At 66.4% G+C, this 108,970-nt stretch carries 115 protein-coding genes and 2 tRNA genes (2 of these 117 cut by a window edge); 56 read left to right on the top strand and 61 right to left on the bottom strand.

Annotated elements, in window-relative coordinates:
* On the bottom strand, window positions 1–772 hold the 5' end (the start) of the coding sequence (gene ybaL / locus ABID41_RS02980; protein ID WP_269628558.1) for a YbaL family putative K(+) efflux transporter. It extends 866 nt beyond the left edge of the window; only the first 772 of its 1,638 coding nucleotides appear in the window; the start codon lies at window positions 770–772; the stop codon falls past the left edge of the window.
* Window positions 773–1,231: 459 nt separating this feature from the next.
* Here ybaL and ABID41_RS02985 point away from each other — a divergent pair, with 459 nt between their 5' ends.
* Both ABID41_RS02985 and ABID41_RS02990 read left to right on the top strand, forming a co-directional pair.
* Complete coding sequence (locus tag ABID41_RS02985; RefSeq protein WP_354297165.1) at window positions 1,232–1,414, top strand: hypothetical protein; 183 nt, start codon at window positions 1,232–1,234, stop codon at window positions 1,412–1,414.
* A gap of 123 nt (window positions 1,415–1,537) precedes the next feature.
* Window positions 1,538–1,924 (top strand): hypothetical protein, encoded by a 387-nt coding sequence (locus ABID41_RS02990; protein WP_269628557.1) that lies wholly within the window; start codon window positions 1,538–1,540, stop codon window positions 1,922–1,924.
* Here ABID41_RS02990 and ABID41_RS02995 read toward each other — a convergent pair.
* The gene (locus tag ABID41_RS02995; RefSeq protein WP_269628556.1) at window positions 1,915–2,169 is read right to left on the bottom strand and encodes a hypothetical protein; all 255 of its coding nucleotides are present in this window, start codon (window positions 2,167–2,169) and stop codon (window positions 1,915–1,917) included. The genes ABID41_RS02990 and ABID41_RS02995 overlap by 10 nt on opposite strands.
* Before the next feature lie 432 nt (window positions 2,170–2,601).
* On the opposite strand from ABID41_RS02995, the gene ABID41_RS03000 reads away from it, so the two are divergent.
* From ABID41_RS03000 to ABID41_RS03010, 3 genes are all read left to right on the top strand, one after another.
* Entirely contained in the window at window positions 2,602–3,609 is a 1,008-nt protein-coding gene (locus ABID41_RS03000; protein WP_269628555.1) for a sensor histidine kinase, read from the top strand.
* A 161-nt stretch (window positions 3,610–3,770) separates the two neighbouring features.
* A complete protein-coding gene (locus tag ABID41_RS03005) occupies window positions 3,771–4,244 on the top strand; it encodes a hypothetical protein (protein WP_269628554.1) in 474 nt (157 codons plus the stop codon).
* Between the two features lie 106 nt (window positions 4,245–4,350).
* Window positions 4,351–4,851 (top strand): DUF1003 domain-containing protein, encoded by a 501-nt coding sequence (locus ABID41_RS03010; RefSeq protein ID WP_269628553.1) that lies wholly within the window; start codon window positions 4,351–4,353, stop codon window positions 4,849–4,851.
* Window positions 4,852–5,737: 886 nt separating this feature from the next.
* Here ABID41_RS03010 and ABID41_RS03015 read toward each other — a convergent pair.
* From ABID41_RS03015 to ABID41_RS03030, 4 genes are all read right to left on the bottom strand, one after another.
* Window positions 5,738–6,664 (bottom strand): plasmid partitioning protein RepB C-terminal domain-containing protein, encoded by a 927-nt coding sequence (locus tag ABID41_RS03015; protein WP_354297166.1) that lies wholly within the window; start codon window positions 6,662–6,664, stop codon window positions 5,738–5,740.
* A complete protein-coding gene (locus tag ABID41_RS03020) occupies window positions 6,661–7,551 on the bottom strand; it encodes a plasmid partitioning protein RepB C-terminal domain-containing protein (RefSeq protein ID WP_269628551.1) in 891 nt (296 codons plus the stop codon). Before ABID41_RS03020 ends, ABID41_RS03015 begins: the two co-directional genes overlap by 4 nt.
* Window positions 7,551–9,122: a recombinase family protein gene (locus ABID41_RS03025; RefSeq protein WP_354297167.1), complete on the bottom strand. Its 1,572-nt coding sequence runs from the start codon at window positions 9,120–9,122 to the stop codon at window positions 7,551–7,553. The genes ABID41_RS03020 and ABID41_RS03025 overlap by 1 nt, the downstream gene beginning before the upstream one ends.
* Window positions 9,123–9,209: 87 nt before the next feature.
* A complete protein-coding gene (locus tag ABID41_RS03030) occupies window positions 9,210–9,590 on the bottom strand; it encodes a helix-turn-helix transcriptional regulator (RefSeq protein ID WP_354297168.1) in 381 nt (126 codons plus the stop codon).
* Between the two features lie 700 nt (window positions 9,591–10,290).
* Here ABID41_RS03030 and ABID41_RS03035 point away from each other — a divergent pair.
* Window positions 10,291–11,049, top strand: a complete 759-nt coding sequence (locus tag ABID41_RS03035; RefSeq protein WP_331928360.1) for a YwqG family protein — start codon at window positions 10,291–10,293, stop codon at window positions 11,047–11,049.
* A 244-nt stretch (window positions 11,050–11,293) separates the two neighbouring features.
* Window positions 11,294–11,370: transfer RNA gene (locus ABID41_RS03040), tRNA-Pro, on the top strand.
* Between the two features lie 184 nt (window positions 11,371–11,554).
* Here ABID41_RS03040 and ABID41_RS03045 read toward each other — a convergent pair.
* The 4 genes from ABID41_RS03045 to ABID41_RS03060 form a co-directional block, all read right to left on the bottom strand.
* A complete protein-coding gene (locus ABID41_RS03045) occupies window positions 11,555–12,346 on the bottom strand; it encodes a MipA/OmpV family protein (protein WP_331928356.1) in 792 nt (263 codons plus the stop codon).
* Between the two features lie 62 nt (window positions 12,347–12,408).
* Entirely contained in the window at window positions 12,409–13,776 is a 1,368-nt protein-coding gene (locus ABID41_RS03050; RefSeq protein ID WP_354297169.1) for an efflux transporter outer membrane subunit, read from the bottom strand.
* 26 nt (window positions 13,777–13,802) lie between these two features.
* The gene (locus ABID41_RS03055) at window positions 13,803–17,024 is read right to left on the bottom strand and encodes an efflux RND transporter permease subunit (RefSeq protein WP_331929735.1); all 3,222 of its coding nucleotides are present in this window, start codon (window positions 17,022–17,024) and stop codon (window positions 13,803–13,805) included.
* A gap of 21 nt (window positions 17,025–17,045) precedes the next feature.
* Complete coding sequence (locus tag ABID41_RS03060; RefSeq protein WP_354297170.1) at window positions 17,046–18,191, bottom strand: efflux RND transporter periplasmic adaptor subunit; 1,146 nt, start codon at window positions 18,189–18,191, stop codon at window positions 17,046–17,048.
* Between the two features lie 112 nt (window positions 18,192–18,303).
* Between ABID41_RS03060 and ABID41_RS03065 the strand changes: the two genes are divergently transcribed.
* Entirely contained in the window at window positions 18,304–18,876 is a 573-nt protein-coding gene (locus ABID41_RS03065) for a TetR/AcrR family transcriptional regulator (RefSeq protein WP_331931253.1), read from the top strand.
* Between the two features lie 223 nt (window positions 18,877–19,099).
* Here ABID41_RS03065 and ABID41_RS03070 read toward each other — a convergent pair whose 3' ends face one another.
* On the bottom strand, window positions 19,100–22,141 hold the full coding sequence (locus tag ABID41_RS03070) for a TonB-dependent receptor plug domain-containing protein (protein WP_354297171.1): 3,042 nt from the start codon (window positions 22,139–22,141) through the stop codon (window positions 19,100–19,102).
* 268 nt (window positions 22,142–22,409) lie between these two features.
* Entirely contained in the window at window positions 22,410–24,140 is a 1,731-nt protein-coding gene (locus ABID41_RS03075) for an amidohydrolase family protein (RefSeq protein WP_354297172.1), read from the bottom strand.
* 306 nt (window positions 24,141–24,446) lie between these two features.
* On the opposite strand from ABID41_RS03075, the gene sppA reads away from it, so the two are divergent.
* Together sppA and ABID41_RS03085 are read left to right on the top strand one after the other, a co-directional pair.
* The gene (gene sppA, locus ABID41_RS03080) at window positions 24,447–26,222 is read left to right on the top strand and encodes a signal peptide peptidase SppA (RefSeq protein ID WP_331933069.1); all 1,776 of its coding nucleotides are present in this window, start codon (window positions 24,447–24,449) and stop codon (window positions 26,220–26,222) included.
* A gap of 87 nt (window positions 26,223–26,309) precedes the next feature.
* A complete protein-coding gene (locus ABID41_RS03085) occupies window positions 26,310–26,720 on the top strand; it encodes a TIGR01244 family sulfur transferase (protein WP_331933068.1) in 411 nt (136 codons plus the stop codon).
* Here the strand turns inward: ABID41_RS03085 and ABID41_RS03090 are convergent.
* Window positions 26,717–26,872, bottom strand: a complete 156-nt coding sequence (locus ABID41_RS03090) for a hypothetical protein (RefSeq protein WP_331933067.1) — start codon at window positions 26,870–26,872, stop codon at window positions 26,717–26,719. The two genes, ABID41_RS03085 and ABID41_RS03090, sit on opposite strands and share 4 nt — an antisense overlap.
* A gap of 66 nt (window positions 26,873–26,938) precedes the next feature.
* Here ABID41_RS03090 and ABID41_RS03095 point away from each other — a divergent pair, with 66 nt between their 5' ends.
* Complete coding sequence (locus tag ABID41_RS03095; protein ID WP_331933066.1) at window positions 26,939–27,835, top strand: MBL fold metallo-hydrolase; 897 nt, start codon at window positions 26,939–26,941, stop codon at window positions 27,833–27,835.
* Here ABID41_RS03095 and ABID41_RS03100 read toward each other — a convergent pair.
* Window positions 27,832–29,472 carry a long-chain-fatty-acid--CoA ligase gene (locus tag ABID41_RS03100; RefSeq protein WP_331933065.1) on the bottom strand — a complete coding sequence of 547 codons (1,641 nt, stop codon included), beginning with the start codon at window positions 29,470–29,472 and terminating at the stop codon, window positions 27,832–27,834. The two genes, ABID41_RS03095 and ABID41_RS03100, sit on opposite strands and share 4 nt — an antisense overlap.
* A gap of 162 nt (window positions 29,473–29,634) precedes the next feature.
* Between ABID41_RS03100 and ABID41_RS03105 the strand changes: the two genes are divergently transcribed.
* From ABID41_RS03105 to ABID41_RS03115, 3 genes are all read left to right on the top strand, one after another.
* Window positions 29,635–30,813 (top strand): BaiN/RdsA family NAD(P)/FAD-dependent oxidoreductase, encoded by a 1,179-nt coding sequence (locus ABID41_RS03105; protein ID WP_331933064.1) that lies wholly within the window; start codon window positions 29,635–29,637, stop codon window positions 30,811–30,813.
* 182 nt (window positions 30,814–30,995) lie between these two features.
* A complete protein-coding gene (locus tag ABID41_RS03110; RefSeq protein ID WP_354297173.1) occupies window positions 30,996–32,051 on the top strand; it encodes an endonuclease/exonuclease/phosphatase family protein in 1,056 nt (351 codons plus the stop codon).
* The gene (locus tag ABID41_RS03115) at window positions 32,051–32,473 is read left to right on the top strand and encodes a cupin domain-containing protein (RefSeq protein ID WP_331930574.1); all 423 of its coding nucleotides are present in this window, start codon (window positions 32,051–32,053) and stop codon (window positions 32,471–32,473) included. Before ABID41_RS03110 ends, ABID41_RS03115 begins: the two co-directional genes overlap by 1 nt.
* Here the strand turns inward: ABID41_RS03115 and ABID41_RS03120 are convergent.
* Window positions 32,470–33,972: a bifunctional aminoglycoside phosphotransferase/ATP-binding protein gene (locus ABID41_RS03120; protein ID WP_354297174.1), complete on the bottom strand. Its 1,503-nt coding sequence runs from the start codon at window positions 33,970–33,972 to the stop codon at window positions 32,470–32,472. The two genes, ABID41_RS03115 and ABID41_RS03120, sit on opposite strands and share 4 nt — an antisense overlap.
* Entirely contained in the window at window positions 33,969–34,634 is a 666-nt protein-coding gene (pdxH, locus tag ABID41_RS03125; RefSeq protein WP_331932383.1) for a pyridoxamine 5'-phosphate oxidase, read from the bottom strand. Before pdxH ends, ABID41_RS03120 begins: the two co-directional genes overlap by 4 nt.
* Window positions 34,635–34,710: 76 nt before the next feature.
* Here pdxH and ABID41_RS03130 point away from each other — a divergent pair, with 76 nt between their 5' ends.
* From ABID41_RS03130 to ABID41_RS03145, 4 genes are all read left to right on the top strand, one after another.
* Complete coding sequence (locus tag ABID41_RS03130; RefSeq protein ID WP_354297175.1) at window positions 34,711–35,418, top strand: J domain-containing protein; 708 nt, start codon at window positions 34,711–34,713, stop codon at window positions 35,416–35,418.
* A 33-nt stretch (window positions 35,419–35,451) separates the two neighbouring features.
* Window positions 35,452–36,564, top strand: coding sequence for a chorismate synthase (gene aroC, locus ABID41_RS03135; RefSeq protein WP_354297176.1), 1,113 nt, complete (start codon window positions 35,452–35,454; stop codon window positions 36,562–36,564).
* Window positions 36,565–36,681: 117 nt separating this feature from the next.
* The gene (locus tag ABID41_RS03140) at window positions 36,682–37,191 is read left to right on the top strand and encodes a response regulator (RefSeq protein WP_331930283.1); all 510 of its coding nucleotides are present in this window, start codon (window positions 36,682–36,684) and stop codon (window positions 37,189–37,191) included.
* A 186-nt stretch (window positions 37,192–37,377) separates the two neighbouring features.
* Window positions 37,378–37,917: a hypothetical protein gene (locus ABID41_RS03145; protein WP_331930285.1), complete on the top strand. Its 540-nt coding sequence runs from the start codon at window positions 37,378–37,380 to the stop codon at window positions 37,915–37,917.
* Between the two features lie 68 nt (window positions 37,918–37,985).
* On the opposite strand, the gene ABID41_RS03150 is transcribed toward ABID41_RS03145, so the two are convergent.
* Genes ABID41_RS03150 through queC form a run of 3 tightly spaced genes read right to left on the bottom strand, consistent with a single transcriptional unit; the run spans window position 37,986 to window position 39,765 of the window.
* Entirely contained in the window at window positions 37,986–38,360 is a 375-nt protein-coding gene (locus ABID41_RS03150; RefSeq protein ID WP_331930287.1) for a 6-carboxytetrahydropterin synthase, read from the bottom strand.
* Window positions 38,361–38,404: 44 nt separating this feature from the next.
* The gene (gene queE / locus ABID41_RS03155; RefSeq protein ID WP_331930289.1) at window positions 38,405–39,037 is read right to left on the bottom strand and encodes a 7-carboxy-7-deazaguanine synthase; all 633 of its coding nucleotides are present in this window, start codon (window positions 39,035–39,037) and stop codon (window positions 38,405–38,407) included.
* The gene (gene queC / locus ABID41_RS03160; RefSeq protein ID WP_331930291.1) at window positions 39,034–39,765 is read right to left on the bottom strand and encodes a 7-cyano-7-deazaguanine synthase QueC; all 732 of its coding nucleotides are present in this window, start codon (window positions 39,763–39,765) and stop codon (window positions 39,034–39,036) included. The genes queE and queC overlap by 4 nt, the downstream gene beginning before the upstream one ends.
* A gap of 456 nt (window positions 39,766–40,221) precedes the next feature.
* Between queC and ABID41_RS03165 the strand changes: the two genes are divergently transcribed.
* The 3 genes from ABID41_RS03165 to ABID41_RS03175 all read left to right on the top strand — a co-directional run bounded on the left by ABID41_RS03165 (window position 40,222) and on the right by ABID41_RS03175 (window position 46,102).
* The gene (locus tag ABID41_RS03165) at window positions 40,222–42,993 is read left to right on the top strand and encodes a TonB-dependent receptor (protein ID WP_331930293.1); all 2,772 of its coding nucleotides are present in this window, start codon (window positions 40,222–40,224) and stop codon (window positions 42,991–42,993) included.
* Between the two features lie 304 nt (window positions 42,994–43,297).
* A complete protein-coding gene (locus ABID41_RS03170) occupies window positions 43,298–44,395 on the top strand; it encodes a response regulator (RefSeq protein WP_331930295.1) in 1,098 nt (365 codons plus the stop codon).
* A gap of 90 nt (window positions 44,396–44,485) precedes the next feature.
* A complete protein-coding gene (locus ABID41_RS03175; protein ID WP_331930297.1) occupies window positions 44,486–46,102 on the top strand; it encodes a M10 family metallopeptidase C-terminal domain-containing protein in 1,617 nt (538 codons plus the stop codon).
* 19 nt (window positions 46,103–46,121) lie between these two features.
* On the opposite strand, the gene ABID41_RS03180 is transcribed toward ABID41_RS03175, so the two are convergent.
* A complete protein-coding gene (locus ABID41_RS03180; protein ID WP_331930299.1) occupies window positions 46,122–46,328 on the bottom strand; it encodes a hypothetical protein in 207 nt (68 codons plus the stop codon).
* A gap of 256 nt (window positions 46,329–46,584) precedes the next feature.
* Here ABID41_RS03180 and ABID41_RS03185 point away from each other — a divergent pair, with 256 nt between their 5' ends.
* Together ABID41_RS03185 and ABID41_RS03190 are read left to right on the top strand one after the other, a co-directional pair.
* Complete coding sequence (locus ABID41_RS03185) at window positions 46,585–46,992, top strand: hypothetical protein (protein WP_354297177.1); 408 nt, start codon at window positions 46,585–46,587, stop codon at window positions 46,990–46,992.
* A gap of 63 nt (window positions 46,993–47,055) precedes the next feature.
* Window positions 47,056–47,232: a hypothetical protein gene (locus ABID41_RS03190; RefSeq protein ID WP_331932980.1), complete on the top strand. Its 177-nt coding sequence runs from the start codon at window positions 47,056–47,058 to the stop codon at window positions 47,230–47,232.
* Between the two features lie 8 nt (window positions 47,233–47,240).
* On the opposite strand, the gene ABID41_RS03195 is transcribed toward ABID41_RS03190, so the two are convergent.
* Window positions 47,241–47,423 (bottom strand): hypothetical protein, encoded by a 183-nt coding sequence (locus ABID41_RS03195; protein WP_331932981.1) that lies wholly within the window; start codon window positions 47,421–47,423, stop codon window positions 47,241–47,243.
* A 118-nt stretch (window positions 47,424–47,541) separates the two neighbouring features.
* Between ABID41_RS03195 and coaD the strand changes: the two genes are divergently transcribed.
* Window positions 47,542–48,072, top strand: a complete 531-nt coding sequence (coaD, locus tag ABID41_RS03200) for a pantetheine-phosphate adenylyltransferase (protein ID WP_331932982.1) — start codon at window positions 47,542–47,544, stop codon at window positions 48,070–48,072.
* On the opposite strand, the gene ABID41_RS03205 is transcribed toward coaD, so the two are convergent.
* The gene (locus tag ABID41_RS03205) at window positions 48,069–48,485 is read right to left on the bottom strand and encodes a DUF1801 domain-containing protein (RefSeq protein ID WP_331932983.1); all 417 of its coding nucleotides are present in this window, start codon (window positions 48,483–48,485) and stop codon (window positions 48,069–48,071) included. The genes coaD and ABID41_RS03205 overlap by 4 nt on opposite strands.
* Window positions 48,486–48,529: 44 nt before the next feature.
* On the opposite strand from ABID41_RS03205, the gene ABID41_RS03210 reads away from it, so the two are divergent.
* A complete protein-coding gene (locus tag ABID41_RS03210; protein WP_331932984.1) occupies window positions 48,530–48,919 on the top strand; it encodes a DUF1801 domain-containing protein in 390 nt (129 codons plus the stop codon).
* Window position 48,920: 1 nt separating this feature from the next.
* Here ABID41_RS03210 and ABID41_RS03215 read toward each other — a convergent pair whose 3' ends face one another.
* The 4 genes from ABID41_RS03215 to ABID41_RS03230 all read right to left on the bottom strand — a co-directional run bounded on the left by ABID41_RS03215 (window position 48,921) and on the right by ABID41_RS03230 (window position 52,893).
* Window positions 48,921–49,787: a cupredoxin domain-containing protein gene (locus tag ABID41_RS03215; protein ID WP_331932985.1), complete on the bottom strand. Its 867-nt coding sequence runs from the start codon at window positions 49,785–49,787 to the stop codon at window positions 48,921–48,923.
* Window positions 49,788–49,791: 4 nt separating this feature from the next.
* Window positions 49,792–51,033, bottom strand: a complete 1,242-nt coding sequence (locus ABID41_RS03220) for an arginine deiminase (protein WP_331932986.1) — start codon at window positions 51,031–51,033, stop codon at window positions 49,792–49,794.
* Between the two features lie 13 nt (window positions 51,034–51,046).
* On the bottom strand, window positions 51,047–52,468 hold the full coding sequence (locus ABID41_RS03225) for a basic amino acid/polyamine antiporter (RefSeq protein ID WP_331932987.1): 1,422 nt from the start codon (window positions 52,466–52,468) through the stop codon (window positions 51,047–51,049).
* 131 nt (window positions 52,469–52,599) lie between these two features.
* Entirely contained in the window at window positions 52,600–52,893 is a 294-nt protein-coding gene (locus tag ABID41_RS03230) for a hypothetical protein (protein ID WP_331932988.1), read from the bottom strand.
* Between the two features lie 243 nt (window positions 52,894–53,136).
* On the opposite strand from ABID41_RS03230, the gene ABID41_RS03235 reads away from it, so the two are divergent.
* Window positions 53,137–53,595: an outer membrane lipoprotein gene (locus tag ABID41_RS03235; protein WP_354297178.1), complete on the top strand. Its 459-nt coding sequence runs from the start codon at window positions 53,137–53,139 to the stop codon at window positions 53,593–53,595.
* Between the two features lie 18 nt (window positions 53,596–53,613).
* Here the strand turns inward: ABID41_RS03235 and ABID41_RS03240 are convergent, their stop codons facing one another.
* A complete protein-coding gene (locus ABID41_RS03240; protein WP_331928845.1) occupies window positions 53,614–53,880 on the bottom strand; it encodes a helix-turn-helix transcriptional regulator in 267 nt (88 codons plus the stop codon).
* Window positions 53,881–54,001: 121 nt separating this feature from the next.
* Here ABID41_RS03240 and ABID41_RS03245 point away from each other — a divergent pair, with 121 nt between their 5' ends.
* The 3 genes from ABID41_RS03245 (at window position 54,002) to ABID41_RS03255 (ending at window position 56,342) form a co-directional block, all read left to right on the top strand.
* Window positions 54,002–54,373, top strand: a complete 372-nt coding sequence (locus tag ABID41_RS03245) for a hypothetical protein (protein ID WP_331928843.1) — start codon at window positions 54,002–54,004, stop codon at window positions 54,371–54,373.
* Window positions 54,374–54,581: 208 nt separating this feature from the next.
* The gene (locus ABID41_RS03250; protein WP_331928841.1) at window positions 54,582–56,093 is read left to right on the top strand and encodes an FAD-dependent oxidoreductase; all 1,512 of its coding nucleotides are present in this window, start codon (window positions 54,582–54,584) and stop codon (window positions 56,091–56,093) included.
* Between the two features lie 27 nt (window positions 56,094–56,120).
* Entirely contained in the window at window positions 56,121–56,342 is a 222-nt protein-coding gene (locus ABID41_RS03255; RefSeq protein WP_331928840.1) for a hypothetical protein, read from the top strand.
* A 259-nt stretch (window positions 56,343–56,601) separates the two neighbouring features.
* Here the strand turns inward: ABID41_RS03255 and ABID41_RS03260 are convergent, their stop codons facing one another.
* On the bottom strand, window positions 56,602–57,357 hold the full coding sequence (locus ABID41_RS03260) for an SDR family oxidoreductase (protein ID WP_331928838.1): 756 nt from the start codon (window positions 57,355–57,357) through the stop codon (window positions 56,602–56,604).
* A 314-nt stretch (window positions 57,358–57,671) separates the two neighbouring features.
* Between ABID41_RS03260 and ABID41_RS03265 the strand changes: the two genes are divergently transcribed.
* The 4 genes from ABID41_RS03265 to ABID41_RS03280 all read left to right on the top strand — a co-directional run bounded on the left by ABID41_RS03265 (window position 57,672) and on the right by ABID41_RS03280 (window position 61,229).
* Entirely contained in the window at window positions 57,672–58,136 is a 465-nt protein-coding gene (locus ABID41_RS03265; RefSeq protein ID WP_331928837.1) for a carboxymuconolactone decarboxylase family protein, read from the top strand.
* 82 nt (window positions 58,137–58,218) lie between these two features.
* On the top strand, window positions 58,219–58,620 hold the full coding sequence (locus ABID41_RS03270; RefSeq protein WP_331928835.1) for a hypothetical protein: 402 nt from the start codon (window positions 58,219–58,221) through the stop codon (window positions 58,618–58,620).
* 95 nt (window positions 58,621–58,715) lie between these two features.
* Window positions 58,716–59,480, top strand: coding sequence for a sensor histidine kinase (locus ABID41_RS03275; RefSeq protein ID WP_331928833.1), 765 nt, complete (start codon window positions 58,716–58,718; stop codon window positions 59,478–59,480).
* Between the two features lie 12 nt (window positions 59,481–59,492).
* Window positions 59,493–61,229, top strand: a complete 1,737-nt coding sequence (locus ABID41_RS03280) for an electron transfer flavoprotein-ubiquinone oxidoreductase (protein WP_331928831.1) — start codon at window positions 59,493–59,495, stop codon at window positions 61,227–61,229.
* A gap of 118 nt (window positions 61,230–61,347) precedes the next feature.
* On the opposite strand, the gene ABID41_RS03285 is transcribed toward ABID41_RS03280, so the two are convergent.
* The 3 genes from ABID41_RS03285 to ABID41_RS03295 form a co-directional block, all read right to left on the bottom strand.
* The gene (locus ABID41_RS03285; RefSeq protein WP_331928829.1) at window positions 61,348–61,932 is read right to left on the bottom strand and encodes a glutathione binding-like protein; all 585 of its coding nucleotides are present in this window, start codon (window positions 61,930–61,932) and stop codon (window positions 61,348–61,350) included.
* A 20-nt stretch (window positions 61,933–61,952) separates the two neighbouring features.
* Window positions 61,953–62,156, bottom strand: a complete 204-nt coding sequence (locus ABID41_RS03290; protein WP_331928827.1) for a hypothetical protein — start codon at window positions 62,154–62,156, stop codon at window positions 61,953–61,955.
* A 205-nt stretch (window positions 62,157–62,361) separates the two neighbouring features.
* Window positions 62,362–63,141, bottom strand: a complete 780-nt coding sequence (locus ABID41_RS03295) for an SDR family oxidoreductase (protein ID WP_331928825.1) — start codon at window positions 63,139–63,141, stop codon at window positions 62,362–62,364.
* Between the two features lie 294 nt (window positions 63,142–63,435).
* Between ABID41_RS03295 and ABID41_RS03300 the strand changes: the two genes are divergently transcribed.
* Window positions 63,436–64,218: a glucose 1-dehydrogenase gene (locus tag ABID41_RS03300; RefSeq protein WP_331928823.1), complete on the top strand. Its 783-nt coding sequence runs from the start codon at window positions 63,436–63,438 to the stop codon at window positions 64,216–64,218.
* A gap of 69 nt (window positions 64,219–64,287) precedes the next feature.
* Here ABID41_RS03300 and ABID41_RS03305 read toward each other — a convergent pair whose 3' ends face one another.
* The 3 genes from ABID41_RS03305 to ABID41_RS03315 all read right to left on the bottom strand — a co-directional run bounded on the left by ABID41_RS03305 (window position 64,288) and on the right by ABID41_RS03315 (window position 66,641).
* Complete coding sequence (locus ABID41_RS03305) at window positions 64,288–65,529, bottom strand: sensor histidine kinase (RefSeq protein ID WP_331928821.1); 1,242 nt, start codon at window positions 65,527–65,529, stop codon at window positions 64,288–64,290.
* Entirely contained in the window at window positions 65,522–65,911 is a 390-nt protein-coding gene (locus tag ABID41_RS03310) for a response regulator transcription factor (protein ID WP_331928819.1), read from the bottom strand. Before ABID41_RS03310 ends, ABID41_RS03305 begins: the two co-directional genes overlap by 8 nt.
* An 82-nt stretch (window positions 65,912–65,993) precedes the next feature.
* On the bottom strand, window positions 65,994–66,641 hold the full coding sequence (locus tag ABID41_RS03315; RefSeq protein WP_331928817.1) for a response regulator transcription factor: 648 nt from the start codon (window positions 66,639–66,641) through the stop codon (window positions 65,994–65,996).
* Between the two features lie 259 nt (window positions 66,642–66,900).
* On the opposite strand from ABID41_RS03315, the gene ABID41_RS03320 reads away from it, so the two are divergent.
* From ABID41_RS03320 to ABID41_RS03330, 3 genes are all read left to right on the top strand, one after another.
* Entirely contained in the window at window positions 66,901–69,990 is a 3,090-nt protein-coding gene (locus ABID41_RS03320) for a sensor histidine kinase (RefSeq protein WP_331928815.1), read from the top strand.
* Window positions 69,983–70,618, top strand: coding sequence for a response regulator transcription factor (locus ABID41_RS03325; RefSeq protein WP_331928813.1), 636 nt, complete (start codon window positions 69,983–69,985; stop codon window positions 70,616–70,618). The genes ABID41_RS03320 and ABID41_RS03325 overlap by 8 nt, the downstream gene beginning before the upstream one ends.
* A 194-nt stretch (window positions 70,619–70,812) precedes the next feature.
* Entirely contained in the window at window positions 70,813–71,673 is an 861-nt protein-coding gene (locus ABID41_RS03330) for an alpha/beta fold hydrolase (RefSeq protein ID WP_331928811.1), read from the top strand.
* Between the two features lie 120 nt (window positions 71,674–71,793).
* On the opposite strand, the gene ABID41_RS03335 is transcribed toward ABID41_RS03330, so the two are convergent.
* Together ABID41_RS03335 and ABID41_RS03340 are read right to left on the bottom strand one after the other, a co-directional pair.
* Window positions 71,794–73,242 (bottom strand): DHA2 family efflux MFS transporter permease subunit, encoded by a 1,449-nt coding sequence (locus ABID41_RS03335; protein ID WP_331928809.1) that lies wholly within the window; start codon window positions 73,240–73,242, stop codon window positions 71,794–71,796.
* On the bottom strand, window positions 73,239–73,673 hold the full coding sequence (locus ABID41_RS03340) for a MarR family winged helix-turn-helix transcriptional regulator (protein WP_331928807.1): 435 nt from the start codon (window positions 73,671–73,673) through the stop codon (window positions 73,239–73,241). The genes ABID41_RS03335 and ABID41_RS03340 overlap by 4 nt, the downstream gene beginning before the upstream one ends.
* Before the next feature lie 231 nt (window positions 73,674–73,904).
* On the opposite strand from ABID41_RS03340, the gene ABID41_RS03345 reads away from it, so the two are divergent.
* Window positions 73,905–76,067 carry a hypothetical protein gene (locus ABID41_RS03345; protein ID WP_331928805.1) on the top strand — a complete coding sequence of 721 codons (2,163 nt, stop codon included), beginning with the start codon at window positions 73,905–73,907 and terminating at the stop codon, window positions 76,065–76,067.
* Window positions 76,064–76,783, top strand: a complete 720-nt coding sequence (locus ABID41_RS03350) for a DUF3142 domain-containing protein (RefSeq protein WP_331928803.1) — start codon at window positions 76,064–76,066, stop codon at window positions 76,781–76,783. The genes ABID41_RS03345 and ABID41_RS03350 overlap by 4 nt, the downstream gene beginning before the upstream one ends.
* A 282-nt stretch (window positions 76,784–77,065) precedes the next feature.
* Here ABID41_RS03350 and ABID41_RS03355 read toward each other — a convergent pair whose 3' ends face one another.
* Window positions 77,066–77,692: a glutathione S-transferase family protein gene (locus ABID41_RS03355; RefSeq protein ID WP_331928801.1), complete on the bottom strand. Its 627-nt coding sequence runs from the start codon at window positions 77,690–77,692 to the stop codon at window positions 77,066–77,068.
* 76 nt (window positions 77,693–77,768) lie between these two features.
* Entirely contained in the window at window positions 77,769–78,551 is a 783-nt protein-coding gene (locus ABID41_RS03360) for an alpha/beta fold hydrolase (RefSeq protein WP_331928799.1), read from the bottom strand.
* 141 nt (window positions 78,552–78,692) lie between these two features.
* On the opposite strand from ABID41_RS03360, the gene ABID41_RS03365 reads away from it, so the two are divergent.
* The 4 genes from ABID41_RS03365 (at window position 78,693) to msrB (ending at window position 81,528) form a co-directional block, all read left to right on the top strand.
* A complete protein-coding gene (locus ABID41_RS03365) occupies window positions 78,693–79,688 on the top strand; it encodes a helix-turn-helix transcriptional regulator (protein ID WP_331928797.1) in 996 nt (331 codons plus the stop codon).
* A gap of 127 nt (window positions 79,689–79,815) precedes the next feature.
* A complete protein-coding gene (locus ABID41_RS03370; protein WP_331928795.1) occupies window positions 79,816–80,199 on the top strand; it encodes a hypothetical protein in 384 nt (127 codons plus the stop codon).
* 178 nt (window positions 80,200–80,377) lie between these two features.
* Window positions 80,378–81,007 carry a cytochrome P460 family protein gene (locus tag ABID41_RS03375; RefSeq protein WP_331928793.1) on the top strand — a complete coding sequence of 210 codons (630 nt, stop codon included), beginning with the start codon at window positions 80,378–80,380 and terminating at the stop codon, window positions 81,005–81,007.
* A gap of 77 nt (window positions 81,008–81,084) precedes the next feature.
* The gene (msrB, locus tag ABID41_RS03380; RefSeq protein ID WP_331928791.1) at window positions 81,085–81,528 is read left to right on the top strand and encodes a peptide-methionine (R)-S-oxide reductase MsrB; all 444 of its coding nucleotides are present in this window, start codon (window positions 81,085–81,087) and stop codon (window positions 81,526–81,528) included.
* A 33-nt stretch (window positions 81,529–81,561) separates the two neighbouring features.
* Here the strand turns inward: msrB and egtD are convergent, their stop codons facing one another.
* The 9 genes from egtD to ABID41_RS03425 form a co-directional block, all read right to left on the bottom strand.
* Complete coding sequence (egtD, locus tag ABID41_RS03385) at window positions 81,562–82,512, bottom strand: L-histidine N(alpha)-methyltransferase (RefSeq protein WP_354297179.1); 951 nt, start codon at window positions 82,510–82,512, stop codon at window positions 81,562–81,564.
* Window positions 82,513–82,644: 132 nt separating this feature from the next.
* Window positions 82,645–83,064, bottom strand: a complete 420-nt coding sequence (locus ABID41_RS03390) for a cupin domain-containing protein (protein WP_331928787.1) — start codon at window positions 83,062–83,064, stop codon at window positions 82,645–82,647.
* A 136-nt stretch (window positions 83,065–83,200) separates the two neighbouring features.
* Window positions 83,201–84,118, bottom strand: coding sequence for an NADP-dependent oxidoreductase (locus ABID41_RS03395; protein WP_331928785.1), 918 nt, complete (start codon window positions 84,116–84,118; stop codon window positions 83,201–83,203).
* 63 nt (window positions 84,119–84,181) lie between these two features.
* The gene (locus ABID41_RS03400; protein WP_331928783.1) at window positions 84,182–84,604 is read right to left on the bottom strand and encodes a YybH family protein; all 423 of its coding nucleotides are present in this window, start codon (window positions 84,602–84,604) and stop codon (window positions 84,182–84,184) included.
* A 241-nt stretch (window positions 84,605–84,845) separates the two neighbouring features.
* Window positions 84,846–85,595, bottom strand: a complete 750-nt coding sequence (locus ABID41_RS03405; protein ID WP_331928781.1) for a DNA-binding domain-containing protein — start codon at window positions 85,593–85,595, stop codon at window positions 84,846–84,848.
* Complete coding sequence (gene bufB / locus ABID41_RS03410; RefSeq protein WP_331928779.1) at window positions 85,592–86,422, bottom strand: MNIO family bufferin maturase; 831 nt, start codon at window positions 86,420–86,422, stop codon at window positions 85,592–85,594. Before bufB ends, ABID41_RS03405 begins: the two co-directional genes overlap by 4 nt.
* A 49-nt stretch (window positions 86,423–86,471) precedes the next feature.
* A complete protein-coding gene (gene bufA2, locus ABID41_RS03415) occupies window positions 86,472–86,741 on the bottom strand; it encodes a BufA2 family periplasmic bufferin-type metallophore (RefSeq protein WP_331928777.1) in 270 nt (89 codons plus the stop codon).
* A gap of 77 nt (window positions 86,742–86,818) precedes the next feature.
* A complete protein-coding gene (locus ABID41_RS03420; RefSeq protein ID WP_331928775.1) occupies window positions 86,819–87,466 on the bottom strand; it encodes a DUF1109 domain-containing protein in 648 nt (215 codons plus the stop codon).
* Window positions 87,463–87,996, bottom strand: a complete 534-nt coding sequence (locus ABID41_RS03425) for a sigma-70 family RNA polymerase sigma factor (protein ID WP_331928774.1) — start codon at window positions 87,994–87,996, stop codon at window positions 87,463–87,465. Before ABID41_RS03425 ends, ABID41_RS03420 begins: the two co-directional genes overlap by 4 nt.
* A gap of 195 nt (window positions 87,997–88,191) precedes the next feature.
* On the opposite strand from ABID41_RS03425, the gene ABID41_RS03430 reads away from it, so the two are divergent.
* Window positions 88,192–88,464: a BufA1 family periplasmic bufferin-type metallophore gene (locus tag ABID41_RS03430; RefSeq protein WP_331928772.1), complete on the top strand. Its 273-nt coding sequence runs from the start codon at window positions 88,192–88,194 to the stop codon at window positions 88,462–88,464.
* A 64-nt stretch (window positions 88,465–88,528) separates the two neighbouring features.
* The gene (locus ABID41_RS03435) at window positions 88,529–88,999 is read left to right on the top strand and encodes a DoxX family protein (protein WP_354297180.1); all 471 of its coding nucleotides are present in this window, start codon (window positions 88,529–88,531) and stop codon (window positions 88,997–88,999) included.
* Between the two features lie 78 nt (window positions 89,000–89,077).
* Here ABID41_RS03435 and ABID41_RS03440 read toward each other — a convergent pair whose 3' ends face one another.
* Window positions 89,078–89,608: an MOSC domain-containing protein gene (locus ABID41_RS03440; protein ID WP_331928768.1), complete on the bottom strand. Its 531-nt coding sequence runs from the start codon at window positions 89,606–89,608 to the stop codon at window positions 89,078–89,080.
* Between the two features lie 25 nt (window positions 89,609–89,633).
* Window positions 89,634–90,467 (bottom strand): DUF2461 domain-containing protein, encoded by an 834-nt coding sequence (locus tag ABID41_RS03445; RefSeq protein ID WP_331928766.1) that lies wholly within the window; start codon window positions 90,465–90,467, stop codon window positions 89,634–89,636.
* Between the two features lie 226 nt (window positions 90,468–90,693).
* Here ABID41_RS03445 and ABID41_RS03450 point away from each other — a divergent pair, with 226 nt between their 5' ends.
* Genes ABID41_RS03450 through ABID41_RS03460 form a run of 3 tightly spaced genes read left to right on the top strand, consistent with a single transcriptional unit; the run spans window position 90,694 to window position 93,154 of the window.
* Window positions 90,694–91,263: a hypothetical protein gene (locus ABID41_RS03450; RefSeq protein WP_331928764.1), complete on the top strand. Its 570-nt coding sequence runs from the start codon at window positions 90,694–90,696 to the stop codon at window positions 91,261–91,263.
* A 29-nt stretch (window positions 91,264–91,292) separates the two neighbouring features.
* Window positions 91,293–91,736: a hypothetical protein gene (locus tag ABID41_RS03455; protein ID WP_331928762.1), complete on the top strand. Its 444-nt coding sequence runs from the start codon at window positions 91,293–91,295 to the stop codon at window positions 91,734–91,736.
* Window positions 91,733–93,154: an MFS transporter gene (locus ABID41_RS03460; protein ID WP_354297181.1), complete on the top strand. Its 1,422-nt coding sequence runs from the start codon at window positions 91,733–91,735 to the stop codon at window positions 93,152–93,154. The genes ABID41_RS03455 and ABID41_RS03460 overlap by 4 nt, the downstream gene beginning before the upstream one ends.
* A gap of 28 nt (window positions 93,155–93,182) precedes the next feature.
* Here ABID41_RS03460 and ABID41_RS03465 read toward each other — a convergent pair whose 3' ends face one another.
* From ABID41_RS03465 to ABID41_RS03495, 7 genes are all read right to left on the bottom strand, one after another.
* Window positions 93,183–93,941 (bottom strand): FAD-binding oxidoreductase, encoded by a 759-nt coding sequence (locus ABID41_RS03465; RefSeq protein ID WP_331928758.1) that lies wholly within the window; start codon window positions 93,939–93,941, stop codon window positions 93,183–93,185.
* Window positions 93,934–94,539: a sulfite oxidase-like oxidoreductase gene (locus tag ABID41_RS03470; protein ID WP_331928756.1), complete on the bottom strand. Its 606-nt coding sequence runs from the start codon at window positions 94,537–94,539 to the stop codon at window positions 93,934–93,936. Before ABID41_RS03470 ends, ABID41_RS03465 begins: the two co-directional genes overlap by 8 nt.
* Window positions 94,540–94,573: 34 nt before the next feature.
* A complete protein-coding gene (gene msrA / locus ABID41_RS03475) occupies window positions 94,574–95,104 on the bottom strand; it encodes a peptide-methionine (S)-S-oxide reductase MsrA (protein ID WP_435529977.1) in 531 nt (176 codons plus the stop codon).
* Between the two features lie 111 nt (window positions 95,105–95,215).
* Window positions 95,216–95,587, bottom strand: coding sequence for a c-type cytochrome (locus ABID41_RS03480; protein WP_331928752.1), 372 nt, complete (start codon window positions 95,585–95,587; stop codon window positions 95,216–95,218).
* Window positions 95,587–96,015 (bottom strand): DUF4439 domain-containing protein, encoded by a 429-nt coding sequence (locus ABID41_RS03485; protein ID WP_331928750.1) that lies wholly within the window; start codon window positions 96,013–96,015, stop codon window positions 95,587–95,589. Before ABID41_RS03485 ends, ABID41_RS03480 begins: the two co-directional genes overlap by 1 nt.
* Before the next feature lie 159 nt (window positions 96,016–96,174).
* Complete coding sequence (locus ABID41_RS03490; protein ID WP_331928748.1) at window positions 96,175–97,428, bottom strand: acetyl-CoA C-acyltransferase; 1,254 nt, start codon at window positions 97,426–97,428, stop codon at window positions 96,175–96,177.
* 179 nt (window positions 97,429–97,607) lie between these two features.
* Window positions 97,608–98,162 carry a cytochrome P460 family protein gene (locus tag ABID41_RS03495; RefSeq protein ID WP_331928747.1) on the bottom strand — a complete coding sequence of 185 codons (555 nt, stop codon included), beginning with the start codon at window positions 98,160–98,162 and terminating at the stop codon, window positions 97,608–97,610.
* Between the two features lie 225 nt (window positions 98,163–98,387).
* Here ABID41_RS03495 and ABID41_RS03500 point away from each other — a divergent pair, with 225 nt between their 5' ends.
* Window positions 98,388–99,107 carry a redoxin domain-containing protein gene (locus tag ABID41_RS03500; protein WP_331928745.1) on the top strand — a complete coding sequence of 240 codons (720 nt, stop codon included), beginning with the start codon at window positions 98,388–98,390 and terminating at the stop codon, window positions 99,105–99,107.
* Window positions 99,108–99,110: 3 nt separating this feature from the next.
* On the opposite strand, the gene ABID41_RS03505 is transcribed toward ABID41_RS03500, so the two are convergent.
* Window positions 99,111–100,082, bottom strand: a complete 972-nt coding sequence (locus tag ABID41_RS03505; protein ID WP_331928743.1) for a LysR family transcriptional regulator — start codon at window positions 100,080–100,082, stop codon at window positions 99,111–99,113.
* A gap of 570 nt (window positions 100,083–100,652) precedes the next feature.
* Between ABID41_RS03505 and ABID41_RS03510 the strand changes: the two genes are divergently transcribed.
* Window positions 100,653–101,210 carry a TetR/AcrR family transcriptional regulator gene (locus ABID41_RS03510; RefSeq protein ID WP_331928741.1) on the top strand — a complete coding sequence of 186 codons (558 nt, stop codon included), beginning with the start codon at window positions 100,653–100,655 and terminating at the stop codon, window positions 101,208–101,210.
* A 45-nt stretch (window positions 101,211–101,255) separates the two neighbouring features.
* Here ABID41_RS03510 and ABID41_RS03515 read toward each other — a convergent pair whose 3' ends face one another.
* Window positions 101,256–101,732, bottom strand: coding sequence for a peroxiredoxin family protein (locus ABID41_RS03515; RefSeq protein ID WP_331928739.1), 477 nt, complete (start codon window positions 101,730–101,732; stop codon window positions 101,256–101,258).
* Window positions 101,733–101,839: 107 nt separating this feature from the next.
* Entirely contained in the window at window positions 101,840–102,595 is a 756-nt protein-coding gene (locus ABID41_RS03520; RefSeq protein ID WP_331928737.1) for a sulfite exporter TauE/SafE family protein, read from the bottom strand.
* Between the two features lie 182 nt (window positions 102,596–102,777).
* Between ABID41_RS03520 and ABID41_RS03525 the strand changes: the two genes are divergently transcribed.
* Both ABID41_RS03525 and ABID41_RS03530 read left to right on the top strand, forming a co-directional pair.
* A complete protein-coding gene (locus tag ABID41_RS03525) occupies window positions 102,778–103,656 on the top strand; it encodes a LysR substrate-binding domain-containing protein (protein ID WP_331928735.1) in 879 nt (292 codons plus the stop codon).
* Between the two features lie 127 nt (window positions 103,657–103,783).
* Window positions 103,784–104,572, top strand: coding sequence for a class I SAM-dependent methyltransferase (locus tag ABID41_RS03530; RefSeq protein ID WP_331928733.1), 789 nt, complete (start codon window positions 103,784–103,786; stop codon window positions 104,570–104,572).
* 69 nt (window positions 104,573–104,641) lie between these two features.
* Here ABID41_RS03530 and ABID41_RS03535 read toward each other — a convergent pair whose 3' ends face one another.
* Window positions 104,642–105,562, bottom strand: coding sequence for a LysR family transcriptional regulator (locus tag ABID41_RS03535; protein WP_354297182.1), 921 nt, complete (start codon window positions 105,560–105,562; stop codon window positions 104,642–104,644).
* Window positions 105,563–105,691: 129 nt separating this feature from the next.
* Here ABID41_RS03535 and ABID41_RS03540 point away from each other — a divergent pair, with 129 nt between their 5' ends.
* On the top strand, window positions 105,692–106,018 hold the full coding sequence (locus tag ABID41_RS03540; protein ID WP_331928729.1) for a nuclear transport factor 2 family protein: 327 nt from the start codon (window positions 105,692–105,694) through the stop codon (window positions 106,016–106,018).
* Window positions 106,018–106,806: an SDR family oxidoreductase gene (locus ABID41_RS03545; RefSeq protein WP_331928728.1), complete on the top strand. Its 789-nt coding sequence runs from the start codon at window positions 106,018–106,020 to the stop codon at window positions 106,804–106,806. Before ABID41_RS03540 ends, ABID41_RS03545 begins: the two co-directional genes overlap by 1 nt.
* 676 nt (window positions 106,807–107,482) lie before the next feature.
* Here the strand turns inward: ABID41_RS03545 and ABID41_RS03550 are convergent.
* Window positions 107,483–107,559, bottom strand: a tRNA-Met gene (locus tag ABID41_RS03550).
* 124 nt (window positions 107,560–107,683) lie between these two features.
* On the opposite strand from ABID41_RS03550, the gene ABID41_RS03555 reads away from it, so the two are divergent.
* Both ABID41_RS03555 and asnB read left to right on the top strand, forming a co-directional pair.
* On the top strand, window positions 107,684–108,712 hold the full coding sequence (locus tag ABID41_RS03555; RefSeq protein ID WP_331928726.1) for a glycosyltransferase: 1,029 nt from the start codon (window positions 107,684–107,686) through the stop codon (window positions 108,710–108,712).
* Window positions 108,712–108,970, top strand: partial view of an asparagine synthase (glutamine-hydrolyzing) gene (gene asnB, locus ABID41_RS03560; RefSeq protein WP_354297183.1) — the start only. The gene runs 1,442 nt beyond the window's last position; the window shows 259 of its 1,701 coding nt (coding positions 1–259); it begins with the start codon at window positions 108,712–108,714; the stop codon falls past the right edge of the window. The genes ABID41_RS03555 and asnB overlap by 1 nt, the downstream gene beginning before the upstream one ends.

The following is a 108,970-nucleotide window of genomic DNA, read 5'->3' on the forward strand; positions in this document are numbered from 1 at the left end:
TGCCGGCGAAGAAGGCCCCCAGGGCGAACGACACGCCAAACAGCGCCGAGGCGCCGTAGGCGATACTGATCCCCGCCGCCAGGATCGACAGGGTGAAGAGCTCGCTCGAACCAGTCCTCACTACACGCGCGAGGAGCCACGGAATGAGGCGCCGGCCGACGACGATCATCAGCACGCCGAACGCCACAAGCTTGGCCAGGGTAAGCCCCAGCGAGAGGATGAGCGGCCCCGGCCCCCCGGTGTCGCCTGACAGAGCCCCAGCCAAGATCGGCAGCAGGACGAGCGCGAAAACCATCGCGATGTCCTCGACGATCAACCAGCCGATGGCGATGTGGCCGCTTCGTGTGTCGAGCAGTTGCCGCTCTGTCAGAGCTCGAAGAAGAACCACCGTGCTAGCGACCGAAAGGGCCAGCCCGAAGACAAGCCCCGCGGCCGGCGACCAGCCGAGCCACCACGCCAAACCCATGCCGAGCAGGGTGGCGACGAGGATCTGCACCAAGGCGCCTGGAAGGGCGATCTTCCGAACAGCGATGAGGTCCCGGTAGGAAAAGTGCAATCCGACGCCGAACATCAGCAGGATGACGCCGATCTCGGCAAGCTCGGCGGCGACTTCCGCATCGCCGACAAAGCCAGGCGTATAGGGGCCGACCAGCACGCCGGCCGCCAGATATCCAACGATCGGGGAAAGCCGCAGGCGGCTGGCGAGCATCCCCAAGAGGAGGGCGGACGCGAAGCCGGCGGCGATCATGGCGATCAGCGGAGTATGGTGCATCGCGCCTCTCTATCGGCTTCCGTGCTTGGGCAAGCGCCGTGGGCTCGCAGGCCAAGGCGATGCAGTTTTCCGCCTCGATGAACGCGGGCTCGGATGGATCGCGCCGTCCACCCGGGCAAGCCTGCGACGGCTCCGGCTCTTCAACGATATCGGCGTCGCAAGATCCCGAAGCCTACAGCGTCCGGGGACTTCGATCCACGTTCGATATCCGTTCCGTAGCTGTGCCTCGGTTATTCAGACGGACCTGGTCGTTGCTCCGTCCTAGCTTTTCGGATGCGCGTCCCCATATGAAGTAGGCGCCATCGGGCGTGTGCCGCGACCGAAGCGGTCGATCGTCCCCGAGGCGGCGCACGTATCCGAGACCGCAATGTCCCCGCTCTTCGTAGCGTCCGCGCTCCTAGTCGTGAGCGCGATGCTTTTGCCTAAGGCCTTCTCGTTGCTGAACTGGAGGCCGAAGCGATGACTCTCGCTCCTCCGAACGATCTCGCGCGGGAGAACGCCTACCTGCGCCAGAGAAACCACCAACTCCAGAGCGATGTCACCGCGCTGTCGGCTGAGGTCGAACGCCTGAGGCAGATCGTGGAGCGCTTGCACGGCCGCGCCCCCATCCGGCCGCCAAATCCGCTCAGCGGAGGCCAGTAGTCATGTGGCGAAGGTGTGAGGCGGCGAGCGCGTCCCTGAAGATGAGACGTCCCGCCAGCTTGTCGCGATGAACCAAGCCTTCGTCACGAGCAACCTAATGCGGTCCAGTTGAAAGGACGTGCGATGCACAAGATGATTATGCCGACCGGCTCGACCGTTCGACTTACTGCCACCGCTGGGCCGCAGACGGGCGTCCATCGCTGGGCGGTTCAGGTGCATGGCGTCGGCGCGACGGCCGCGACGCCGGCGCGGCTCGTCTACGGCTCTCAGATTGGCGGTCAAGATCGTGAACAACGTATCGACATACCCGCGCAGGACATTGACTGCCGGCTCGAGGTGCGGGGGCAGCACGCACTGGACGGCGGCGAATGGCGGGACGACAGGCTGACCGTCCTGGACGATACGCCGAGCCAGTTGGACATCGGATTCTTCAATCCCGCACGCGCCGGCGCGCACGCGAACGATGTGCTGCTCAGCTTTGCGTTCGCACATCCTCATCCTCAAACCTGAAAGGCGCCGACGATGGCCAAAGGCCAGAAGCGATCCAGCCGGGAGCCGCGAAAACCCAAGCAGGCCCGGCCCAAGCCAGCCGCGGCGCCACTTGCGTTACCTGGATTTCCGGGACCGTTAGGAACGCGACCAAGATTCTCGTGTCTTGGTTCCGAGGCATCGCTCCAACCGAAGCCGATATCAGGGCCGAAATTTAGAGCCGCGGTGAGCGACATCGCGGCCAGCCGCTTGAAGGGGCTCTTCATGAACTCAAGGCTCCCTGCCTGCCGGCCGCGCGCACCGTCCTCTTAAGCGCTGGCGTGTGGAGACTTCAGGGACGATGAGTGCAAAGTTGGAGGACATGCCCGCGTCCGGAGCCCAAGCCGCTCTGCTTGAGGACATGGGTTCGGAGACCTTCGTCCTGAGCTCGAAGAAGCATGAGCGTCAAGGCGCGGCCATCAGCCCCCCGCAAGCATGCCGGCTAGAGCCACACGCATTGGGTAAGCATATCCGATCGCACGATCCTGGGGCGGGCGCGGCGCTTTAGGACGTGCTAGCATAGATCTATTAACTGAGGACGCCTCGGTGTCCCGATCTCGGCCGGGATACGTCTTTCGCTTCGCGAGACTCCGGGTTTTGGAGGGACAGCCATCGCTGCTCGGGCCAAGATTGATCCAGATGCCGGCATTGCGTTGGCTTTGGCCGTCGTCGGTTCCTCGACCGCGCCACTGATCCTCCTCGACGGCGACTTCAGGGTCGTGGCGGCGAGCGCGTCATTCTTCCACGCTTTCCAGCTCGCTCGCGGGGAAACGGAGGGGCGTACCATTTTCGAACTGCGCTCAGGTGATTGGAATGTCCCTCAGCTGCGGACTTTGCTGAAAGCGACGGCGGCCGGAGTCGCCCAGATCGACGCCTATGAGATGGATCTGATGGGCGACTGGACCGAACCGCGACGTTTGGTGGTCAATGCGCATAGGCTCGACTACGGCAATCCAGAGCACGTTCGAATCCTGCTCTCAGTGACCGACGTCACCGACGCGCGGCTCGCCGACAAACTGAAGGAAGACCTCCTTCGAGAAAAGGTCGTCCTCCTTCAGGAGATCCAGCACCGAGTGGCAAACAGCCTTCAGATCATCGCCAGCGTGATCCTCCAGAGCGCGCGCCGCGTGCAGTCGGAAGAGGCGCGGAGCCATCTGAAGGAAGCTCACAGCCGGATTATGTCGGTTGCCACCCTGCAGCAGCAGTTAGCCGCATCTCGCCTGGGCGACGTCGAGCTGCTGGGCTATTTCACGCAGCTTTGCGAGAGCATCGGCGCATCGATGATCCGCGATCCCGGCCATTTGAGCCTGGAGGTGGACGTGGATGCTAGCGCCGTTCCTGCGGACACTTCTGTAAGCCTTGGACTGGCGGTCACCGAACTCGTGATCAACGCGTTGAAGCACGCCTTTCCCAGCGCGCAGCCAGGCAGGATCGTGGTCGGGTACCACGCGGACGGCCCAAACTGGACATTGTCCGTCACGGACAACGGGGTCGGCATGCCCAAGGACGCCCCGAGCGCCTCTCCCCGTCTTGGGACCAGCATCGTCGCGGCGCTCGCAAGCCAGCTGCGCGCACGCGTCCAGGTCGCGGACGCGCACCCTGGGACCGCTATTTCCTTGGTCCATACCCACGCGACGCCAGTCGAGCTGCAGAGTTTTCAATCATAGGCCGAGGTCTCGAAGCTGGACGATTAAAAGTTCAATCAAGTTATCTCCTGGCCGACCTGCATGGCGGAGGACCTAGCGCATCACTACATGAGGTACGGGCGAGGCTCGAGCTGCGAGTCGGCCCCGACCAAGGAACACACAATGTTCCCATGGAGGTCAGAATGGCCGTCGAAAACACCGACCTGGAGCGCCGCGTGCTGGCGCACGAACAGATCCTTCAGGCCCTAATGGCTCAGTTGGCGGAAGGGCAGCCCGGCTTTTTGAGCCGAATGCATGAGCGTTTCGCCAACACGCGCCGCGGGGCACACGAGCACGACTACGTCGAAACCGCCGACTACGCCGAGGCCTTCTTGCACGAAGTGGCGCGGCTCGGACGCCTTCAAGACGCGAAAGCCGCCGAGCGGCCTTCCGTGAGGTCCCACTCGAACACGCCGGTCGCGAAAGCCAGCGGCCTCCATCCGCCCATTGCGATCCGCACCTCGCGGGTGGGCGGGGTCTGGCACGTAACGCGCGACCACGTTTTCCTTGGAGACTATCTGGCGGAAGGTCCAGCTCGGGACGCAGCGACAAAAGCAGCGCGCGACATCGCTGATCAGGGCGGTCACGCGGAGCTGATCTTCGAGGCGCCACGATAGCCGCGAGTCGCCTCCGCTCATCGGCGGGCGAACGGCCGTTGTTCCGGTGATATTGGGCGGCTGACGTCACGACCAGGCGCTGCGGACCGACCGGAAGGCAATGATCATGTGCGCGCTGAATCTACGGCATGAACTGCACGACGAAGAAGCCAGGCTACTGGCCGAGCTGAGAACCCTGCGCCGAAGTCAGCGGGCTCTTGCGCCAAACGTCGTCACTGCGCCGCTCACGCTCGGCCAGCGTATTGCGGACCTGGTTGCAGCGACCATGGGTTCCTGGCGCTTCATTGTGATCCAGTCGGCCTTGCTAGTCCTGTGGGTGACGTTGAATATCACTGCCTATGTCCACAAGTGGGACCCCTACCCCTTCATCCTGCTGAACCTGGCGCTCTCGTTCCAGGCTGCCTACGCGGCTCCATTCATCATGATGAGCCAGAATCGCCAACAGGACGTGGACCGCCGGGAAGCGGCCAACGATTATAGAATCAATGTGAAGGCCGAGCTCGAAATTGAGCTCCTCCACGAGAAAATCGACCAGCTACGTGAAAAAGAGGTCCTTGCGCTAACCCAAGCCGTGCAGAGCTTGACTGCACTACTCCGAAAGACGTGACCGATTCCGAATGGCAAAGTCGACATCATCTAGGGCCATTGGCCGATTATATGGGACTATTCGGCGCGGTTGCGCTATTAGAACAATGATTGAGAGTGGCTGACCGCCCCTCAGGGACGGAAAGGACACGCGCAGCGTAGCTCTGGCCCCGGTCCTGAAAGCTCACCCTCATGAGCACGATTTCTCAAAGAATCCATCGCTCGCAGATGCCGGGCTATTGGGCAGTCGAAATCCGACAGAGCGAGGCTGCCGGACCCGGACAACGGTACCTCTGCCAGGCGCAAGATGATCCTTCTGCCGCCGCGATTGCCGGACGCCTGATGGTTCGGGACTCAGCGTCCGAGGTTTCAATACTACTGGCGAGAACCGTCGCCGATCCGGGGGAATGGGCGCAATTGATAGCAACTCACGATCATTCGGAACGTGACGCGGCGACCGAACGGGGCGGCGCGTGAGTGGCACCCTCCGATGCGGAACAGGATACACCTTTCGCGGTCGCGAGACGTCCAAGGCATGCCAAGCCTCGCAATGATAGGTTCGATGGCGAGTTCCAGGGGGCATTGCGCCAGGAGAACCAGCGCATTCTGCACTGGAGTCCCAATTCGGCGAGTGAGGTAGCGTAACCGACGCCATTTCAAGGGCGCGCGCGGATCCTCAAGAATAGCAACGCGGAAAGGGGGGCATGATGCCACCTGAGAGGCCACTTTCCTAAAGGCGCTTGAACGCGCCGGGCGACCAACTCGCCCGGCGCGCTGATCTCGGCCGATCTGATAACGACCGGCCTAGCGGGCTCCGCGCGGGTTCGCCGCCATCCCCGCCACCGCCCTTGATCCGCCCCACACGACGGCGTCTCCGACGGTCCCGGCGCTTGAAGGGTCCCGGTCCCCTAGTTTGGCGCCGCGGCGCTCACCTCGGCTGGCAGATTGGTGAGCTCGGCGATCGCCTGGAACTCGGTGAGGTATTCCGGGCGCTGTTGCGCGAGCCAGCGAACGACGCGCGCGTTGCCGAGCAATCTGGTGAGGTAGGCCTTGGCGACCGTGAGATGCAGATTGTCGAGACCGAAGGTCTCTTCGACCGACTTGATCTGGACCTGCAGGCTGGCGAGTTCGCGCTCCAGCCGCGCGACCTGCTCGCGCGTCACCGCGTTCGTCGCGGCGCCCTTGCGCCGCGGCTTGGCAAGCTGACCCTCTGGCGTCGCCGCCAGCATAGCCATGGCGATCGGCTTTCCGAAGTTGCCCTGGTTGATCATCATCTGGGCGGTCTCGAGCTGACGGAACGGCGCCATTTTCCGCAGCACGTCGAAGACGGCCATCGGACAGGGCGTGTCCTTGAGAAGCTCGGCTGTCTCCTCGCAGATCCCGTCCATCAACTGCGCGCGCCGTTGGATGGACTGCGCATTGATGCCAAGCGCCCCGGCCAATCTCTCCGGCGCTACGCCACGTTCGATGGCGCGGACTACCATTCGGTGCTCCTGGGGCGCCGACAGACGACTGATCCGCTTGTTGTAGGTGAAGGTGTCGTCGTCGGTAGCGACCAGACAGGTCACCTCCGTTTCGCCGAGGTCCTTCAGCGCCTCGATCCGCAGGTGGCCGTCGAGCAGGAGGTGGCGGCTTGGATCAGCCGGATCTCCAATGACCACCGGCGGTTCGACCAGGCCCACCGCCTGCACCGAAGTGAGAATCTGCCGGTACTTCGAACTGAGTTTCACGCTGGGCCGCAGGCGCTTCATTGGTGTCAATGACGCGATCGGCAGACGGACACCACGCCGCTCGAAGGCGAGCCGTACTCCCGCCAGGTTCGTCTGGTCGCTCATCGCACGCCGCCCGCCACACGGGCGTCCAGGGCTCGCGGCATGGTGTCCAACTGCTCGGCGCGTAGGAGGGTGGCAAAGGCCTGGTCGGCGCGCAGTTCCTTCAACGCCTGGATGACGAACAGAAGCCGGCTCTGAACGAAATCGGCCTTCTTGGTGATCAAGCGCTGCCGGTCCGCCTCGCGTCGAAACACCTCGACCAGTTGCTCCGGAGTAGGTCGTCTGCCATGTGACGCTCGGCCGAAGCGCGCCTCGGCCAATCCACTCTTGCGCCGCCGCTGGTCGAGCAGGCGGCGAACGATCTCGACGTTCCGCCCTTTGATCTTTCCATCTGCATAGGCGTCGGCAAGAGCCTGCTGGATGCCAGCGTCATCGCTGCGCGCGATCGTCATGGCGAGGGTGATTGGAATTATGCCGCTCTCCACAGCGGCGATCAGACGCTCCTCGCCCTTCTCCAGGAGCGTGATGATCATGTTCACCCATGAGGGCGATGTCCCGATCTTCTGGGCGATCTCGGCGTCGGTGTAACCGCGCTTCCGCAGCTCGCCGACCTCGCGCAGATTATCGACGCCCCGATGTTGGGGCCGGGCGATGTTTTCAATGAGGCTTCGGACAAGGCAGTCCTCTTCCGGCATGTCGACGACAATCGCCGGGACTTGGCTCTGCCCAAGCGCCTGGAACGCCTCGATCCGGCCCTCACCACACACGAGGTCATAGCGAACTTGGCCGCCGGGAAGCCTGCGACGCGCCACCGTAATCGGGCGCTTCAGCCCGATCTCCTCGATGTTGTCGGTGATTTCGCGATGGTTCTTCCGGTTGCGGGCTCGCGGATTGAGGACGCCAATCTGATCGATCGGGATCATCTCAACGATGATGTCGGGCTGGTCCATCACGCCGCCTCCGCGAATGGAATTCGGGCCGTCAGCGCAAACAGGTCGCTCAGGTCGTCGAACCTGTAGGCGTCGAGCGACAGGCCATTTTCCTCCGCCAGCCGCAGCCGATCAGAGATGAGATCGATGCGCGGGAAGAAATAGAAATCCAGTATGGCGCGATTGGCGGCGTCCATCCGCACCGCGATGGTGATGTCGGGGGCAAGGCTGGTGTCGAAGTGCAGGCGCCAACGATAACTGCCCGCCTGGGTCTGACGGCAACGGGCGATGACGATCGACAGGGTGAGTTCATCGTTGACCCGCAAGAGACCATCGGGCCCGGGACCGGCGACCGTGCCGCCCGCCTCGCGCACGCCCGCTACGACCTGCGCCACCACGGTTGGATAGAGGTCTCGCAACCGGGCATTGATGCGTAGGTAGCGGTAATCGCGCTGGGGACGGTAGCCGATCAGCTGATAAGCGCGCAGCAGGCTCCCGAACCGAGAGCGGTAGGCGCTGCTGGACGGCATCGCCTCCTCCTCGTCGATGATGAGCCCCGACAGCGGCCCCTTCGTCTCAAAGAGCCGGCGCAGCTTGGCCAGCATCTCTTCGTCGGTGAACCGCCGCGAACGTTCGAGGATGATCTGGCGCGCCTGTTGGAAGAGATGTTCGGGCACGACCGGTTCAAACGCGCCTTCGGCGCGAACCCACATCTCGGGCGGATTTCGGACCCGCTTTTGCTTCAGCTTGAAGGAGGAGCGATTGAAGACGTTATGGCCAACATACTTTTCGTTGGTGAGCAGCTGATGCACAGCGCCGCGCGTCCACGGGCGACCCTGGTCTGCTGCGACACCCTCTACGTTCAGCTGGTCTGCGATCGCCCGCTCGGTCATGCCCGTGACGACGAAGCGCTGATAAACTTGTTTGACGATGGCGACTTCGTCGGCGGGCCCCGGCACCAGAATGACCCGGTCGGTCTGCAGGCTCTTGTGCTCGCCCGGGCCGAGTATGCCCTTGGCTTGGCCCTTGTCATCGACCAACAAGCGGCGAAGCCCATAGCCCGCCACTCCGCCCTGGCGGAAGCCGAGTTCGATCAGGCGGCACTGACCAGCGAAGACCTTTGAAGAGAGCTCGCGGCTATACTCGCCCGCCATCGCCCGCTTCACGCTCTTGAAAATGGTGGCCATCGGCGTGCCGTCATTCTCAAACGGCTCGGCGCAATAGACCACGCGCACGCCGGCTCGGCGGCACAGGTATTCGTAGTAGGCGCTTTCGTCCGCGTCCTGGAATCGCCCCCAGCGACTGATGTCGTAGACGAGCAGGACCTCGAAGTGGGCGGACCGACCCTGAATATCTTCGAGAAGCCGCTGAAGGCCTTCGCGGCCGCCAATATTGAGCCCGCTCTTACCCTCGTCAGAATAGGTCCGAACGATCTCCATGCCGTGGGTCTCGGCATACTTCAGAATGGCGTCGGCCTGGTTCTCGGTGGAGTAGCGCTGGTGGTCTGTCGACATGCGCACGTACTGAGCCGCGCGCAAGCGCGTCTCGCCCGGCTTGGAGGCATCAACTTCTGTGCCACCGGAAGCGGCCATTGCCGCTCTCCTCAATCATGATCTCATGATTTTAAGGAAACAGATTGTTACGTTCGCCGCAAGCTCGTAGGAATGCGCGGCGTAAACCTAATGCTTAAGCTCAAGCTCGGAGCAAGCTGAGCCTTTATCGCTAGAGAGGCGTAGGAGTAGTTCTGACTGCAACTCCTTCGGCATTCGCCGATAGGCAGCGACCAGCTGTTGCTCATCGGTTGACAGGTCGGATGTCTCGTCCGTGACGATGGACCACGGCGCACAATCAAGGACCGCGGCCAGGCGCTTCAGCCAGGTGACTGTAAGCTGCCGCTTACCCGTTTCCAGGTAGCCAATTTCCTGAGGGGTCACATCGACGCGCCGCGCAAGCTCGGCGACACTCAGTCCCCTTGCCTCACGAATGGACTGCAGCCGATTTGGAGCGGGATGGGCCCTTCGCAGTCGTGAGGAATGAGCGGGTCGCGACGCGGAACTCACGCTGAAGCCACGATGCGATGGAAGCCAATTGAGACCAACCGCGCCGACGCGACTTCAAAGGGACGCGCCCGGCTCGGAAAATACAATAATATTCTCAATTGCTTGCGCGCCATCCCGCCCTAGAAACACACGCCCTCGACTGTATCGAGGAGGCCCGATTCAGGCTGATTTGTCTCCCATTTTTCGGGAGACCCTTTGCCCAGCGACTGCACACACGACCATTCATTCCCCCGCCAGCGCGGGGTGAATTTCCCGCCAGACAATACCTGCGAGAAGTCCGCCGCTTAGGCGGATGATTCGTCGTGCGCCGGACCCTCCGAGAGCCGGCCGCGCTACGCTCCCAGCCCCGATCAAACCAGCGGCGATCGCTGTTACTTCCTCTCAGAATACGCCTTGCCCGCCGCGGCCGGATGGCCAACCGCCGAACCCGTCACAACCTTCGCGGTCGTTGGGGTTCCATGCACAAACCGCTCCACGGGGTTGTATCTTGGCAGGTTGGGATCATCGCCCGCTGGCGTACTGCGCCATGAGCATCACTTGACAATGCTACGCTCAAGCCAGACCGTCTAGAACAAAATGGAAACAAACAACATCGACGGAATGCGTGATGATTGACCTCTTGAGACGCATTTTAGGCCGATCGAAGCTTGACCGTCCCAGCGGGGCGCCCTCCGGAACCGCCACGGAGGTGCTTGAGGAGATGCGCGCGCAGAGCCGCCCTTGCCTACGGCTTCTTCCAGGTGGAAGCGGGTCGTCCAGACTCGGGGGCTCGGCATCGACAAGCGGTGCTTGGCCGCGGCATGGCGGGCGCCCTCTCAGCCTCATCGCCCAACTCGATTTGGCTGAGATGCGTGCGGCCGGCAGCCCAGACTGGTTGCCCGCCGAAGGGAGACTGCTGTTCTTCTACGAGCTCGAACTCAGCTCCTGGGGTTTCGACCCAAACGACGCCGGTAGCGCACTGGTGCGCTATGAGACCGCCATAGGCGACGACGTTGCTGAACCCGACGACCTTCCTGCTCATGGGCGCTTCGACGCCTATCCGATCACGTTCGTCGCCGACATTTCGCTACCCAGCGAGGAGCGGCTGACGATCGATTGGAAGACATTGTCCGCTCAAGAACAGGGCAAACTTGAAGCCGCCGTTGAGGCGGCGACACCGGCAGAGCCAGCACATCAGATCGGCGGCTATCCCCTTACGGTTCAGGGCGACAACATGGAGTTGGAATGTCAGCTTGTTACGAGCGGGGTCTATGTTGGCAATTCCAAAGGGTACAGCAAGCCGAACGTCGAGGCCGCCAAGCCAGGCTCTACTGACTGGCGCCTTCTACTACAGCTCGACACCGACGACACAGTCGGAATGATGTGGGGCGACACCGGCCGATTGTATTTCTGGATCCGGGAACAGGACGCTCGTGCGGGCGACTTCTCCAAAACCTGGACAATCCTGCAATGCCACTAAAGATGCTCCGGGGCTGACCTTTAGCTGAGGCGATTCATCAAGCTGCGGATTCGGAGACCGCTCGCTCGACGCCTACATCAACGACCATTCATTCTCCCTGCTGCCACAGGCGAACTTCCTCCCCCGAAAAGCTGTCCGAAACCGGTCTCAAGGGTCCACGCGCTCGCCCCGCCCAGCCAAAAAAAACTTCGAACATCCGCTTTCGGCCTCGAACGGAACCCCTTATAAGGCGCCCTCCTCAAGTCGGAGTGTGGCTCAGTCTGGTAGAGCACCGCGTTCGGGACGCGGGGGTCGCAGGTTCAAATCCTGCCACTCCGACCATTCATCCTCCCTGCGAGGCGGGTGAGTTCTTTCTCCAAGCGATTATGATCCGCCCCACGGTCGGCTCCGAAGGGCAGACGCGGGCGACGACGGCGCAATACGTTTGAATCGTACCGAGCGCGGCCTGGGAGACGGCGCGGCCGCCAAACGGATCTCCCAAGCCCTGGAGTCAGCCTCGAGGGCGTCAATCGAACGCCAGGCGGCGGACGACCAGCACCCCGCCGCGATAGGCCATCTCCTCACGCTTTCGGGCCTGGATCAGCGGGCTGTCGGCCACGTCGCCCAGCGCGCGCTCGGCGTTTACGAATGAGCCCACCGCCCACTTGTCGCCGATGGGCGTCATCATCATGAGCGCGACGCCGACATTCTGCAGGCCGGCGCCCGGCATATAGGTTTCGAGTCCGGTGACCGCGGCCTCGTGCTCATCGACGCCCAGATAAGCGTTGTTGGACTTTGCGTCCCCGCCGCGCAGATAGACCGTGCTGACCAGCAGGCCCACCGGCGTCACCGACTGATTGGCGACCGAGACGTAGTAATCGGTTCCGTCCGTCTGACCGCGAATGTCGCGCATGACCCGCCCACCGATCGAGATGTTTCCGGGAGCACGGACGAATCCGTAGAGGGCGAGATCGGCCCCGAGGTCGGGCAGTTCCAGGCCCTCGATGGTGGATTGGCCGGAATAGTGCGGGCGGATCTGGACGCCGGCCCTCACCCGGTCCGACTTCACGACGTTGTAGCCAAGCCCGTCGAGCGGATTGCCGTAGATCCGATCACGCCAGTTGAAGTCGCCCCAGGGAGTGAAGTTCAGCCGCTCGGACTTCCCGCCTGTGGGGCTGAAGCCGTAGACCACGCCCCCGCCGATGTTCATCGACAGCTCCGGCTGGGCGATGACGGGCTTGAAGGGTTGGGCCTGCGCCCAGGCGCTCCCCGCGGTTGCGCCCATGGCCAAGGCCAAGGCGGCGACAGCTACTCTCACTGCACTCACCATAAAAAAGACGCGCCGGCCGGGGCCGACGCGTCGCACTCAAAGACTGCGCCTCAGGACGCCTTTTCCCAACCCCCGCCGAGCGCCTTGAAGAGGGCGATCTGGTCAGTGGTCACCTGGGCGTCGGACTGCGCCAACTGAGCCTCCAGAGAGGCTAGGTTGCGTTCCTGAACCAGGACGTTCAGCAGGCTGTCCGAGCCCGCCTCCAGGCGCAGACGCGCCAGCTTGGCAGCCTTCTCGCCCTCGTCGCGGGCCCGCTTCAGCGCCGCGCGCCGATCCAGCTCGCGCGCATAGGCGTTGAGCGCCGTCTCGGTTTCCTGGAGCGCGGTCAGATTGGCCTTCTCGAAGCTCGCCAGCGCGCCTTCGGCGCTGGCCCCGGCCTGCTTCACCCGCGCGCGGGCGGCCAGGATGTTGGGGAAGCTCCAACGGATCAGCGGGCCGATGCTGAACTGGTAGTCGTCGCCAAGATCGCCGGCGTTCTCCGCGATGGTGGAGATGCCTCCGCCCAGCGAGACCGAGGGATAGAGTCCAGCCGTGGCCACGCCGATCCGCGCAGTCGACGCGGCCAGTTCGCGTTCCGCCTGGCGGACGTCAGGACGACGCGCGAGCATGCCCGCGCCGTCGCCCACCGGAATGAGCCGGCGGACCTGGGGCACGGCGGCGCAGTCAGCCGCCGCGGCCGGCGCCTCGCTGGGCGCCTTGCCGAGCAGGAGCGCCAGGCGGAAGAGCGCGGCGGCGCGCTGCGCCTCCAGGGGCGGCAGGCTGGCCTTGGTGGTCTCGAGCTGGCTGGCGGCGCTGGCCGTGTCCAGCGCGGTGCCGCGGCCGACCTCGAGCTGGCGCGCGGTCAGGTCGTAGGTGTCCTGCTGCAGCGCCACCGAGCGCTTTGCCACCGCGATCTGGGCGTTGGCGGCGCAGGCGTCGGCGAAGGCCCGGGCGGTCTCGGCGGCGACCGACACCCGCACCACGTCGAGCGCGGCCTGGGCTGCGGCCGTGTCGGCGCGACTGGCCTCCAGGCTACGGCGAACGCGGCCGAAGAGATCGACCTCATAGGACACGTCGAGGCCGACCGAGTACTGGTCCATCTCCGCGAACTCGCCAGGCGTGAGTTGGCTACGCACCCTTTGCGCGCCGGCCGAGGTCGTGGTCGAGGGCAGCAGGCTTGAGCGCGTCTCGCTGAGCACCGCGCGCACCCGGGCGAGATTCGCGGCCGCGACGGCGATGTCCTTGTTGGCGGCCAGCGCCTCCTGAACCAGGGCGTCGATCGTCGGGTCCTGAAACAGCCGCCACCAGTCGCCCGGAGGCGCGTCGGCCGAAGCGACCGCCGTCTCGGCCGAGACGAAGGCGCCCTGCCCGGCCGCGACCGGGGCCGGAACCTTGTAGCTGGGTCCCACCGCGCAGGCGCTGAGCGCCGTCGCGGACATCAGGACGGTAACTAATGCGCGCCGGATCACTTGGCGCCTCCTTCGTAGTCGAGCGGATGGTGCGGCGTGCCGCCACCGGTCGTGGGATAAGCCTTCTCCTTGCCCTTGGGCTTGGGCAGGCGCGCGGCGAGCTGACGACAGATCACATAGAAGACCGGAGTGAAGATCAGGCCGAAGATCGTCACGCCGATCATGCCGAAGAACACCGCCGTCCCGAGGGCCTGACGCATCTCGGCGCCGGGACCGGTGGCGATCGCCAGGGGCAGCACGCCGAGGATGAAGGCGAACGAGGTCATCAGGATCGGCCGCAGACGAGTGCGCGCCGCGCGGACCGCCGCCTCGAACCGGTCCACGCCGTCGTCTTCCTCCGCCTGCTTGGCGAACTCGACGATGAGGATGGCGTTCTTGGCCGCCAGAGCGACAAGCACGATCAGGCCGATCTGGGTCAGGATGTTGTTGTCCTGGCCCCGCAGGTTCACCCCGACGATCGCCGCGAGAATACACATCGGCACGATCAGGATGACCGCCAGCGGCAGGGTGAAGGCCTCGTACTGCGCGGCGAGCACCAGGAAGACGAACACCACGGCCAGGGCGAAGATCAGCGTGCCGGAATTGCCCGCCGCCTTCTCCTGATAGGCAAGCTCGGTCCACTCGTAGCTGAAGCCCGGCGGCAGCACCTTGGCGGCGTGTTCTTCCATCTGCTTCAGCGCATCGCCTGACGCGACGCCCGGAGGCGCCCCGCCCTGCACCTCGGCGGCCGGGAAGAGGTTGTAGCGCACGACCCGGATCGGGCCGGTCTCGTCCTTCACGGTCGCCAGGGAGCCGAGCGGGACCATCCCGCCGGCCGCCGAACGCACGCGGATATTGGCGATGTCGGCCGGATCGTCGCGCGCGTCGGACTCCGCCTGGGCGGTCACCCGGAAGGTGCGGCCGAGCAGGTTGAAGTCGTTGACATAGGTCGAGCCGAGATAGGTGCCCAGCGCGCTGTAGATGGCGCTGGGTTGCACGCCCATCAGCAGGGCCTTGTCGCGATCGACCTCCGCGCTCACCCGCGGCGAGCCGGTGTTGAACTGCGAGAAGACGCCGACCGTCGTCTGCGGGGTCTGGGCGGCGGCGCCGACCAGGCCGTTGGCCGCCTGCTCGAGGGCGTGATAGCCGGCGCCGGAACGGTCCTGCACCATCATCTTGAAGCCGCCGGCGTTACCCATGCCCTCCACCGGAGGCGGAGCCAGGAAGAAGATGTTGGCTTCCTGAATGCCCGCCAGGCGTCCCATGACCTGACCGGCCATGGCGTCGGCGCTCATCTCCTTGCCGCGCACGGACCAGTCGTCGAGCTTCACGAAGAACACGCCGCCGTTGGACATGGCCGAGAAGCTGGCCCCGTCGAGCCCCGCAAAGGCCGCGACGCTTTCGACGCCCGGGGTTTCTTGGACGATAGCGCTGGCGCGCTTGACCACCGCGTCCGTCCGATCGAGCGAGGAGCCCGGCGGAAGCTGGACCACGCCGATCAGGAAGCCCTGGTCCTGCTGCGGGATGAAGCCGGTCGGAGTGGCGGTGATGCGCCAGCCGGTCATGGCGATCAGGCCGCCATAGATGACCAGCACGATCACGGTCGCCCGCACCAGGCGACCGGTCATCTTGCCATATCGGTCGCTGAGCCAGTCGAAGCCGGCGTTGAACTTGTGGCCGGCCCACCGCAGCGGGAATAGCCAGCGCGGGCCGTGGTCGGGCGTATGGGCCACGTGCGGCTTGAGCAGGATCGCAGCCAGCGCCGGCGACAGGGTCAGCGACACGATCAGCGAGATCACCGCCGCGGCCGAGATGGTCACCGCGAACTGGCGGAAGAACATCCCCGGAATGCCCGGCATGAAGGCGGTCGGCACGAACACGGCCAGCAGCACCAGCCCGATGGCGATCAGGGCGCCCGACACCTCGTCCATGGTCCGGTAGGCTGCCTCTCGTGGAGTGAGGCCGTTTCGTATGTTCCGCTCCACGGCCTCGACCACGACGATGGCGTCGTCGACCACGATGCCCACCGCCAGGACGAGGGCGAACATCGAGAGCGAGTTCAGCGAGTAGCCAAGGGCTAGCTGGACGGCGAAGGTGCCGACCAGGGCGACCGGAATGGCCAGGATCGGAATAATCGCCGCACGCCAGGTCTGCAGGAAGATCATGATCACGATGACCACTAGGATCACCGCCTCGAAGAGCGTGCTCTTCACGGAGTCCACCGAGGCCTGGACGAACTCGGTCGGGTTGTAGGGGATCATGTACTCCACGCCCTGGGGCATGGAGGGCTTCATCTCCTCGACCGTCCTCAGCACCTCGCTGGCGGTTTCAAGGGCGTTGGCGCCGGGCTGCTGGATGATCGCCAGGCCGATGCCGCGATTGCCGCTGAAGTAACCGCGCATCCCGTAGTCCTGGGCGCCGAGTTCGACGCGGCCGATGTCGCGGACGCGGGTGATGCGGCCGTCGGCGTCGGTGCGGATGACGACGTTGGCGAATTCTTCAGGATCGGACAGGCGGCCTTCGACCTGCACCGGCAACTGATAGGCCGCGCCGGTATTATTCGGAGACTGGCCGAGGGCGCCGCCGGCGGCCTGGATGTTCTGGGCGCGAAGGGCGTCCACCACCTCGTCGGCGGTCAGGTTGCGCGCAGCGGCCTTGCCCGGGTCGATCCAGACCCGCATCGAGTAGAAGCCGCCGCCGAAGATCTGCACGCCGCCCACGCCCTTGATCCGCAGCAGGCGGTCACGGAGCGTCGAGTTGGCGTAGTTGCCGATGTAGTCGAGGTCGGCGTTCGGATCCTTGGAGGTCAGCGCCACCAGCAGCAGGAAGCCGGAGAGCTGCTTGTTCACGGTGACCCCGACCTGGCGCACCTGTTCGGGCAGGCGCGGTTCGGCCAGGGCGACCCGGTTCTGGACCAGCACCTGGGCTGCATCGAGGTCCGTGCCCGGCTGGAAAGTCACCGAGATCTGCGCCATGCCGTCGGCGGTGGACGACGAGGTCATGTAGAGCATGCCCTCGACGCCGTTGATCTCCTGCTCGATCGGCGCAGCGACCGTCGCGGCGAGTGTCTCGGCGGACGCGCCGGGATAGGTGGCTGTCACCGCGATCGTCGGCGGGGCGATGTCCGGATACTGCGACAGCGGCAGCAGCGGCAACGCGAAGGCGCCGATCAGCGAAATGAAGACAGCGATCACGCCCGCGAAGATCGGGCGGTCGATGAAGAAGTGCGAAAAGCGCATGGTCCGTGCCTGTCCTTGGCCTTAGCGGCCGCTGGCGGGCGTGGCGCTGGACGCCACCGGAATGGTCACTGTAGTCGTGGTCTTGGCTGCGGCCTTGGGCTCGATCTTGACGACCTTGGCCTTGACCTTCTGGCCCGGGGCCATCAGGCGCACGCCGCCGTTCACGATCACCTTGTCGTCGGGCCGGACGCCGGTGCGGATCACCCGCAGGCCCTGGCTGACCGGACCGAGGCTGACGGTCTTCATGGTCACCGAGCCGTCGGGCGCGACGACGTTCACGGCCTTGCGGGCGCCGTCGGCGACGATGGCGTCCTCCGGAACCAGCAGCGCGTCATAGGCCTGACCGCCTTCGACCTTGGCCTTGCCGTACATTCCCGGCTTCAGGAAGCCGTTGGGGTTCTGCACCACCGCGCGCATGCGGACCGCGCCGGAGCTGTTGTCCAGAGCGTTGTCGGTGAAGTCGATGGCGCCGTTCCAGCGATACTCGGCTTCGTCCTGCAGGCGAATCTGCACCCGGCCGCCCTTGCCCGACTGCCGCTGCTCCTTGAGAAGCTGGGCCTCGGAGGCGTCGAACACGAAATGGATCGGGCTGGTCGAGACGATGGTGGTCAGGACGTCGGCGGTGGAGGCGCCGCCGGAGATCACGTTGCCCGGGTCGACGCGGCGATCGGACACGACGCCGGAGGTCGGCGCGGTCACGCGGGTGAATTCGAGATCGAGTTCGCGGGCGCGGACGCTGGCCTGCGCCACTTCGTTGGCGCTGCGCTTGGCGTCGTACTCCTCGCGGCTGATGGCCTGGACCTTCAGGAGAGACTCTGCACGCGCCATGTCGGCGGCGGCGAGCCTGGCCTGGGCGCGGGCGGCGGCCAGCGCCGCCTCGGCGGGGCGAGGATCGAGAGTGAAGAGGAGTTGCCCCTTCTTCACGTACTGCCCTTCGCGGAAGTGGGACGCCTGGAGATAGCCCCCGGCGCGGGCGCGCACATCGACGCTCTCCGGCGCTTCGAAGCGGCCGGTGAAGTCGTCCCAGTCCACGACAGATTGCCGCAGCGGCGTGGCCACCGAGACTTCGGGCGGCGGCATCTGGGGCGGCCCGTCCTTCTTGCCGCAACCAGCCAAAATCAATGCAGCGGCCGCCGTTGCGACCAACGGCGCGAGAAACTTACGCATGAACAATCCCACGGGCGGGGGGAGACGCCCCAAGTCAACGGTTGATGACTTTTAGCTCGACTATGCCTACATATGTCAACAGTTGATGACTACAAGGGAGCCGTCTGGAGAAATGCCCGGTTTTCCCGCGCCGTCGCGCGGACGCAACGCCGCCGCCACGCGCCTGGCCATCCTTGACGCCGCCAGAGACCGTTTCGCGAGAGAGGGTTATGACGGCGCGAGCCTGCGCGAGATCGCCTCCGACGCCGGCGTCGATGCGGCCCTGGTTTCGCGCTATTTCGGGTCGAAGGAAGAGCTTTTCGTCGAGGTCCTGAACTGCGCGCCGGACGGGACGGACATGTTCGAGGGCGAGCTGAGCGGGTTCGGCGAGCGGGTCGCCGCCGAGCTTCTCGACGATCCGGACACGCGCGACGGTATCGACTACCTCCTCGTGATGCTGCGCTCGGCCTCCTCGCCGGCCGCGTCCGGACCACTGCGCCGGGCGATGCACATCCACTTCCACGGCCCCTTCGCGGCCTATCTGGGAGGCCCTGACGCCGAGGTGCGCGCGCGCCTGGCCGGCGACCTGATCATGGGCGTCGCGATCTCCAGGGCGATCACGCCCGACCATGACCTCGACGAAGAAGGCCGGGCCCGTCTGCGCAAGCGGCTTGCGGCCGTGCTCCAGGCGGCCGTCGATCCCTAAAGGTTCGGACGGCCCATAAACCCCTCTCTCCTGGAGGTCGAGCGATCGCACTCGCCCTCTGGAAACGCTGATGCGTATGGATCCTCAGCGCGCTGACGCGGCCGAGGATGACGATCTGAAGGAAGAGCCGGGGGCATTGTCGCCCTTGTCACCGACGCCCCAAACGCAAATCGGCCGGCCCCTTTCGAGGCCGGCCGACGGCGATTGCTCGTCTGCGAGATCCTTAGAAGGACTTGCGGACGCTGACGTACCAGTAGCGGCTGTAGGGCTGGTAGAGGTCGCCCATGTAGCCGGCCGACTCGAGAGGCGGCTTCTCGTCGGTCAGGTTGCGGACGCCGATGCGCAGGCGGGTGTTGGCCGCCAGGCCTTCGGTGAACTCGTACTGGCCGTAGAGGTTGGCGGTGATCTGCGAGTCGACCACCCACGGAACGCCCGCGGAATCCACCAGGTCGAAGTCGTTCACCTCACCCACGTACTGGGTGAAGGCGCCGACCTGCCATTGCTCGTAGGACCAAGTCGCCGAGGCCGACCACTTCCATTCCGGACGGCCGTCGCGACGGATCAGGTCGCCGCCGCCGCTGATCGAGATGGCCGGATCGATTTCGCCAGCTTGCTGCGCCGCCAGGAGTTCGGCGACGCCCGCCGACGGCGAGCGATAGAACTTGATCAGGTGGGCGGCGTTGAAGTTGACGCTGAAATCGCCCCACTCGGTGCCGCGCAGGTTCCACATCACGCCGATGTCGAGACCCCGAGCCTCTTGCGGCAGCAGGTTCTGATACTGGTCGGTGACGTAGAGGATCTGACCGGCCGGAGTCAGGCCGGTGCCCGCGAACGCGGCGATGTCGTCGGCGGTCGGAGCCGCACGGACGACGGCGTCGTAGGACGAGCCGTTCAGGCGAGCCAGATAGTCGGCGGTGATGGCGTTGCCGCCGCCGAACAGGCCGACGATACCTTCCTGCTTCACGCGCCAGTAGTCGACGGTGAAGGTGAAGCGGCCGAACTCTTCAGGAACGAAGTGCGGCTCGTAGACCAGGCCCAGGCCCCAGGTTTCCGACTCTTCCGGCTTCAGGTCGGCGTTGCCGGACCGGCGCTCCGAGGTGTTCGGACGCACGCAGGCCTGCAGGTTCGCCAGGCGGCCGGCGCGGACGTCGGCTTCACAGCGGTACCAGTCGGCGCGGCCGTTCGAACGGGTGACGAGGGTGGCGTTCACCTGCTCCAGGTTCGGGGCCTTGAAGCCCTGGGCCCAGGAGCCGCGGAAACGGACGCCGTCGATCACGTCCCAAGCCAGGGCGACCTTCGGCTTGGCCACGTCGCCCACGTCGCTGAAGTTCTCGTAGCGGCCGGCGATCTGGGCTTCGAAGTTGTGGACCAGCGGGATTTCCATGTCCGGCGAGATCACCGGGATGGCGAATTCCACATAGGCCGAGGTGACGTTGCGCGAACCCTTGGTGTCCGGCGACGGGCTGGTGCCGACCAGGTCGTTGCCATAGGTCACGCCGGTGAGCGAGTTGGTGTAGGTGATCGTGCCGTCCAGACGGTCGTCGCGGTCGTCCTTCTGGGTTTCACGGCGATGCTCGATACCCGCGGCGAAGCCGAGATCGCCGCCCGGCAGGGTCAGCAGGTCGACCTTCGAGATCTTGAAGTCGGCCATGGCTAGCGAGCTGGTGCTCTTGCGGGTGGTCTTGACGCGGATCGCGTCGATCGCCGCCTGCGAGCTCGGAGCGCCGTCGCCGATGCTCGGGGCGCCCAGGGTGCCGCCGTTGAACGGGTTGTAGGCGTCCGGGGTCGAGAGAGCCATCTGCCGTTCCAGCAGGGTGGCGCTGATGCCGTCGGAGACGTCTTCGACCTCAGCCTGCGAGTAGAGCAGCGCGCCTTCCCAATGGAAGCCGAACTTCTCGCCGCGCAGACCGGCCAGGAAGCGCCACTGGGTGTTCTCGACATCCACGTGGTTGGGGCCGACGTCCGCGAAGTTGTACGCCGCCATGTTGGAGCCGACGCCTTCGGGGCCGATGCTCAGGCCGGCCAGGCGGTTCGGATTGGCTTGGCCGTTGGCGAAGGTCGTCGGGCCGAAGGGGTTGTAATAGTTGCTCGCGGCGATCGCGATCGGCATGGACGACAGGTTCGTCGTCGAGGTCTGCAGGGCGTGGGTCGTCGCCGTGTAGTAGCCGACTTCGCCGAAGGCGGTCATCTCTTCCGTCAGGTCGTACTTACCGGTCAGGAACAGGTTGACGCGCTCGGTCTCGGGCATCACCGACGGATTGAAGCTGGCCGCGGTGTCGAAGCGCAGGTTGCGGTCGGCGCCGGTCGCGCCGGTCGCCGCCGCGCCGGAGGCCAGGCAGATGCCGCCGCCCAGTTGCGGGCCGCATGCGGCGTTGAAGGACGGCTGGATATGATAGGCGCCGGCCGACGAGGTCAGGAGCGCGCCGTTCTGGCGAACCGCCTGCAGAGCCGTCAGGCTGCTCCACGGGGTCGCGGTGGTGCGGTCGTCCAGGGTGGTGTTGCCCGCGTAGTCGGTGCCGGCGAACAGCGGGGTCTTGTTGTCGGACGAGGTGTAGTCCTGATCCCAGGCCTTCAGCGCCGAGCGGTTGGTGTAGTTGGCGAAGAGGCTGATGTTGCCCCGGCCCTCGTGGAAGTTCTTGCCGGCCTGCAGGCTGAGCTGGCCTTCGCGCAGGCTGGTGCCTTCGGCCGCGCCGTACTGGGCCTCGACGGTCAGACCGTCGAAGTCGTCCTGCAGGACGGTGTTGACCACGCCGGCCACCGCGTCGGAGCCGTAGAGTGCGGCCGCGCCGTCGCGCAGCACTTCCATGCGCTTCAGCCCGTTCACCGGGATGGCGTTGGTGTTGTAGGTCAGGACCGGGACGAGGTTCTCGTCGGCGCGGCTGGTCGGGTGAGCCACGACGCGGCGGCCGTTCAGCAGCACCAGGGTGTTGCCGACGCCCAGGTTGCGCAGGTTGACCGAGCCGACGTCGCCGCGGGCGCTGTTGCTGGAGTTCGGCAGGTAGCTCGAGTTGAAGCTGACGTCGCCCATCTGCGGGATTGAGCGGAAGAGGTCGTCGCCCGAGGTGGCGGCGACGCTGCTGAGCTGCGACTGGTCCACGACCGTGACCGGCAGGGCCGCGGTGACCTTCGCCCCTTCGATCTGCGAACCGACGACGACGATCTCTTCGACGGCGTTGTCCTGCGCGGCCGCCGCGCCGGCCCAGGAAAGGGTTCCGAGCGCAGTGGTCGCCAGGATGGCCTTACGCCATGGCAAGCGAGTACTCATTGAAGTCAACCTCAACTTAAAACTGTACTTAGGTCGACAACAACCAAATTGCCCCGACCCCCAATCGGGGACAGACACCTGATCCGCTGCTTGGCGTCACCCCTTGGGTCAGCGTTTGGCCACAAATAATGGCGGTTGTGGCAATAGGGTCACGACATTGTCGCAAAGGGCAGTCACGTGACCGGGCAGGCGCGCATAATTTATGCAGCCACTAACCAGTCAAGCAAATGGCGCGCCCGACTCGGAGGCCGAGCGCGCATCACCCGATTCAGTAGAAGGTGACGTTGTCGACCTCGACCCACATCTTCTCGCCGGCCGCTCGGCCGCCGTCGATCGTGACCTCGAGGACGTCCTTCCCGGTCCACGGGCCGGTGGCCGCCACACGGCTCTTTTCGCGTTCCAGCGCGGTGAAAGGCACATCGACCACGCGCCAGTCCGCCCCTCCGGCGACCTGGCTGCTCCAGCTCCCGTTCAGGGTGTTGAAGCCCACCGAGTAGGCGCCGCCGTCCCCGCGGATTTCGAAGCGCACGCCCTTGAAGGCGGACACGTCCACCGGCTGCACCGAACCGCGGCTCAGCGGGATGATCACCCCGGCGTTGGGCTTGTCCTTGGCCGACATCCTGGCGGCGATGCTGAGGGCGTGGTCGGTGGCGGTGCGGTTGATCACCTGAGAGACCTGGACCGTCCGGTCGATGCCGCCATCCATATCGTCCATGCGCAGGGTGTCGAGGCTCGAGCGGCCCTTCGCGCCCTCGAAATCGTCGATCAGGGCGCCCTTGGCCTTGATCACCGGCATCGCCTTCTCGCCGTTGGCGGCGGGCAGCTTGGTCCCCTGCCCGTGGACCAGGACGCCGTCGACGAAGACGCGGTCGGTCTTGCGCACGTCGGAGATGTTCTCCCAGGGGCGGCCGTCGATCAGCACAAGGTCCGCGCGCTTGCCGGCCTCGACGGTGCCCCGATCCTGCAGCTCGCCCAGCACCTTGGCGCTGTTGGCGGTGCCTGCGATCAGGGCTTCCGAAGGCGTCAGGCCCGCGGTCACCAGGAGCTCCATCTCCCGCAGGGTCGAGACCCCGTGCGGCGTTCCGGTCATACCGGCGTCGGTGCCGAGCGCGATGGTGACGCCCGCATCGTGCAGGGCCTTCACGTTATGCAGCGCGTAGCCGAACTTCTGCTCGGCACGCAGGCGCGCCTCCGGCTTGGAGGCCCCGCCCTTGGCCGGATCGTATACGGCCAGGGTCGGCGCGTAGGCCGAGCCGCCGGCCTTGATCGCGTCGATGGAGGCCTGGTCGATTTCCCGGTCCTGCAGGCTGTGAGCGATGATGTCCACCTTGGCGCGGCCGGCGACGGCGCCGCGATCGACGGTCACCGTGTGGGTCAGGACCTTCAGGTTGTTCTTGTGCGCCTCGTCGACCAGGGCGGACAGGGTGCCCTGGTCCATGCTGGTGTTGTCGGGGGCGGCGCCATAGCGCCAGCCGTCCGAGAACGCCTTGATGAAGTCCAGCTTGTAGGGAACGAGCTGGCGGACCGCGATCCGCGCGCCTTCCGGCGAATTCACCCACTTGGTGGTCGCTGTGTCGGCCCAGTCCGCGCCGTGCCCGCCCGGCGTGCTCATGCGCGCGACGAAGTTGACGTGCGGCGAGGCCATGGTGGAAATCCACTGGCGGCGCGGAGCAAAGGATTCCGGCTGCTGGTGGAAGTCGTTCACCGTCGTCACGCCGGCGGCGATGTAGGCGTTCGCGATCTCCGGCGAAATCCGCGGTTCACCGCCCGGCGTCCAGTGAGTGTGAACGTCGAAGAAACCCGGCAGCAGGGCCTTGCCCTTGGCGTTGATCACCTGCGCCCCCTTGGGGGCCTTCACCACCGGGCCGACCTCGACGATCCGGTCGTCCTTGATCACCACGTTGGCGAGATGCGGCGCCGCGCCGGTGGCGTCGAACACGGTCGCGCCCATGATCGCCACCGGACGCTCGGCGGCGTTGGCCGCTCCGGCAAAGGCCATGACACCGCCAAGGGCGAAGGCCCCGGCAAACTTCCAACCGTCCCGAACTACGCTCACACGTTCCCCCGTCACCAATGCAAAACACGCGGGAACAAGCTCGGCCTATTCCCTTTGCGAACCCAGTTAGGCCGCGCCGGAGGCGATGGCGATTCATATCGCCGTTCCAAGGGCCGATTTGACCTCCGAGCCCCGAGCAGAGCCCGGGTCGTTCGAGGATATCGGAAACCTCGACTTCACGAGGTCATTTGAACCGCACGCTGACCCATGTAGCTTGAGGCTGATCCTCCTCCCCTTGCGGTCTTCGACATGAAGCAATTCCTCCTCACCATGGCCGGCGTCTTCGCAGGTCTGGTGCTGTTCCTGATCGGCGTTCCATTCCTGCTGATCGTCATGGCCGCCGGCGCCGCGAGGCCGACGCCGACGCCGGCGCAGACAGTCCTGGAGCTCGACCTTCGCGAGCCGCTGACCGATCAGGACCCGGTCAATCCCTTCGCCTCCCTCGGGCGGCGGTCGATGTCGGTGATGTCGGTGATCGAGACCCTCGACCGGGCCGGCAAGGACGGTCGGGTGAAGGCGCTGTTCGTGCGCCTGCCCGAAGGCGGCATGCCGCCCGCCGCCGCCGACGAGCTCCGCCTGGCCTTCAAGAAGTTCCGCGCCGCCGGCAAGCCGGTGGTCGCCCACAGCCAGGGCCTCTACCCGTCCGGCGTGGTGACCTCGACCTACATGCTCGGCGCGTCCGCCGACGAGCTGTGGATGCAGCCGGGCGCGTCGCTGCAGGTCACCGGGCTCGCCTCTGAGGACGTCTTCTTCAAGCGCTTCTTCGACAAGTATGGCGTCAAGGCGAACTACGAGCAGCGCTATCAGTACAAGAACGCCGTAAACCCCTACCTCTACAGCGATTACACCGCCCCGCACCGGGAGTCGCAGCTCTCCTGGATGGGCTCGATCTACGGCTCGGCCCTGGCCAGCGCGGCCACCGACCGCAATCAGACCCCGCAGGTTCTGCGCACCAATCTCGAGGCTGGTCCCTACCTCGCCGAAGACGCCCTCAAGCTGAAGCTGGTCGATAAGGTCGGCCAGGTCGAGGAGGCGGAAAAGTCCATCCTGACCCGCGCCGGCAAGAGCGCCGAGATCGTCGAGTTCGAGCGGTATCTGCGTTCCAGCCGTGACCGCACCCCACGCCCCGGGCCGGCCATCGCCGTGGTCGAGGGCGAAGGCGCGATCATGACCGGCCACGACGGCGCGGCCAATCCGTTCTCGTCGTCCGCGACCATGTACTCCGACGACATCGCCGAGGCGCTCTACGACGCCATCAAGGACAAGGACGTGAAGGCCATCGTCTTCCGCGTGTCTTCGCCCGGCGGTTCGGACACCGCCTCCGAGCAGATCCTGGCGGCGGTGCGCGCGGCCAAGGCCGCGAAGAAGCCGGTGGTCGTCTCCATGGGAACCTATGCGGCGTCCGGCGGCTACTGGGTGTCGTCCGAGGCCTCGGCGATCGTGGCCCATCCGACCACCCTCACCGGCTCGATCGGCGTCTTCGGCGGCAAGTTCGCCCTGGGCCCGGCCCTGGAACGCTTCGGGGTCGACATCCGCGAGCTGGGGGTCGGCAGCGAATATGCCGGTGCGTTCGGCATGGGCGGCGAGATGACCCAGGCCCAGCGCGCCGCCTTCTCCGGCTGGATGGACCGCATCTACGGCAACTTCATCGCCCGCGTGGCCGAGGGCCGCAACCTGCCGGTCGCGCGGGTGCAAGAGATCGCCAAGGGCCGCGTTTGGACCGGCTCCCAGGCGCGCGAGCTCGGCCTCGTCGACGAGGTCGGCGGCTTCTACCAGGCGGTGGACAAGGCCAAGGCGCTCGCCAACCTCAAGGGCGACGTCCGGCTCAAGCGGATGACGACCCAGGTCTCGCCCTTCCAGGCCCTGGAAAGCGCCCTCGGCGTTTCGGCGACCTCAGTGCGGACGCTTGCGGCTGCGGCCTGGATCATGGGCGACCCGCGCGCCCAGTCGATCCTCGACCAGATGGCCCAGGAGCGCCTGCGCAGTTCCGGCGCCCGCGTCCTGGCGCCGACCCCCGTCCACTAGCGGCCACGGGCCTGTGCGCGCCGTTGCGAAACCGCGCGCAGGCTCCGATGATGCCGCCATCCTGGTTTCCAGCCCGAGGCCTTCGACATGACCAACTTCCGACGCGTGACCGACGATTTCTCGGTCACTCCCCAGATCGCTCTGGAGGACCTGGCCGCAGCCGCCGCTCAGGGCTTCAAGCTGGTGATCAACAATCGCCCCGACGGCGAAGACCCGACCCAGCCATCGAGCGCCGAGGTCGAGGCGGCGGCAAGGGCCGCTGGCCTGGACTACGTGCACATTCCGGTCCGCGGCGGCCCCACGCCCGATCAGGTGGAACAGAACTACCGCGCCGTTGAGGCCGCCGGCGGCCCTGTCCTGGCTTTCTGCCGCTCGGGCACCCGTTCGATCGTCACCTGGTCGCTGGGCCAGTACCAGGCCGACGAGCGCAGCGCGGACGAGCTGATCGAGCTGGGCGCCAAGGCCGGCTACGACCTGGCTGGAGCCTTTCCCCGCTAGGGGCGCAGCTCCACGCGGGCGGCCCCCATGCTCGCCTGCTCCGGCTCGCAACTGGCCACCGCCAGCACCAGATGGGCCGCCAGGATGCAGAGCACCGCGAACGCCGCTCGCTGGAGCCGTTTTGAAACAAAAATCGCCGCGGCCAGGGCCATGACCGATCCCTCATCCAGTGTTCGGACGGGTCACAGCAAGCGCGGCGCCGAGAAGAGGAAACGCTGATGATCCCCTATGTGCGCGAGATGAAGTTCGAGTACGGCGCCTGCGACCAGGTCTCGCCGCTCATCCGGCGCGTCGTCGCGAAGAACCCCGGCCCCTTCACCTATCTGGGAACCGCCACCTTCATCGTCGGCAAGGGCGAGGTGGCGGTCATCGATCCGGGCCCCGACATGCCTGAACATCTCGACGCCCTTATGGCGGCGCTGGAAGGCGAGCGCGTGACCCACATCCTGGTCACGCACCACCATTCCGACCACTCTCCCCTCGCCCGCCCGCTGCAGGAGAAGACCGGAGCCAAGATCTACGGCTGCGCCGTCGGCGGCCAGGCGGCGGACTCGACTGTGATCACCGAGGCCGGGCACGATCTCTCCTTCACCCCCGACGTCGACATCTGCGGCGGCGGGGCGGTCTTCCAGGGGCCGGGCTGGACCCTGGAGGCAATCGCCACGCCGGGCCACACCTCCAACCACATCTGCTTTGCCCTGAAGGAGGAGAACGCCCTGTTCTCGGGCGACCACATCATGGGCTGGTCGACCACCGTGGTCTCGCCGCCGGACGGCGACATGACCGCCTATATGCAAAGCCTCGACAAGGTGAAGGCCCGCGGCTTCGACGTGCTGTGGCCGACCCACGGACCGCCCATTCGCGAGGTGACGCCCTTCATCGACGGCTACATCGCTCACCGCCGCGCCCGCGAGGCCCAGGTGCTGAAGGCGGTGGCCGACGGGCACGGCAAGATCAGGGACATGGTGCCCGTGCTCTATGCCGAAACCGACCAGCGGCTGTGGCCCGCTGCGGCTCGTTCGGTGTTGGGGCACATGATCGACCTGACCCGCCGCGGCGTCGTGACGACGGACGGCGAGCCAGGCCCTGACAGCGAGTATCGGCTGGCCGGCTAGGCTCCGGTCGCCGCGGGCGTCGGCAGGACATAGTCCTTCATCCGCTCGCGGATCAGTTTCTTGTCGATCTTGCCGGTGGCGCCCAGCGGGATCTCCTCCACGAAGGCGACGTCGTCAGGCATCCACCACTTGGCGATCTTGCCTTCGAGGAACTTCAGGAACTCCTCGGGCGTCGCCTGCTCGCCGGCCCTCAGCTTGACCAGCAGCAGCGGCCGCTCGTCCCACTTCGGGTGCGCCACGCCGATCACCGCGGCGATCTCGGCCTTGGGGTGGCCCGCGGCGATGTTTTCGATCTCGATCGAGGAGATCCACTCGCCGCCCGACTTGATCACGTCCTTGGCGCGGTCCGTGATCTGCATATAGCCCTGCTCGTCGATGGTCGCGACGTCGCCGGTGTCGAAGTAGCCCTGATCGTCGAGGATCTGGCCGCCTTCGCCCTTGAAGTACTCGCCGACGACGAACGGGCCGGAGACCTTCAGGCGTCCGAAGGTATGCCCGTCATGCGGCAGCGGCTTCTCCTCGTCGTCCACCAGCCGAAGCTGCATGCCCAGCGGCGCCCGGCCCTGCTTCAGCTTGAACTGTAGCTGCTCCTCCGGGTCCATCTTCGAGACCGCGGCGTTGGGGGTCGACTGGGTGCCGAGCGGCGAGGTCTCGGTCATGCCCCAGGCGTGGGTGACGTCGACGCCGTACTCGTCGCGGAAGCCGCGGACGATGCTTTCCGGCACCGCCGAACCACCGATCACCACCCGCTTCAGGGTGGTCAGCTTGCCGTTGGTGGCCCGAAGGTGCTGCAGCAACATCTGCCAGACGGTCGGCACCGCCGCCGAGAAGGTGACCCCCTCGCTCTCGATGAGCTCGTGCACGGAAGCGCCGTCCAGCTTCGGCCCCGGCATGACCAGTTTGGCGCCCACGGCGGGCGCGGAGAAGGCCAGGCCCCAGGCGTTGGCGTGGAACATCGGCACCACCGGCAGCACCACGTCCAGGGCCCGGATGCCGAGAACGTCGGATCCCATGGTCACCAGGGTGTGCAGGAAGTTCGACCGGTGGGAGTAAAGCACCCCCTTGGGATGGCCGGTCGTCCCGGAGGTGTAGCAGAGGCCCGCGGCGGTGTTCTCGTCGAAGCCGCCCCACTTGGCGTCCGGCGTGGCCTGCGCCAGCAGCGTCTCATAGGCCAGAGCGCCGGGGAGTTCGTCGCCCAGATGCGTCTCGTCGGCGAAGACGATGATCTGCTTTACGGTCGGGATCTGCGCGCGGATGCCCGCCAGGATCGGCAGGAAGGTCAGGTCCGTGAAAATGACCTGATCCTCGGCGTGGTTGATGATGTAGACGAGTTGCTCGGCGAACAGGCGCGGATTGAGGGTGTGGCAGACGGCCCCGATCCCCATGATCCCATACCAGGCCTCGATGTGACGTGCGGTGTTCCAGGCCAGGGTGGCGACGCGATCGCCCGGTCTGATCCCCATCGCCAGCAGGATGTTGGACACGCGCTTGGCGCGCTCGTGGACCTGGCCATAGGTCGTGCGGACGATCGGTCCCTCGACCGAGCGGCTGACGATCTCGCGATCTGCGTACCAGGCCTTGGCGTGGTCCAGGATCTTGTCGACCGTCAACGGCCAGTCCTGCATCAAGCCGTGCATTATGTTTTTCCTCCCGACAGTGCCCGTTTTCGAGCTGAGAGCAGGCTAGTTTCCCCAATCCTGCAAAGCAACGCGGCGCGAGTGTGGTGATCGGTGGAGTTGACTTCGCGTTCCTTGTCTTATCGAAGGGCCGCCGGAATTTGCTGAGCTTCGGAGCCGGTCTTGGACTTTTTCGACGTGGTCGTGATCGGCGCCGGGGCGGCGGGCATGATGTGCGCCATCGAGGCGGGCAAGCGCGGCAGGCGGGTGCTGGTGATCGACCACGCCGCCGCCCCGGGCGAGAAGATCCGCATCTCCGGCGGCGGGCGCTGCAACTTCACCAACGTCAACGCTGCGCCGGCGAATTTCATCTCGGCCAACCCGCACTTCTGCATCTCGGCCCTGCGGCGCTACACGGCCCGCGACTTCATCGCCTGGGTCGAGCGCACGGGCATCGCCTATCACGAGAAGACCCTCGGCCAGCTCTTCTGCGACGGCTCGGCCAATGAGATCATCGCCATGCTGACCGGTGCGATGCGCCAGGCCGGCGTCGAGCTACGGCTGAAGACCAGCGTGGAAGCGGTCGCCAAGACCGACGAAGGCTTTCGCCTCACCCTCGGCCAGGGCGCGGTGACCTGCGAGTCCCTCGTGGTCGCCTCCGGCGGCAAGTCCATCCCGAAGATGGGCGCGACCGGCTTTGGCTATGATCTCGCCCGGCAGTTCGGCCTGCCGATCGTCGAGACACGCCCTGCCCTCGTTCCCCTGACCTTCGAGGTCGGCATGCTGGAACGCCTCAAGCCCCTGGCCGGCGTCTCGACCGACGCCGTGGTCTCCAGCGGCAAGACCCGTTTCGCCGAGGCCATGCTGTTCACCCACCGCGGTCTCTCGGGCCCGGCGATCCTGCAGATCTCGTCCTACTGGCGCGAGGGCCAGGCCATCACGGTCGACATGGCGCCGGGCGTCGACATCGCCGCCACGCTGAAGGCCGCTCGCCAGACCCGCGGCAAGCAGGCGGCCATCACGGTCCTGGCCGAGCACCTGCCCCGGCGCCTGGCCCAGCTCGTCCTTGAGGAAGCCGCAGCCGCGGCCAACGCCGGCGACCTTTCCGACAAGGCGATCTCGCGCATCGGCGCGGCGGTGAACGCCTGGACCGTCAAGCCGGTCGGCTCCGAAGGCTATCGGACCGCCGAGGTGACGCTGGGCGGAGTGGACACCAATGCGCTCGACTCCAAGACCATGCAGGCCAAGGCCGTTCCTGGCCTGTATTTCATCGGCGAAGTCGTCGATGTGACCGGCTGGCTGGGCGGCTACAATTTCCAATGGGCCTGGTCGTCCGGCTGGGTCGCGGGTCAGACCGTCTGAGGACGGACAACCTGCTGGAATAATTAAGAATAGCTCCAAAAACCCGTCATTCGCCCGTCATCGATTCCCGTCAAACGGGCCTCGCCGGCGAATAGATCAACAGACACCCGGCTGCCACGGCTCGGCGCGAGCCCTGACGAGTATGGTCAGCCCGTCGCGCCGCGCATGTCTGGGAGCGGCGAATGGTGGTATTGGCGACCCTGGCCATGGCGACGGCGCTCACGCTTGAGCCTGGCGAACCGAACTCCTTCGATGCGCCGCCTGCGGGCAGCGCCGAGATCAGCGTCCTCACCTACAATGTCCGCGGCCTGCCCTGGCCCATCGCTCATGGCAGGGCCGAAGCCTTGCGCAAGATCGGCGAGGAGCTCGCCTTCCTGCGCTCGCAAGGGCGCCAGCCTGACGTCGTGCTGATCCAGGAAGGCTTTCGCGACGAGATCGCCGGCCTGGTGAAGGCCAGCGGCTATCGGTACTGGGCGCAGGGACCCGACCGCAGCGAGCGGCCGCCCGCCGGCGCCGCCGATCCCGAGCCCGGCCGCCCCGCCCTCGGCGAAGGCTGGGGCAAGCTCACCAACGGCGGGCTGCACGTCCTTAGCGACGCCCCGATCACCGAGGTCCTGAACGTCGCCTACCGCTCCTGCGCCGGGCTGGACTGCCTGGCGAACAAGGGGGCGATGCTGGTGCGGCTGGCCTTCCCCGACATCCCGGTCGAGGTTGACGTCGTCAACACCCACATGAACTCGCGTCGCGCCGCGCGCGCGCCGGCCGAGCGCACCCTGCAAGCGCACAACCTGCAAACCGAGGAGCTCTACGCGTTCATCAACCGCGCCCGCGCGCAGGACGCGCCGCTGCTCATCGGCGGCGACTTCAACGTGCGCAACGCCCCGGACCGTTACTACCACAAGGCGTCGGCCCGGCCCTTCGCTGTGGTCAGCGAGTTCTGCAGCCAGACCCTCGAGGCCGGCTGCGGCGCGAGCGAGAACAGCGAGGGTCAGCCCGCCTGGCTCCGTTCGCAGGACCTCCAGGCGTTCGGCGGCGGCGGTCAGGTCGAGGTGCGGCCGGTGCGCGCCCAGGCGGTCTTCACGCAGCAGGAACGCCTGCGCTTCTCCGACCACGACGGCTATCTGGTCCGCTACCGGCTGACCTGGAACCCCCAGACCCTGCCGCCCGCACCGTCGAGGGCCTTGGAAGTCCGCCCGCAATTCGGAAAATGGGGGGTCAAGGTTTCCTGGAAATACTGATGACCGCCGAACGCATGATCACGCAGCTCGCGCTGCAACCCCATCCCGAAGGCGGCTGGTACCGGGAGACCTGGCGCGCCGAGGCGGCCGACGGCCAGAGGGGCTTGGCGACCTCGATCCTCTTCCTCCTGCGGGCCGGCGAGCGCTCGCACTGGCATCGAGTCGATGCGACCGAGCTCTGGATCTTCCAGGCGGGGCGGCCGCTGACCTTGCGAACCTACAAGGACGGTCCAGTGGTCGAGACCGTGATGGGAAGCGATCCCGGCGCCGGTCAGGCCCTCCAGCACGCCGTCGAACCCCACGAGTGGCAGGCAGCCGACGGCCCCGACGAAGGTTGGTCGCTGGTCGCCTGCGTGGTCACGCCGGCCTTCGAGTTCTCGGGCTTCGAACTGGCGCCGCCCGACTGGCGACCGCCCACCTAAGGCAACGGCGAGCCGCCGTGCTCGATGGACCAGGCCTCCGCAGCGTCCTGCGCCGGCCCCGAGGCGTCCACCCTCACCCAGTCCAGTTCGCCGACATCCCGTTCCAATTGCATGCGCAGCGTGGCTACCGTGGCGTCGGAGGCGTCGCCCTCCCTGCCTTCGATACGCTGGGCCAGGACCTCGGGCGCTGCCTCCAGCCAGACTCCGTGGAACGGCACGGACGCTTCAGCCGCCAAGGCTCGCGCACGGCCGCGCAGCTCCGGCGCCATGAAGGTTGCGTCGATCACCACCGCCCGCCCGGCGTCCAGCAGGCTTCGCGCCTCGGCCAGCAGGCGGTCATAGACCTCGTTGTAGAAGGCGGGAGAATAGACGCTGGCCGGCAGCGGCGCATCGGGCGCCACGCCCAGCAGGCGCTTGCGGATTTCGTCGGTGCGCAAGATGACCGCGCCCGGCGAGGCCCCCAGGCCAGGCGCGATCAGCCGTGCGAAGGTCGATTTCCCCGATCCCGACAGGCCGCCGACCGCCGCCAGCTTCGGGGGCGGCGGCGATAGGTGCCTCAGGCCAGCGTCGAGATAGGCGCTGGCGCCCTCAAGGTCGCCGCTGTGGGCCTGGACGTGGGTCCGCACCCCGGCGCGCACGGCCATCATCAGCGGCAAGGCCGCGAGCCCATCCAGGAGTTCAGGACTTAAGGTCCGCAGGCCCTCGTCCAGATAGGCCGACAACACCCGCACGGCCGCATCGCGGCGGCGGCGGAAGTCCAGGTCCATCAGCAGGAAGGCCAGGTCGTACTGGATGTCGATGTCCGAGAGGACGTCGTTGAACTCGATGCAGTCGAACAGCACCGGCCGGCCGTTCTCCAGGAGAATGTTCCCCAGGTGGAGGTCGGCGTGGCACTGGCGGGCGAAGCCGGCCTCGCGGCGGGCGTCGAGCAGGGCTTCGCGGCGGAAATACTCCGCATCGGTCGCCGCGATCAGCGCCTCGACACGCGCCTCGCCAAGCTGCGGCGACAGCTCGCGGATCAGCTTGGCGTTGGAATCGATGGTGTATTTCAAGGCCTTGCCGCCGCCGCCCTGCGGGCGCAGCTCGGCGCGGGCGTGCGCGGCGGCGACCTCGCGCCCCAGCGCGTCGGCCAGCTTGCCGTCCACCGCCCAGGGCTGAGCCGCCAGCACCGCGCCTTCATCGAAGCGGCGCATCTCCAGGGCGTATTCGACCACCGCCCCCTCGCCATCGAGCTCCAGCCCGCCGCCGGCCGCGCGGGTCACCTTGCGGATCGCGCGGTAGATGTCCGACGCGGCCGCCCGGTTGAATCTAAGCTCGCGATCCAGCGCCCAATAGCGCAGGTCAAGGGTCGAATAGTCGAGATAGCCGAGCTCAACCCGGCGCTTGAGCTTGAAGGCTGTCTCGCCGCCGAGGAACACGCGCGCGCAGGCGGTCTCGATGCTGCGCTCGGCCTTCGCGGCGAAGAAGGCCGCGACCTCGGCCTCCTCGGCGTCGGTCACGGATAGAGCCGCTGGGTGGTCCAGCCCTCGGCCACGCGCTGGAAGACCAGGCGCTCGTGCAGGCGGAAGGGACGGTCGCGCCAGAATTCCATCACCTCGGGGCGCAGGCGGAAGCCCGACCAGTGCGGCGGGCGCGGAACCTTGCCGAGCCCGAACTTCAGGCCCATCTCGGCGATCCGCTTCTCCAGGGCCAGGCGGTCAGGCAGCGGCTGCGACTGTTCCGAAGCCCAGGCCCCGATCTGCGCGGGCCGCGCGCGGGTGGCGAAATAGGCGTCGGCTTCCTCCGGCGTCGTGGGCGCGACGGTCCCGCGCACCCGCACCTGGCGGCGCAGCGACTTCCAGTGGAACAGCAGAGCGGCCTGCGGATGAGCGGCGAGCTGCCGGCCCTTGGCGCTGCCAAGATTGGTATAGAAAACAAAGCCTTCCGGCCCGGCGTCCTTCAAGAGCACCATCCGCACGTCGGGCATGCCGGCGTCGTCGACCGTGCCCAGGGCCATGGCGTTGGCGTCGTTCGGCTCCTTGGCCACGGCCTCCTGCAGCCAGTCGGCGAACAGCTCGAAGGGATCGGTCGCCGACAGCAGCGGCGGCGGCTCGGCCGCGGACACCTGCCGGACATAGTCGTCTTCGCTCGGAGAGGGGGGGATCTGGGCCTTGTCGCTCATGGCCGCCCTATAGCGCGTGTTGCGCGCCTTGGCATGCTTAACCCGCCGTTGACCACGCCTGGGGCAGAGCTTTCCGATGGCTGCGGCTCCAGCAACGACGATCACCCGAAAGCGCGCCCGCGAGATTCTCAGGCTCGGCCAGGCGGCGACCGCCGCGGACCTGCGCAAGGCGTTCCGGGAAGCGGCCAAGGGCGCCCACCCCGACCGGGCCGGCGGCGACGCCGACCGGTTCCGCGAGGTCGTCGAAGCCTACCGCCTGCTGAGCGAGGAAGGGCCTGCCGATAGGATCGTCCAACCGCCCTCTACCGGCAGGTTTTCTGCCGATGAGGACAGAATCCTGCCGATCACGCCGCGGCTGGCCATGGACGGCGGCGTCGTGCTGCGCGAGCGGCCGGGCGCGGCGGCGCTGAAGATCACCCTTCCCCCCGGCCTGCGCAGCGGGGACCGGCTGAGGGCCGCCGACACGATCTTCGAGATCGCCATCCGCGGCGACCGCGACGTGATGGTGCGCGGCCACGACGTCTGGCTGACGGCCGCGCTGCATCCCCACGTCCTGGCCCAGGGCGGGCGCGTGTCGGTGGACACCCCGCTGGGCCGCCGCGTGGTCTGGATCACCAGCAAGGCCGCCGAACGGGGCCTACTGCGCCTGGCCGGCCAGGGGCTTCCGGCGCGGGGCGAGCACCCGCAGGGCCACCTCTTCCTGCGCCTGGCGAAACAGCCGCGAGCGACGGACTCGGTCGCCGCCGCCCTGCGCCGCCGCTTCGCCGCCGCCTGGGCGGCCTAGCCTTGGCGCGGCGGCGGCTTTAAGAACGCCGCCATGTCACACAACAGCTTCGGCCACCTCTTCCGTGTCACCACCTGGGGCGAGAGCCACGGGCCGGCGCTGGGCTGCGTCGTCGACGGCTGCCCTCCCGGCATCCCGCTGACCGCCGAAGAGGTGCAGGTCTGGCTCGACCAGCGCCGCCCCGGCCAGGGCAAGTTCGTCACCCAGCGCCAGGAGCCCGACGCGGTGAAGATCCTCTCCGGGGTCTTTGAGGACGACCGCACGGACGGCCAGGTGACCACCGGCACGCCGATCTCCATGCTGATCGAGAACGTCGACCAGCGCAGCCGCGACTATTCCGAGATCGCCACCCAATTCCGGCCCGGCCACGCCGACTACACCTATTTCGCCAAGTACGGCGTGCGCGACTATCGGGGCGGCGGACGCGCCTCGGCCCGCGAGACCGCCGCCCGCGTGGCGGCCGGCGCCGTGGCCCGCAAGGTCATTCCGGGCGTGACCATCCGGGCGGCCGTCACCCAGATCGGGCCGCACGCCATCGACCGCTCGCGCTTCGACTGGGACCAACGCCACGAGAACGGCTTCTGGTGCCCGGACGCCCAGACCGTGCCGATCTGGGAGGAGCACCTGGAAAAGGTCCGCAAGGCCGGCTCCTCCACCGGCGCGATCGTCGAGGTCGAGGCCGTCGGGGTTCCGCCCGGCTGGGGCGCGCCGGTCTATGGCAAGCTCGACTCCGAACTGGCCGCCGCCCTGATGTCGATCAACGCCGCCAAGGGCGTGGAGATCGGCGCGGGCTTCGCCGCGGCCGCCTTCTCCGGCGAGGAGAACGCCGACGAGATGCGGATGGGCAATGACGGCCAGCCGCTGTTCCTGTCCAACAGCGCCGGCGGCATCCTCGGCGGAATCTCCAGCGGCCAGCCGGTCGTCGCGCGCGTCGCCTTCAAGCCGACCTCCTCGATCCTCACCCTGCGCCGCAGCCTGAACGAGGCGGGCGAAGAGATCGACCTGCGGACCAAGGGCCGCCACGACCCCTGCGTGGGCATCCGCGCCGTGCCAGTGGTCGAGGCCATGACCGCCTGCGTGCTGGCCGACGCTTTCCTGCGTCATCGGGCGCAGACGGGGGGCGCGGTCTTCGTTCCGGGCCGCTAGACCCGGTGGCGGATCACATTCAGCGAACGTCGCTTTTTCGTTATTGACCGCAATGGTTGTAGGTCGCTAAGCACCACGCGTCGCGGCTGCAGCCGCCCCTCCCTCAGCGGTAGTCACGTGCGCCTCGATCACTTCAAAGTCCTGGTCGTCGACGACAACGAGCACGCCCGCGCCCTGCTTACCCAGATGCTGCGGGCCCTCGGCGCCTACCAGCTCGTCGAGGCCAGCAACGGCCATGAGGGCATGGCCGCCATGCGCGAGCACCAGATCGACATCGTGCTGACCGACCTGGTCATGGCGCCGGTCGATGGGTTCGCCTTCGTGCGGGAACTTCGAACCTCGCCGACCAGCACCAACCCGCAGGTGCCGGTGATCATGGTCAGCGGGCATTCGACGCTGAAGACGATCAGCGCGGCGCGCGACGCCGGCGTCAACGAGTTCCTCGCCAAGCCGCTGAGCGCCAGCGGCCTCGTGGAGCGCCTGCATAGGGTGCTCCAGCACACCAAGCCCTTCGTGCGCACCCCGACCTATGCCGGCCCCGACCGGCGCCGCCGGACGCCCCAGCGGCACAACGGCCCCTGGCGCCGCGCCGGCGACCGGCCCCAGCCGCGGGCGATCGAGATCTAGGACGGGGCGGAGCGCGCCCAGCCTTGGCCAGCCGAGCGATTTCCGCTTTCGCCCCCTTGCGGACCTTTGCGCCGCCAGCGATTTTGCGAGTTCCTCAGCCTCGGGCCGGCGTTCGTCCCCGAGAACTTCAGGAGAACCCAGGGGCGGTCGATGGCGTGCAGCACCGCTTGGACAGGTCGGCTGGCGATGGCGCTGCTGGCCTTGTTCGCCTCGGTCGCGACGGCCCAGGAAGGGAGCGGCACTTTGCCCCCGGAGCGGCCGACGGTCTCAGAGCTTGTGGTGACGCCGAAGATCACATGCATGGACCCCGAACCCGACCCGGCCGCGCCGGCGCCCCGGATTGTCAGCAGCTTCCCCGCGCCCGAGGCAGTGATCCGGCCAGGCGTCCTGGTGGTCCGGCTGACGTTCGATCGGCCGATGACATGTGACGGGTTCATTGTGGAGGCGCCGCCGATCCCCAACCCTTGTCCCACTCGCCGCCAGCAGATGTCGTTGAGCTTCGATCGGCGAACGATACGGGTGCTCTGCAAGACGGAGCCGGGAATGAGCTATGCCCTGCGATTAGGCGTCACGCCCACCCAGCAGTTCCACAGCTTGGACGGCCGCCCGCCGGAGGCTTACGAGGTGAGGTTTCGCACGTCCTCGGAAGGTCTGACGACGACAATCGCAGAGGCGCTGGCGCAAGACGCAGGGACGCTTCCGCCCGCAGATACGCCGAGACCATAGCGATACGCCTGGGCCAGGCGCCGCTCCATGGAGCGTATGGGTCGATGGCCCGTGCCAGCGGGCGGCGCCTAGCTCACCGCCAGGGCGCAGCTTTCGCCGATGGTCGGGCGGGAGACGACGATGCGGGAAAGGCCGGGGAAGCGCGGCTGCAGGCGCTCGGCGAAATAGAGGCAGATGTGTTCGAGGGTCGGGCGCTCAAGGCCCGGCTTTTCGTTCAACAGGCCGTGGTCGAGCTCGGCCGCCACGGCCTTCAGCGCCGCATCGAGGTCGGCCAGGTCCGCCACCCAGCCGACGGGCTCCTGCGGCGTGCCGCGGACGGTGGCCTCGACCTTGAACGAGTGGCCGTGCAGATTCCGATAGAGCCGGTCTTCCGGCCCTTGAGGAAGGTAATGCGCCGCGTCGAAGTACGCGGCCTTGGTGATTTCAAAGACAGGCTGGGTCATCGGATTGTCTGGAAGAGGCGTCCGGCCGCGCTTTGCCGCGCGTGTCACGGAATGCCCAGGTACTTATGAGTCTGGACGCTTAAACGCCAGCGCGGGTGCGCAAGGCAATAGGCGATGGCCGCCTGGGTGTTTTCGACGCGTCGCGGGCCGTCCATCGGCTGGAGCAGGAAGCGCTCGAAATCCATGTGTTCGAACCGCGCCGGATCGACGCCCTCCTGCGGATAGACCAGCTTCAGCTCCTGGCCGGCTGCCTGTACGACCGGGGCGTCGGCCTTGGGGCTGACGCAGATCCAGTCGATGCCCGCCGGCGCAGGCAAGGTCCCGTTGGTCTCCAGGGCGATGCGAAAGCCGCGGCCGTGCAGGGCCGCGATCAGGGGCTCGTCCACCTGCAGCAACGGCTCGCCGCCAGTGCAGACGACGAGTCGGTGGTCGGGGCCGCCGGTCCAGGCCGCCTCGATGGCGTCCGCCAGGGCCTCGGCGCCGGCGAACCGGCCCCCGCCTTCCCCGTCCATCCCGACGAAGTCGGTGTCGCAGAAGGTGCAGACCGCATTGGCGCGATCTTCCTCGCGCCCCGACCATAGGTTGCATCCCGCAAAGCGGCAAAACACCGCCGGCCGGCCGGCCTGGCCGCCCTCGCCCTGGAGGGTCAGGAATATCTCCTTGACGGCGTAGCTCATGGCGCGAGCTCCGGCCGGCCGGAGGCGACCCACGCGTCCCAGCCCTTCTCGCGCAACTCGCAGGCGGGGCATTCGCCGCAGCCATGGCCCCAGTCGTGAAGCTCGCCACGCGTTCCCCGGTAACAGGTATGGCTGTCGCGGACGATCAGATCGACCAGCGCCTCGCCGCCGAGCTGCTTGGCCAGCGCCCAGGTCTCGGCCTTGGTCAGGCGCATCAACGGGGTCTCGACGACGAAGTCCTGGGCCATACCGAGGTTCAGCGCCGACTGCAGCGCATCTAGGGTGTCACGTCGGCAATCGGGGTAGCCCGAGAAGTCGGTCTCGCACATGCCGCCTACTAGAAACTTTGCCCGGCGACGATCGGCCAGGGCGGCCGCATAGGTCAGGAAGACCAGGTTCCGACCGGGCACATAGGTGTTCGGCAGCCCCTTCTCGGTGATCTCAAAAGCGCGCTCCTGGGTCATGGCGGTGTCGCCGATGTCGCCGAAGCCGCGAAGGTCGAGCACGTGGTCCTCGCCCAGCCGCCCAGACCACTGGGGAAAGCGCGAACGCAGGGCCTCGCGAACCACAGAACGCTGTTCCATCTCGACCGCGTGACGCTGGCCATAGTCGAATCCGACCGTCTCGACATGGCCGTAACGGGCCAGGGCCCAGGCCAGGCAGACGCTGGAATCCTGACCTCCGGAGAACAGGACCAGGGCGCGGGAACCGGAAGAAGCTTCGTTCATGGCCCCCATATGCGCGCGAGCGCGGCGAATCGAAAGTCCGGCGCGTTAGCCGGCCGCACGCAACTCCATACCGGAAGCTCCAAAATGGGCCTGAACGCCCCTTCTTCGCGGTTGCGATATGCCGAATACATGGAGGTCGCGAGTTTTCGCACACGCGAAAACGCGAACGCCACCCATAATTGCGAATATTCGCACCCTATGGCCTTCCGCAACGTCACGTCACACCTTGCTCATGAACGTCGATAACTTGACGCAATTCCGTTGACATAACTGAAATCTGAGCGCGAGCCTCACTTTGCCGAGGGCGCGCCGCCCGCCCCGCGGCGAATGCTTGCGCGGCGACACTGACGTACCGGACCGGCCTTTCAGAGAGTCCGGGCGTCCTGGGAGGAACCTGCAATGTCGAACACTCTGCATTTGCGGAGCCTGCTTATCGTGGGCGCATCCGCGGCAGCCATGAGTACGATTGCGTCCCCGGCCTGGTCTCAAACTCAGAACGTCATCCAAGAACTGGTGGTCACCGCCCAGAAGCGCGAGGAAGCGCTCCAGGACGTGCCGATCGCCGTCTCGGCCTTCGACCAGAACGCGCTTCAGAAAGCCAGGATCGACGGCGGCCCCAACCTGGTGCTCGCGGTCCCGAACGTGAACTTCTCCAAGGGGAACTTCACCGGCTACAACTTCCAGATTCGGGGCGTCGGCTCCAAGCTGGTCTCCGGGTCGGGCGACGCCGGCACCGGCATCCATCTGAACAACGCGCCGCTCATCGCCAACAACCTGTTCGAGACCGAGTTCTACGATCTGGAGCGGGTGGAAGTGCTGCGCGGGCCGCAGGGCACCCTCTACGGCCGCAACGCCACCGGCGGCGTCGTCAACCTGATCACAGCCAAGCCGATCGACGAGTTCGAGGCGATGATCCGCGGCGAGATCGGCAACTACAGCAGCCGCAAGGTCCGGGGCATGGTGAACATGCCGCTGGGCGACACCTTCGCCCTACGGGTGGCGGGCGCCTATCTCAAGCGCGACGGCTTCGGGGACAACATCTACACCGGCAACGACGCCGACGACCGGGACCTCTACGGGCTCCGGGCGACCCTGGACTTCTCGCCGACCGACGAGTTCCACGCCTACTTCCTGTACGACCACTTCTACGAGAAGGATAACCGCTCGCGGATCGGCAAGCAGTTCTGCACCAAGGACCTCGGCCCGGCCAATATCGGCGGCGTGGGCTATTCGGCCATCGGGCCGATCGGCGCGGTCCAGCGCGGCTTCTTCAGTCATGGCTGCCAGCCGACCTCGCTCTATTCCGCCGACGTGCTGGGCACGGTGAACAGCCAGTCGACCCTGGGCGGCCTCTTCGGCGCGCTCGGCGGGTTCCAGACCGGCGACGCCTACGCCGGCAAGATGCAAACTCCGGACGTCCGGGACATCGAGTCCAACTTCGACCCGATCTACCGAGCCAAGACCGACATCTACCAGTTCAACGTCGATTGGGACTTCACCGAAAACCTGCGGCTGAGCTGGCTGGCTGCCTATAGCGAAAACTACATCTACACGCGCCAGGACTATAACCGGTACATCCCGAGCCAGAACTTCAACACCACGCCCAATCCGGTCAACGCGGTCCCGATTCCGGCGGCGGCCTATGCGGCGGTCTATGCGAGCCTGTTTCCAGGCGGCGTCGTGAACGACCCGCAGAACGGCGCCTACAACCGGTTCACCACCAGCGACATCTCCTGGGGCGAAAGCACCCAGTGGAGCCACGAAGTCCGGCTGCAATCCAGCTACGACGGGCCGTTCAACTTCAACCTCGGCGCCAACCTGCTGCGGTTCTCGAGCACCGGCGACTACTATGTCATGTTCAACACCGGGACCGCCTGGTACCAGGTGCAGAACTTCCTGACGACCGGCAACCCCAACTGCGTGGGCCTGGCTCCCTGCATCAGCATCGATCCCAAGCAGGAGCCGGACCGGCTGGGGCACAACTACTATGACAACTTCGCGCCCTATAGCCTGAGGTCGAGCGCCGTCTTCGGCGAGGCTTACTGGCAGATGGCCGAGAACTTCAAGTGGACCCTCGGCCTGCGCTACACGGTCGACAAGAAGACCGTGCACAATCATGAGGTGACGCTTGGCAAGCCCGGCTTCGGCATCGGCGGGCCGCCCGGAGAATCCGACCCGTTCCTCAAGGTCGAGTTCAAGGAAACGACGGGCCGCTTCGGCTTCGACTGGAAGCCTGACCTCGGCTTCACCGACGACAGCCTGATCTACGCCTTCTTCTCGCGTGGCTATAAGGCCGGCGGCCTCAACCCCGCCTGCTCGGCGGTGGTGAGCTGCCCGCCGGAATCCTTCGAGCCGGAGTTCGTCAACGCCATCGAACTCGGGATGAAGAACACCCTGCTGAGCGGCCGAATGACCCTGAACGGGACCTTCTTCCACTACGACTACAAGGGCTATCAGGTCTCGAAGATCGTCAACCGGACCTCGATCAACGAGAACATCGACGCCAAGATCCATGGGGTCGAGCTGGAGTCGGTCTGGCAACCGCTGGACGGCCTGCGGCTCAATGCGGCTCTCGGCTGGCTGCAGACCGAGATCGACGGCGGGACCTCCATCGACATCTTCAACCGCACCCAGAGCAATCCGAACCTGGTGGCGGTGAAGTCGTCGGAAGCCGCCGCCTGCGTGGTCTCCCTCTCGGCCGCCCAGACGGCGCTAACCATCTCCAACACCCTGAACAACCCGTTCGCCCTGCTGGGCGTCTGCACGCCGGCCTCCACCGCCGGCGCGGGGACCACCTTCGACGGGGCTGTCGCGGTCGGCACCAACGCCTTCGGCGGCCTCGTCGCCGACGGGGTGGCGCTGAACCTGGACGGCAAGGAACTGCCGAATTCGCCCGAATGGACGCTGTCGCTCGGCGCGGAATACACGTGGCAGTTCGGGAACGACTGGGCCGCCACCCTGCGGGGCGACTACTACAAGCAGACCAGGACCTTCGCCCGCATCTACAACAGCGAAGCCGACCGCATCCAGGGCTGGGACAACGTCAACCTGACGCTGACCATCGCCAATCCGCGGCTGGGCTGGGAAATCGGCGCCTTCGTCAAAAACGCCACCGACGAGGAAGCCATCACCGACTTCTACCTGACCGACGACTCCTCGGGCCGGTTCCGCAACGCGTTCTTCACCGAGCCGCGCACCTACGGCGTGTCGCTCCAGAAGCGCTTTTAGACCCCCAGTACAGTACCCACTGGGCCGCCGCCCCTCGGGACGGCGGCCTTTCTTTGTCCGCCAAGGCCAGGGCGGCATCGGCGGACCTGCGTCAAACCGACACGCCGCGATCTGGGCCCGCAGCTTCGCTCGAAGGCCGCGACACCAAGCGGGGAAAGGAACCGCGGGACGTCATGCAGTGTCGTGCAGTCGACATGAAAATTTGGCATGGCGCTCAATAAAGGCGCCCGCCGATCGAATTTAACGTCTCCGCAAGCGCTTAGGCCCATGCTGAGCATAAGTTCCTTCAGGACGCCGGCGTTTGATGTCTTTGCCCGAGTTCTTCTTCGAGCGCATTACCAGCGAAATCCATCAGCAGATGGAAGGCGTGCTGGCGCTGGCCGAACGTCTGGCGCGTCAGCCCATGGGCGCCGACGCCCAGGCCTGCATCGCCGGCGTGACCGAGGCTGCGCGCACCGTGCGCCAGATCCTGGCCTCGTCGCAGGACCTCAAGAGCGCCACCGACAACGGCCTCTCCATCACACCCGAGCCGAAGCGCGCCGCCACCCTGGCCGACGAGGTCCAGGAGCGCTGGCAGGAGCGGGCGACCGACAGCGGTCTGACCCTGCTGGTGTCCTATGACGGCGATCCGGACGCCCTGGTCATGGTCGACCCCATGCGCATGCACCAGGTGTTCGACGCCTTCATCGCCCAGGCCCTGGCGGGCCTGCGCCGAGGGGCGGTCGAGGCGACCTTGAAGGCCACGGCCAACGGCGACACCACTCGCCTGGAAGGCCGCGTCCGCGGCGGTGCGGATCCGGCGATGGGCGACCGCGCCCTGGACCTGCGCGAGATCGAGGCGCTGTTCGGCCTGGAAACCGCGCTCGGCGTCGCCCTGGGGCGGAAGATCGTCGAGACCCTGGGCGGCCAGGTCCGCGCGGAGCCGAATGTCGGGGCCGGCGAGACCTTCGTGTTCGAGATCGACGTGCCGACCGCCCGGGAGACGCAGCCGGCCGAGGAAGGCCTGGGCCAGGCCGAGCGCGCGGCGCACATCCTGGTGGTCGACGACAACGCCACCAACCGCATGGTGGCCGAGACGCTCTGCGAGATGTTCGACTGCACCTCGGAGTCGGCCACCGATGGGGTGGAGGCTGTGGAAGCGGCTCGCACCGGACGCTTCGACCTGATCCTGATGGACATCAAGATGCCGCGCATGGACGGCGTGACGGCGACGCGGGAGATCCGCGCCCTGCCCGGCGCCCCGGGCCGCGTGCCGATCATCGCCCTGACCGCGAACGCCGATCCCGAAGACGCCGCCGGCTACCTCCGCGCGGGCATGAACGGCGTGGTGGAAAAGCCGATGAAACCGGAAAACCTCCTGAGGGCTTTGCAGGAGAACCTGAGCGAGGCGGCCGCCGCTTAAGTCCGCGACGCCCAGTCGCAGCGCTCGGCATTGTGCTTTGTTCACGGTCGGCGCGAGATCGTAATGCGCCGTCCTTGAGGTTACCTAGTCATGCGCGCGACCGATGAAATCTACAGCTCCCTCCTGGATGGCGATCAGCGCGGCGGGGTCGTGGGCGGCAAACAGAGCCTGACCATCGACCAGGCGGCCTACCACCTGGTTCACGGCGAACCCGGCTGGTCCAGCCAACTGCAGACGCCTGCGACGGTCACCTACGCCTATCGCGCCGATGCGCCGGCGGTCATGCCGGACGGGGTCTCCGGTTTCACGCGCTTCACCACCGCCCAGATCCTCCAGGCCGAGCAGGCCCTGACGAGCTGGTCGGACGTCGCCAACATCACCTTCGTGCGGGTCGGGGCCGGAGCCTCGGGCGAAGGCGCCTATTCCGACCAGGCCACGATCCTGCTGGGGAACTACACGACCGGTCGCGAGACCGCCGCGGCGTTCGCCTATTTCCCCGGATCGACCGCCGCCAGCTCGGCTTCGGGCGACGTCTGGATCAACATCACCAAGGGCACGAACGCCGCGCCCGCCCCGGGCAACTATGGAGCCCTGGTGCTGGTGCACGAGCTCGGCCACACGATCGGCATCGACCATCCCGGAGACTACGACACCGGCGGATCGCCGACCTACGCCGCCGACGCGGCCTATTACGAGGACAGCCGCCAGTACACGGTGATGACCTATTTCGGCGAGGCCAACACCGGCGCCTACTATGGCGGGCGCTACGCCGCGGCCCCGCAGCTCGACGACATCGCCGCGGCTCAGCTCGAATACGGGGCCAACATGTCGACCCGGACGGGCGACACCATCTACGGCTTCCACTCGAACGCCGGGCGGGCCTGGTTCGACATCGCATCGGCGGACGCTCGGCCGGTCTTCGCCGTCTGGGACGCCGGGGGCCGCGACACCCTCGACTTCTCAGGGTTCGCCAACAGCCAGACCATCGACCTGCGCGAGGGCTTCTTTTCGAGCGTCGGCGGGCTGACCGGCAACGTAGCGATCGCCAAGGGCGTCACCATCGAGAATGCGGTGGGCGGCTCGGGCGCAGACGCGATGATCGGCAACGGCGCCGACAACGCCCTGCTGGGCGGGGCCGGCGGCGACACGATCAGGGGCGGCGAGGGCTCGAACTTCCTGCGCGGCGAGGCAGGTGGGGACCTCATCTACGGCGGCGGCGGATTCGACGACATCCATGGCAACATGGGCGGCGACACCGGCTATGGCGGGGCGGGCGACGACTGGGTGGTCGGCGGCCAGAACAACGACCAGATGTTCGGCGAAGCCGGGGCCGACATCGTCTACGGCAACCTGGGCGACGACGTTCTCTACGGCGGCCTGGGTTCCGACACGGTGCGCGGCGGCCAGGATCAGGACCTCGTCTATGGCGAGGACGGCGACGACTGGATCTCGGGCGACCGGGGCGACGACACCATCTGGGGCGGAGCCGGCGCCGATAGCTTCCACACCTGGGGCGACGCCGGCCTCGACCGGATCATGGACTTCAGCCGGGCGCAGGGCGACCGGGTGCTGGTCAGCGAGGCGGCAAGCTTCACCCTCGCCCAGATCGGCGCGGACGTGGTGATCACGATCGGCGCGGGCGCCCAGATGACCCTTGTCAATGTGGACGCCGCGACACTGTCGGACGGCTGGATCGTCTCGGTCTGACGATCCGGCTCAACGCACCTCAGAGCTGGTTGTACTCGCCGCAGCGGCAGCGCACGACGACGTCGCGCAGGTCTTGACGATCATGGGTGGTCAGGACCACCGCCTCGCAGGCGCCGCAGAGGAAGGCAGAGCCGGCTTCGTCGGCCGAAACCTCGGGGCTTTCCACCGCCTGGATGACTTCCCGCCGTCCGACAAACAATCCGGGGAACACTCGAAGGGACGTCATAATCATAAGAACTGCCTCATTCTGACCCCGACTTGGGCCACGGTACTGAGCATATGCAAAACCCAACTACCCTTATTCCGCTGCATCGCAATGAAGTTTATGAGACGCACATCAAAAAGGCGCCGCGGCCGGAGCGGCCGGCGCCGGGAAAGCGGCCGACAGGCGGAACCGGCCGCGCAGCGTCCCGTTTCAGAAACTCCAGCAACCGCGACAGCGCCGGCGCGTGTGGCCTCGCGCCCATGACACGGAGAGCCCCATGACCAACGCTTACGAAACCGAATCCAACGCCCGCGCGGCCGTCCGCGAGGCCGGCGAGACCTTCCGCGACGCCGCGGCCGACGTCGGCGGCGAAACCAAGCGCGCCGCCAAGCGCGCCAAGAACAGCGCGGCCGCCGCCTCGGGCGCGCTGGCCGAAGCGGCGACCACCTTCGCCCGCGACGCCCGCGCCGTGGTCGGCGACAAGGTCGGCAAGGCCAGGGTGCAGGCCGAGCGCCAATACGGCCGCATCAAGGAACAGGCCAAGGTCCGCGCCGAAGAAGCCGACGTGTTCGTGCACGAGCGGCCCTACATCGCCCTGGGAGCGGCAGCTCTCGCGGGCTTCCTGATCGGCCACCTGATGAGCTCCTCGCGCTCGAACGTGGTATACTTGCGGGACGATCGGTAGTCGGAAGGCTACCGGCGCCGATCCTGCTCGCAGGCCAGCCATAGCGCTGGGTGAGGATCAATAATGGACAGGCAGACGCCAGCTCCCCCCTATGAACTGGAGATCGCTCCGGACGGCGAGTTCTGGCGCTACCGAAAGCGCTGGCGCACCGGGGTGAGGCGCTTCCTGCCGTCCTTCTGGCACGCGACGGACGCCGATGGCGTCCGCATCCTGCGACGCGAGCAGCGCCCGGAACGATAAGGGGCTCTTCAGGACGATCTCAGGTGAGCGGCCGCCTCGTCGAGCTTGGCCCGATCGCTGCCGTGCCTGGCGATAAGCTCGCGCGCCTGGTCGGGCGTAATCCCATGCGTCTCCGCGAAACGGACGACATTGAGAGTCTCCCCGGCTGAGGCGCCGCTGCGATCGGCTTCCGGGCGCTTGTCATCGGACATGATCGGCTCCTCCTGCCCCGATGAAGGGTCAGGGACGCAGAAGGTTCCGAGCTTGACGAACCGGGCCATGCGAAGCCTTGATACCGGCGTCGGCCTCGCCACCTGCCCCCAAGGATTCATGAAGCCCACGCGAACCCGCGCCCTCTACGCCGGCTCCTTCGATCCGATCACCCGCGGTCATCTGGACATCGTCGAAAAGGCGCTGAAGACCTTCGACATCGTGCACGTGGCGGTGGGGATCAACCCGCTCAAGACCGGCCTCTTCAGGATCGAGGAGCGACTCGACCTGATCCGCGGGTCCATCCTCGACATGAAGCTGGGCGGGGCGCAGGAAGGCCTGCCCGAGCAGGTGGAAATCGGCTCCTTCGGCGGGACGGAGAGCGTCATCAAGTACGCGCGCCGGATCGGCGCCACCCATGTGGTGCGCGGCCTGCGCCAGTTCTCGGACTTCGACGACGAGTTCCGTTTTCACGGTATCTTCGGACGCCTGGAGCCGGCGATCCCGATGATCCACCTGATCTGCCACGAGACCTTTCTGCACGTCAGCTCCAGCACCGCCAGGGAGCTCGCCAGTCTCGGGGAGGACGTGTCCTGGCTGGTCACGCCCAGCGTCGAGCGAGCCCTGCAGGAGAAGTTCCCGGCGGCCTAAGCCATCCAGCCCGGCTGGGCCGCGGCTTGACGTATCCAGTCGGCCATCAGCTTCTCGTCCAGCGCCTCACCCTCATGGATGTGGAAATAGCGGGTGTTCTCGTCCTTGGACCCGACCGGGGGGAGCGGGTCCAACGACGCGCCCCGGAAGAAGGCCAGCTTGATGTACTTGCTGTAGCAATGAAGGCTGAGGAACCAGCCCTGCCCCTCGACGCCATAGAACGGCGAATTCCATTTGACCGCCTTGCGCACACCCGGAACGACGCGCTCGATCAGGGCGTCCAGCCGGGCGCCGGCCTCGCTCTTCCAGCCCGGCATGGCGGCGATATAGGCCTGGACGGGGGCATCGCCCTCGCCCTTCGGAATCTGCGGATTGCCGCCCGACAGCAGCTTCGGCTCGGAGACCCTGGTCATTGGCTTGCTCGCCGGTATGCTTCGCCCGGAAGGTAGGCGGGCCCATGAAAGACGACACCGCGGCGAAGGGCGAGTCCCCTTCGCAACTGATCGATGCAAGGATCGCCGAACTGGGCGACTGGCGGGGCGCGACGCTGGCGCGGGTCCGCGCGCTCATCAAGGAGGCCGAGCCGGGAGTCGTCGAAGAATGGAAGTGGCGGGGCGTCCCGACCTGGTATCGCGACGGGATGATCTGCACTGGCGAGACCTACAAGAAGGTCGTGAAGCTGACCTTCGCCAAGGGCGCCTCGCTGGAGGACCCCGCCGGCCTCTTCAACTCCAGCCTCGACGGCGCGGTTCGGCGGGCCATCGACATCAGGGAAGGCGAGACGATCGACGAGAACGCCTTCAAGGCGTTGATCCGCGCAGCGGTCGCCCTCAACGCCCGACGCTAGGTCAGAACGCCTTCGATATCTCGACGCCCAGGTCGATCGCCGTGAACCGCGACCGTTCCCGGTTCGAGAAGCGGTTGACGAAGGCGGCCTCCCAGGTGAGCCACAGGCCCTCGCCCAGCTCCCGCTCGGCGAGCAGCACCAGCGCGGCGGTCACGTCGTTGCGCCTGGCGTTGGTCCCGCCGTTGAAGTCGGAAAAGATCAGGTCGCCCTCGATCGTGAGGTCGTAGCCAAGCTGCGGCTCTGCCAGCGTGTGCGCCGCCAGGGCCGCCAGGCGCGTGCGCCGCTCCTCGGGCACGTCGGAGTGCTCGTACTCGGCCGACAACTCCGCATCGATCGGGCCGAGGCTGGCGCTGTAGGTCAGGTTGCTGATCGCCAGATGGAAATCCTTCTCGGAGAAGTCGTCGGCATAGACGCCGAGCATAACGAATTCCGCGGTCAGCGTGCCTGAGCCAAGCGGGCGCTGCGCGTAGACGAAGCCTTCGAGCCGCCCCTCGCCCACCTGGTCGTCGTAGTCCGAGTTGTAGTAGTCGCCATCGATGGCGGCGCCAGCGCCGACGCTCCAGCCCATCAGCGGGACCGGCGTGACCGACACTCCGAGCCCCGGGGTCAGATAGCCCGTTTCGATCCGGTCCGACGGGGTCGTGCCGGCGTTGGTGGTGTAGACCCCGCGCAGCGAGAGATCGAAGGTCACCGGCCGGCCGCGCGCCGCCTCGATGGTCGGCAGCTCGCCGATGTCATGCGGATGCCGGCGCAACGCATCGTCGATGTCATAGCGGCCGGTGGAGTCGGCCTCCTGGGCCTTGGCGGCGCCGGCCAGGGCCACGACGACGGTGGCCATAACCCCGGCGGCGCGGGCCGCCAGACGCAAGATTCTAGAACTCCACCGCATCGCGCTGCAGCGGGCAGGTCAGGCAGTGACCACCGCCCCGCCCTCGGCCCAGCTCGCCACCGGCGAAAGTGATCACCTCGATCCCGGCCTTGCGCAGCAGTGTATTGGTGAAGGTGTTGCGGTCATAGGCATAGACCACGCCGGGCGAGGCGCAGATCAGGTTCGCGCCGCTGTCCCACTGGGTCCGTTCGCGCATGTAGGCCGTGCCGCCGGTCTCGACCACGCGCATCTTCTTCACGCCCAGGGCCTCGCCGACGGTCTCGACGAGCGAGCCTTTGTCCCGGCGAAGATCCAGCTCGCCCGGCTTGCCGCCCGGCCGGTAGGAGTAGGCGTGGATCTGGTTGACGATCTCCGGATAGGTCAGCACGCAGTCGCGGTCGGCGAAGGTGAACACCGTGTCCAGGTGCATGGCCGCGCGCAGCTTGGGCATGGCCGCCACGATCACGCGCTGGGCCGCGCCAGCTTCGAACAGCTTGCGGGCGAGCTGGCCGATGGCCTGGCGCGAGGTGCGCTCGCTCATGCCGATCAGCACGGCGCCGGCGCCGATCGGCATCACGTCCCCGCCCTCGAGCGTGGCCAGCCCCCAGTCCTGCGTCGGGTCGCCCCACCAGACCTTCACCTTGCCGGCGAAGGCCGGATGGAATTTGTAGATTGCCGTGGCGAGGATGGTCTCCTCGTGCCGGGCCGGCCAATAGAGCGGGTTGAGCGTCACCCCGCCATAGATCCAGCAGGTGGTGTCCCGCGTGTAGAGCGTGTTGGGCAGCGGCGGCAGCAGGTACTCGGCCACGCCCGCGGCGTCGCGGATGAGCTGCAGGGCTCGGCCGCCGAGGTCGGCCGGAAACTCCTCGGTGGAGAGGCCGCCGATCAGCACCTCGGCCAGTTCGCGGGCGGGCAGGCCGTCGAGATAGCTGCGGATCTCGTCCAGCAGCTCGACGCCCATCTGGTTGGCGACCACCTGATTGTCGAGGATCCATCTGCGGCCCTCGGGGATGGCCGCCACGGTGGTCAGGAGGTTGTGCATCTCCAGCACCTCGACGCCGCGGTCGCGCAGCTTCTGCATGAAGTCGAAGTGGTCGCGCTTGGCCGCCTCGACCCACAGGACGTCGTCAAACAGCAGGTCGTCGCAATTGCTGGGGGTCAGCCGCTGGTGCGCCCGGCCCGGCGCGCAGACCAGCACCTTTCGCAGTTGGCCGACCTCGGAATGAACGCCGTACTCGCCTGCCATGAGATGCCTCCATTCAGATGGCGATCGTCCCGGAAACCAGGCCGTAGACGCCGTAGGCCGCCCCGGCCACGGCGATCGCCGCCAGCGCCCAGTCGAGGCCGCCGAACACCCGACGTCCCTGCTCGCGCCTGGCCCACAGGTAGAGCAGCGTGCCGGGTGCGTAGAGCACCGCCGACAGCAGCAGGAACTTCAGGCCCCCGGCGAAGATCAGGAAGGCGGTGTAGAGGGTGGCGATGGCGGCGAAGACCAGGTCGCGGCTGCGCTCCTGCGGCCGCGCCTCGTAGGTCGCCCCTCCCCTGGCGAGCTTGAACCCATAGGCCGCCACCAGCAGATAGGGGATCAGGGCCATGGAGCTGGTCAGGCTCAGCATCAGGGCGAAGGCGTCTCGCGACCAGTAGGTGCTGATGACGAACGCCTGGACGACAATGTTGGTCATCCACAGGGCGGCCGCCGGGACCTGGTTCTTGTTCTCGGTCGCGAAGACCTTGGGCATGTCCTGGTTCTTGGCCGCGACGAACAGCACCTCGGCGGCGATCAACGACCAGGCGAGGTACGCCCCCAGCACGGAGATGAGGAGGCCGATGCTGACGAACACCGCGCCCCAGGGCCCGACCACGCTCTCCAGAACGGCGGCCATGGAGGGCTGACGCATGTCGGCGATCTGGGCGCGCGCGAGCACCGCATAGGGCAGCAGGGTGACCAGCACCATCATAGTGGTGACGCCGACGAAGCCGGCGATGGTCGCCTTGCCGACGTCCGACCGCTGCCTGGCGTAGCGGGAATAGACGCTGGCGCCTTCGATCCCCAGGAACACGAACACCGTGACCAGCATGGTCGCGCGCACCTGCTCGAAGAGGCTAGTCTGCGGCATGTCCGCGCCGCCCCAGAAGTTCTGGCTGAACAGGCCGGCCTGGAAGGCGAAGGCGAGGATGACGATGAAAGCCAGGATCGGCAGGACCTTGGCGACCGTGACGATGTTGTTCACGAAGGCCGCGCTCTTCACGCCCCGCAGGATCATGAAGTGAAAGAGCCAGATCCCAACCGAGGCGACCAGGATCGCCGCCACCGTGTTGCCGTCGCCAAAGATCGGGAAGAAGGCGCCCAGCGTCGCCTTGATCAGCACCCAGTACGATACGTTGCCGATGCAGCTTCCGGTCCAGTACCCGAAAGCCGATAGAAAGCCCGGATAATCGCCGAACCCGGCCTTGGCGTAAGCGAAGACCCCTGCGTCGAGGTCGGGCTTACGCTCGGCCAGCGACTGGAAGACCCGGGCGAGCGTGTACATGCCGCCCGCAGCAATGGCCCAGGCGATCAGTGCGCCGACCGGCCCTGTGGCGGCCCCAAAGGTGCGCGGCAGCGAGAAGATGCCCGCTCCGACCATGGAGCCGACCACCATGGCGGTCAGGGTCGGCAGCGACATTTTCTGGACTTGCACGCCGATCCCGCTCCCGCCCCTGAACTTCGCGACGGGGCGCAATCCTTCGTTGTGCTTGCGAGCATCGGGCGCGGCGAGACCCCTGCCCATCGGGTAAACACCTGAGGTCCCCGAGGGAAAGGGGGACTTCCTCAGCCGAACCAGCTCTGCGGCAGGTTCCAGGCCAGCTCGCACCACAGGATCGCGACCAGCAAGTGTATCCCCACGAAGATCCAGCCCGCCCGGCGCAGGCGCGAGACCGCCACGCAGGACAGCACCAGGTCGGCGATCGCGTAGATATGCGGCGGGGTGAACGGGTCGGGCCAGAACCTCAGCACCAGCAGCGTCGCGACCACCGCCGCCACGACGATGACCAGGCGGGCGGCCAGAAGCAGGCGCCAGTTGAACCCGATGAAGGCGCGGCGGACGGGGCGGCTGTCCGTCATTGCGCGCTCGCCGGCGCCTGATCGGCGCAGACCGGGAAATCGCAGGCCCTGCCGCGCCCCGAGGGGCTGAAGCTCCGTAGGCTCACCGCCGACCGCCTCCTTACGTCCGAACGCTCGACCTCCAGAGTTGTCGTCATGACCCGAGAAACAAGGGGGTAGTTTACCTGATAGCGCGCCCGCCGAACGCGGGATTGAGTGGCGGATGCTCGGCGCGATCGAACAGTTCATGGAGAGACACCGACCATGACGAACCTCCATTGGTGCATTCCGACCATCGCTGCGGCGGCGCTGCTTGGCGCCTGCACGCCCCAGCCGTCACCAGGCAGCTTCAGCCGGACCGAGATGATGCGGCCGCAGACGGTCGAGATCGGCACGCTCGAGAGCATCCGGCCCGTCAACATCCGGCCCGGCGAGACCCGGCTCGGCATGGCCACCGGCGCCGTGCTCGGCGGCATCGCCGGCAGTCAGCTCGGCGGCGGGACCGCCGCCAACGTCGCGGGCGGGGTCGCCGGCGCAGTGGCCGGCGGCGCGATCGGCAGCGCCCTGCAGGGCTCGCAGAACACTCCCGGCCTCGAACTGACGGTCAGGCTCGACTCCGGCCGCAGGGTGGCCATCGTCCAGCCCGGCTCGCCCGCGGACTTCCGGGTCGGCGATCGCGTTCGGGTGATCGGCAACGCCGAGAACATGCGCGTCAGCCGATAGAGGCCAACGGGCGCCGAACTAGGCCTGGTCGGCGAAGGCCCCTTCGGCGCGCGCGTCGTCGGGGTCCGGCAGGTCGTCGGTCATTCCACAGAGAAGGTTGACGCCCAACGCCTTGGACAGGCTCACGAGCCCGCTCAGCTCGGGATGCTTCGAGCGCCCGTTGAGCAGGTCGCGCACATAGCACTCGTTTCGGCCGATCTGTCGGGAAGCTTCACGCTCGGAGATATTCAGCTCCGCGAGCCGCTTGCGAATGCGGCCCCGCAGAATCTCCAGGTGGTCGCTCATCCGGCCCTCCAGCCAAACAACGACCGACAGTATCCGACGCGGCCGTGACAGATCGAGCGGACATGTTGTCCGGGGCGGGCAAGGCGCCATAGCCTCGCTGAAAATCAGAGGGGCGAGGCCAATGCACGGACTAGAAAGCGTTTTCGCCAACGCGGCCATTCCTCAGAAGATCGTCCTTGTCCTCCTTCTGGCCGCCCTTCCCGGCGCCGTCGCCGCAGCCACTCTCGCGCTCCGAAGCGGCAAGCGCGATAGCACGTGGCGCCGAATCGTCGCCGATCTCCGAACGATAGGCCCGGCGACGGGCCTGCTCGTCGCCGGCTTGAACACCTTCCACATGGGTCAGACGATCCAGCGCCTGCCTTTCGACCCCGCGCTCAAGCAACTGACCCCGGGAATCTTCGAGGTTTCGATGTTCGTGAGCCTGGGAAGCCTCGTGGGCCTGGTCGCAGCGGCCGCGCTGGCGGCCATCGAACTCCGCCCGCCCCGCACCTAGGGGCGCGGGCAAAAAAGCACCCCGCCGTGCAAAACCCGGCGGGGCGTGAGGGGCGACGTGCTCGACGCCACCCTAGCCGCAAAGCGGCGAAACGCAGCCTAGGAGATGCCCTTAGAGGGCTATCGCGGGGAGGGTGCAATCCACCGACCCGTTCGCGCCCTTCGGTCACGCTCGCGCGTTCCATCTCGAACACGGACAGGAGATGACGATGACCGACACGTTTTCCCAAGGACCGGACCTGGCTATGGGCGTGCCCTCCGGCGACATCCCCGAAGGGGGGATGCTGGCCGGCCACGTCGGCGACAGGGCCGTACTGCTCGCGCGCACGAGCGGCGGCCTTTATGCGGTGGGCGCCGAATGCACCCATTATCACGGCCCCCTGGCCGAGGGACTGATCGTCGGCGACACCGTGCGCTGTCCCTGGCACCACGCCCGCTTCTGCCTGAAGACCGGCGAGGCGCTCGGCGCCCCGGCCATCGATCCCATCGCCTGCTGGACGGTCGAGGAGCGGGACGGCCAGGTCCGGGTGACCTCGCAGGCCGCCGAGACGCCGCGGCCATCTCCGCGCGAAGCGGCGCAAAAGCGCGTGGTGATCATCGGCGGCGGAGCCGCCGGCTTCGCCGCCGCCGAGCGGCTGCGGCGTGACGGCTTTGCAGGCGACATAATCATGTTGAGCGCGGATTCGGACCCGCCCTACGATCGGCCCAACTGCTCGAAGGACTATCTGGCCGGCAAGGCGCCGCAGGAGTGGATGCCGCTTCGAGACGCCGGCTTCTATGCGCAGAACCGGATCGACCTGCGGCTCGGCGCCCAGGTCGAGCGCTTCGATCCGGCGGCCAGGACGGTGCTGGTCAAGGGCGGCGAGACCCTGGCGTACGACACCCTGATCCTCGCCACCGGAGCCGAGCCTCAACGGCCACCCATTCCCGGCCTGGATGGTCCCGACGTCTATCTCCTGCGCACGCTCAAGGACGCCGACACGATCATCGCGGCGGCGGAACGGGCGAAAGGAGCGGCGGTGATCGGGGCGAGCTTCATCGGGCTCGAAGTCGCCGCGTCGCTCAGGCAGCGGGGGCTGGAGGTCCATGTCGTGGCGCCCGAGAGCGTTCCGCTCGAAAAGGTCATGGGCGGCGAGCTCGGCGCCTGGGTGAAGGGCGTGCACGAGGCCGAGGGCGTCGTCTTTCATCTGGGCCGCAAGGTGCTGGGTTATGCAGGCGGCCAGGTGACGATGGATCAGGGCGAGCCGATCCGCGCCGATTTCGTGGTGGTGGGCGCCGGCGTGCGGCCGCGCGTCGCCCTGGCCGAGGCCGCCGGGCTCAAGGTCGACAACGGCGTGGTCGTGGACGATCGCCTCAGGACCAGCGCCGACGGAGTCTATGCGGTCGGCGATATCGCCCGCTATCCGGACCCGGTCTCGGGCGATCTTGTCCGCATCGAGCACTGGGTCCACGCCGAGCGCCAGGGACAGCACGTGGCGCGGCTGATCCTCGGCGAGGACGCCCCGTTCGACGATCCGCCCTTCTTCTGGTCCCACCACTACGACAAGGGCGTCAACTATTCGGGCCACGCCGAAGGGTTCGATCCGCCCGAAATCGACGGCTCACTGGCTCGGGAGGATGCGATCGTCCGCTTCAGGCGCGGCGGCAAGCTCCTCGCCGTCGCCACCGTGAACCGGGACCTGGACAGCCTGAAGGCCGAAGAGGCGTTCGAAAAGGGCTGATGCAAGACGCCGCCCACGGCGACCGTGGTGCGCGACCTCTTGCTTGGCTGCCTGCGGGCGCACGCGGAGGTTCTGAGCGAGCCCGCGCCAGGTGTCTACCTGACGGGCGCTCCGGAAGGCGCCCTGGAGCTCACCGCAGTCAGCGCCGTCGCCTGGGCGCGCCACGCCTTCAAGATCAAGAGCGAGCTGCCGGTGGTGCGGCCAAGGAGGGGACATAGACCGGTGGCTCCGGCGCCGGCCAGTCGGTGATTTGCCGGCCGGCTAAGGAGAACGGCTGCATCGTTCGCCTCGGCGTGGACGATGCGCACGCGGTATCCTTGAGGCTGGATAGCAGGGTTTGGAAGATCGCTTACGGACCCAGATCCGAACCCCCGCCCATCGCAGGAAGCTGGCGGCCGGACGGGTGAAGCGCTCGCCTGCCGTTTCGTTGACCGCAGGATGAAATCGGAAAAAATCCTGCGTTCGCCATCGCCGTCGCGTCCGATTGACACGGCGCGCCAGATCCCTGTCAGTCGGCCGTCATCTCCGCTCGCAGCCAATCCTCGACGGTGACCGTGCCCAGGCGCGGATTGGGGCCCGGCCTCAGGGACCGGTCATCAAGCACCGCGCCGAAATAGGGCGCATCCGGGTCAGCCACGATGATGCGAGGATCACCCTTGGCGCTCAGGTACTCCTCGGCGAACCGATTGATGGGCAGGGCCTGCGGCCCGGCGATCTCGGTCGTGTCATTGAGCGGCGGGCCGAGGGTGATTTCCGCCAGGGCCGCGACCACGTCATCGGCGTCGATCGGCTGCACCAGGGCCGAGGATAGATGGAGCTGCTGGCCAGCGCCGGCCGACTTGATGATCCCCGCGATAAACGGGAAGAACTGGGTCGATCGCAGGATCGTATAGGGGATCGGGGACGCCTTGATCAGCGCCTCCTGGGCGATCTTGGCCCGCATATAGCCGCTGTTGGCGAGGCGGTCGGCGCCGACCACAGAGAGTGCAACGTGGTGGCCGACGCCAGCGGCCAACTCCGCCGCCAGCAGAATCCGGCCCGAAGTCTCGAAGAACGCCATGACGGCGTCGTCCTCAAACGAAGGCGAATTGGACAGGTCGACAACGACCTGGGCGCCGGCGAGCACTTCGGCGACACCTTCACCGGTGAGCGTGTTCACCCCCGTATTCGGGGCCGCCGGGACCGCTTCATGCCCGAGGTGTTTGAGCTTCGTCACTAATCGGGAACCGATAAGGCCCGTGCCGCCGATCACAACGATCTTCATTGGGTTCTCCTCCGTTTGATAGGCGTCCGAACGCTAGGGGCGAGGCGTCGGGCGGCATATCGAACTTGAGGTTAGGCGGACCGCGAGCGGAGCATGCCGGGGGGCGATCCCAATTCCGCCAGCGGCGAGGGGTTCCTGGACCTGCGTGCAGGTCCAGCTAGACCAAGGCATAGGGTCAAGCCGGCCGTAGCGGGGCGATGCGACGCCGGCTTCATACCAAGGCGATAGATGCGATGCGCTCGGGCACGGTGGCCCGTTTCGGTGCAAGGCCGTCAAGCTGCGGGGTGTCTTCAACCTGACCAAGGACCTCCATCATGACGCCCCGTTTCAACGCCTTCAAAGTTTCTCCCGATCTGACGAAGGCCCTGCTCGACGTCGAAGCCGTGCTCGAAGGCAGCGGCCTCGAGCATAGCCTCGCCGAGTTGGTTCGCCTGCGCGCCTCGCAGATCAACGGCTGCGCCTTCTGCATCCACATGCACGTCACCGATGCCCGGGCCCACGGCGAGGACGGCATGCGCATCGCCATGCTCGACGCCTGGCGAGAGTCGCCCCTCTTCACCGATCGCGAGCGCGCAGCGCTTGCTTGGACCGAGTCCCTGACGCGCATCGCCAAGACCCACGCGCCGGACGCCGAATACGAGCTCGCAAAGAGCCAGTTCAGCGAAAGCGAAATCGTCGCCCTCACCGTCCTGATCGGCCAGATCAACACCTGGAACCGCCTGCAGATCGCCGGCCGCGCCGTGCATCCAGTCCAACCGGCCAAGAGCGCGGCTGCCTAACTCGCACCCCGGAGCGGCGCCTCTCCCTGGTTGAGGCGTCCGTTCGCCACGAGCCTAACGGCGATTTCGAAGGGAGCCCTAGATGCTCAAGTCCATCTGCCTTGGAGCCGCCGTCCTTCTGGGCTTGGCAGCGCTTGCGAACGGCGTCTTCATGCTGGCCTCTCCTGAAGGATGGTACTTCGCAGTTCCCGGCGTCACGACCACGGGCCCCTTCAACCAGCATTTCATCCGCGATATCGGCCTCATCTTCCTGCTGCTGGGCGGCGGCCTTCTCCTCGGCGCAGCGCAGCGCCGCTTCCGGGTCCTGCTCTGGAGCGCGGCGGGCCTTTGGCTTTCGGGCCATGCGCTGTTCCACTTCTGGGAGGTCGCCGTCGGCATCTGCTCGGCCTCGGTCATCCCTCGCGACTTTCCGGCGGTCACCTTTCCGGCCCTGCTCACCGTGCTGCTGGCGCTCTGGGCCGCGCGCGAGGCCCGCAACGGATGACCTGCGGCCACGACCCCACATCCGACGGCGCCCCGCCCCGTCCAATCGACGGTCGCGGCCGGGCCAATCCGTCCGGCGCACGTCCGGAGCTCCACATGCAGGGGTGGAGATACGCCGCGCCCTCGATAGGATCGGCCGTGGCGCCCGAAGGCCTGCCTGGCTCGGCCGGGATCGTTCATGACCTTGGCAATCTGATCCAGATCGCCGCCTCGGCCGTGAACATCATCGGCCGGAACTCTCGAACCTGGCGCGACCCTTCGCTCGAGCCGGCGCTCGCGAGGGCCAGGACCGCCCTCGAGCGCGCCAGCGACCTGGTGCGTCAGACCGCGAGCGCCATCCGTGTCCCCGACGTGCAGATGCGCGCCACGACCGAACTCCAGCACCTGCCTTCGTGCCTGGCGGAAATCGACGGCCTGATCCGGTGGGTATGCGACCCTGACATCACGCTTTCGATTGACGCGCCAGATGACCTTCCCCCGATCTGCTGCAACCGCATCGAACTCCAGAGCGCGGTGCTGAACCTGGCGATTAACGCCCGTGACGCGATGCCCGAAGGCGGCGCGCTCGCGATCCGAGCGCGCGAGGCGACCGGCGGCGCCGCTCTCGAACTGAGCATCACTGACAACGGCCAGGGCATGTCCCCCAGCGTCCTCGCCCAGGCCTTCAGGCCCTACTTCACCACCAAGCCGGAGGGCCGGGGCTCTGGCCTTGGCCTGGCGATGGTCAAACGGTTCGCCCAGGAGGCGAACGGCGAGGTGGAGATCACCAGCGCCCCCGGCCGGGGCGCGCGCGTGACCTTGCGCCTCCCCACAGCGCGCTTCGGCTCCTCGGCTCACGACGCTTCCAACACCCGCAGATGATGGATGTCAGCCATGTCACACCCGACCTCAGACGAATCTTGGCAGGCGGCCACTGTTGATCGCCTGCCCCTTCCGCCAGCGCTCAAGGATGTAGAGCGCGAGGCCGTCGCCTATGATGTCGTCATCGTCGGGGCCGGACCGTCCGGCCTGGCGGCGGCCATCAGGCTGAAGCAGTTGGCCCGGGCCGATGGGGCCGAAATTTCGGTGGCGGTCCTCGAGAAGTCCGCGGAAGTCGGCGGCCATATCATCGCCGGGGCCGTGATCGATCCGCGCGCGCTGAACGAGCTCATCCCAGATTGGCGCGAGAAGGGGGCGCCGCTGCCGACGCCGGTGAGCAAGGACGAGTTCCTGCTGCTGGGCCCTCGAGGCAGCTTGCCGCTTCCCATGTTCGCCCTGCCTCCCCTGATGCACAACAAGGGCTGCTTTGTCGCATCACTGGCCGACGTGACACGGTGGCTCGGGCGCGAGGCCGAGGCGCTGGGGGTCGAGATCTATCCGGGCATGGCGGCGAGCCAAGTCATCTGGGACGCCGGCAAGGTCAGCGGGGTGGTGGCCGGCGTGTTCGGAGTCGGCCGCGACGGTCAGCCGACCGCGGCCTTTCAGCCGGGCATCGAGATGCGCGGCAAGTACGTGCTCATCGCCGAAGGGGCCCGCGGGGCCCTCGCGAAGGCGATCATGGCCCGCTACGACCTAGCTCGTGACGCCGAGCCGCAACTCTTCGGCCTGGGGATCAAGGAGCTGTGGCAGGTCCCCGCCGAACGCCACAGGCCGGGACTCGTGCAGCACACCACCGGCTGGCCGCTGGGCCAGTTCACTGGCGGCGGGAGCTTTCTCTACCACTTCGGAGACCGGTTCGTCTCGGTGGGCTATGTCGTGCACCTCAACTACCGCAACCCGTTCCTGTCCCCTTTCGACGAGTTTCAGCGATTCAAGCACCACCCAGCGATCGCACCTCATCTGCAGGGAGGCGAACGCATCGCCTACGGCGCCCGGGCGATAACCGAAGGCGGGCCGCAATCGACACCCAAGCTCACCTTCCCCGGCGGCGCATTGATCGGTTGCTCGGCGGGCTTTGTGAACGTGCCCCGCATCAAGGGCAGCCACAACGCCATGAAGACTGGCATGCTGGCCGCGGAGGCGGCCTTCGAGGCGATCGCAGCGGGCCGCGCGGGGGACAGCCTCGACGCGTACCAACTCGCCTATGAGCAAAGCTGGGTCCATGCCGAGTTGCAGCGGGTTCGCAACGCCAAGCCCCTGCTCGGCCGTTACGGAACGCTCCTGGGCGGCACGCTCGGCGTCTTCGACATGTGGTTCCAGACGCTGTTCGGAAACCGGTCGCTGTTCGGCACGCTTTCGCACCGCAAGACCGACGCGGCGGCGACCGAGCCTGCCGCCCGGCACAAGCCTATCGCCTACCCGAGGCCAGATGGCGTGCTCTCATTCGACAAGCCTTCGTCGGTCTTCCTGTCGAACACAGCCCACGTCGAGAACCAGCCTGCCCACCTGCGGCTCCTGGACCCGTCGGTCCCGATCTCCACGAACCTGCCGATCTATGGGGAGCCGGCCCGGCTCTATTGCCCGGCCGGCGTCTACGAGGTGCTCTATGACTCGGACGGCGCGAACCCGCGCTTCCAGATCAACGCGCAGAACTGCGTGCACTGCAAGACCTGCGACATCAAGGATCCGGCCCAGAATATCGTCTGGACGCCGCCGGAGGGCGGCGGCGGTCCGAACTATCCGAACATGTGAGCCGCCTAGAGCACGATGCGATCAGACGGAATCGTCTGATCGCTGACTCATGCCCTAGATTCAAAGGCTTGAGGGCGTTCCGATCGTAAGATCGGGGATCTCCGCTTTGCGGAAACGCCTAGAGAATTCCCTCTTCGCTGAGCGCGCTGCGGACGGCGGGACGCTCCATCATGCGGCCGCGCAGGGCGTCGAGCGCTTGGGGGACGCTCACCTCGAAGCGTTGGGCCCAGAGCAGCATGACGAACAGGTAGAAGTCGGCGACGGTGGGCGAGGGCCCGAAAAGGTAGTCCCCCTCCATGGTATCGGCGACATACTCGAGTTGCTTGCTCACGGTCGAGCGGGCCTTCGCCTTCTCCGCCTCGCTGCTCGGATGCCACATGGGCTTGAAGCTCCGGTGCAACTCGGTTGAGACATAGGCCAGGGCCTCGAGCAAACGGGTGCGGCCGAGCGGGCCATCGACGCCGAGTTCGGGAAACTGGGAAGCGATCCACTCCAGGACCGCGATGTTCTCCGTCAGGACCTCGCCGCTGCTCAAGGCGAGCGCCGGGACATACCCCTTTGGGGTGACTTCGCCGAAGTCGCGGCCGGAGGCCGTCAACTTGGTCTTGAGATCGACCCGCTCGCGCTCATAGGCGACGCCGGCTTCTTCCAGCGCGATATGATCGGCCAGGCTGCAGGCCATTGGGCTATAGTAGAGCTTCATCCGGACTCCTTGGGCTGTGGTCAGTTCGTGACGGCGTGGGCGCTGGTCCAGCGACGCAGCCAGCGATCGAATTCGGTGTGCCCGAAACGGGGGACGCTGCCGGCCATGAGGGTCTCGTCGGCCAGCGGCGCGCCGAAGTATAGGGCCTGGGAATCGACCAGGATCGGCCGGTTATCTGCCGAAGCGGCCATGAACCTGCCGATGATCTGATCCAGGCGATGCATGCCGGGCCGGCGAGCTCGATGGTGGCGCCCGCCGGCGGGACCTGAACGAGATTGGCCAATGCCTCGGCCACGTCGCTGGCGGCTATCGGCTGGACAGGCGCCGGCGCCACGCGGATCTCGCCTCGTGTCCTTGCCGCCGCAGGCGCTGAACGAGATCGGCGCCGACCCTGCCGGCGCCGCCAATGACTACGATTTTCATGTTCGTTTATCCGAGTTGAAGTTGCGAGAGGGCGCTGAGCGGCTGCAGGCTCTGCCGCAGCCAGTCTTCGAATCGCAGTTGGGCGATGCGGGCCGCTGGCCCGGGAAGCAGCGCCTCCTCGGCAAGCTCTGCGCCGAAATAGAGCGCATGGGGATCAACGATCACCCGCCGCCGGTCCTCGTATGCGGTGAGCACCTCGTTAGCGAGATCGGATAGGCGGAAACGTTCAGGCCCGGCGATCTCGACCATCCCATAGAGAGGCTCGCCGGTCGCCAGATCGGCCAGCGCTTCGGCCACGTCGAGCCCCGAGATCGGCTGTGTCAGGGCCGGGGAAATGACGACGTCATCCCCGGCGCCGGCCTGCACCACGCCAGCGATGAACTCGAAGAACTGGGTCGACCGGAGAATGCTGAAGGGTACGCCCGAGCCCCGGATCAGGTCCTCCTGCAGCTTCTTGGCCCGGAAGTATCCGCTCGCCTGCAGGCCGTCGGTCCCGACGATGGAGAGGGCGATGTGATGGCGCACGCCTGCGGCGCGACCCGCGGCCAGCAGGCGATGACCGGAAGCCTCGAAGAACCGCAAGGCTTCCTCGCCTTCCAACGAAGGAGAGTTGGAGACGTCGACGACGACCTCGGCGCCGGCCAGCGCCTCGTCCAGCCCCTCGCCTGTCACGGCATTCACCCCGTAGGTGGGCGAGGCCTCCAGGACCATGAAGTCGTCCTGACGCAGATTGTAGACGAGCTTCTCGCCAATGCGGCCGCTGCCGCCGATGACCACGATCTTCATGCTGGCCGCCTCCTGCAGGTCTGGCTTCGAGGCTTGCGAGGCTAGGCCGCCGAGTTGGCCTGGGTCGATTTGGATGAAGGGCGAGGCCGCCCTATACCGGCGTATAGGGCGGCTCCAGGCCGACCTTACACCAAGGTCTAGCGAAGCTCCGCTGCGCGGATAGGGCGCGCAACCTGGGCATCGAGGTCCGGCCACGCTTCGGAGGGCGCAAGTTCCGCCCTTCGTGTGAATGGCAGGCGCCCGCCGGCGCCCGCAAATCGGGACATCGCTTCAATCGTCAAAGGAAACCGGACGATGCCCCCGACTTCACACGGCGCGCCGGCGCCGGCCCTTGTTCTGGCAGGCCGCACCGCCGTGATCACTGGCGGGACCAGCGGCATAGGCCTGGCCGCCGCAAAGGCGTTCGCGAATGCGGGCGCGCAGGTGGTGGTGTCCGGCCGAAGCCGCCAGGCTCTGAACGAGGCGGTTGCTGAGATTGGCGATGCGGCGGTGGCGATCGCCGGCGATGTCGCCGATCCCAGCCATCACGACCTCGTGGCCCAGGAGGTCCGCCAGCGGTTCGGCGGGCTGGACATCTACATGGCCAACGCCGGGATCAACACGATCACGCCCTCGGCCGAGGTGTCGGAAGCCGAATACGACGCCCAGTTCGCCGTCAACACGCGCGGCGTGTTCTTCGGCGTCCAGAAGCTGGCGCCGCTCATGCGTGACGGCGGGTCGATCATCCTGACCGGCTCACTGGCCAGCGAGAAGGTTCTGGACGGACATGCCGTATACGCCGGCTCCAAGGCCGCGCTAACGGCGTTCGCCCGTAGCTGGGCGATCGAATTCAGCCCGCGGCGGATCCGCGTCAATGTCCTGAGCCCAGGTCCCGTAGCGACCGCAATCCTGGGGAAGCTGGGCGTTCCGGCTGAAGCCCGCCCGGCCTTCGAGAAGGCCATGGCGCAAGCCATACCGCTCGGCCGGATGGGGCGCGCCGAGGAGTTGGCCCAGGCGGCGCTGTTCCTGGCTTCGGACGCCAGCAGCTTCGTGAACGGGGTGAACCTCCGCGCAGATGGCGGCATGGCCCTGCTCTGACCCCAGGGGGGCTCAGGTCTCGCTCCGGCCGCCTGGATACGGCTGGGGCGAGACGCGAACGACGTTGATCTAGGCTTCGGGAGCGGGGACGATGGGAAGGCGCACCTGGAACATCGCGCCCCCGGCCGGGTGGTTCGACACAGAGATCCTGCCGCCATGCTCGGCGACGATCGACTGGCAGACCGACAAGCCGATCCCGACCCCGGTGTTCTTGGTGGTGAAGAACCCATCGAAGACGCGTCGAAGGTCGCCAGCCGCGACGCCTGGTCCGGTGTCGCGGATCGCCAGCATGACCGCGCAGCTCGGCTCAAGGCCAAGCTCAAGCTCGATCCGACGCTCGCGACCGGCGCCCTCGCCGATCGCCTGGATGGCGTTGACCAGGAGATTGACCACCACCTGCTGCAGTTGGATCCGGTCGCCAAGGATGGTTGGAAGAGCCTCGAGCTGGGTGCGAGACAGCTCGATGCCGCGCCCGTCGAGTTCGTGGCTGACGAAGTGAAGGGCCTCGTCGACGACCTCCGCCAGATCGAGCGGGATGTGATGCGGATCCTGCTTGGTCGCCATGGCCTGTACGCGCTGGATGATGTCGCTGGCGCGCCCTGCGCTCGCGGCGACGCGCGCAGTGAGCTCGCGCACCTTGGCGAGGTTGGGCTCGCCCCGCGAGAGCCAGCGGAGGCTCGTTTCGGCGTTGGTGACGATGGCGGCGAGGGGTTGCTTCACCTCATGAGCGATCGCCGCGGCCAGCTCCCCCAGCATCGAGAGCCTGGCCGCATGGGCGAAATCGGTCTGCAACCGACGCAACTGCGCCTGCGTCCGGAGGCTGTCGGTCACGTCCTCGATGGTGATGAAGGCGGTGTCTTGCGGCTCGCCCGGCGTCGGATAGGTGACCGAGAAGATGACATCGCGGACCTCGCCGTCGAAGGTCGTCATCCTCGCCTGTTCGACGTAATTCCGGCGGCCGTCGAAGTGGGCGATCATGACGCGCCGGGCCATGGCCGGGGTCGCAGCGAAGAGGTAGCGAACCGGACCGATCAGATCCTTGGCCGAGGCCGACCGGAACAGCGCCATGGCCGCCTGGCTCACCTCGGTCACCAGGACGATATCCTTGGCGGTCTCCACCAGCTCAGGGTGGGCGTCGAGGTATGCCGCAATGTCCGTCACGCCGCGCGCGCGGAGCTGCTCGAACGCCTCGCCAACCGCACGTAGGTCCACGTACCAGAGCGGTGTGGGAGCATGATGGATGAGGATCCTGAGCTGCACGTCATCCGCCGCTACGTGGCGGCCGGTCGGGCGGCTGGTCAGGTCATCCATCGGACGGCTTCTTGCCTTCGCCGAGCAAGCCCGACAGGCGTCCGAGGAGGTCCACATCCCTGACCGGCTTGATCAGCACGGCGCTGGCCCCGCGCTCCAGGGCCTGTTGCTGGATTTGCGGATCCGCGAAGGACGTCACGACGATGACCGGCAAGCTCGGATCTGCGGCCTTGAGAGACGCAAGGAGCTTCAGGCCAGACATCCCCGCCATCCGCAGGTCGGTTATGACCGACGCGAAGACTCCTGCCGAATAGGCCCCAAGAAAGGCTTCGGCGCTCTCGAAGGCGCGGCATTCGAGGCCCTCGACCAACAGGAGATCGCAGAGCGCGTCCCGCACCTCCGGGTCGTCGTCGACGATCGCAATCACCAAGGGAAGGGGCAACAGCCTGTACCTTTACTTTGCGGCCATCAGGGCCGCTCCAAGCTGTCGCCCAATCCCGGGCGGGCCGATACCATACCATGGTCTAGGACCGTTCCTCGCGAGCGCCCGCGGGCAGGGTTTCCCAGGCGCGGATCAGTTCTCCCACCGAACCGGCGCGCATCTTCTGCATGACCTTGCTGCGATGCAGCTTCACGGTGACCTCGCTTATGCCGAGATCGTAGGCGATCTGCTTGTTGAGCCGCCCCTCGACAACTTCGCGCAGAACCTGCCGCTCCCGCGGCGTCAGCGTGGCGTGGAGATCCAGGTGGCGTCTAACAGCGTCGGCCCTGGCGCGCTGCGCCGCGTCCTTCTCGATCGCAACCGTCACCGCGTCGAGCAGGGTCTGATCCCTCACCGGCTTGGTGAGAAAGTCCACCGCGCCCGCCTTCATCGCCTGCACGCTCATCGGAATATCGCCATAGCCGGTAAGGAAGATGATCGGCTTGGGGTCGTGACTTCCAGCAAGGTGATGCTGCAGATCAAGTCCGCTCGAACCCGGCATCCGCACGTCGAGGATCAGGCAGCCTGGCAGGTCCCGCTGGCCCGACTGCAGCCATTCGCGGCCGGACGCGAAGGTCGCGGCGGCTATTCCGACTGAAAACAGGAGTTCGGCGAGCGCCGTCCGGACATCGAGATCATCATCCACGATCTGAACGAGCGGCTGCGCAGTCATGTCGGCGACGGCGCTCATGCGGATCCGCATCCGTCGCTAGCGCTTGGGAAAGGCTGGGCCCAAGACTCCTGGCTCATGATTGCATCCTTTTGCCGCACGACCGGCGAGGAGGCGCACTATCGCTCCGTGCCAGAGCCGGCGGGCGCCCTCGGAGTGGTGAGCCGCGCGCCCTCGATAGAGGGATTTCCGGCCTACCGTTTTGGGGCTAGGCCGCCCCAAACGATAAGGTAGGTGTCGAGAACCGGTGCTGATCGCCACCGGCGCAGCAGGACGCGGGATGCAATTGATCAAGGTGATGCTCGTGGCGGCCATGCTGCTGCAGCCGGTCGCGGCCCTGGCCGCCGACCTGCCGCGTCGCCTTGCGCATTACACCCACCAGCCGTGGACCGAGGCCATCGACGCTCCGGCGCCAGTGCTTGCGATCGCACAGGGTCGCGACGGCTTCCTCTGGCTGGCGACGGGCCAGGGCCTGTTCAGATTTGATGGCGTCAGTTTCGAGCCGATCGTCGCCGAGGGGGATGACCAGTCCCAAGGCCAGCCGAGCGCCCTGCTGGTGACGCGCAATGGGGACGTCTGGAGCAACTTCTCATCTTCCGGACGCTTCGCCATCTATCGCAAGGGCGCCTTGCGACTTCTGGACGCTCCTGCGGCCCCGAACCGGGTCATCGACATGGCCGAAGGCCTGGACGGCTCGATCTGGGCGCTGACCGCGAAGTTCGACGCTGAAGTCCTACGCCTGCGAAACGGCCAATGGACCTCATTCAACGTCAAGCAGGGCCTGCCCCTGGACGACGCGCTGAGCATGCTGGTCGCTGCGGACGGTGCGGTGTGGATCTCGTTCTGCAACTCGGTCGTACGGCTGGCTGCGGGCGCAACGCGCTTTGAGACGGTGCGCAGCACGCCACAGGCCAACGGACGCCTGTCTGTCGATCAGGCTGGGCGCATCTGGCTGTCGGAGAAGCGGGGCAGCTATCCGATCAGCGGCCCGGGCGGCGCTGGCTCGCCGCCGCCGCTTCGCGCCCCCTACCCGACCGACGACGCGCAGATCCGGGGCGCGCCGGTCATCGACCACGCCGGCAACCTGTGGATCGCCACGCGCTATGACGGGGTGCAGCGCGTGGCCTCGATCAATCCCTCGGGTTCGGCCAATCCGCTGGCGGAGCGTCTGCAAAGTAGCGGCGGCCTCTCCTCGGACGTCACCTATGACGTCCTGGAAGACCGGGAGGGCAACCTGTGGGTCGGCACCGAAAAGGGCCTGGACAAGCTGCGGCCGGCGACCCTGAGAGCCGAGCCGGAACTGACCAGGCCGGCCGCATTCGGAGACAAGCTCCTCGCCGCCTCGGACGGTTCGGTCTATATCGGCGAGGCCAGGACCATCTACCGGATCGCGGCGGGCGGGCGGCCGGAACCCATCCTGCAGAACATTTCGGAGCCGCAGGCGCTGTGCGAAGCGCCGGACGGCGCGATCTGGATCGCCTTCTCCGACCAAATAACCGTGTGGCGGAATGGGCGCGTGCAACGGCGGATCGATCGGGCGCCGGCGAGCAACACCCACAGCATCATCTTTGACTGCGCTTTCGATTCACGCGGCGACTACTGGACCGCCGCCGGCGGCGGCGGCATGCACCGCTTTCATGATGGCCGCTGGGAAGCCATGTACGGCTCCGCCGCGGTCGACGGCTTCTACCCGACGACGCTGGTCGCTGGTCCCCGGGGAAATCTGGTTGTTCAATGGAGCCGCGACAGCCTGGCCTGGATTGGAGAGTCCGACCAGCCGTCTCTCTTGCGCTTCGACGCCGAGCATCGGCGGCGGTTCATTCCCGACCATGGCCAGGGCGGTCCGCAAGCCCTGACGCTCTATCCGACGTCCGCCGGCGACATCATCGCAGCGGGCGCGTTTGGCCTGTCACGCTTCCAGGGGATGAGCATCCAGACCCTTTGGGCTGATCCCACGGCCGCGGACCGGCGGATCAGCGGCCTCGTGCAGACACCGGAAGGCGACACCTGGATCGCCTATCCCAGGACGTTGGTCCGTTTCCGCTCGTCGGACCTGGCCGAGGCCTTTTCCAAAGGCGAGGCGCCGCGGCCGACGCTGACGCTTGGCCTCGGCGATGGCCTGACCAGCCGGCCGCACTCCCACAGCCAGCGCTCCATCGTGCGAGGCGGCGACGGGCGCCTATGGGTCGCCACCGAGACCGGCGCCTTATGGATGGATCCCCGGCAGATCGCGCGGACCTATTTGCCGCCAGGACTGGCCATCAAATCGGTGACGGCCAATGGTCATCTCTATCGCGATCCCGCCTCGCTCAAGCTGGGCAGCGAAACGCCAAACGTCGAAATCGACTTCGCGGTCCTGAACTTTGCCGACCCCAAACGCAGCCAGGTGCGCTACCGGCTCAAGGGGTTCGACAGCACCTGGATAGACCCGGGCGCGAGGCGGCAAGCCTTCTACACGAACCTCCCGCCGGGGAAGTACGAGTTCCAGGTGATCGCCGCGAGCAGCGAAGGCGTCTGGAACCGCAAGGGCGCTTCGGTCGAGTTCGAGATTCCGCCGACCTTCTTCCAGTCGCCCTGGTTCCCCCTGCTCTGCCTGGCGCTCGCCACCGGGCTCTTCTGGCTGCTCTACCGCCTGCGCGTCGCCCAGGTCGCCGAGCGGGTTCGGGTGGGGCTGGAAGCGCGGCTGGGGGAGCGCGACCGCATCGCCCGCGAGCTGCACGATACGCTGTTGCAGAGCGTTCAGGGACTGATCCTGCGCTTCCAGTCCGTAGCCAATAAGATGGCGCCGGGAGATCCATCGAGAGATCTGCTCGAGACGGCCCTGAAGCGGGCCGATGATGTCATCGTGGACGGACGAAATCGGGTGCGAGACCTGCGGATCGCCGAGGGGCCGCGCGACCTGCGGGCGACCCTCGAGGACGTCATCGCCGCCACCGGCTTTGACCCGGCCGTGCTGGTCCAGGTCACCGAGGTCGGAGCCCCGCGTGCGGTGCATCCACTGATTGTGGCCGAGATCGGCCGTCTTTCCGGAGAGGCGCTGTTCAACATCGTGCGTCACGCCAGGGCCACCGCAGTCGAGGTCATGATCGAGTACTCTCCCCATCAACTCCTGGTCCGGCTTCGCGACAACGGCGTCGGCATCGCTGAAGAGGTGCTGGAGGCCGGCCGCAAGCCCGGTCACTTCGGCCTGATCGGAATGCGTGAGCGCGCCCAACGGATCGGCGGCGCGTTCTTCATCAACAGGCGCGCGGGGGCCGGCACGGAGGTGGCCCTAAAGCTGCCCGCCAACCTCGCCTTCGCCGACCGCGCCAAGGGCGCACGGCGGCCTTTTTCACAGCTTCGTTCCTGGAGGGGAACCGCCGGTGTCTGAATCCAGCTCCCGCCCCATCCGCATTCTTGTCGTCGACGATCATCCGATCCTGCGCGAGGGGGTCGCCCTGATCCTGGAGGACCGCACCGACATGGCGGTCGTCGGCGAGGCCCGCGACGGGGTCGAAGCGATCGTGCGCTTCCGGGAGTTGCAGCCCGACGTGACGCTAATGGACCTGCAGATGCCCGGGATGGGCGGCTTGGACGCAATCAAGGCCATCCGCGCCGAACAGCCGGACGCCCGGATCGTGGTGCTCACGACCTATGACGGCGACGTCCAGGCCGTGCGGGCCCTGAAGGCCGGCGCGATGGGCTACCTTCTCAAGAGCAGCCTGCGCACCGAGATGCTGGACGCCATCCATCACGTGTACAGCGGCCGCCGCTACCTCCAGCGCAACGTCGCCGAAGAGATCGCGCTCCACATCGTCGACGACGCGCTCAGCGAGAGGGAGGTCGCGGTGCTGGAACTGGTCGCGGTCGGCAAGGCGAACAAGCAGATCGCCTGGGAACTGGGCCTGTCGGAGGAAACCGTGAAAGCGCACCTCAAGGCGATCTTCGGCAAGCTGGACGTCGCTGATCGAACGCACGCCGTCACGGTCGCCGTCCGCCGAGGGATCATCGTTCTCTGACGCCGGGGATCGATCAGGACCAAGGGCCAACCTGCCGTATACCAAGGCATAGGCCATCCCCTCCCGGCGGACGTTCGCCGCCGGGCGGACCTAGCCGAAAGCACGATTGAGGTGCTGGCCGCCCGAATGAGAGCCTTGCCCCATGGCGCCTAGAGCGTCGGCGAGAGCCCGCGCGGCTCAGGAGGAGCGAGACCATGGCTACCATCACCACCCACGACGGCGTCCACATTTTCTACAAGGACTGGGGGCCGAAGGACGCACAGCCGATCGTCTTTCACCACGGCTGGCCGCTTAGCTCGGACGACTGGGACAACCAGATGATGTTCTTCCTGGCGGCGGGGTATCGCGTCATCGCGCATGATCGACGGGGCCACGGACGATCAGACCAGACCGATCTCGGCAACGAGATGGACACCTACGCGGATGATGTCGCCCAGCTAGTCAGGGCGCTCGACCTCAAGAACGCCATTCACGTCGGGCATTCGACGGGCGGCGGCGAGGTCACGCGTTACGTGGCGCGGGCCGAACCCGGGCGCGTGTCCAAGGCCGTGCTGATCGACGCAGTGCCGCCCGTGATGGTCAAGAAGGACTCAAATCCGGGTGGAACGCCGATCGAGGTGTTCGACGGGTATCGCGCGGCGTTGGCGGCCAACCGCGCTCAGCTCTACCTCGATATTCCGACCGGCCCGTTCTACGGCTTCAACCGGCCAGGCGCGAAGGTGTCCGAGGGATTGATCCGCAATTGGTGGCGGCAGGGCATGATGGGAAGCGTCAAGGCCGGATACGAGTGCATCAAGGCGTTCTCGGAGACCGACTTCACCGAGGATCTCAAGGCGATCGACGTTCCGGTTCTGGTGATCCACAGCGAAGACGACCAGATCGTACCCTATGCCGATTCAGCGCCTCTGACGGTCAAGCTCCTGAAGAACGGCGTGCTCAAGACCTACAAGGACCTGCCGCACGGAGCGTGTCAGACGCACCCGGAGATCGTGAACGCCGACCTGCTGGCGTTCATCAAGGGCGAAGCGGCCGGAGACACGCGCGCGGTCGCCTAAGGCGGGACCACGTGTTGACCACGCCCGATAGCAGGTGAGCCGGGCGGCGACTGTGACGCCCCTCCGCCCTCCTGCGCCATGACGGGCCATCGCCTGATCCCGCCTTGAAGCGGGAAGCGGTCAGATCCGCGGAACCCGGCCGCTCATTTCGTCTCCGGCGTTCGGCGGCAGGCGTATGAACCACAACATGGAGATCAGGGTCACCAGCCCCACGATGATGAAGGCGGGAGACACGACCTCCGGAGTGAGCGTGGTCGTGTGGTTCACGGTCATCAGCAGGTGCAGAAGAAGAGCCGACAAGGCGATGCCGATGGACTGCACCAGTTGCTGGATCATGGAGGAGGTGGTGGTCGCGCGGCTCATCTCCTCCTGATCGATGTCGGCATAGACCATCCCGCTCAGGCTGGTGAATTGCAGCGAGCGGAAGAAGCCGCCGATCCCCAGCACCAGCATGATGCCCCAATGCGGCCAGGTCGGGCGGAACAGCGAGTAGGACATGAAGCTGAGCGCCACGATCACCCCGTTGACCAGCAACACGGTGCGGAAACCGAACCGGCGCAGGAGCGGCGGAGCGCTGGTCTTCATCAGCAGGGCTCCCATCGCGGAGACGAAGGTCATGGTTCCGGCCGCGAACGCGGTCATTCCGAACGCCACCTGCAACATCATCGCCAGGAGGAAGGGGTTGGCCCCCATCCCCACCCGCATGAAGCCGCCGCCGATTACCGATGCGGAGAAGGTGCGGTTCTTGAAGACGTCCAGGTTGACCACCGCGTGCGGCGTGCGGCGGGCGTGCCGGCCGTAGATGACGAGGCTGACGGCGCCGGCGCCGAACAGGGCGGCTACGGCCCAGGGGCTCAACAGATCACGCCCGAGGTTCTCGAAGCCGAAGATCAGGCAGGCGAGGCCCACGCCAGTCAATATGATGCCGGTCAGGTCAACCCGCGGCGGCTCCTGCTCCTTCACTTCCGGCACGTAGCGATAGACCAGGACGAGGCCAATCAGGGCGATCGGCAAGTTTATCAGGAAGATCCATCGCCAACTGGCGAAGGTGACGATCGCGCCGCCAAGTATCGGTCCGACCACCGGCCCCAGCAACGCCGGCATCGTCAACACCGCAAGCGCGCCCACCAGTTCGCTCTTGGGCGTCGTCCGAAGCAGAACAAGGCGGCCGACTGGCATCAAGGTGGCGCCGGCGACCCCTTGAAGGAAACGCGCGATGACCAGGCCGAGCATGTCGTTCGCCATGCCGCAGGCGAGCGAACCTATCGTGTAGAGCACGATGGAGCTCATAAATACCCGCCGCGCGCCGAAGCGATCGGCGATCCAGGCGCTGAGCGGGAGGAATATGGCCGCCGCCAGCATGTAGGTGGTGATGGCGACATTGAGCCGGATGGGCTCGACACCAAACGTCTCGGCCATGGCGGGCAGCGCATTGGAGATCACCGTCGCGTTCAGCGTCTGCATCAGCAGCGCCGAGCCGATGATCGCCGGCACCAGCCAGCCCCTGGTGACCGCGCTGTCGTCTTTCGTCGCGACGGCGCCTTCGATCGTCCCTTCCGGAGAGCTCATGGCGCCACGAGCCTCAGCAGGGGGGCGGCGGCCCGCGCGAGCGCGTCGCGTTCTTCCGGCGGAAGGCCGCGCAGACGCGACGCCAACCAGTCGTTCCGTTCACGCCGAATCTGGTCGAGCTTGTCCAGACCCGCGGAGGTGATCGCAAGGCCACACCGTCGCCCGTCCTCAGCGTCGTCGCTGCGGCTGACGAGGCCGGCCTCCGCGAGGCGTTTGACGTGGGCGCTCATCGTCGGGCGGGACGTGCGCTCGGCGTCGGCCAGGGCGCTGACGCCGATCCCGGGGTTCATGCGGATTTGCCCGAGCAGCAGGGCGTCCTGCTCGGAGAGCCCCGCCTTCCGCGCCTCCTGACGAAGCCGGCGGGACACGCGTAGCAGCGCCGGGCGTAGCGCCTCGGCCAGGGCTGTGACTTCTGAGTTGGCTGCAAGCATGCGAGGTAGTTAGATCGTCTAACTAACTAGTCAAGCGCTATCCTCGGCCATCGGCGCTTACGCCCTCGCCCGACCAGGTTGGACGTAATACGTCGCCAAGCTGCGGCGCTGCAGGCCAGGAAGGTCGGCTGGAGCCGACCGGTTGCAGACCTTCTGTAAATCGGTCCATCAAACGGCGCGGATATCAGGCCGACATCCGCGTTTTTTCTAGTCAGGTGAGGAACCGCGCAAGTGCTTGGATTGGTGTTCCGTCAGGCCGCCTGTGGCCTTGCCGCCTCCCTGGCGCTGGTGAGCGCCGCCTGTTTTGCAGGCCCCGCCCGAGCGAGCGGCGACTTTGGTTGCGAGCCGCAACTGTCGCTGGTCCCGACCGCAGTCGATACGCAGTGCTGGAACGCGCCGTTCCTCAACCCCCAGAACGACAGCCGGACCAATCTCCAGCTCCTGTTGAATGACGCAGAAGGGATCGGAGCGCCCAAGCCCCCGCCCCTGACGCCTCTGGACGAGCCGTGGCGGCGTCGCCTCACACGTTGGGAGACGCCGTTCTGGCTAGACGACTTCAGAGCCGCCTTCGGCGACGAACCTGACACCGGCTCCGACGAGTTCGCGGCCGGAGAAGGCTCCCGCTGCCGAAGCAACGACAGCGGTATGGCCGACTTCCAGGCGGCGGTCGAGGCGAGCAGGCTGAAGGAAGACGACAAGGCCGCGCTGATCGCGCTGCGCCGCGGCCATGGCGCTTCCTGTGGGAATGCGCCGGCCGATGACAGTCCGCCCGAGGAAGGCAAGCGTCTCGGCTCGTCCCTGGCCCGCCAGTTCGCCAGCTACTCGCAGGGCGCCGCCTCCTTCTACGCCAGCGATTTCGCTGGCGCGCAAAGCCACTTCGCCCTGGCGCGCGCCAGCCGGAACGCCTGGCTGCGGGAGGCCGCGACCTACATGCAGGGCCGTGTGGCGTTGAACGCGGCGCAGGCGAACGCCTTCGGCGAATGGGGCGAGCTCGACCGCGGGCGCGTTGACAAGGCCTCCCTGGACGAGGCCGTGCGACTTTTCGAGGCCTACCTGAAAGCCTATCCTGAAGGGCGCTACGCAGCCTCCGCCCGCGGCCTGTTCCGACGCGCCGCGTGGCTGGGCGGCAGGAACGATGAGCTGTCGGCCCTGTTCGCCTGGCAGTTCGATCATCTCGGTCCCAACGCGCGGAACACGTCGGTCCAGGCTCTGGTCCAGGAGGCGGACGCCAAGCTGCTCAGCGAAGCGGATCTGTCGGGGTTGAAGGAGCCTCGCCTGCTGGCGACCGCCGACCTGATGCGGATGCGGATCTTCAGGGACGACAAGGGTCAGGTGGTGGAGCCCATGCAGATCAGGCGCGAGGAGCTCGAGGCCCAGCGCCCGGCGTTCGCCGGCCGCGAGGCGCTATTCGACTATCTGCTCGCGGCGCACGCGTTCTATGTGGACAACGATCCCGCCGGCGCGCTCAAGCGCCTCGGTGACATGGCGCCCGGCGCGAAGATGGGCTCGCTCGAATTCAGCCGGCAGATGCTGCGCGGGTTGGGTCTGGAGGCGACCGGAAACCCGACCGCCGCGCGCGGCCAGTTCCAGCGCCTCATCCCCACCGCCGAGCCCCTGATGCAGCGGCCGGCGGTCGAGCTGGCGCTCACCATGAATTACGAAAGGACCGGCGATCTCGGCATGGCGTTCCTTCCCGGCTCACCAATCCTGAGCGAAGACTATCGCCGTCAGCTTCTGACCTATTCTGCGAGCGCCGAGCTGCTGCGGCAGCAGGCTTCCGCCGCGGACGCGCCCGAGACCGAGCGCCGCACGGCCCTGTTCGTCCTGCTCTACAAGCAGTTGACCCGCGGTCGCTATAAGGACTTTCTGGCCGATCTGAAGCAGCTTCCGCCGGCGGCCGTCTTCGCCGACACGACCAACGAACCTTATGACGATCCGACCCGGCGGCTCGGCCTGTTCCACTGGTCGGGCACGGCCGCGGGCCAGGGCTACGCCTGTCCGTCGATCGAGACCGTGGCCGGCGCGCTGGCGCGAGACGCCCGCAAACCCGAGGCGCTGATCTGTCTGGCCGAGTTCTTCCGCAAGAACAGCCTGGACGACAGCTACGTGGACGAGGCGCCGGCCGCGGGTGAACTTGGCGGCGGCCCCTCGCAGTTCCCGGGCGGCGCCTTCTCGCGGCTGGACGTCTACAAGCAGATCCTGGCCGAGCCGAAGGCCACGGCCGAGGTCCGCGCCTATGCCCTATACCGCGCCGTGAACTGCTATGCGCCGAGCGGCCACAACGCCTGCGGCGGCGCCGACGTCCCGCTCAGCCAGCGCAAGCAGTGGTTCCAGGACCTGAAGACCAGGCACTCCGCCTCACCCTGGGCCGAGAGGTTGAAATACTATTGGTGAACCGCCGGGCCGTTCTTCTTGCGGCCATGGGGACGATGACGTGCGCCTTCCCCGCCGCCGGTGCGGTCGATGCGCGAGACTACGACGCCTTCTGGCTCTGGGCTGGCGTCGTACCGCAGCCGGTGCTAGCGCGCGCACAGCGTCTCTATGTCCTGACCGGGCAGGTGGAGCCTGTGCCCGGCGGCGCGCGCCTGATCGCTCAGGGGGGAGCCGCGCCGCTCCAGGATCGCGCCGAAGTCTGGATGGCGTATCGCGCCCACACCCTGGACTGGCCCGAGCGAATCTACGCCCAGATCCGGGCTCGATTGCGACGCTGGCGGGCGCTCGGCGCGCCCGTCGTCGGCGTCCAGATCGATTTCGACGCCGGCACACGTCATCTCGACCGTTACGGCGAATTTCTGCGTGATCTCCGTCGCCGGCTGCCACCTGACTGCAAGCTCAGCATCACCGGCCTGCTCGACTGGGCCGCCCAGGGCGAGCCGGCCGCCTTCGACGCGCTTGCGGATATCGTGGACGAAGTGGTCATCCAGACCTACCAGGGACGCCGGACGGTTGCGGGCTACGAAGCCTATCTCGCCAGCCTGCGGCGCCTGCGCGTTCCGTTCCGCATCGGGCTGGTCCAGGATGGCGAATGGCGGGAGCCAGAAGGGCTTGCGACCAATCCGCAGTTTCGCGGCTATGTGGTGTTTCTCGTCAATCCACGGCCACCTTCGTGAGGCCATCAGCGTGGTCGTTCGTACCGACGTCGAGCCGGAGCCGGATGCGCCTCGCGCCCCTTCGTTTCGGATGAGGTCTGCCCGCCTGCCGGGGCCACCCAACCGTCGAAGCGGTTGGGTAAGGTGGTAGCTGGGGGCCAGTTCAAGCTTGAGCGACCGTTGTCCCTGGTTGGCCCTCCAGCCGCGACCACAACAGCCTAAGGGCAGGACTTTCAGATTTGCGCGGGCACAGGCTCGCCTAGCGTGCGGGGCGACCGCCAGGCGTACGCCGCTTCGGCTCCGTCACTGGGCGAGCCGGGAGGGGCCGCCTCTGGCCAGCGCCGCCTGATAGGCGGGCCGTGCCTGAAAACGGCGGCGCCAAGCCTCAATGTTGGGATAGGCGCCGCGATCGATCACAGCGCCAGCCAACTCGCCGACGAAGCTCATCTGCACATCGGCGGCCGTCAACTCGTCTCCGAGCAGGAAGTCTCGGCCCGCCAGCTTCTCGTTGATGAAGCCCAAGTGCAGAGCGACTTCACTGTCGGCCTGCCGACCGAGCGGCGCCAGGACCTTGCCCACCCGCAGGGTGAGCGTCTTCATCACCAGCGGCAGGATCGCCGAGCCCTCGGCGTAATGCAGCCACTGCACGTACTCGTCGTAGAGCTCGCTCGAGGGATCCGGCTGCAGTCGCCCTTCGCCGTGTCGGCGGATGATGTAGTCGATGATGGCCCCGGACTCGGCGATGACCCGATCGCCTTCGGTGATCACCGGCGACTTGCCGAGCGGGTGGATCTCGCGCAGTTCCACCGGCGCCAGACCGGTGCGCGCGTCGCGCTGGTAGAACACGATCTCATAGGGCGCCTGCAACTCCTCCAGGAGCCACAGGATGCGCTGCGACCGTGACTCGTTCAGATGGTGGACGACGATCACCGACTTGCTCCGCGCCGATCAAAGAAATCGTTCCAGATCGCCTGGATCCTCCTCGTGCACTGGTGTCATCGCGCGACTAGGGATCGAGGTTGGGCACCTGAAACTCCACGGCCATCGCGGCGCGTTCGATGAACCTCATCACCCGACGCGGATGACTCACATGAAGACTGTGTGAGCCGCCGGCGACCACTTCGACGCCGGCGGCGCCCGCGCGATGGGCCATGAATTGATGAAGGGCGGGCGGCAGGCTGCGATCGGCGTCACCGTAGATGAACCAACAGGGAAGGGTTCGCCACGCCGGCTTGCCCACAGGATCACGCAGCGCCGCCCGGTGGAGCGGCCGTTGTCGCCTCGCCAGGGCCAGGACTTCCATGTCCGAAAGATCGCCCGCGAGCACTCGTCCATAGCTGCTTTCAGGCACGTAGAGGTCGGCGCCGCCATCTGCGAGCGGGGCTTGAGTCAGCACCTCGGGAAGGTCGCTCCCGGGAAAGCGGGCCATGAGGTCGCTAAAGGATTCGTCCTCGTCAGGCGCAAGCGCGGCGACGAAGACCAGGGCCTTGACGGCCTCGGTCGCACAGCCGACCTCTGACAACAGGACCCCGCCATAGGAGTGGCCGATCAGGATAATCGGCCCGTCGATCGACTGGAGCAGGGCTGCCAGGGCCGCTCCATCGCTGACCACGTCTCGGAGTGGATTGGCGAAAATCCGGTAAGGGCAGTGGTCGCCCAGGTGCTCGACGGCCGCGCTCCAGCTTGCGCCGTCGCTGAACGCACCATGGACGAACACCAAGGTGGGCCTGGTGTCGAGGGTCGGGGTCAATTGATCATCGATGTCGTCGAGATCGACCGCGTCGTCCATGAAGGGCTCCATCAGGCTGGGGGCGCACCCAGCCTAAACTCGCCCCCACGCGCCGCATAATAGACCACCGGCATGCTCTCCATTCCCGGAGGTAATAGCCTTGTGGCTTGGCCCCGAGGCCAACGTTCCTTCAGATGCGGCATGGCCAACGTTTCGACATCCGCGCCAGATCAGCCGCTGGTGCGGCCCTCGACCGCCGAGCTCAATCGCCTGCTGGCCACGCTCGAGGTCAAGGTGGTGCGGCTGACCGAATGCCTGGTAAGCCGGGGTTGGCGGCTTGAGGTGACCGGCCCCGATGCGCCGGGGATTCACTACAACCTTGTGGGCGAAGGCTGGCTGGTGTTCGAGAACCAGGCCCCGATAGCGCTTCGCCCACACACGCTGATCATCGTACCGCCGAACCTGGACTTCGCCCTCGAGGTCAATGGTCCAGGTGCGCTCGGCCCGAACGTGAGGGTCGAGAACCGGCGCCGGGTCGTCTCGCCCGCCGACAATTTCGGCCGCCGGGAGGCTGGCGAGCCGCCGCCGGAACTGATTTTGATCTGTGGCTACTTCCAAGCAATCTACGGGGCGAGCATCGACCTCTTCATGGGGCTGACGACCCCGATCGTCGAGCAGTTCGACGCCGCGGATCGGCTTGATGACGCGTTGCGCAAGGCGCTCGACGAACTGCTGGCCCAGGAAATTGGCGATGGTGCGATGGCCGCCGCCCTGCTGAAGCAGGTGATGGTCATGCTGCTACGACGGTCTTTGGCCTCGAACGAGACCTGGGTCGAGCGCTTCTCCATCCTGAGCGATCCCCAGGTCGCCCGGGCCTTCGCCGATATGGTTGAGCGGCCAGGAGCCGCCCACACCGTCCAGTCGCTCGCCCGCTCTGCCGGGCTCAGCCGCTCGGTCTTCATGGAGCGGTTTCGCCACGTTTTCTCAAAGACGCCGATGGCGGCGCTGCGCGACCTGAGGATGCGGCGCGCAGCACGCGAATTGGTCGCTGGCCAGGCCTCGCTGGATCAGATCGCCTACGACGCCGGCTACAGGGACCGAACCGGATTCCTGCGCGCATTTCGCAAGGTCTATGGCTGCGCCCCCGCGGAGTTCCGGGCCGCGGTGGACAAGGGCGACCTCTTCGTCGGCGTCTGAGCGCCCGTTGTATCTGCCGGACTTTTCGCCACGAACGCTGGACTCCCGTGGCTTGAGGCGCGCGCCGTCCCGATAGAAATGTCGCGCTGGCCTCGCCATCCCCGAGGCGCCTCAAGGGGCCAGTGACTTGAGCGACGTGATCCTTTCGGCGGTGCAGCACCTGGTGCGGGAGGACGGCCCATTCCTATCGGCCCTAGCCCGGACGCCGGACGCATCAATGGCGATCGCACGGGCGCTCGAGACCATCGAGGCGGACGTCGGGCCATCGCACCAGCGCGAGGAAGGCGGGGTCCATCGTCTTGAAGCCCTCCTCCACGCGCGCCTGCTGGATGGGGTGGAGCGCGGAGAGGTCGCGGCCGACGTCGACATCGGCGATCTGTCCGCCTTCTATGCCAACATCGTCGTGAGCCTTGTCGCCGAGGCGCTGAACGGTGGCGACGCAGGACGGCTCGCCGCAATCCGGCGGGTCGCCATGAATGTCCTGCCTCGAAGGGCGGTCGTCTCGGCATAGCGCCGGACGACGTCCAAACTGGCGTTCAACCGGCGCCAGGCGTTCCCGAATTATCCCTACGGGCCGGCCGACCATCGGCCAATAACCGCTGGGGATCGATCCCATTCCAGGAGACTATTTCCCCTGGAGGCGACCGCACGCGACCCTTTCCGCGGACATTTGTTCGAGGGAGGTCACCATGCGCCGTTCGACTACCGCTTGTATCGCCTTAGTCGTCGCCGTCGCTGTCTCCGACCTTGGGTTGACCGCCTGCTCCAAGGCCGAAACCGCCAAGGCCGAACCGGCTGCCGCGCCGACCGTCGCAGCCGCCCCCACTCGTTACCTGCCGGAATACGCGGCGAACGGCGACCTTCTCCTGCCCAAGGACTTCGAGAAATGGGTATTCGTCGGCTCGCCGCTCACGCCGAACGCCTTGAACGGAGGGGAGGCGAACTTCCCCGAGTTCCACAACGTCTACATCGAGCCCGGCTCGTACGAGATCTATAAGAAGACCGGTGTCTTCCCCGAGGGCACTATCTTCTTCAAAGAGCTGCAGCTAACGCTGCCTCCCGCCACTCATCCCGATGGGTCCAGTGAGTTGCCTTCCGGGCGCGGGTATTTCCCTGGCAAGCTCAATGGCGCGGACGTCGTGGTGAAGGACACCAAGCGGTACGCCGAGACCGGTGGCTGGGGCTATTACAACTTCAACCATTTCGAGCCCAAGGCGGCCTCGGCTTCGCTGCGGCCGAAGACCGAATGCGCCTACTGCCACGAGGCTGGCGCGCAAAAGGACTCCATCTGGGTGCAGCTATATCCGCGACTGCAATAGGGCGCGCTCATCGCGCCGGCCGTCCCCTCCCAAGCCCCGGCGCCGGAGACGGCTTTCAAATCAGCCAGGAGGTTCCCATGTCGAAGTACAGCAAGAGTCCGGAAGCCGTCGCCAAACTCACGCCGGAACAGTACCGGGTGACGCAGGAAAACGGCACCGAACATCCTGGAACCGGCGCACTCCTGCACAATGAAGGTCCTGGGATCTACGTCGACGTGGTCTCTGGCGAGCCCTTGTTCGCTTCGACCGACAAGTTCGAGTCGGGCACGGGCTGGCCGAGCTTCACCAAGCCGCTCGCGCCGGCCAACGTCGCTGAAATCCAGGACACCAGTCATGGAATGGTCCGCACGGAAGTCCGATCGACCCACGGCGACAGCCACCTCGGGCACATCTTCCCCGATGGCCCGAAGGACCGCGGCGGCCTGCGCTACTGCATCAACTCGGCGTCCCTGCGGTTCGTGCCGAAGGATGAGATGGAAGCCCAGGGTTACGCGGAATACCTGCCGCAGATCGACGGTTAGGGCTTCCAAGATCAGGACCCGACTGGCCGCCCCTCAGCCGGGAACGATCAGCGCCACGACCGCGAAGCGATCTTCGGAATCGGTCCAGACGGGACCGACGCGCCAGCCGCTGGCCGTCGCGAGGTCAGCAAATTGCTGCAGGTCGTACTTGCGTGAGCTCTCGGTGTGAATGCTCTCGCCCGCCTCGAACGCAAAGGTTTGGCCGGCGGCCACGACCGTCTGAGCCCGCGTCGACACCGCGTGCATTTCCACCGCCGAGTCCATCGGGTTCCAGCGCGCCTGATGCTTGAAGGCGCCGATATCGAAATTTCCCCCGAGTTCGCGATTGATCCGGACCAGGAGGTTGAGGTTGAACCTTGCGGTCACCCCTTCCCGATCATCGTAGGCCGCCAGCAACGGCTCAAGATCCTTCTTGAGATCGACGCCGATGAGGCCTGCGCCCCCTTGACCGACATGGGAGGCCATGCGCCGCAGGAAATCCTTGGCTTCGTCAGGCGCCAAATTGCCGATGGTCGAACCGGGGAAGAAGCCGACCGTGCGTCCTGGCGGCAAGTCGTCCGGCAGCTCGAAATCGACGGTGAAATCGGCAACGCAGGGACGGACATCCAGGCCTGGGAAGCGACCAGCGAGCCGGACCGCCGAGGCGGCGAGGAAATCGCCTGCGATGTCGACCGGGACATAGGCCGTGGGGGCCAGGGCGCTGAGCAGGATCTCCGTCTTAAGCGCCGCACCAGCTCCATACTCCAGGAGAACCGCGCCCGGCCCCACGAACTGCGCGATTTCTTGCGCCGAGGCCGTGAGGATCGCGGTCTCGGTGCGGGTCGGGTAATATTCTTCGAGGCTGGCGATGACTTCGAACAGCGCCGAGCCGTGGTCGTCGTAGAGCCATCGCGCCGGCAAACTCTTGCGTGGACCGGAAAGCCCCCTGAGCACGTCACTACGGAAGGCTGCTTGGAAAGGCACGCGCGTTTCGGTGTCGAGCATTCCTCTTTGATATCGACCGGCGCGGCCCAACAGAAATCTGTCCGGAGCATGGATTCCATGCTCCGGTGGAATGCAGCTCTTACAGGCGGCGAGCCCCTTTAGGGCTTGGCGCCGTCGAGTGCGCCTGCAGGTTCATTTGATGGGCGTGGTCAGCGCTTTATCGTTGGTGTTGAGCACGAAGACAGCGAGCAGCTTCGCCGGTTCGGTCTTGTTCGCATTGCGGCTGATCGAATGGGTCGCGCCCGGCTGTTCGGACCAGCTCTCGCCCGCCCGATAGATCCGCGTCGCGCCGTCATCCACCTTAGACTCGATCGCCCCCGAGATCACATAGGCGTAGATGAAGGCCGACTTCGCGTGAGTGTGGGATGGGGACGCCGCGCCCGGCGCGTAATCGACTTGCACCGCAATCAGCGACTTGCCCGGGATATTGGGAATGGCCGCCTCGAAGTTCTTCGTGACAGTTTCCGCTTCGCCATCATGGGCGGATGCGGGGCCGGCCATCGCGAAAACGAGCGCAGCGCCAGTGGCGGCGATGATGGTTCGGATCGTCATGGGCTTTTCCCCTGCGTATCGGTTGGTCTTCGCGGCCCTTCGCCAGCCCGCCATGTGAGCGGCCCACGCGGGGACATAGTCGGATCGTCCGCGCGGATTGATCAATAGGAAGGCGAGACCGCTCGCCTCCCGATCACTATGGCCGAACGCGGATGATCGTCTTCCCGGGGGTCCGTTTGGTCGGGTTGAAGGCGGCGACCGCATCGTCAAGCGGCGCGACGGTTCCGATGTTCGTCCGCAGTCGTCCGTCCCGCACGCGCTGAACGATCTCGACCAGTTGGGCGCGGTCGGACTCGACAACGAAGTCGACAGCCCGCCCATCGGCTGGCCGCGCCTCGGACGGTCCGACGATGGACACCAGGGTTCCGCCGGCTCGAACCAGCGATGCAGACCGCTTCCCGATGTCACCGCCGATGAGATCGAACACCAGATCGACCTGGCCGACGTCTTCCAGGGCCTGGCTGTCGAGGTCGACATACTCGTTGGCTCCGAAATCGAGCGCCTTCTGACGATCCGGGGCCCGTCCGGTGCCGATGACATAGGCGCCGAACTCACGCGCGAGCTGGGTCACCATGGAGCCGACCGCGCCAGCCGCGCCGTGAGCGATCACGCGCTGCCCGGCTTGAAGGCGGCCGTGCACGACCAATCCCTGCCAGGCCGTCAGCCCCGAGATCGGAAGGCTCGCGCTTACCGTGAAATCGACGTCGCCCGGCAGCGGCGCGAGGTTGCGCGCTTCGACGGTCACGTACTCCGCCAGCGTGCCGTCACGGGACCAGTCCGTCAGTCCGAACACCCGCTGTCCGACCGACAGCCCTGTCGTCCCATAGCCGAGCGCGGTGACCACCCCGGCCAACTCGTGCCCGGGGATCGACGGGGTTCGGTCCCGGCCCAGGCGGTCGGTCCAGGTCGAGGGCCAACCCAGCTCCGTATTGACGAACCCCGAGGCGTAAACCTGAACCACGACGTCGTTTATCGATGGTTGCGGCTCGGGCCGGTCCACCAGCTTCATCCCGGCCGTTCCTGCGGCCTGGTCGGACACCACGATCGCCTTCATGGAAGTGTCTCCTCGGTCATTGACGTTGATGAGGCCCGAGCCGCTCGTAGGCCCGGTCTTAGGTCAGGCCGGCTGTCGCACTGCCGTCCCTTGGTTGTTGTCGATCAGGTACCGCCAGAATCCATCCGCACCGCGCCGGGCGATGTCGCATGCCGAACCTGCGAGGCGCACCGGCTCCCCGCCAGGCCCCTTGCCATCGATGGACCAGTCCAGAACGATCTGGGCGGTATCGCCGGCGACGAACAAGTGGCGCACGTTCGCCACCAACGGCAGCCCGAGTTTGATATCGCGCCCGATTATGGCGGTGATCTCCGCGTGATCCGTAATCGTTCGCCCGTCGAGCGCGATGAACACCGCCTCCGGAGCGTACAAGTCCATCTGCTCGTTGACGTCGCCGGAGTGAAATCGCTCAAGCAGCGACGGAATCTCAAGCAGCGACGGAATAATGTCTTCCGGCTTCGTAGGGAGTGGAAAGCGCTCGGACATCGGAGGCTCCTGTTTCGTTTTTAATGAAACGGTTTCCGCGACACCGCCCGATGAAATCACCTGCGGTGATGATCATTGATCGCGGCGCGGGGCGGCGTTTTCCAATAGTCGGCGCGTATGGTTTCCATAGTGGCGAGGAATGCGCCTCCATGCCGGTGGCGCCTATCGTGATCACCCGAAGTGCGGCCCAGCCTCCCAACCTAGCAGCGATGCTCGGACTCCTGCTTCCTCGGCCTCGAAATCAGGATTGCACGCACTGGACCAGCCCGTCCCTGATCCAACAGGCGAGCAACTCGCCGGCGACCGTGACACCGCCTTCCGGCCCTCGCCGCTCGGCAAGCACCGCGCAAATGTCGGCGAAGGTTCGGCCGTTTCTCACCATCGACAAGGCGGCTCCTTCGTCGGCCGAAAGCATGCGGAACATCGGGCGATAATGCTGTCGCCACACGAGCAGCTCGGCCTTCGTCTCAAGCTTGGCCGCCTGCGGAGGGGACCTGCCCGCTTCGATGGCTGACCAGATCATTGCGGCGTTGCTCTGAACCGGGCTGATCGAAACCGCGTCCGACAGCACCAGCACCGCAGTATCCCAATCGACGGCCGCCAGGGCTACGGGGTCGATAGGCGGCGTGTCCGGCGCGACGAATGCCTCGGCGAGGTCCCGTTCAAGCCGCGCGAGTTCTCCCACTTCCGGATCCGACCCAAAACGCGCGTCGAGCGTGGTGGGAAAATCATGGGGATAGTCGTCCAGCGTCCAGCTATATGGGGCATGTCGGTCGATATGATGGGCGGCCGCGCCAGCGAAGACCTCCTCACCCAGCCAAGCGCGAAGCACCGGATAGCTTTCGATCAGGCAGGCCATCAACTGACCGCGGTAATTGTTGAGGTATACCGAGAGCCCAGCCTGCGCGCCTTCGCCGAACCGCTCGGCGGCGTGGGGGGCTTCCGCCTTCAGCCATTGGCTGAAGTCCTCCTGGAGAGCCTGCAGGCTCACGCTGCCCGTCCCAACCGCCGCGCGGCGACCTGTCGTGCCGTATCGAGTTCGTCGAGCAGTTCGCGAAGCGGCGGAATGTCGTCGTCCCGTTCGATCATCGTTGCGACCGCCCCCAGACGCTCAACAGCATCTGCATAAAGCGCCCAGACAGCGTCGGGAACGGGGCGATCGTGGGTATCGATCAGGAGGTCGCGCCCTTTGCTATGCCCGGCCAGGTGGACCTGCCGCACCTGCGCGGCCGGAACGCCGGTAAGGTAATCCTGCGCGCTGAAGCCATGGTTGCTGGCGCTGACGTAGATGTTGTTGACGTCCAGCAGCAGTCCACACCCGGTCCGGCGGCACACCGCGTCCAGGAACTCCCACTCGGCCATTTCGCCGGGCAGGACGATGTAGCTTGACGGGTTTTCCACGAGCAGGCTTCGGCCCAAAACGGCTTGGGCGTGATCGATGTTGTCACAGACCCTGTCCAGGGCCTCCTTCGTATAGGGTAGGGGCAGCAGATCGTGAGAATTGAACCGCCCGATCCGAGACCAGCTCAAATGGTCGGACACAAACAGCGGGTCAATAGCGTCGATGAGCGCGCGCAATCGCGCCAGATAGTCGCCCCGTATCCCATCGGCAGACCCGATCGACATCGAGACGCCATGCAAGGCGACGGGGTATCGTTCACGGACGCGCCGTAAGATGTCCAACGGCCGGCCGCCGGCGACCATGAAGTTCTCGGAGATCACCTCCACGAAGTCGACGGCCACGGGGGTGTCGCTGTCGAGGAACTCGGCATAGTGCGGCTTGCGCAGGCCAAGACCGAAGGTGTGTTTGCTGGGCATGGGCTTCGTCCACAAGGTTGGACCGGCCCGCTGGGCCGGTCCGCCGCGACTACTTCGAGGGCGCCGTGAGGCTGCCGCCGGCGGCCGCACACGCCTTGGACGTCATTTCCTTGAAACCCTGCCCCTTGCAGTCGTTCATGGCCTTGCAGTCGTGGTTGCCCGACTTGCAGTCCGACTGGCCCTTGCAACTGTTTACGCCGTAGCAGTGGATAAGCTTGCCGCCGTCCTGGGCGAAGGCTGGAGCCGAAAAGGATACGCCCGACAGGGCGGCGAGGGCGGTGGCGGCAGCAAGGCCGGCCATGGTCTTGGAGGCGGTCATGATGATCTCCCGAAGAGGATGCGCCGAAGTGGCCACTCTCTTACGGGGCGGGACCTTCGTCGGTTACGGTGGTGGGCTCACCAGCGAAGCAGTCTTGGCCCCACCAAGGCGCCGACGCCGGCGGCCAGGGCGATCCCCAGGCTGTACCAGGTCAGCACGAAGATCGCCGAAACCTCGGGACAGTGCAGACAATAGATCGTGGCCGCCCAGGCTCCGGCCGCAAGACCGGCTGCGGCTCCGGCGGCCCGAAGACGCGTCGGCGCGAGCTTCCGGAACGACCACAGCAGACCGATGAAGATCGGCGCCGCGAGGCTCAGGACGAGCCAGGGGCACACCATCCAGCTCTTGCCAAGCCACATCGCCAGCCATTTCGCGGGGGGGGTGATGGCCAGCTCGACGATACCGATTCCGGCCAGGACGAGGACCGGGATCGCAAGAAACCACAGGCCGGTCAGCGAGTGCGGAACCGGACGCGCCAGGCGGGTCACGGCGAACACCGCCCCGACTCCCAGCGAGATCGTGTAGGTCCACTTCATCCAGAACGAGAAGCCTTGCATCGCCACATGCAGATCCGGCCGAATGCCGAGAATGGCGGTCACCGCGGCCATAGTGGCCAGGCCACCGACGATGACGCCCAGGCCTATACGCTTGGCCAGAGCGCCCCGCCGAACGGGGGTGAGGTCCCGGCTAAGGCTTTTGATGACGTCCTCTGTGTTCATCGTCATTCGCCCCGAATCCGAGTGGCGAGCGCCTTTAGCCCGCGATGCACCGAAACCTTGACGTCAGACGGGCCTATGCCCGCGTCGGCCGCCGCCTCGGCGACGCTCTTGCCGTCCAGACGGGTGTCCCTGATCGCGCGCGCCTGCTTCGAGGAAAGACGACTGAGCAGCCTCTCGACATCCATGCGCGCTGAGACGGCGGTCTCGAAGCCTTCGGTCACCAGGATGGCTTCGACGTCCTCGACCGGCACGGTGAGCTTGCGCCGCCTCATGTGGTCGATCAGGCGATAGCGCGCGATCGCGTAGAGCCACGGCGTGAACGCTCGATCCCGCTCATAGGTGCTCCTCCGCGTGTGTATGGCGATCAATGTCTCCTGCACCAGGTCGTCAACCTCGTGTTCCGCCCCGCGCATCCGCCGCCGGTAGAAGGCATGGAGGAGCGGAACCAGCGCGCGCAGCAGGGCTTCATGGGCGGCCGCATGACCGTCCAGGCCTTCAAGCATCCAGGCTCTGAGCTGAGCTTCGCTCTCTGCCATGCGCGCCCCCTTGGTGACCTTACGGGCTAGGCCGGCATGCGGTTACGCCGGCGATGACGATTTTCTCGACGCGGGCCTCCTGTAACCGCTGCGCTTGCGCCCGCGTACTGACCGGAGTGACCGGCCAACACGCCATTTCGGTCGCCCCGGCTGCTATCACCCTCACGCCGGGTGGCGCTTCTCAAGGAGTTTCCCGTGACCAAGACCCATGCGGCCCTGGCCGCCAGCCTCGCCCTCGGCCTCGTGGCAGGGGCTGCGCACGCCGCCGACCAGAGCCAAGTCCCCATGGAAAAGTGCTACGGCGTCTCCCTCGCCGGCAAAAATGACTGCAAGGCGGGCGCAGGAACGACCTGTGCAGGCACGTCGAAGGTCGATTACCAGGGTAATGCCTGGAAGCTCGTCAAGGCGGGAACCTGCACCTCGATCAAGACGCCCAAGGGCGCCGGCTCCCTGACCCCGAAAGCCTGACCCGCACCGGACCGCCTCGGCGTCTGCGCGAGGCGGTCCGCTCTTCACCGAAAAAGGCCATCCCATGGCGTCGATCACTAGTATCTACGGGCGGGCGGCAGCGCTCGCCGAGCGGCCGCTGCCGCCGAGCCTGTTACTGCTGGTCGCCCGGTTCGGCATAGCTTCGGTCTTCTTCGCGTCCGGGCGAACCAAAACCGCCGGCTTGCTCACCATTACGGATTCGACCTACGAGCTCTTCCGCTCGGAGTACGCGCTTCCCATAATGAGCCCGGTGGTCGCCGCGCACATCGCGACCTATTCGGAGCACCTGTTCCCGATCCTTCTAGTGCTGGGCCTTTTCACACGTCCCGCAGCCCTAGCGTTGCTCGGTATGACCGGCGTCATCCAGATCTTCGTCTATCCCGACGCCTGGCCAACACACCTGAGCTGGGCTGGCTTGCTGCTGCCGCTTATCGCCTTGGGAGCGGGGAACTGGTCCCTTGACAGGGTATTGCGCCTCGAACAACGCACGCCCGGGTTCTCGCAGCGGTCCTAGCGGAAAGCCGCCGCCGGACGGCTGTGACCGGGGTGCGGTTGTGATGGGCCAGTTCAACCGGCGCGCCATTCAGGTCGATCAGCGGTTCCGTCGGCGCGCCAGCACGGTCGAGATGTCTTCTTCGATGCGCTCGATTGGGTCGCCTAGACGGACTTCGCCGCCTTCGATCACGCGGGCCAGGATACCGCCATGGCCGCGGACGGCGTTGTAGCCGCCGGGACCTAGCGTTTCCTCCATCCGGCCACAGGGCGCGCACTCCCCTGCCCCTTCGAGGATGACCGGTCCTATGCTGAAGCGCCGGTCTTTCAGCGCCAGCAGGTTGACGCCCCGCGTCACCAGATTCCGCCGGAGCTGCTCTGGTTGGGCTCCGGCGCCGGCGAGGAACTGGCCGATCGCGGCCAAGTCCTCCGCGGCGATCAGGGTGACCTGGCGGGGACCATTTCGCGAGGAGATGTAGTGGTCGCCTTCAAGGCCCTCACCCGGCGCCAACTTCGCCGCCGACACCGGGATCATCGAGGCGCGACGTGCGGGCCGAAGGCCGATCCATGCGAGCTCGCCGGGCGCTATCGGCCCAGAAAGGAGCCGCTGCAGGGATGATTGAGACTCCATTGCGCGCTCCGGGATTGCGGCCGCGCTAACGTCGGCCGGCCTTGGGATCGATCCGGACACCGTCCAGCGCGCGCCATCCGAACGCGAACAGGGGACGGACCTGAGCGGCGAAATCGGCGATCAGGCTCGGCAGGTTCGGATCGGCGAGTTCAGCGCCGGTCAGCCGGCGTCCGACCAACCACTGGGTCTTCTTCAGCGTTGCGTCCAGCGGCCCGCCAGCCTGTTCCTCGAAGCCCTTGGGCGTCCGCTTGACGGGCGCGCCATCCTCCAACTCGAGACCATTGTCGTCCAGGGCTTTCTCGACAGCGAGCCAGGCTTCGGGATCGGCGACGATCTGCTTGCGGAAGGCGTCGATCAGCGGGCGCTGATCCCAAAGGTAGAAGCCGGCCGTCAGGAAAGGACCTTCACCGGCGTGTTCGTCATATGCGATTTTCGCCGAGGGCAGCGTCGAGGGATCAAGCGGATCGATCGTCCGGGGATCGAAAGCCCGCGCCGGCCCGCCTTCGGGCTCGATGTGCACATAGACCGCGCCGGGCGCCATCTTGCCGCCCTCGCGCGTCAGGCTCGCCGCGACGTGGGTCTTGTAGGGTCGCTTGTCCTTGGAAAAGCGAACGTCGCGGTGAAGGCGGAAGATGCTTTTCTTCGAGTCGCCCACGAACGGCAGGCCCCGGGCTGCGAACTCCGTGTTCAGCGCCGCGATCAGACCGCCCATGGCCGGCTTCAGCCCTTCGTCATAAGCGGCGCGGTGCTCGGTGAACCAGGCCTTGTCGTTGTTGGCCGCCAGCCCCGTCAGGAACCCCAGGTCTTCATTGGAAAAGCCTGTGAAGGCCTCGGAAGGCGACGGATCGTTCTTGGGCATAAGGATTCCGGGCTCTCCGAAGTGATCCTTGTTGCGAAGACGCCCAGGCGCGCGTCCGCACTGCGCCACCGAAGATGGACCGATCAAGAGCCCGATGGCGATGACTTCCGGTTATCGAATGCATGAGGCCTACGCCGGCTCAATTGCTCAGCGCCGGAGGCCATACTTCCAAGCCTGGGCCGAGCAGCGCGAAACCCGCGCGTCGGCGCCTTCGGGGAGGTCAACGATGACGACGGCGACCAATATCATCGACACGACCAAAGAATTTCTGGATCGCGGCTATAGTCACGACTTCCGGAACGACGGGGGGACGCTTCACGATGTCACCGTCGACCGTCAGATCGATCTTCAGGACATTCATGTCGACGCGGCCTACCGCTTCGAGCTGTCTCCGGACTCCACCGACGCCTCCAACTTTTACGCCATCACCGATCGGAAGCACGGAACCAAGGGTCTCCTGATCGACGCGTTTGATCTGCTCGAGGCGACGGGCGAGACGCCGTTGTCGAGCCTGCTTTCCAAGACACAGGAACAGCGGCGCGACGATGACGCCGAAGCGCCGACCCGTTTCGGTCTGCGGAAGGTCGCCAAGGCCGAGTTCGGGGCAGATCCGGACCGCTACGTTTTGCGGATCGGATTCCCGGATTTTCCCGCGTGCCCGTTCGGCGAGTCCTACTCAATGCTCGGTTTCGACACCGCAGAGCAGACCTACGTCTGGCTGGCCACCAAGATCCTGCGCGATGACCGCTTGGTTCGCGTCCCATTCCAGTGCGCCGAAATTCCCGATAATGACTAAGGGTCGCATCGAGCCCGAAAGAGGCATGCATGGACAAGAGCCGCATACGAGACCGCCTGCTGTCGCTGGAAGCTCACGAGCTCCATGACACCGCGGAGGCCTACAGCGAATACGTCGCCGGCGCGCACATCGATGCCGGGGCGCCGATCGATGACCAGGAACAATCCCAGGCCGTGCAATCGCGGAACCTGGCCGAGGCGTTCGAGTGCCCGCTTCATGACCACCTCGAGAAGATTGATCTCCTGAAGCGGATCGACTTCGGAACGAAGACCAGAGTCGAAGCCGGCGCCATCGTCAAATTCGACGACCGCTACTATGTCATCGGCGTCGCCACGGGGCGCTTCGCCTACGCCGGCCACGCGTTCATGGGGATTTCCACTCAAGCGCCGATCTTCGAGGAGCTTGAGGGCCGTCGGGCCGGCGAGCGCTTCAAGTTCAAGGGACACGAGCATCTCATCCAAGAGGTGACGTGAGCACCGCCCTGGGCTCAGACGGCGCGGTCGCACTCGCGCAGCGGACGCGTCTTGAAGGCGGCGCCCAGCTCCTGGTTGCGACGAGTCTTGCATCCAGCCTGGCGTTTGCAAGCGGCTCCTTGGCCGCCGTCTCGCTGGCTGCGATCGGTCAGGATCTGGCGCTGACGCCGCTCGAGCTGCAATGGCTCGTCAATGCCGAGCTGCTGCCCCTGGCCGCGTTCACGCTCACCGCTGGAGGCCTAGGAGATCGATTTGGCCGCAGGCCGGTCTTCATCCTGGGCATAGCGCTATTTGGCGCCGGCGCCCTTTTGTCCGCCCTCGCGGGCGCCTGGGCCGCCTTGCTGCTTGGCCGGTTGGTGTGCGGCCTCGGTGAGGCCCTGATTTTGCCGAACGCCCTCTCAATGCTCGGCGAGGCGTTTCCTTCCGACCGCAAGGCGCGCGCGGTGGGCGTTTGGTCGGCCGCGGGCGCCGTTGCAGGCGCCGCGGCCCCGGGCCTGGCTGGCGTTGTGCTTGAGCATGGATCCTGGCGGACGCCGTTCCTGATCCTGGCGGCGGTGGCTGTGCTCGCCCTTTTCGTCGCGGTCCTCTGGACCCCAAGGGGAGGCGCTCGCAGCGCCGTGCAAGTCGATTGGCCGGGCGCAGGACTGTCGGTCCTGGGTCTGGGGGCCCTGGGCTGGGGCCTGACAAGCCTGACCGGCGGCGCTGCATCGGGGGCCCTGAGCATGACAGCGATCATGTTCGCGCTGCTGGTTCTGGGCGCGCTCGTTGTGGTCGAGCGACGGCAGGGACGCCGGGCCATGCTTCCACCCTGGTTGCTGGCGTCGCGAGATGTGATCGGCGCCAACCTGTTTACGGCGCTCCTCTACGGGCCGTTCACGGCGATGCTCACGCTCCTGCCGTTCGTGATGATCCAGGGCGCCATGCTTTCGCCGGTCGTGGCCGGCGCCGCATTCATTCCACTGCAGATCCTGATCACCGTGATATCGCCTATGGCCGGGCGTATCTGCCAGGGACTCGGCCGGCGCGCGCCTCTGATCCTTGGTGGGCTTATGGTCGGGGCCGGGTGTTTGGCGGCGCTGCGCATCGACGCCGACGCCGCCTACTGGCCCGACATCTTTCCCGCGGTGCTGCTCCTCGCACTTGGAATGGGCCTGGTCGTCGCGCCTCTGAGCACGCTGGTCCTGACCTCCGTCGACACCGATCACGCGGGCACGGCCGCCGGGGTCAACAGCTCGGTGGCGCGTGTGGGCTCGCTCGTGGCGGTCGCGCTGATCGGCGGGGTCCTGCAGGGCGGTCCAGGCTTGATACCGGCCTTTCACCTGGCGATGGCGGTGGCCGCCGGGTCATGCGGCCTCGCCGCATTGGCGGTGTTGATCGTCGAGCCCGGCCCGCACACCGATTTCATCCCCCGGGACTAGGCGCGACCCGTTCCGATACGCGGTGCGATCAGAGGCCACCGTAGCGCTCGGTGCGGATGATCTCAGCCGCGACTCCTGCCGCTTGGGCGCCGTCGGCGGCCGCATTGACGAAGCCGTTCGTGCCGCAGACGAACACCCGCTTCGGCCATGCGGGCAGACGCTTCAGGACCCGGGCTAAGATCTCGTCGTCGATCCGACGGGAGAAATCCTGGGGCCGCCAGGCGGACGCCCGGGTGAGCGCGAGGGTCATGCCGAAACGGTCGTTCTGTCGTTCGAGCGCCTCCAGTTCTTCGCGATAAAGCACGTCTTGCGGGCTTCGGGCCGAGAGCAGCAGGTGCATCGGCACGCGGGCCGCGGCCTCGGCCCCGCGGCGGGCGATGGCCATCAACGGCACGAGGCCCGAACCGCCGCCGATCAGCAGGATCGGGCCGCCGTCCTCCGGCTCCCAGACGAAATGCCCACCCAAGGGGCCCTTGATCTCGACGACATCGCCGACCTGCGCGACGTCATGGAACCATAGCGAGACCTCGCCGTCGGCAAGGCGCTCGACCGCCAATTCCAGCTCGTCGTCGGCGCCCGGCAGGGAGGCGATCGAATAGCTTCGGATGGCCCGATAGCCATCTTCGGCGGTCAGGCGAATGTCGACATGCTGCCCTGCACGCCACGTGAATGGCCGATCCGGGCGGACAAAAAAGCTCGTAATCTCCGGAGTCTGCATGACACGACGGGTGATCGTCGCGTTCTGCCATCGAACCGCAGGGGCGAGGACGCCAGCGACGTCAGTCATCGGTGTATCGCTGCTCCCGCCATGGATCGCCGTAGATGTGGTAACCGCGCAATTCCCAGAACCCGGCCTCGTCGCGCGTGGTGAATTGGAGGCCTTTCACCCACTTGGCCGACTTCCAGAAGTAGAGATGCGGAACCAGCAGTCGGGCCGGACCTCCATGATCGGCCTCGAGCGGAGCGCCGTCGTAGCGTAGCGCCACCATGGCCTTTCCCTGCGTCAGATCGGCCAGGGGTACGTTCGTGGAGTAGCCGTCGAACGAGTGGGCGAGGACGTAAGGAGTGGGCGGGTCGATGCCCGCATCGTCCAGCAGGTCGTCGATCAGCACGCCGCTCCAGCGGGTGTCGAACTTCGACCAGGTGGTCACGCAATGAATGTCGCGCACCAGTTCCGTCTGGCGCAGGGCGTTGATCTCGTCCCACGTCCAGGTGCGAACGGGCCTCGGCCCGACCTTGAGGGTGAAGGACCAGGCCTCGGTGCGAAGGCGTGGCGTCGGCCCGGCCGTGAGGACGGGGAAGTTCTCGACCAGATGCTGGCCGGGCGGCAATCTCTTGGCCGTGGCGGGCGGTTGCCGACGACCGACGAAGCCTCGTGTCACCATCGCCGCGCCCCTTCTCTCTCTGCTCCCATCACCTTCACGCTGCGTCGCCGGCCTTGGCGCGGTGTGGCAGCTTCCAGTCCGGCCGCGGAAAGTGGCAGGTGTACCCGTTGGGTATCCGCTCCAGGTAGTCCTGATGCTCCGGTTCGGCTTCCCAGAAGGCGCCGGCCGGCTCGATCTCCGTCACCACCTTGCCCGGCCAAAGTCCTGAGGCCTCCACGTCGGCGACCGTCTCCTGCGCCACGCGCCGCTGCTCGTCGCTGGTGTAGAAGATCGCCGACCGGTAGCTGCGACCGAGATCGTTACCCTGCCGGTTCAGGGTCGTCGGATCGTGGATCTGGAAGAACCATTCCAGCTGATCCCTGAAGCTGGTCTGCGCCGGATCGAAGATGATCTCGATCGCCTCGGCATGGTCGCCGTGCCGGCGATAGGTGGCGTTCGGGGTCGCCTCGTCCCCGGTGTAGCCGACCCGGGTCGAAATCACTCCAGGCCTCCGGCGGATGAGGTCTTGCATCCCCCAGAAGCATCCTCCGGCAAGTACGGCCCGCTCAGTGGTGTCCATGATCATGCTCCTCGTGAGACCAGCCCCGTTATCGTCGATCTTCTCATGGACGCGACCGAAAGCGGCCTATTGATTCCATTCCCGGTGCGCATCGCCCGGTCGGACGGATCAAGGCCGCTATTTCGCCGGCCTCGACACCGAGGCCAGATAGACGACGATGTCATGCCTTTGCTGTGCGTCGGGGACAGCCAGGAACATCTTTGACCCGGGGGCCATGGCCTGCGGACTCTGCAGCCAGGTGTCCAGGCGAGCCCGCGTCCAGACGCCCCCAAGCTTCTTGAGACTGTCCGAGTACTGAAAGTCAGGCAGGCCGGCGACCTTGCGGCCCACGACGTCGCGATGGCGCGGCCCGATACGATTGGCGTCGACCGAGTGACACCCGCCGCACTTGGCCTCGTAGAGAGCCTCTCCGACAGCCGGGCTCTCGGCCGAGGCGGAGGTCGCGACGAGTCCCGCCGCGAGGGCGATCCAGATGCACGCGCGGGTCATCAGCTGAACAAGAAGGCTTTGGCCGGGATCGGTGTTCCGGCAGCGTTGTTCAGCGTCGTCCAGTGCACCGCTTCGTCCGCCGACAACTGCGTGAACAGGTGGACGAGTTGCGGATCATGGAGGGCGGCCACCTGGCCGGCATAGGCGTTGGTCGCTCCAAGCTCCAGCTTTGTGGCCAGATTGACGACGTCTGCCTGAGATTTGAGAGCGGCGAGATTGAGTTCCTTGACATAGTCGGCGTCCGCCTTGGGCTCCACCGGCTTGCCACCAGCCTTGCGGATGAGATCGGCAAGGGCGTCGCGATGCTGTTCGTGATGGCCCTTGAAGATGAGCGCGACCTTCAGCGTGTCGGCCTGCAGCAGGCCGCTGGCGCCGGCCAGGCGGTAGGCGGCGATCCCTTCGTGCTCAAGGGCGAGCGCGCCCTGCATCACCGAAACGTCCGCCGCCGGATTTGGCGACGCGGCCGCGCGGCCGGCGAAGGTCGCCGCCCCGACGAATAGGCCAGCTCCGGCTATGAGGGTTCGACGGGAGGCGTCTTGGTCGCGTTGGTTGCGGATCATAGGAATGTCCTTTGGCAAGAGCGTCGGTCAGACGCGTTCGAGGAGCGCCACGGTCCCCTGCCCGCCGTCCGCGCAGACGGAGACGACCGCTTTCGCGCCGACCGGATGGGCGAGGAGTTCCTTGGCCGCCTGGCTGAGGATGCGGGCGCCCGTGGCCGCGAAGGGGTGGCCCAAGGCGAGCGAGCCGCCGTGCCGGTTCAATCGGTCGAAGGGGAACGGTCCGAGATCAACGTCGATCTTGGCGTGCTCGCGCCGATACGACGGATCCATCGCGGCTTGGATATTGGCGAGCACCTGGGCCGCGAACGCTTCGTGCAGCTCCCATACGGCGACGTCGGCGGCCTTCAGGCCGTGGCGGGCGAGCAGCCGCGGGATGGCCCGGGCAGGCGCCATGAGGATGCCCTCGACCGCATAGCTCATCGCCGCGAGCTGCCAGTCCACCAGCCGCACGGCCGGCGGACCACCCAACCTCCGCAGCCCGTCCGCGTCGGCGACCCAGACGCCGGCGGCCCCGTCGGTCAGGGGCGAGGAGTTGCCGGCCGTAAGCGTGCCGGCGCCCGTCCGGTCGAACACGGTCGGCAGCGCGGAGAGCTTTTCCAGCGAGGTGTCGGTCCTCGGCAGCGTGTCGTGCTCGACCCCGAAGGCGGGCAATACGAGATCGCCGAAAAACCCGTCCTGATCCCGTCCCCGGGCGGCGTTCTGGTGACTGGCCAACGCCAGGGCGTCCTGCGCGGCGCGCGTGATCGCGTAGAGCTTGGCCGTGTCCTCCGTGTGCTCGCCCATCGATCGTCCGCTGACGCGGTTCGCCCAGGCGTTGGCCGGGATCTCGAAGTCGGCCGGGGTCACCGCCTCCAGCAGTTGCAGAGCCGCCGGCAGATCGCGGATCGCCTTTGCCGCAATCTGATCAGCCTTGCCTTGGCGCAGGGCGATCGGACGGTGCGACATGGTCTCGACCCCACCGACCAACGCCAGATGGGCGTCGCCGCGACCGAGCAGTCCGCCCGCGGCCAGCGCGCCGATGAAGCTCGTCGAGCAGGCCATCACATCCGAGAAGGCGACGATCTCAGGATCGAGGCCGGCTTCGAACACCAACTCGCGGGCGACGTTCGAGACGGTCGGATCCGGGATCACCTGCCCCCACAGGAGCAGGTCCGGCTGCGCTGAATTGATCATCGCCTTGGCGATCGGCGCCGACAATTGAAGCGCCGACACGTCGGCATACTGGGCCCCAGCTTTGACGAACGGGGTTCGTACGCCTGGGACAATGAAAACGTCGGCCATGTCGGTTCCAGCGCTGGGTGGCGTCCCCATGTCCCGGCGCACGGATTTGGTCCGTGAGATCGGCTGCGGACGGTCGGAGTGAAAGGTCGAGGAGAACGGTCGCCGCTGAAGGGCGCGAGGGGAAATAGCGAGCGATCATGGGATTGATCACCGCCAGCTATCGCACTGGCTTCGAGCGACTAGCGCTGCAGAGCCGGGTATCCGGAGGAGTACATCCAGTCTGTGCTTTCGGCCGGCTGGTGGCAGCCCAGGCAATCCTTCCGATAGTCGGTGGAGGTGGTTTGCGTCGGCTTGTCAGCGTCGAACCACGACCATCCCCAACCGTCGCCCCACAGCGGATCGCCCGGATGACTGTTCTTGCTGTCGCGCACGCTCACGAACCAGCCCTTTAGAGCGGTCGCGTTACTGACCGTCCCTGTAGTCATGGATTGGGTGGACGTGCCGCGGACCTCCTTCACCAGGACGGCGCCGTCCGGGAAGTGGCCGGTCCGCTTGAACGCCGCCGTCGCGCCGGGCGAGGCGTAGACGACGTGCATCTCCTTCGACCCCAGGCCCTTGTCCGCGGCGACGGCCCAACTGCCCAGATACTCATAGGTCCTCTGGTAATCGGCCGGCACGCGCAGCGCGCCTTTCGGATCGGCCACCGAAGCAGGCTTCGGCGACGCGGCCACGGCCAGGGTCGACCCCAGAGCGACTGCGACAACGCCGAGCCCGAGAATGGGAGTCCGCTTCATGGTGTTCCTTTCGTTGCGTGCGCGCATCGGAACCGTCGGACACCGTCGTGCGGAACGGAAATAGCGTGGCGTCATCGGTTCGATGAGCCTCGGTTATGCGGCCGCGCCAATTCCAACTGTCGGGCGCGCAGCGACGCCGAACCATTCCCAGAAGTCATTTTGGGAGCGCCCGGCGAACGGGGCATGGTCGGGCGCGCGCTTAGGCCCTGAGCTGGCTGTCGCCCCTTGCGCGACTTGATCATTCCGCTTGGCGAAGCGATTGCGAAATCGAGATCGGACATGCCCCACCCGCCCGTTGGTTCCTCCTCGAGCGATAGCCCCCCCAACAGCGGTGGCGTGCTTGTGACCTTGGGGCGAGCTGATACGGCGCTCTATGCGCCGCTGCGCGATTGGATGCTGGCGTCGAACCTGGCCGAACAGGCGCTCAAGGCCGGCGACAACGCGCCCGACTTCTTCCTTCCTGACGACCGCGCGCGCTTGGTCGCGCTGCGGGCCTTGCTCGAAAATGGGCCGGTCGTGCTCTGCTTCTTGGCCGGGGGCTGGTGCTCGTTTTGCATCGCCAAGCTCAAGGCGTTGAATGCGGCCTTGGAAGATCGCGGCGGTCCGCCCGCCACCCTCGTCGCGATCACGCCCGAGACAGGTTCTCATCCACGGCGGATGCGCGCGGCGCACCAAATCCAATGCACGGTCCTATCCGATGTCGACTATGAGGTCGGACAGATGTTCGGGATCATCTCGGTCTTGCCGCCCGAGATCGTCACCGAGATGAGGTCGCGGGGTCTGGACCTCCCTCAACTGCATGGAGTCGCCAAGCCGATGCTGGCCGCGCCGGCCGTCTATCTGATCGGGCCTTCAGGCAAGATCGCCATGGCCAGCGTGGATCTCGACTACATCGCCAGCGCCGACACCGAGGCGCTGATCAGCGCTCTGGAGCAGCTAAGCTAGCCTTCAGGCGGTCGCCAGTCGGGCATCTTCGTCTGGGGAGTCGCCTCGAGCCCTGCAGTCGGCGGCCACTGCAGGGCGTTCCGCGATCGGGAAGCTGCTCCGCCAGTCATGGACCCGAGCGATCTTCACAAGGGCTTCAAGGGCCGGCGAATACCTGCGTCCAGCGACGGCGAGGAGTTGGATGTTGCGCTTCAGGGGATCGCTCGCGATGGGCCGCGCAACAAGGGATGGCAAGTGCGGCGCGTGCTCGGGCCAGAGCATCAGGCCCAGGCCCGCCGCCACCATGTGCTGCAGATGCGCAAGGCGCCTGCCTCGATGACCGACGCGGGGCTCGACCTCTGGCGGAAACAGGTCTTGCCATGGCGGGTCGGCGCCGTCGCAGCCGACATGTTCGAGCCAGGTGGCCTTCGCCAGGACATCTACCGGCAAGCTGGAAAACTCCGCCAGCATCGACTCCTTCGGCATCAGGACCAGAAACCGCTCTTCAAACAGGTTCCAATGGTCGATGCGCAGCGGCAACTCGCCAAATTCATTGCCAGAGATCGCCGCGTTCACGGCGCCGTCCAGCAACAACTCACTGAGCGCCGCCGGCTCCTCTTCGATGAGTTCGACCTGCAAGCCGGGCATGAACCGGGCAATCTCGACCAGCGGCGCTTCGATGATGGATGCGGACACGCATGACGCCAGGGCGATCTTGAGTGGTGCGATCTCCTTGCGTTGGAAATCGATCGCCAGGGTGTGCACGCTCTCGGCGGCGACATAGGCGCGTTCCAGCATCGGAAGCACCAATTTGCCCAGGTCGGTCAGTTGGGTGAGTTGCCGCTCTCGGTGGATCAGAACACCTCCGAGCTCCAGTTCCAGCTTCTGAACGGCCTTGGTCAGAGCCGGCTGGGTGACGTTGCACATTTCCGCGGCCCGCGTGAAGTTGAGGGATCGCGCCAACGCCAGGAAATAACGGATCTGGTGGAGTTCCATGGGGCCTCCGATCTCAGTTGACTGCGTTGACGGCGGGACGGCTCCGGTGCGAGCTCATGCGACCAAACCGCCCTCCTCCCTCGCGCGATGACCGAATTGGTCGGTCACGTGCAAACCACTTTTGTGGATTAATCACTCCACAAATGGACTTGTACCTCCTTTGGCCACTGGCGGCTACAGGCAAGCGCGCGTGTCGGGTGGGGTCCGCGATCACAGCAACGTCCCGCCGCATCGCTAAGTCCGGGTGAGGCTCGCGCTCCGCGCCAGAGGCGAAGCGAGACCCGCAAGCCCTTCGACATTCCGGGGCGCCCCTGATTTTGGAGCCGTCGCTCCTATTTAAGAATTCAGGCCAAGCCCGCGCCGCAGTACACGATGCGGTGGAGGCATGAATTTGATGACCAATGGGAATGGCGACATCGTAGGTCTGCGCACGGGCGAGCGCCGTCTTTTTGGCTACGCGGCCTAAGTGCGGTGAGCTGAGCGATGGGCATGGATCAAAAGCCGGAGCAGACGAAGCGAACTCGCGGCCGTCCTCGTGAATTCGACCGGACGGCCGCTGTGGAAAGCGCCATGCGGCTGTTCTGGGAGCGAGGCTACGAGGGCACGACGCTTGAGGATCTGATCGGCGCCATGGGGATCAGCCTCTCGAGCTTCTACCACGCCTTCGGCAGCAAGAAGCAGTTGTTCTCCGAAGCTATGGACTATTACTTCGTAGGCCCGGGTGGCTGGTTCCAGGAGTTGGTGGAGGCCGGACACGATGTCCGCTCCACCATGGAAATGGTCTTCGAACGGGCCGCCGTCGCCTTCACAAGCGAACAGTTCCCGCCGGGCTGCATGGTCTCCGCGGCTGTGGTCCATGGGCCGCCGGAACTGGACGATCTTCGCGAGGAATTGCGCGACCGCCGCAACGACCTGGCTCCAGCGTTCCTGCAGCGCCTGACCGAGGCGCGCGCCCGCGGAGAGATTCCCGAAGACGCGGACATTGACGCCCTGGCGACGTTCTTCGCCTCGTGTTTTCGGGGCATGTCGGTCCTGGCGAGAGACGGCGCATCGCGGGAAAAGCTCCGCGGCATCGGACGCATGGCCATGCAGGCTTGGCCGAGGGCTAGCAACGGCCCGCCCGACTAGAGTTCCGCCGTCCCGCCAAAGACCTGATCCTAGGCCATGAGCCTTTCACTTCTTTGCCAAATTCCTGAGGTGTCGGACGAAGTTCAACACATCGTCGGGCATCAGGCGGCCAATTGCCCGGGTCGAGTAGACGGCGGTGACAATCTGGCCTTCGGGATCAAGAATGAAGCCGGTGGCCTGGAGGCAGACGGGGTTCTCGTTGACGAAGGCGCCGGTGACCGCCGACACGGTTTGAACGTCGGCGCCGTACCCGACCGGGAAGCCGAGCCGATGCTTCTCGACAAGCGCCTCCGACGTCTCCCGATCGTCGGCCGAAACTGAGACGACTCTGATCCCCTCCTCTGCGAATTCGTCCGCCGCCTTCTCAAAGGCGGCGAGCTGGGCGTTGCAGTACGGACACCAGGAACCACGGTGGAACAGGATCACACCGAATTTCCCGGCCAGATCGATGGGTAAGTGGATTTCGCCGCCCCCCACTCGAGCAAAGGTAAGTGAAGGGAACGCATCGTTATTCTTCAGCATCGCAGTTCTGCTCTCCGTGCAAAGTTGGCGCTTACCGCGGGCGATCGCGGCGACGGGCGTCCGACGACCTTGGGCAATGGGTCTTAGCGCGCGCATCGCCAGGCGCTTCAGGCCGAGACGAGCGCACGTCCGGCCAGTTCGAGCCCAAGGACGCCGAGACAACATAGGAAGCTGATACGGAACGTCCTGGCGCTGATCTTTCGGCGGATGATCGTGCCGAGCCACATGCCGACCAGGGCGGGGAAGATCGCCAGCGCCGACAGGGCGAGATTACCGAGGTGGAAGGCGCCGTGGCCTGCCAGACCGACCCCCAAGGCCACCGTCGAGACCGTGAACGACAGGCCCAGCGCCTGGATCAAGTCGTCTTTCCCAATGTCGAGGCCTTGCAGGTAGGGTACGGCCGGGATCGTGAAGACGCCGGTCGCGCCGCTGATCAGGCCAGTCGCAAGACCGATCATCGGAGAGAGCCACGCTTCAAGCCGCTTCGGCATGCTGAGAGGCCGTCCGAGGAGGCCATACAGTGCGTAGACTGTGAGCGCGACGCCGAGACCGACCGTGGTCCACCGAGTATCGGCGCCGGTGAGCAGCCGCACCCCCAGGATCGTGCCTACGAGGATCCCCGCCATCATCGCCCACAGACGGGCGATGAGCGCTCGGAAATCGGCCCCCGTGACCAACTGCCAGACATTGGTGACGAAGGACGGAATGAGCAGGAGGGAGGTGGCGCTCACGGGGGTCATGAAGACGCTCAGCACACCCATGGACACCGTGGGCAGACCCATCCCGGCGACGCCCTTCACGACTCCGGCGAGCATGAAGGTGAGCCCGATCAGGGCCAGGGTCCCGGACGAGAAACTCGACATGCCGAAGACTCCTGCAAGCATCGCCAGCTTCGGACCATCCGATGGGCCAGCTTCCGCTCCCTTGCGGAGTTAGGCGGGCCAGTGACGACTTGCTTTCGGTCTTTCCGGAGGTAGGCCCAGGCCGTATCCTTCACAATTGGGGAAAATCCGAAGCCTGGCTTCGGCATGTCCGAAGGATCATCATGCGGTTCGACATCGCCGACCTGCAGCTTTTTCTGGGTGTGGTGGAACAAGGCAGCCTTACCCGAGGGGCGCGCTCAATGCGGCTGGCCCTGGCCTCGGCGAGCGAACGGATCGCCGGCATGGAAGAGGCGCTCGGCGCGCTTCTCCTGGAACGGACCTCCCGCGGGGTCCGCCCCACGGCCGCGGGCGAGGCGCTGGTGCGTCATGCGCGGATCATCCTGTTCCAGGTCGAACAGATGCGTGGGGAACTCGACGGCTTCGGCCGGGGGCTTAAGGGCCGGGTGCGCTTGCTCTGCAATACAGCCGCCCTGATGGGATATGTGCCGCCGCGGTTGCGCGACTTTTTGGTGGAGCATCCCGACCTGTCGGTTGATCTCGAGGAGCGCCCCAGCGTGGAGATTGTTGCGGCCGTCGCAGAGGGGCGCGCCGACCTGGGCGTGGTGGCCGACACAGCCGACTTCGCAGCGCTCGAGACCCGCCCGTTGGTCGAGGACCGATTGATGGCGGTGCTCGGCCCGAGGCATCCCCTGGCCGACGCCGCCAGTGCGTCCTTCGCCGACCTCGTCAGCGAGCCCCTCATCGGCGTCGGTGATGTAGCCATGGAAATCCACCTCGCCGAGCGGGCGTCACGGCTCGGCCTGCGGCTCGACTATCGCGTCCGGTTGAGAAGGATGGCCGACATGGCGACGATGGCGGCGGCAGGTGTTGGGATCGCCATTGTCTCCGAAGCCTCCGCCGCCGACCTCGGAAGCGACGACCTGGCCGTCGTTCCGCTCGACGATTCCTGGGCGCACCGGCGCCTCTACCTCTGCGCCCGTGACTTCAGGCGACTGCCCTCGGCGGCGGCGGCCTTGTCCCGAGCCTTATCACCTGTCTGACAACAGTTCTCGATCACCGCGCCAATCGCACCTATCGCGTAGGTCAGCCCCGCGAGCGGACGTTCCAAGAGTCGGAGAAGGGTGGAAAGCGGCCATTGAAACCCTACTTGAGTGACGAGGGTGCCTGATGACCAGACCTGACCGCTCAGCGGCCGAGCAGTTTCATGACTCCGACGTCGTCGAGTCATATGGCCACCGCCCTGACTATCCGCCCGAGCTTTATGACGCGCTGCTGGACCTCGCGCCATCACGGGACTGCATTCTCGATCTAGGATGTGGGCCCGGCAAAATCGCCCGAGCGATCGCCGCACGGGTGAAGGAGGTCTACGCCGTCGACCCATCTCCCCTCATGCTCAGCCTTGGCCAATCATTGGACGCTGGGCGCCATCCAAATATCCGCTGGATCGAGAGTGCGGCGGAGACTCTAGAGCTTTCGCCTGGCGCGCTGGATCTAGCCGTCGCCGGCGCATCCATCCACTGGATGCGTCCGGAGGACGTGTTCCCCAACCTGGTAGATGCGCTTCGACCGTCGGGGATCATAGCAATCGTCGATGGCGACGAACCAGCACAAGCGCCTTGGCATAGCGCGTACCTGACGGTCATTAGCGGCTGGGTAGAGCGTCTCGGTGGCAAATGGAAAGGCCCAGCTCATCAAGCTCTGATGACCGCGCACACCCCGTGGATTGATGAAGGCGGCGAGTTAGTTTTCGTCAGCTCGGTAGAGCAGAGCCTTGAAGACTTCCTAGCGTCTCAGCACTCGCGCGCCACTTGGTCACGCGCAAGAATGGGCGAACTCGCCAATGCCTTTGATGATGATATCCGAGCCGCGCTGACGCCTTGGACCCGCGACGGAAAAATCTCGTTTGAGGTCCACTCGAGGCTGTTGTGGGGACGTCCTCGGCGGGCGGCTCGGTGACGATCCGAGGAGTCAGCAACGGGTCGAATCCGGTCGGTCGCGAGGCTCCCGGCTGCGGATTGGCGCATTTCAGTCCTTCGAAGAGATCTCGGTATCGGTGACGCTGCTACGCCGCGCGAAATCCACGAAGGCTTTGAACGCGGCGGTCGGGTTTCGACGGTTCGGATAATAGAGGCTGAGCGGCGACAGAGCGGGCGTCCAGTCCTCGAGCACGCGCACAAGGCGGCCCGCCTCGATGTCCTCCCGCACGTCAGATTCCATGGTTAGCGTGAGGCCGACGGAACAGAGGGCGGCGGTTCGTGCGAGGCTGGTTTCGTCGAGAGTGAGGGCGCCTGCGACATCGATGTGGACCGATCGCCCATCCTTCTCGAAAGGCCAACGGTAGATTGCGCCGTTCGGGAGCCGGACCCTGAGGCAGACATGCTCGCTGAGATCCTGCGGGATCATCGGCGTCCCATACGCTTTCAGGTAGGCTGGCGAACCCACGACAACATTGCGTCGAGGCGCTCCAAGCGGGATCGCGATCATGTCTGCCGGGACGAGGTCCGCGCTGCGGACCCCAAGGTCGAAGCCGTCGGCGACGATGTCGATCAGGCGTCCTTCGGTGACAATGTCGATATGGACCTGGGGATAGGCCCGCAAAAACGGGAGGACGAGCGACGCGAATATCTCTCGGGCCGCCGTCGGGAAGGCGTTGATGCGCAGGACGCCTGATGGGGTGGACTGTTGGGAACGTGCCGCGTCCATCGCCTCATGTATGTCCTGCAGGGCAGGGGCGATCTGCGCGACGAAGTTGCGGCCAGCTTCAGTGAGGGAGACGCTTCGCGTCGTCCGATTGAAGAGCCGGATGCCAAGCGTGCGTTCCAGTTTCCCCACCGCGTTGCTCAACGCGGTGGTGGACATTCCAAGCTCGAGCGCGGCGGCGCGGAACTTGCCCCGGCGGGCGACCATGAGGACCGCGTCCAATTCTGTCAGACCGCTCTGGGGCATTGTCCTTCCCTTCGTGATGCGTCGTCCCACTTTATCCCGATTATCGGGTTAGAGCCCCGCATCTAACATTCCTGCCAGTTTCACAGCCGGCGTCTTGGACGGCGGACCGCAGCAACAGGATCCGGTACGATGTCGCTCGAACTTCCAGCCCCAATCGCCGCCTATGTGACCGCCAACGCCCGCCTCGACGCCGAGGGTATGCTGTCGGCCTTTGCGGCGGACGCCATCGTCGTCGACGAGCAGGAGCGGCGGGTCGGCAAGGCCGAGATCCTCGCCTGGATTCAGTCGGCGACGATCGCGAACCGAGCCGTCTTCACCCCCGACGCGTGGCGACATGAGGGCAGGGTCGTCGTCGTTGAAGGTCCGACCTCGGGCGATTTCCCAGGCAGTCCCATCCACTTCACCTTCTGCTTCACCCTCCAGGACGGGGCGATCGCCACCCTGGAGATCGCCTGATGAGCCTGCAGAACCTCACCTCCGAATTCGTTGGTTGTCGCGTCGTGGTGAGCGGCGGCACCAAGGGCGCGGGTCAGGCGACAGTGAAGCGGTTCATCGCCGGCGGCGCGACCGTAGTGACCGCCGCCCGCGGGCCGGTCGACGCCAGCGCCGGCGCCCACGTGATCGCCACTGACCTCAGCACGCCAGATGGGGCCGCGCGCCTCGCTGACGCCGCGCTGAAGCGTATGGGCGGGGTTGATGTCCTGGTGCATGTCGTGGGTGGGTCATCCTCGCCTGGCGGCGGCTTTGCGGCGCTGACGGAGGATCACTGGCGCGCGGAACTGGACCTGAACCTGATGTCCGCCGTGCGATTGGACCGGGCGCTGCTCCCGCAAATGATCGAGCGCCGAGGTGGCGCGGTGATCCATGTGTCGTCCATCCAGCGGACGCTGCCGCTGCCGGAATCCACCATTGCCTACGCCGCGGCCAAGGCTGCCCTGACCACCTACAGCAAGGCGGTGTCGAAGGAGCTGGGTCCGAAAGGCGTGCGGGTGAACGTCGTCTCGCCCGGTTGGATCTACACGGAGGCGTCCCAAGCCCTGGTTAGCCGGATCGCCGCGACGACAGGCGGGGACCTTGAGGCGGCGAAGGACAGCATCCTACAGGCCCTGGGCGGCATCCCCATCGGGCGTCCAGCGCAGCCGGAGGAGGTCGCCGAACTGATCGCCTTCCTGGCCTCAAGCCGCGCGTCGGCCATCCATGGCGCCGAGTACGTCATCGACGGCGGTACGGTCCCGACGGTGTAGCTTCAGTGGCGCTGTGGCGTGCGCCTCAAGTAGGAAAAGCGCGGCCCTTCTTCGTCCCCGCCCGCCGACGTGCGGAGCCAGCCATGCTCCCTGATGCCAGTCACGAAGGACCGCTCGACGTCGTCAAGCTTGTCGTCTGGCACGTCTATGGCAGTCAGCATGGTCCCATGGCTATCCGACCAAATCGAACGTCCGCAATGGGCGGTTAGCAGGCATTGCCCTTCACCGAGACAAGCGCCACCATGGCTGAGTGAAGTCGCTTGTCGCCACCTATGATGGATACTTGTGCCGAAAGGCGCAGCAGCGAGACCCTCGGCGAAGGCTTGGAGCGTTCTACGCCGGTGTTCAAGCGCCCTGGGCAATCGGTTTCCTTGTAGTCAGTGTCTGCCTGAAGGCGCTCGGGCGATGCGCCCCTTTCAGCCTTGACCCTGGAAACACGGCTCCGGCGGGACCTTAAGTTCAACGACCGGGATATCTTTGAACTGTCCAAGATTCTTACTCAACGCGACCAAACCGACGCCTTCGCCGCGAAGCTCAGTCAGTCAGACGACGCAACGGTGGGCGACATCCTTCGGAGCCTTGAGCCTCACAACGGACACCCTGAAGGCCCGTAACGGGTCGGGAACCGGAAATCGACGTAGAAGCGGAAAGCGGTCATTGACCGCCGTTCTCCGAGTGGTAGCTGGGGGCGGGATCGAACCGCCGACCTGTGGGTTATGAATCCACCGCTCTAACCATCTGAGCTACCCAGCCGCCGGGCCTTTCGGCGAGGCGCGGTTTATAGGGTGGGCTTTTGCCGGTTTCAAGCGGCTTGGACGCGACCTTTCGCCGAAAGGCGATTCCGTTTTGGGTCCAGCCTCGCTAGGCTCCCGTCGGCATGAGCGTCCTGCATCTTCTCGGAACGGCCGGCGAGGGCGGCGCGGAGACCTATTTCCTCGACCTGGTCGCGGCCCTGGCGGCCGACGGGGTCGAGCAGGCCGCCGCCATCCGCGCCAACGCCAACCGCGAGGCGGCCCTCGAGCAACTGCGCGTTCCGACCGGCGTGTTCCGATTCGGCGGCCCCATCGACCTGCTGACCCGGCGCAAGCTGGCGGGGTTCGCGCAGAAGACTCAGGTGCGGCTGGCCCTGGCCTGGATGAACCGGGCCGCGCGCCACGCGCCCAAGGGGCCCTGGGCGCGGATTGGCCGGCTCGGCGGCTACTACAATCTCAAATACTATCGCGGCTTCGACGAGCTGGTGGCCAACACCGAGGACATCGCCGACTGGGTGGTCGCGCAAGGCTGGCCCGCCGGCAAGGTCCGCTACATTCCCAACTTCGCCCTGGCCCCGCCGGACACGCCGCCCGCCGACCGGGCCGAGCTGCAGACCCCCGAGGATGCTCCCCTGCTGCTGGCCATGGGCCGGCTGCACGAGGTCAAGGCGCACGACGTGGCGCTGGAAGCCCTGACCCACGTCCCCGAGGCCTATCTGTGGATCGCCGGCGCCGGCGGGCTGGAGACCAAGCTCAAGGCCATGGCCCAGGCCCTGGGCGTGGCCTCGCGCGTGCGCTTCCTGGGCTGGCGCAACGATCCGTCGGCGCTCTACCGGGCCGCCGACATCAGCGTCTTCCCGTCCCGCTACGAGCCCCTGGGCAATGTGGTGATCCAGTCCTGGGCCCACGGCCTGCCGGTCGTCGCCGCGGCCAGCCAGGGACCGGCCGCCCTGATCCGCCACGAGGAGGACGGCCTGCTGGTCCCCATCGACGACGCGCAGGCCCTGGCCGCGGCGATCAACCGGCTGATCGCCGACCCCATGCTCTGCATCCGCATGGTCCAGCAGGGCTCGGAGCGAGTCGAGGGCCAGTTCTCCCCGGGCGCGGTCGTCGCCCAGTGGCGCCAGCTCTTCGCGGACTACGGGGCGGCCTGATGTGTGGCATAGCCGGCGTGCTCGGGCCTGGCGGTTCGGCGCGCCCCCTGATCGAGGCCCTCACCCACCGCGGCCCGGACGGGGTGTTCGTCGAGGACGAGGCCGGCCGGTCGCTCGCCCACGCGCGCCTGTCGATCATCGACCTGGAATGCGGCTGGCAGCCGCTGCACGCGGCCGGCGCGACGGTCATCGGCAATGGCGAGATCTATAATTATGTCGAACTGACCGAGGCGTTCGGCCTCGATAGCCAGCTCGCGA

The sequence above is a fragment of the Phenylobacterium koreense genome (assembly GCF_040545335.1).
Lineage (GTDB): Bacteria > Pseudomonadota > Alphaproteobacteria > Caulobacterales > Caulobacteraceae > Phenylobacterium > Phenylobacterium koreense.

Bases quoted from the DNA above. Each gene is read 5' to 3' on its own strand.
- ABID41_RS02985 (WP_354297165.1), top strand. From the start codon at position 1,232: ATGACTCTCGCTCCTCCGAACGATCTCGCGCGGGAGAACGCCTACCTG.
- ABID41_RS02990 (WP_269628557.1), top strand. From the start codon at position 1,538: ATGCACAAGATGATTATGCCGACCGGCTCGACCGTTCGACTTACTGCC.
- ABID41_RS02995 (WP_269628556.1), bottom strand. From the start codon at position 2,169: ATGAAGAGCCCCTTCAAGCGGCTGGCCGCGATGTCGCTCACCGCGGCT.
- ABID41_RS03005 (WP_269628554.1), top strand. From the start codon at position 3,771: ATGGCCGTCGAAAACACCGACCTGGAGCGCCGCGTGCTGGCGCACGAA.
- ABID41_RS03010 (WP_269628553.1), top strand. From the start codon at position 4,351: ATGTGCGCGCTGAATCTACGGCATGAACTGCACGACGAAGAAGCCAGG.
- ABID41_RS03015 (WP_354297166.1), bottom strand. From the start codon at position 6,664: ATGAGCGACCAGACGAACCTGGCGGGAGTACGGCTCGCCTTCGAGCGG.
- ABID41_RS03020 (WP_269628551.1), bottom strand. From the start codon at position 7,551: ATGGACCAGCCCGACATCATCGTTGAGATGATCCCGATCGATCAGATT.
- ABID41_RS03025 (WP_354297167.1), bottom strand. From the start codon at position 9,122: ATGGCCGCTTCCGGTGGCACAGAAGTTGATGCCTCCAAGCCGGGCGAG.
- ABID41_RS03035 (WP_331928360.1), top strand. From the start codon at position 10,291: ATGCGCGCGCAGAGCCGCCCTTGCCTACGGCTTCTTCCAGGTGGAAGC.
- ABID41_RS03050 (WP_354297169.1), bottom strand. From the start codon at position 13,776: ATGTCCGCGACGGCGCTCAGCGCCTGCGCGGTGGGACCCAGCTACAAG.
- ABID41_RS03055 (WP_331929735.1), bottom strand. From the start codon at position 17,024: ATGCGCTTTTCGCACTTCTTCATCGACCGCCCGATCTTCGCGGGCGTG.
- ABID41_RS03060 (WP_354297170.1), bottom strand. From the start codon at position 18,191: ATGCGTAAGTTTCTCGCGCCGTTGGTCGCAACGGCGGCCGCTGCATTG.
- ABID41_RS03065 (WP_331931253.1), top strand. From the start codon at position 18,304: ATGCCCGGTTTTCCCGCGCCGTCGCGCGGACGCAACGCCGCCGCCACG.
- ABID41_RS03070 (WP_354297171.1), bottom strand. From the start codon at position 22,141: ATGAGTACTCGCTTGCCATGGCGTAAGGCCATCCTGGCGACCACTGCG.
- ABID41_RS03075 (WP_354297172.1), bottom strand. From the start codon at position 24,140: ATGGCCTTTGCCGGAGCGGCCAACGCCGCCGAGCGTCCGGTGGCGATC.
- sppA (WP_331933069.1), top strand. From the start codon at position 24,447: ATGAAGCAATTCCTCCTCACCATGGCCGGCGTCTTCGCAGGTCTGGTG.
- ABID41_RS03085 (WP_331933068.1), top strand. From the start codon at position 26,310: ATGACCAACTTCCGACGCGTGACCGACGATTTCTCGGTCACTCCCCAG.
- ABID41_RS03090 (WP_331933067.1), bottom strand. From the start codon at position 26,872: ATGGCCCTGGCCGCGGCGATTTTTGTTTCAAAACGGCTCCAGCGAGCG.
- ABID41_RS03095 (WP_331933066.1), top strand. From the start codon at position 26,939: ATGATCCCCTATGTGCGCGAGATGAAGTTCGAGTACGGCGCCTGCGAC.
- ABID41_RS03100 (WP_331933065.1), bottom strand. From the start codon at position 29,472: ATGCACGGCTTGATGCAGGACTGGCCGTTGACGGTCGACAAGATCCTG.
- ABID41_RS03110 (WP_354297173.1), top strand. From the start codon at position 30,996: ATGGTGGTATTGGCGACCCTGGCCATGGCGACGGCGCTCACGCTTGAG.
- ABID41_RS03115 (WP_331930574.1), top strand. From the start codon at position 32,051: ATGACCGCCGAACGCATGATCACGCAGCTCGCGCTGCAACCCCATCCC.
- pdxH (WP_331932383.1), bottom strand. From the start codon at position 34,634: ATGAGCGACAAGGCCCAGATCCCCCCCTCTCCGAGCGAAGACGACTAT.
- ABID41_RS03130 (WP_354297175.1), top strand. From the start codon at position 34,711: ATGGCTGCGGCTCCAGCAACGACGATCACCCGAAAGCGCGCCCGCGAG.
- aroC (WP_354297176.1), top strand. From the start codon at position 35,452: ATGTCACACAACAGCTTCGGCCACCTCTTCCGTGTCACCACCTGGGGC.
- ABID41_RS03145 (WP_331930285.1), top strand. From the start codon at position 37,378: ATGGCGCTGCTGGCCTTGTTCGCCTCGGTCGCGACGGCCCAGGAAGGG.
- ABID41_RS03150 (WP_331930287.1), bottom strand. From the start codon at position 38,360: ATGACCCAGCCTGTCTTTGAAATCACCAAGGCCGCGTACTTCGACGCG.
- queE (WP_331930289.1), bottom strand. From the start codon at position 39,037: ATGAGCTACGCCGTCAAGGAGATATTCCTGACCCTCCAGGGCGAGGGC.
- queC (WP_331930291.1), bottom strand. From the start codon at position 39,765: ATGAACGAAGCTTCTTCCGGTTCCCGCGCCCTGGTCCTGTTCTCCGGA.
- ABID41_RS03165 (WP_331930293.1), top strand. From the start codon at position 40,222: ATGAGTACGATTGCGTCCCCGGCCTGGTCTCAAACTCAGAACGTCATC.
- ABID41_RS03170 (WP_331930295.1), top strand. From the start codon at position 43,298: ATGTCTTTGCCCGAGTTCTTCTTCGAGCGCATTACCAGCGAAATCCAT.
- ABID41_RS03175 (WP_331930297.1), top strand. From the start codon at position 44,486: ATGCGCGCGACCGATGAAATCTACAGCTCCCTCCTGGATGGCGATCAG.
- ABID41_RS03180 (WP_331930299.1), bottom strand. From the start codon at position 46,328: ATGACGTCCCTTCGAGTGTTCCCCGGATTGTTTGTCGGACGGCGGGAA.
- ABID41_RS03185 (WP_354297177.1), top strand. From the start codon at position 46,585: ATGACCAACGCTTACGAAACCGAATCCAACGCCCGCGCGGCCGTCCGC.
- ABID41_RS03190 (WP_331932980.1), top strand. From the start codon at position 47,056: ATGGACAGGCAGACGCCAGCTCCCCCCTATGAACTGGAGATCGCTCCG.
- ABID41_RS03195 (WP_331932981.1), bottom strand. From the start codon at position 47,423: ATGTCCGATGACAAGCGCCCGGAAGCCGATCGCAGCGGCGCCTCAGCC.
- coaD (WP_331932982.1), top strand. From the start codon at position 47,542: ATGAAGCCCACGCGAACCCGCGCCCTCTACGCCGGCTCCTTCGATCCG.
- ABID41_RS03205 (WP_331932983.1), bottom strand. From the start codon at position 48,485: ATGACCAGGGTCTCCGAGCCGAAGCTGCTGTCGGGCGGCAATCCGCAG.
- ABID41_RS03210 (WP_331932984.1), top strand. From the start codon at position 48,530: ATGAAAGACGACACCGCGGCGAAGGGCGAGTCCCCTTCGCAACTGATC.
- ABID41_RS03220 (WP_331932986.1), bottom strand. From the start codon at position 51,033: ATGGCAGGCGAGTACGGCGTTCATTCCGAGGTCGGCCAACTGCGAAAG.
- ABID41_RS03230 (WP_331932988.1), bottom strand. From the start codon at position 52,893: ATGACGGACAGCCGCCCCGTCCGCCGCGCCTTCATCGGGTTCAACTGG.
- ABID41_RS03235 (WP_354297178.1), top strand. From the start codon at position 53,137: ATGACGAACCTCCATTGGTGCATTCCGACCATCGCTGCGGCGGCGCTG.
- ABID41_RS03240 (WP_331928845.1), bottom strand. From the start codon at position 53,880: ATGAGCGACCACCTGGAGATTCTGCGGGGCCGCATTCGCAAGCGGCTC.
- ABID41_RS03245 (WP_331928843.1), top strand. From the start codon at position 54,002: ATGCACGGACTAGAAAGCGTTTTCGCCAACGCGGCCATTCCTCAGAAG.
- ABID41_RS03250 (WP_331928841.1), top strand. From the start codon at position 54,582: ATGACCGACACGTTTTCCCAAGGACCGGACCTGGCTATGGGCGTGCCC.
- ABID41_RS03260 (WP_331928838.1), bottom strand. From the start codon at position 57,357: ATGAAGATCGTTGTGATCGGCGGCACGGGCCTTATCGGTTCCCGATTA.
- ABID41_RS03265 (WP_331928837.1), top strand. From the start codon at position 57,672: ATGACGCCCCGTTTCAACGCCTTCAAAGTTTCTCCCGATCTGACGAAG.
- ABID41_RS03270 (WP_331928835.1), top strand. From the start codon at position 58,219: ATGCTCAAGTCCATCTGCCTTGGAGCCGCCGTCCTTCTGGGCTTGGCA.
- ABID41_RS03275 (WP_331928833.1), top strand. From the start codon at position 58,716: ATGCAGGGGTGGAGATACGCCGCGCCCTCGATAGGATCGGCCGTGGCG.
- ABID41_RS03280 (WP_331928831.1), top strand. From the start codon at position 59,493: ATGTCACACCCGACCTCAGACGAATCTTGGCAGGCGGCCACTGTTGAT.
- ABID41_RS03285 (WP_331928829.1), bottom strand. From the start codon at position 61,932: ATGAAGCTCTACTATAGCCCAATGGCCTGCAGCCTGGCCGATCATATC.
- ABID41_RS03290 (WP_331928827.1), bottom strand. From the start codon at position 62,156: ATGCATCGCCTGGATCAGATCATCGGCAGGTTCATGGCCGCTTCGGCA.
- ABID41_RS03295 (WP_331928825.1), bottom strand. From the start codon at position 63,141: ATGAAGATCGTGGTCATCGGCGGCAGCGGCCGCATTGGCGAGAAGCTC.
- ABID41_RS03300 (WP_331928823.1), top strand. From the start codon at position 63,436: ATGCCCCCGACTTCACACGGCGCGCCGGCGCCGGCCCTTGTTCTGGCA.
- ABID41_RS03305 (WP_331928821.1), bottom strand. From the start codon at position 65,529: ATGGATGACCTGACCAGCCGCCCGACCGGCCGCCACGTAGCGGCGGAT.
- ABID41_RS03315 (WP_331928817.1), bottom strand. From the start codon at position 66,641: ATGAGCGCCGTCGCCGACATGACTGCGCAGCCGCTCGTTCAGATCGTG.
- ABID41_RS03320 (WP_331928815.1), top strand. From the start codon at position 66,901: ATGCAATTGATCAAGGTGATGCTCGTGGCGGCCATGCTGCTGCAGCCG.
- ABID41_RS03330 (WP_331928811.1), top strand. From the start codon at position 70,813: ATGGCTACCATCACCACCCACGACGGCGTCCACATTTTCTACAAGGAC.
- ABID41_RS03335 (WP_331928809.1), bottom strand. From the start codon at position 73,242: ATGAGCTCTCCGGAAGGGACGATCGAAGGCGCCGTCGCGACGAAAGAC.
- ABID41_RS03340 (WP_331928807.1), bottom strand. From the start codon at position 73,673: ATGCTTGCAGCCAACTCAGAAGTCACAGCCCTGGCCGAGGCGCTACGC.
- ABID41_RS03360 (WP_331928799.1), bottom strand. From the start codon at position 78,551: ATGGACGACGCGGTCGATCTCGACGACATCGATGATCAATTGACCCCG.
- ABID41_RS03365 (WP_331928797.1), top strand. From the start codon at position 78,693: ATGGCCAACGTTTCGACATCCGCGCCAGATCAGCCGCTGGTGCGGCCC.
- ABID41_RS03375 (WP_331928793.1), top strand. From the start codon at position 80,378: ATGCGCCGTTCGACTACCGCTTGTATCGCCTTAGTCGTCGCCGTCGCT.
- msrB (WP_331928791.1), top strand. From the start codon at position 81,085: ATGTCGAAGTACAGCAAGAGTCCGGAAGCCGTCGCCAAACTCACGCCG.
- egtD (WP_354297179.1), bottom strand. From the start codon at position 82,512: ATGCTCGACACCGAAACGCGCGTGCCTTTCCAAGCAGCCTTCCGTAGT.
- ABID41_RS03390 (WP_331928787.1), bottom strand. From the start codon at position 83,064: ATGACGATCCGAACCATCATCGCCGCCACTGGCGCTGCGCTCGTTTTC.
- ABID41_RS03395 (WP_331928785.1), bottom strand. From the start codon at position 84,118: ATGAAGGCGATCGTGGTGTCCGACCAGGCCGCAGGAACGGCCGGGATG.
- ABID41_RS03400 (WP_331928783.1), bottom strand. From the start codon at position 84,604: ATGTCCGAGCGCTTTCCACTCCCTACGAAGCCGGAAGACATTATTCCG.
- bufB (WP_331928779.1), bottom strand. From the start codon at position 86,422: ATGCCCAGCAAACACACCTTCGGTCTTGGCCTGCGCAAGCCGCACTAT.
- bufA2 (WP_331928777.1), bottom strand. From the start codon at position 86,741: ATGACCGCCTCCAAGACCATGGCCGGCCTTGCTGCCGCCACCGCCCTC.
- ABID41_RS03420 (WP_331928775.1), bottom strand. From the start codon at position 87,466: ATGACGATGAACACAGAGGACGTCATCAAAAGCCTTAGCCGGGACCTC.
- ABID41_RS03425 (WP_331928774.1), bottom strand. From the start codon at position 87,996: ATGGCAGAGAGCGAAGCTCAGCTCAGAGCCTGGATGCTTGAAGGCCTG.
- ABID41_RS03435 (WP_354297180.1), top strand. From the start codon at position 88,529: ATGGCGTCGATCACTAGTATCTACGGGCGGGCGGCAGCGCTCGCCGAG.
- ABID41_RS03440 (WP_331928768.1), bottom strand. From the start codon at position 89,608: ATGGAGTCTCAATCATCCCTGCAGCGGCTCCTTTCTGGGCCGATAGCG.
- ABID41_RS03445 (WP_331928766.1), bottom strand. From the start codon at position 90,467: ATGCCCAAGAACGATCCGTCGCCTTCCGAGGCCTTCACAGGCTTTTCC.
- ABID41_RS03450 (WP_331928764.1), top strand. From the start codon at position 90,694: ATGACGACGGCGACCAATATCATCGACACGACCAAAGAATTTCTGGAT.
- ABID41_RS03455 (WP_331928762.1), top strand. From the start codon at position 91,293: ATGGACAAGAGCCGCATACGAGACCGCCTGCTGTCGCTGGAAGCTCAC.
- ABID41_RS03465 (WP_331928758.1), bottom strand. From the start codon at position 93,941: ATGACTGACGTCGCTGGCGTCCTCGCCCCTGCGGTTCGATGGCAGAAC.
- ABID41_RS03470 (WP_331928756.1), bottom strand. From the start codon at position 94,539: ATGGTGACACGAGGCTTCGTCGGTCGTCGGCAACCGCCCGCCACGGCC.
- msrA (WP_435529977.1), bottom strand. From the start codon at position 95,104: ATGATCATGGACACCACTGAGCGGGCCGTACTTGCCGGAGGATGCTTC.
- ABID41_RS03480 (WP_331928752.1), bottom strand. From the start codon at position 95,587: ATGACCCGCGCGTGCATCTGGATCGCCCTCGCGGCGGGACTCGTCGCG.
- ABID41_RS03485 (WP_331928750.1), bottom strand. From the start codon at position 96,015: ATGCAGGGCGCGCTCGCCCTTGAGCACGAAGGGATCGCCGCCTACCGC.
- ABID41_RS03490 (WP_331928748.1), bottom strand. From the start codon at position 97,428: ATGGCCGACGTTTTCATTGTCCCAGGCGTACGAACCCCGTTCGTCAAA.
- ABID41_RS03495 (WP_331928747.1), bottom strand. From the start codon at position 98,162: ATGAAGCGGACTCCCATTCTCGGGCTCGGCGTTGTCGCAGTCGCTCTG.
- ABID41_RS03505 (WP_331928743.1), bottom strand. From the start codon at position 100,082: ATGGAACTCCACCAGATCCGTTATTTCCTGGCGTTGGCGCGATCCCTC.
- ABID41_RS03510 (WP_331928741.1), top strand. From the start codon at position 100,653: ATGCGGCTGTTCTGGGAGCGAGGCTACGAGGGCACGACGCTTGAGGAT.
- ABID41_RS03515 (WP_331928739.1), bottom strand. From the start codon at position 101,732: ATGCTGAAGAATAACGATGCGTTCCCTTCACTTACCTTTGCTCGAGTG.
- ABID41_RS03520 (WP_331928737.1), bottom strand. From the start codon at position 102,595: ATGTCGAGTTTCTCGTCCGGGACCCTGGCCCTGATCGGGCTCACCTTC.
- ABID41_RS03525 (WP_331928735.1), top strand. From the start codon at position 102,778: ATGCGGTTCGACATCGCCGACCTGCAGCTTTTTCTGGGTGTGGTGGAA.
- ABID41_RS03530 (WP_331928733.1), top strand. From the start codon at position 103,784: ATGACCAGACCTGACCGCTCAGCGGCCGAGCAGTTTCATGACTCCGAC.
- ABID41_RS03535 (WP_354297182.1), bottom strand. From the start codon at position 105,562: ATGCCCCAGAGCGGTCTGACAGAATTGGACGCGGTCCTCATGGTCGCC.
- ABID41_RS03540 (WP_331928729.1), top strand. From the start codon at position 105,692: ATGTCGCTCGAACTTCCAGCCCCAATCGCCGCCTATGTGACCGCCAAC.
- ABID41_RS03545 (WP_331928728.1), top strand. From the start codon at position 106,018: ATGAGCCTGCAGAACCTCACCTCCGAATTCGTTGGTTGTCGCGTCGTG.
- ABID41_RS03555 (WP_331928726.1), top strand. From the start codon at position 107,684: ATGAGCGTCCTGCATCTTCTCGGAACGGCCGGCGAGGGCGGCGCGGAG.